Origin of the sequence: Parerythrobacter lacustris (genome assembly GCF_024626475.1) — a bacterium.
In the GTDB taxonomy this organism is placed as follows: domain Bacteria; phylum Pseudomonadota; class Alphaproteobacteria; order Sphingomonadales; family Sphingomonadaceae; genus Parerythrobacter_A; species Parerythrobacter_A lacustris.
In genome coordinates this window covers 1-113,300 of sequence record NZ_JANKHH010000007.1, presented here as the reverse complement: position 1 = coordinate 113,300, position 113,300 = coordinate 1, and the positions used below count along the sequence as shown (strand labels likewise).

Below are 113,300 nucleotides of genomic sequence, written 5' to 3'. Positions count from 1 at the left end.
GGCTTCATCCGCGAGTAGAGATCGCCGCTCTTCGGCCTGCCGCCGCCGCGCAGGAGCTCGACGAAGTGCCGCAGGCGGCGCTTGTCGTTCGGCTGATGGTAACTGGTGTCGATTGCATCGCGCAGCAGGTCGAGCTCGCTCGTATCGACCCCTCCGGCAAGGATCGCCAGCCAGTCTAGCAGGAAGGTACGGTTCTCCGGCGTATCCGCGATTTGAAGCGGGTTGAGACCGCTCGGCCGGCCTGCGGATAGCCGGTCATACGTGCCGCCGATCGCGCGGACGAACAGTTCCGACCCGCGATCCTTGTCGAACAATATGGTGCGCGGATTGAACCGCTGCGCCTGCGCCAGCAGGAAGTTGAGCAGCACCGTCTTGCCCGAACCCGACGGCCCGATGACGGTAAAATTGCCCAGGTCGTTCTGGTGGAAGTTGAAGAAATAGGGGCCGGCGGCGGTCGTCTCGAACAGGGTGACCGCCTCGCCCCAATGGTTGCCGTGCGGCTTGCCGATGGGGAAGTTGTGCAGCGAGGCGAAGCTGGCGAAATTGGTTGTCGAGATCAGCCCCTTGCGCGCGATATAGCGGAAGTTACCGGGAAATTGCGCCCAGAAGGTCGGCTCCAGCGCGATATCCTCGCGCACGGCATTGATTCCGAGATCGGCTAGCAAGGCGATCACTTCGGCAACTTGCGCGTCGAGTGTCTTCAGGTCCGGGGCGTGGATCGCCAGCGTGGTGTGATGCTCGCCGAACCCGGCGCGCCCGGCGGCGACTTCGTCCTTCGCATTCGCCAGCTCGTCACGCAGCGAGAGGGCTTCATCCTCCGCCGACTGCATCCGGCGCAGGACGAGATTCATCCGCGACAGCGCCTCGCCCCGCTCGACGAAGGCGAAACTCTGACCGATGTCGAATTCGAACGGCAGGCGGGTGAGCTCGTCGAACATGCCCGGCATGGTGCGCCCGGGCCAGTCCTTGATCGCCACCATCGCGGTGAAGTTGCGCGCCAGCGACCCTGCCGGGGCCAGCTCCACCGTATCGCGCCCGAAGCTGATCCGCCGCGCCGGAATGAAATGGCCGAGATCGCCCGCCGGCAGCTGCATGGGGCGCATGTCGTGATTGTACAGCCACGAGAGAAACTCGAGTGGTTCCGACCGGCGGCCCTCGACCGTGTCGTAAACCGACAGCACCTGCGGATCGTATTGCCCGAGCGCCGCGACCAACGAAGCAACCGCGTTCGACAGCGCGTGCCGGTCGGACGCAAGGCGCTCGGCATTGCGGCTGGTCGACCGCCCCAGCCATTCCTGCATTCGGTCGACGAAGCCGAGATTGCCCTGCAGCGGCCGCCGGACGACCGTCAGGAACAGCTCGTTCACATAGAGCGCGCGTGCATCGATCCGGTGACGCCAGGTCTGGTCGAGATAGCTGCAGAACCCGCCCTGCTCCGCCGGGGCGAGATCGACCAGCGCCGAGCGACGGACCAGGTGGTGATAGACCGCGAAGCGCGACGAGCCGAGCGTGCGCAGCATCGCGTCGCGCAGTTCGGCGCGATAGTTGAGCTCGTCGCTGTCGGCGGTTTCGAACAACAGCCCGCCAAGCCGTATGGTCTGCATCAGCAGCCCGTCGCGGGTTTCGATGGTCCGCTCGTCGAGATGGCGCGCGTAAGGCAGATGCGCGCCGGCCGGAGCCTCGCGCGCGATCACCTTGGGGTCGCGGGTCAGGGCCGGTAGGAGTTGCATCGCCACAGACTATGGTTCTTCACCCGCGGACAGCGCCGCACGCGGGTCAGCCACAGGTCGACGAAGAGCGGCTCGCGCAAGCACAGAACCATGCCGATGACATGGATCGCGAACGCGGCAAGCAGCACCCACCAGCTCTGGAAAATGAGGAACAGCTCGACCGCGATCACCGCGTTGATCACGAAATAGCTGTAGGTGACGCCCGCAAACATTTGCGGGCGGGTCAGCCCTGTGAACAGGGTGTCCTGCCTCAATCCGTCCGACAAAGCGCCGAATCCCTCCTCATCGACGGACAATAGGGCAGAAAATCGGCTTCCCTGCAACCATGGTGTGACAGGTGGCCCATTGCGCTACGCGGGATCGGGAGGATGATTCCGCGCGTTAGCGCTTGCCGACTCCACTCTGGAGCAACTCATTGGCCAAGCTGGCGATTTCGTCGGCATCCCACTCGCTACTGCCCCAGATCGCATAGCGCAGGCCGAGAAAGACGTTCATGCCCATGATCGCCCAGGCGTGAGCTTCGCCGAGGCCGTCGCGCAGTTCGCCCGCGGCCATCCCGGCCTCGAGACGCTCGCGGATGCGCGCTGCGGTCGTCTCGTAATGCGCGCGATAGCTGGCCGGATCGACGAATTCGGCCTCGTCGATGATGCGATAGACTTCCTTGTGCTCGCTGGCGAAGCGCAGGAAGGCGGCGAGCGCCCGCCGCTCGATTTCGAGTGCGCTCATGGGTTCGGTCAGGGCCTCGCGCGCAGCACGCTTCACCGCTTCGCTCATGTCGTTGACCAGCCCGCGGAAGATCGCGTCCTTCGAATCGAAATAGGTATAGAAGGTGCCTAGCGCCACGCCTGCGCGCTGGGTGATCCCGCTGATCGAGGCTTCGTAGAAGCCCTTTTCACCGAATTCGATTGCCGCCGCGTCGAGCAGTTTGCGCAGGGTGCGCCGCCCGCGATCCGTGCGCGGGCTCTTGTCGCCGTTCGCCGACTCCTCGTCCCGCTTGATCGCCGTCCCCTGCTCCATGCCACCTGACTACGCAGCTATGGCCGACGATACAAGTTCAAACTTGAAAGGTGGTTCAACTTTCAATAAGAGAGGCGGCAACGATAGTTTCAGGGAGAGAAATCATGGCAAATTCCAAACACCGATTCGCCGTCAGCCTGCTGGCCGGATGCGCGAGCATCGGCTTCGTAGCGGCCCCGGCATCGGCACAGGACGAGACGACCGCCGAAAGCGGCAATGCGGACGGCCCCATCGTCGTCACAGCGCGCCGCCGCGAGGAACGGATCATTGATGTGCCTCTCGCCGTCACTGCGATAAGTGGCGAGGAACTGGCGAAGACCGGCACGCTCGAAATCACCGAGATTTCGCAGGAAGTGCCCAACCTCACGCTCGAAGTCAGCCGCGGCACCAACACTACGCTGACCGCCTTCATCCGCGGCGTCGGCCAGCAGGATCCGGTCGCCGGCTTCGAGGCCGGTGTCGGGCTCTATGTCGACGACGTTTATCTCAACCGTCCGCAGGCTGCCGTCCTCGACGTCTACGATGTCGACCGGATCGAGGTGCTGCGCGGCCCGCAGGGCACCCTCTACGGGCGCAACACCATCGGCGGCGCGATCAAATATGTCACCGCCCGCCTGCCCGACGAGACCCGGCTCAAGGTGCGCGGTACCTATGGCAGCTACGACCAAGCCGACCTGATCGTCACCGCTTCGACCCCGCTGTCCGACACTGTGCGGATCGGTGCCAGCGGGGCGCGCCTGTCACGCGGCGGTTTCGGCGACAACCTGAACCTGGCGGGGGTCGAAAACTACAACAAGGACGTGTGGGCCGCCCGCGGCACGCTCGAATTCGACAACGGTCCGGTCTTCATCCGCCTGTCAGGCGACTATGTGAAAGACAATTCCGACCCGCGCCAGGGCCACCGGCTGCTGGTCGGGCGGATCGGCGGCGCGCCGGTGCTCGACAATGTCTACGACACCCGCGCGGGGCTGAACGTGGTCGAACAGGAGGTCGAGGCCTATGGCGGCGCGCTCAACATCGCGGTCGAGGTGAGCGACACGATCACGCTCAAGTCGATCACCGGCTACCGCAAGGACAATTCGACCACCCCGATCGATTTCGACAGCCTGCCGCAGGCCGACCTCGACGTACCGGCGATCTATCGCAACAAGCAGGTCAGCCAGGAATTCCAGCTGCTGTACGAAGGCGAGCGGCTGAACGGCGTGTTCGGTGCCTATTATCTCGATGCCGACGCTTTCACCGCCTTCGACGTCGCGCTGTTCACCACCGGTGCGGTGGTCGGGCTGCCCGGCCTGAACGCGCAGACGCTGGGGGATGTCGATACCAAAACCTGGTCGGTGTTCGGCGATTTCACCTATGACATCACCGACCGGCTGAGCGTCTCGGTCGGCGGGCGCTACACCAACGACAAGCGCACCAGCCGCATCCTGCGCACGACCTTCATCGGCGGCTTCTCCGATCTGTTCCCGCCGTCGACCGCCGTGCCCATTGCGGTCACGTCCGACTTCACCGGCAGCGAGACGTTCAAGAAGTTCACCCCGCGCGCATCGGTGACCTTCAAGCCGAGCGAGAACCATACGCTTTATCTGAGCTATTCGCGCGGCTTCAAGGGCGGCGGCTTCGACCCGCGCGGCCAGTCGAGCGCGGCGCGCGACTTCGATGGCGACGGCGATATCGACTACGATGACCGGTTCGATTTCCTCAGCTTCGACCCGGAAACGGTCGACAGCTACGAGCTGGGCTGGAAGGCGTCGCTGCTCGAAGGCGACCTCAATGTCGCGCTGGCGATCTTCAAGGGCGATTACACCGACGTGCAGATCCCCGGCTCGGTCGGTTTCGACTCGAACAACGACGGGGTCAACGACAGCTTCATCGGGATCACCTCGAACGCCGGCGATGCCGATGTGAACGGGCTGGAGTTCGAATTCAGCGCGATCGCCGGGCGCGACTTCGCCGGGATGGGCAGCCGCTTCACGGTCAACGGCTCGCTCGGCGTACTCGATGCCGAGTATAACACCTTCATCGACGCTTTCGGCAACGATGTCGCCGACCAGCGGGTGTTCCAGAACACGCCGGACATCACCGCGCACATGGGCTTCGACCTCGGCCTGCCGGTGGCGAGCGGAATGCTCGACCTGATCGGATCGCTCTCGCTGCGGTCGGATTCGAGCCAGTTCGAACTGCCCGGGCCGCTCGACCAAGACGGGTTCTTCCTCGCCGATGCCAGCATCGTCTACAACCACGACAGCGACCGCTGGTCGATCGGGGTCCATGGCAAGAACCTGTTCGACAAGCGCTATATCGTCGCCGGATACGATTTCGTGACCGGCACGGTGCTTGGGCGCGAAGGGAACCTTACCGGCTTTTACGGCGATCCGCGACGGGTGTTTGTGACCGGCGAAGTCCGCTTCTGAGCCAACGTTTCAGTCCGGCGGGGCGGATCTCCCAGCCGCCCTCGCCGCGCGGGACCGCGCAGCTTCGACGGTGAAGCTGCGCGGTTCTTGATTCGCCGCCCCCTCGGCGAAGACCACGAGATCGCCCGGCGCGACATCGTCCGCAGCATAGCGGTCCCACGCCTCGTGAACCATGTCCGGCGGGCCGAAAGCGCGCACGGCGTTCCAGTAACGGTCGTCGCGGAAGCCGACGAAGTGGACCAGCCTGGCCTTCAAGGTTTCGCGCTGTGCCATTGTTTGCGACTTGCACGAAAACCCCGCCCGGAAAACCGGACGGGGCCACTCGCTGTTCGAACCCGTTCAGGCGACGGGTGCGGACGTCGCCTTCTTGTCCTGATGGCGCTTCCACAGATAGCCGCCGACGGTGACCGCCGCGAGCGCCGGGAGGCTCATCCGACGAGCAATCGTCGCCGCGCCGACGCCCAGAATCGCGCCGGTCGTACCGCCGATGGCCGAAGTGCTTTCCGCTGCCTTGGCGCCTGCGAAGGCACCGATGATCTTGCCAATCATGTGTAATCTCCTTTTGCCGGACTAAACTCGGGGGCGGGCAAGAGGTTCCGCGCGCATTACCATGCTTGAGACTTGCATCGGGCAAGTGCATAGGCCGCGCCATGCACGACATCCGCCTGATCCGCGACGACCCCGAAACCTTCGATGCCGCCCTTGCCAAACGCGGATTCGAGCCCACGTCCAGCGCGATCGTCGCGCTCGACGCGAAGCGCCGCGCGGTCGCGACCGAGATGCAGGCCGCGCAGGGCCGCCGCAACGAGGCGTCCAAGGCGATCGGGCAGGCGATGGGTGCGGGCAACAGCGCGACAGCCGAGGCGCTCAAGGCCGAAGTGGCGCAGCTCAAGACCCGCCTGCCCGAGCTGGAGGAGCAGGACCGCGCACTGGGCACCGAGCTCGACGCGCTGCTCGCGAGCATCCCCAACTTGCCCGCCGACGATGTGCCGGTGGGCTCGGACGAGGCCGAGAATGTCGAGGTCAGCCGCTGGGGCGAGCCGCGCACATTCGACTTCGCGCCCAAGGAACACGCCGATATCGGACCCGCGCTGGGGATGGATTTCGAAACCGGCGCGGCGATTTCCGGCGCACGCTTCACCTTCCTCAAGGGCGGCATGGCGCGCCTCCACCGCGCAATCGCGCAATTCATGTTCGACCGCCAGACGGGCGAGAACGGCTACCTCGAATGCGCCCCGCCGCTGCTGGTGCGCAGCGAGAGCCTCTACGGGACCGGGCAGCTACCAAAGTTCTCCGAGGACAATTTCCGCACCACCGACGACCGCTGGCTTATCCCCACCGCCGAAGTCTCCCTCACCAACGCGGTGCGCGAGCAGATTCTCGACGAGGGCGTATTCCCGCTGCGGATGACCGCGCTCACCCCGTGCTTCCGCTCCGAAGCGGGCGCGGCAGGCAAGGATACGCGCGGCTTCATCCGCCAGCACCAGTTCGAAAAGGTCGAGCTGGTCAGCATCTGCCGCCCGGAGGAAGCGCAGGCCGAGCACGACCATATGGTCGCCAGCGCCGAAGGCGTCTTGCAGGCGCTCGATCTGCCCTATCGCAAGGTGTTGCTGTGCACCGGCGACATGGGCTTCGGCGCGCGCAAGACCTTCGACCTCGAGGTCTGGCTGCCCGGCCAGGGTGCCTATCGCGAGATCAGCTCGATCAGCTGGTGCGGCGATTTCCAGGCCCGCCGGATGGACGCCCGCTATCGCCCCGAGGGCGAGAAGAAGACCGCTTTCGTCCACACGCTCAACGGATCCGGCCTCGCGGTCGGGCGCACGCTGGTCGCGGTGCTGGAGAATTACCAGCAGGCCGACGGCAGTGTCACGATTCCGCCCATCCTGCGCCCCTACATGGGCGGAATGGAGACTTTGCAACCCCTCGCCTGAAAAACCCACGGAGAGACGCCATGACCAACAATCCCTGGAATCATAGCCGCAGCAGCAGCCTGTCCGACGATATCGATTTCGCCATCCGCGGCGAGGATCTGCAATTCGTCGAGATCGAACTCGATCCGGGCGAAAGCGCGGTGGCGGAAGCCGGGGCGATGGTGTGGAAGGATGCCAGCATCACGATGGAAACCGTGTTCGGCGACGGAGCGGGCGGCGAAGGCAGCGGCTTCATGGGCAAGCTGCTCGGCGCGGGCAAGCGGCTGGTGACCGGCGAAAGCCTGTTCACCACCGTCTTCACCCACCAGGGACAAGGCAAGGCGCGGGTCGCCTTCGCTTCCCCCACCCCCGGCACGATCCTGCCGATCAAGCTCGACAGCGTCGGCGGCACGCTGATCTGTCAGAAGGACAGCTTCCTCGCCGCTGCGCGCGGGGTGTCCATCGGCATCCATTTCCAGCAGCGGATGATGACCGGCCTGTTCGGCGGCGAAGGCTTCATCATGCAGAAGCTGACCGGCGACGGCTGGGTCTTCGTCCAGATGGGCGGCACGCTGATCGAGCGCGAACTGGCACCGGGCGAGGAACTGCATGTCGATACCGGCTGCGTCGCCGCCTACACGGCCGGGGTGGATATGGACGTCACTCGTGCCGGCAGCGTCAAGTCGATGGTGTTCGGCGGTGAAGGCGTATTCTTTGCCCGGCTGCGCGGCCCCGGCAAGGTGTGGATCCAGTCGCTCCCCTTCAGCCGCCTTGCCGGGCGGATGCTCGCGGCAGCAGGCCCGATGGGGGGCAGCAACCGCGGTGAAGGCAGCGTGCTGGGCGGGCTCGGCGACATCGTGATGGGCAACAATTGAGCGCGCGCCCGATGCGCATCCTGCTGACAAATGACGACGGCATCCACGCGCCCGGCTTCGCCGTGCTCGAGGAAATCGCCCGCGAGCTGAGCGGCGATGTCTGGGTCTGCGCGCCTTCCGAAGAACAGTCGGGCGCGGGCCATTCGCTCACCCTCAACCAGCCGGTTCGGCTGCGCAGGCTGGGCGAGCGGCGCTTCGCCGTTACCGGCACGCCGACCGACAGCGTGATGCTGGCGCTGCGCACCGTGCTCAAGGACCTCAAGCCCGACCTGATCCTGTCGGGCGTCAACCGCGGGGCCAACCTGGGCGACGACATCACCTATTCGGGTACGGTCTCGGCGGCGATGGAAGGTGCGCTGGCGGGCATCCGCTCGATCGCCTTGAGCCAGGTGCTCGACCGCGAGGGGGCGCACGATGCGTTCGATGCGGCCCGCCGGTGGGGTGCGAATGTGCTGCGCCCGATGCTCGAGATGGACTTCGCCGAGCGGATGCTGGTCAATGTCAACTTCCCGCCGCGCGCGGCGACGGACGTCAAGGGCATCCGCGTGGTGCGGCAGGGTTTTCACGATTATTCGCGCGGCAGCGTGGTCGAGGGCCGCGACCCGCGCGGGCTGACTTATTACTGGTTCGGCCTCCACGCGATCGAGCACACCAACGATCACGACACCGACCTCGAGGCGATCGCCGACGGATATATTGCGGTGACACCGCTGCGCCCGGAATTGACGCATGAATCCTCGCTCGGCACATTGCGCGAAAGGTTCGCCGCCGGAGAATGATCCGATGAAACGTCTCGCACTGATCGCCCTCTTGCCGCTGCTGCTTGCCGCCGGCGACCCCGCGACCGAGACCGAGCACGTGGTGACCGAAGGCGAGACGCTGAGCGGCATCGCCAATCGCGCCGGAGTGCCGAAGGAGATGATCATCGCCGCCAACGGGTTGCAGGACCCCTACGAGGTGCGGCGCGGGCAGAAGCTCGTCATTCCCCGGCAGAAAATACACATCGTCAAGGAGGGCGATACCGGCCTGTCGATCGGGCGGCGTTACGGCGTCCCGTTCGAGAATATCGCCATCGCCAACGGCATGCAGCCGCCCTACGCCGTCAAGCTCGGCCAGCGGCTGATCATCCCGGCGGTGATCGCCGCCCCCGAACGCCCGGCCCCGGCGCGCACCGAGCCCTATTTCCGCCGTCCGCACGATGGCGCGGTGCTGGCCGGGTTCCAGCGCAAGGATGACAAGGGCCACGAGGGGATCGATATCGCGGTCAAGACCGGTGACATGGTGCGCGCCTCGGCCGGCGGGCGGGTGGTCTATGCGCAGGCGGACTCGGGCCGGTTCGGACGGCTGGTGGTGATCGACCATGGCAACGGCTGGCGCACGCGCTACGGCCACCTCTCGCGCATCACAGTGAAGCTGGGCGATCTCGTGCGCAGCGGAGAACGGATCGGCCTTGCAGGCAGCACGGGCAGCGCCACCCGGCCCGAGCTCCACTTCGACATCCTCAAGGACAATGAGCCGGTTGACCCGGCCAAGAAGCTCCCCCAACGCTGACCGGGTAATGGCAAGGCGAAACGACAGCGCGTCGGGCGCGGGCAAGCGGGGCAAGACCCAGAAGTTCCAGCCGCTGCGCCGTGCGGTCAAGGTGCCCGTATGGGGCGACCTCGGCATCCGCATGGCGCTGGCGTTGTTCCTGTTGTTGTTCGTGATCATGATCCACTGGTGGGATCGCGAAGGGCTGGTTGATCACTACGACGGCCATGTCAGCTTCCTCGACGTGGTTTATTTCACCATGATCTCCGTCACCACCACCGGGTTCGGCGATATTGCCCCGATCAGCGACCGGTCGCGCCTGATCGAGGCGGTCATCGTCACCCCAGTCCGCATTGCCGTGCTCTTCATCTTCGTCGGCGCGGCCTATAGTTTCATCATCAAGCGCAGCTGGGAGAAATGGCGCATGGCCCGCATCCAGAAACAGCTCACCGATCACATTGTCGTCCTGGGCTACGGGGTTTCCGGCTCCGAAAGCGTGGCCGAACTGATCGAACGGGGCACCGATCCGAGCTGTATCGTGGTGATCGACCCGAGCGAGGAACGCCTGACCGAAGCGGAGAAGCTCGGCTGCAACGTCTTGGCTGGCGACGCCACCCGCGACGAGACGCTGGAGGCGGTGCGCATCAGCAAGGCGCAGGCCGTGCTGGTTTCCGCCGGGCGCGACGACTCCTCGATCCTGATCGTGCTCACCGTCCGCCACCTCGCGCCCGATGTGCCGATCAGCGTGGTCGTGCGCGCCGACGACAACGAGCTGCTCGCGCGACAAGCAGGGGCGAACAACGTAATCAACCCGGTGCGCTTCACCGGGCTGCTGCTCGCCGGGAGCGTCAACGGCGCGCATATCGCCGAATACCTTGCCGATCTCGCCTCGGTTTCGGGCCGGGTGCAACTGGTCGAGCGCGAAATCACGGCGGAAGAGGCCGGGTGCTCGATCGAAACGCTCAAATCGGGCGGACGGGGGCTGCGCGTCTATCGTGACGGGCGGGCCATCGGCTTCTGGGAAGACGAATGTCACATGCTCCAGCCGGGTGATGTCATCGTCGAGATCATCGCGACCGAATCGGGCGAAGTGCGCGGCGACGGGCACAACGGCCAGCACTGACCGCTGCGCCCGCCCGGGCGCTTACGGCAGGTAGGCGTGCACCAGACCCATCGCGATGTAGAACAGCAGCCAGTAGCTCGCATCGATGAAGAACAGTGCCTTCGACTTCTGGCTGAACAGATAGTTGGTGCCGATCGCCGGCACGATGAAGCCGAGCGCGACGCCGAAGGCGGTCAGCACCTTGACCGCAACCGACAGATCTTGCCCGTAGGTCGCGAAGGTATGCGCGAGCGTCCAGCTGGCGAGCAGCGAGAAGGCGAAGGCCCCGCCGTAGATCGCCGCCATATTGCCTTGCTTGATCTGCTCTTCGGACAGCCCGACTGCGCCCATCCAGCGCTTGCCCATCACCGGCCCGTACCAGATTCCGCCGACGAGAAACCCGGCGAGCGCCGCGACCACCACGCCGATCCAGTTCACTGCAGAGATATCCATGTTCCCCTCCTCTTTGCGACCCGGCACAAATCCTAGCGCAAACACGCCTGCGGGTGTAGGGGCCGCGCGATTATGAGCACTGTCACCGCCCCGATCCCCGACCAGAAGAAGGTTGGCCCACAAAAACGCGTAGGGATGGTTTCCCTCGGCTGCCCCAAGGCGCTGGTCGATTCCGAACGCATCCTGACCCGGCTGCGCGCCGACGGCTACGCAATGAGCCCCGACTATGCCGGGGCCGACGTGGTGCTGGTCAACACCTGCGGCTTTCTCGATTCCGCCAAGGAAGAGAGCCTTGCCGCGATCGGCGAGGCGATCGCCGAAAACGGCCGCGTGATCGTCACCGGCTGCATGGGCGAGGAAGCCGATGCTATCCGCGCTGCGCATCCGCAGGTGCTCGCGATCACCGGGGCGCACCAGTACGAGCAGGTGGTCGAGGCGGTGCATATCCACGCCCCGCCGAGCCAGGGGCCGTTCGTCGACCTGATCCCGCAGCCCGATATCAAGCTGACCCCGCGCCACTACAGCTATCTCAAGATCTCGGAGGGCTGCAACCACTCCTGCGCCTTCTGCATCATCCCGCAGCTGCGCGGCAAGCTCGCCAGCCGCCGGATCGACGCGGTGCTGCGCGAGGCGGAGAAGCTGGTCGCGGCGGGAACCAAGGAGCTGCTGGTCATCAGCCAGGATACCAGCGCCTATGGCGTGGACACCCGCCATGAGGCGAAGACGTGGAAGGGCCGCGAGGTCCGCGCGCATATGACCGACCTCGCCCGTGAACTAGGCCAATTGCGCACCCCAGAAGGCGAACAGCCGTGGGTCCGGCTGCACTATGTCTACCCCTACCCCCATGTCGACGCGGTGATCCCGCTGATGGCGGAGGGGTTGCTGACGCCCTATCTCGACATCCCGTTCCAGCACGCCAGCCCGTCCGTCCTCAAGCGGATGAAGCGCCCGGCAAATGAAGCAAAAGTGCTCGAGCGGCTGAGGAACTGGCGCGACATCTGCCCCGACATCGCCATCCGCTCCAGCTTCGTCGTCGGCTTTCCCGGCGAGACCGAGGACGATTTCCGCTACCTGCTCGACTGGCTGGAAGAAGCGCAGCTCGACCGCGTCGGGGCGTTCCGGTTCGAGCCGGTCGAAGGTGCGCAGGCCAACGCCCTGCCCGATCATGTGCCCGAGGAAATCAAGGAGGAGCGCTACGCCCGGGTGATGGAAGTCACCGAGCGGATCAGCGCCGCCAAGCTCGCGGCCAAGGTCGGCCGGACCATTTCCGTCATTATCGACGAGGTCGGCGAGGCGGACGAAGACGGCGATATCGGCGCGACCGGCCGGAGCCAGGCCGACGCGCCCGAGATCGACGGCGCGGTCTACCTGCGCAATGTCGCCGCTACGCTGAAGCCGGGCGCTATCATCGATGCCGAGATCGAGGAGTCGGACGCGCACGACCTGTTCGGCGTGCCAGCCTAGCACGCGAACGAAAGGCGACACAAAGGCGACACCAAAACGTCGTCCGGCACGCAATTGTCATGGACACCGCTGCCATCCGCATTTCGGCCTAGCTAGCCGGTGAAGATCAACGCGGAGAAAGAGCCTGTCCCGGGCCTGACGAAGCGTGCCCGAACCCCTGGACGATAGCAGGCGAAACCCGTGTAGGAAAATCATCGTTTGTCCTACCGGGCGTTGCGGCTAGTCTCGACCCATGCAGGGTTCTTTCAGACGACTGGCGGTGGTGGCGCTTGCCGCCCTCTTTGCCTCGCCGGCCTCGGCGCAGCAGAAGACGGCCCAGTGCCTCACGCTCGAACAATGCATCGCCGAGGTCCGCGACCCCGCGATCCGCGTCAACGGGACCGATATTCCGGCGAAGGAGCGGATCACCGCATTCGGCGACGATGCGGTCGTCGCCCTGCTGCCGCTGCTGGTCGATCCCGATGGGCGCATACGGGAGGATGCCGGATATCTGCTCCATTCGTTCCGCGACATCGATCCGCGCCACTACGAGGCGCTGCTCGCCGGTTGGAACTACGGTTCGGGTCGCCGCAACGGCTGGCTGATCGTCCCAATCGCCACCACCCGCACCGATGCGGCGCTCGAACTGCTATGGGCCGATTTCGAGCGCGATCCCGGGACCGGGAGCAATTCGCAGATCTTCTTCGCTCTGCCGTTCTTCGGGCCGGAGCGACTCCAGCCACTGCTGCTCGACCGGATCGAGCGCTGCCGGCGGAGCGCCGATGGCAAGCCCTGCGACGGGATCCTCGCCTTGTTCGATGCCATGGAGGATCCATTGCTGGCGAACCGCAGGACCCCTACGATCGGCCTTTTCGGCGACACCATGGCCGATCTGGCAGCAAACGGCGCGACGGACAAAGCCCGCTACACCGCCGAGACCTATCTTCTCGCGCGGCAACACCCGATGGGCCTGGCGCTTCGCATCGCCCGCCTCGACGCGCTCGATGTCGAAGCGCTTGCGCGGGACGAGGAAGCCTTTGCACCGATCTATCCGATCACGGAAATCTCGCGCTTCGGGGAGCAGGCGAGATCGGCCGGACCATCGATCGCGCGCTTCCTCGACCCTCGGCTCGATCCCGAGGTGCGCGCCGCTGCCGCGCTCGCTCTGGGCCGGATCGGTGCGGCAGACCAGGCTTCCGCGCTGGTCGCGCAGGAGCCCGACCTGCGCGACGATTGGCTGCTCGCCTATAACACCGCCGAAGCGCTCGGCCGGCTGCAAGCAGCGGAAGCGCGCCCCTTGCTCGAACGATTGGCAGCGAGCCATTGGCACAGGGGCGTGCGCAACAACGCCCGGCGCGGGCTGAACGCTCTCTCAGGCGGGGTGTTCGGTCTGCCGGAGAGCGAGCCGCAGGGCCCGGTGGTGCCAGACGAAGATGTGCTGCGTTTCCTCAGCGACGTTCGCTGGGCAGGCGATGAAGCGGATCAGCGCTGCCGCATCGCCGGGAAGGACATCACACTGCGAAGCGATCCCGCCGGGCGCATCCGGTTCCCGGCCAGGGGCGTCAGCCGGATCGACTTCGCTCCTGTGTCCGAAACCCGCTACCGCGCGGTCCGCCAGCACATCCCGGTCGAGTTCGTCCAGGGCCGGGTGACGGCGATCTACCCGCATCATCGCGGCGACCTTATCGCCTTCAACGGCGGCGAATTCGGCGGCGGGCTCGTCCTTTTGCCGGAAGCCGGCGCGCCGCGCACCATCGTGCGCGAACAGGTCGATTTCCTGTGGGAGATGGAGGGCAAGCTCTATGTCGCCGCCGGACTGTCGCATCTGGGTCTCGACCAGGGCAACCTCCGTGTCGTCGACCTGCGCAGCCTCGCGGTGGAGCGGGTCATCCGCCTGCCCGCCAGCCCCTACCAGCTGGTGCTGAGGGCCGACCGCACGGCTATCGTCACCACGGGCGCAGGCGATTTCCGCATCGCGGAGGACGGGACCCCGCTGGACGCTGCCGCCGGCTGCGATTGACGACCGGTCATGCCCCACCACACGCATACCCTCACCATCCCCACCTCCGGCCCCGGCATGCACGAGATCACCCGCGACATCGCCGCGTGGATCGCCGGGACCGGCATCCGCACCGGGCTGCTGACCGCGCTGTGCCGCCACACCTCGGCCTCGCTGGTGATCACCGAGAACGCCTCCCCCGCCGTGCGGCGCGACATGCTGCGCTGGCTCGACCGGCTCGCGCCGCAAGGCGTTCAATACGAGCATGACGACGAGGGGCCGGACGATATGCCCGCGCATCTCAAGACAGCGTTGACCGGGGTCTCGCTGGCGATTCCGATCGAAGACGGCGCGATGATGCTTGGCACCTGGCAGGGCGTCTTCCTCGTCGAGCACCGCGCGCAGGCCTACCGGCGCGAGGTTGCGCTGCACCTGGCGGGCGAATAGCCGCCAGCATCGCTTTCGCGGTGGATTGTCACGCCACTGCAACGCGATTCTTCATTCGGTCACCATTGCTTCGTTTTGCTGTCACACGCCGGTTCTAGTCGCGCCTCAACCAATCTGGATGGGGCACTCCAATGATCACGAACAAACTGCTTCTCGGCGCTGCCGTTTCGGCCATCGCCATGGGTCTCTCGGCACCGGCTTTTGCCGGCGAAATCGCAGGCAGCGTCATCGACGCATCGGGCACTGTCGCCCTTCAGTCGGCAGAGGTCCGTCTGGTCGAACTTGGGCGGGTCGCCAGCGCTGCGCGTGACGGTTCGTTCTACTTCGCCGATGTTCCGGCAGGCGAGTACACCCTTGAAGTCAGCTATGTCGGGGCGGAAACCGTCCAGCGCAAAGTCAGCGTCGGCGAGACTGGTGTGGTGTCGGTCGCGATTGAGCTCGGTGGCGATCGTGCAGGTCAGATACTCGTCATCGGCCAGAGCGCCAACCTGTCGAGCGCGCTCAACCGCAAGCGCGCGGCAGACGGCGTGTCGGATGTGCTCACACGCGACGCCATCGGCCAGTTCCCCGACCAGAACGTCGCCGAATCGCTTCGCCGCCTGCCGGGCATCAACGTGCTCAATGACCAGGGCGAAGGCCGCTTCGTGTCGGTTCGCGGGCTCGACCCCGAACTCAACTCGACTTCGCTCAACGGCGTGCGCCTCCCCTCACCCGAAAGCGACGTACGTTCGGTGGCGCTCGACGTTATATCGTCCGACATCATCGAATCGATTGAAGTGAAGAAATCGCTCACTCCCGACATGGACGGCGACACGATCGGCGCGTCGGTCGAGATCGAAACGACCAGCGCGTTCGACCGCCAGAAGAGCCTGTTCTCGGTCAAGGTCGAAGGCAGCTACAACGACTATGTCGATAACGTCACGCCGAAGGGCAGCGTCGATTTCGCGACCAGGCTGACCGACAATTTCGGCGTTTCGGGTGGCGTTTCCTACTACAAGCGCGAATTTGAAACCGACAATATCGAAGCCGATGGCTGGGACGATTTCGGCGCTGGTCCGGTTCCGCTGGAAATCCAGTACCGCGACTATGACGTCGAGCGCGAACGGATCAGCGCGACTCTCGGCTTCGATGCCCGCGTTGGCGAGAGCACCGAGCTCTACCTCAAGGGCGTGTGGAGCCAGTTCGACGATCAGGAGTTCCGCCGCCGGACCAATTTCGACCTCGGAAATTTCGAGGACAACGGGCCGAGCTCGCAAAGCGGCAACACCGCCACTTTCGACGATACCGATGAGCGCATCCAGGTCGAGCGCGACATCAAGGATCGTTTCGAACGCCAACGGATCTACTCGATTGTCGGCGGTGGCGAGAGCCGGTGGAATAACTGGTTTGCTGAGTATTCGGTCAGCTATGCCAAGGCGACCGAGCGCGAAAACGGGTCGATCGATCCGGCTGATTTCCGCAACCGTTTCGATGATGATGGGCTGATCATCCAGTTCGACTACTCGGACCCGCGCGTTCCCCTGTACCAACAGGTTGGCGGGGTGAACGGCGATTTCAACGATCCTTCGGCCTATGAGCTCAACGACATCGAGTTTACGGCTCTGAGCGACGCACAGGACGAGGAATGGTCGGCCAAGTTCGATATCGGTCGCGAATCCTATCTCGAAAGCGGCACGTTCACCGTCCAGGCAGGTTTCAAGGGTCGCTGGCGGCAGAAGAGCTACAACAAGACCGTAGAATTCTACGAGTACGACGGGCCTGGCGATTTCACCCTCGCCGATGTGCTCGGACGTGGCCAGACATACCGCCTGACCGACATTTCGCCGGTCGCCGGGTTCACCGAGACTCGCGATTTCTTCCTAGCGAATTTCGCCAATTTCGAGCTGCAGGAAATCGACAGCCAGTTCGACAGCGCAGTCGAAGACTACAGCGTCGATGAAGACATTCTCGCAGGATATCTGCTCGGCCGCTACGAGACCGACCGGCTGCGGGTCATCGGCGGCGTCCGGGTGGAAAACACCCGCAACGACATTCTGGGCAACAACGTCACCCTGTTCGAAGAAGACTCGACGCTGCCTAACGGCACAACCGCGACCGACGATACGGTTATCGTCACTCCGGTTGCGTTCGAGAAGGACTACACCGACTGGCTGCCCAGCCTCAATGTCCGGTGGGAAGCGGCCGACGATCTGATCGTGCGGCTGGCGGGCTATCGCAGCCTCGTGCGCCCCAAGCTCTCGCGCCTCGCCCCGCGCTTTGCGGTTGAAGTCAATGACGACGACGAGATCGAAGGCGAATTCGGCAACCCGGCTCTGGTGCCCTACCGGGCCTGGAACCTCGATGCCTCGTTCGAATACTACCTGTCGAACAATGGCGCGATCACGGCGGCAGTGTTCTACAAGGATGTGAAGAATTTCATCGTCGACGTCGAAGTCGACACTCCCGGCACCTTCAACGGCATCGCGTTCGATGAGGCGGTGATCCCGATCAACGGTGAAAGCGGCGACATCTTCGGCGTGGAACTCGGCTTTTCGCAGAGCTTCGACTTCCTGCCGGGCTTGTTATCGGGCTTCCTGGTGCAGGCCAACTATACTTTCACCGATGCCAACGGAACCGTGCCCGACGGGTCGTTCACCGATCTGGCCAATGTGACCAGCTTCCGCGACATTCCGCTGCCTGCCTCGTCGAAGCACACATTCAACGGCGTGCTGGGTTACGAGAAGGGGCCGATCAGCCTGCGCCTTTCCGGCACCTATCGCGACAGCTATCTCGACGAGCTCACCGACGATCCGGCAACCGATCGCTATGTGGACGATCACTTCCAGCTCGATTTCAGCGCCAAGCTCAAGGTCAGCGACAATATCCGCGTGTTCTACGAATGGGTGAACATCAACAACGCGAAGTACTTTGCTTACAACAACCTCTCGGGCAGCCAGAACCTATACCAGTATGAGGAATACAGCTGGACGATGAAGGGCGGCGTGCGGATAACCTTCTGATGCGCAGGATTGCCCTCGCCCCGCTCGCAGCCGCTGCCTTGCTCGGCGGCTGCGCTACCACCCCGATCACCGGCGATCCGGCGGTGACGGTGACGGCCTTGGCCGAAACCGTCCCCGTCGGCACCGTCAACGAGGACGCGGCGGACGACCCGGCGATCTGGCGCAACGCCGCCGACCCGGCGAAGAGCCTGATCGTCGCGACCGACAAGAAGGGCGGGCTCTACGTCTACGACCTCGCCGGCAAGCAGAAGAGCTTCCTCCCTGCGCCGGGGCTCAACAACGTCGATCTGGCCGAACTGCCCGACGGACGCGTGCTGGTCGCCGCAAGCGATCGGAGCGATCTGGCCAACGCGCGAATCCACCTTTCGCTGCTCGATATCGTCACCGGCGAGCTGGAACCCGCGGGATCGCACCCGGTGGGGCCCGGTGAAGCCTATGGCATCTGCTTCGGCGGGGTGACGGGCGAGGGTGAGGTAACGGTCTACAGCGCGCCCAAAAACGGGGTGATTTACGACAGCCGCCTGCTCCCCGGCAGCCCGGTCGCGATGACCCGCACCCTCGCCACCGTCCCGACCCAGCCCGAAGGCTGCATCGCCGACCCGCGCACGGGCACGCTCTATATCGGCGAGGAAGACGCCGGGATCTGGGCCATCGACACGGAGAACGGGGCCAAGCGCTTGGTTGCTGCCGTCGACAACAAGGTACTGGTCGCCGACGTCGAAGGCCTCGCGATCGCGCCGCAGGGCAGCGATGGCGGCTACCTCGTCGCTTCCTCGCAGGGCGACAACGCCTACTCAGTGTTCCGCCTGCCGGGGATGGAGCCGGTCGGCCGCTTTCGCATCGCCGCCGGCACCTTTGGCGCGACCGAAGAAACCGACGGAATCGAGCTCGATATCCGCAGCTTCGGCCCGGCCTATCCCGCCGGCCTGTTCATCGCGCAGGACGGGCAGAATGCTCCGGCAGCACAGAACTTCAAGCTGGTCAGCTGGCAGGACGTGAAGGCCGCGATCGGATTGGAGTAGGCACAGAAGCAAGGCTGGTGCATTGAGAGGGCGATGACCCTCTCGATCTCCGCCAGCTTCGCCTTCTCGACCGACCAGCCGACCGATATCCTGCTGCAGTTCGAGGCGGCGGCGATCCCCGAACAGCGCATTCTATCGACCGAGACGAAAATGTCCGATGCCGAGCATTGCGCCCGCGTCGCGGCGGAGGACGATATCGGCGAGCGCATCTGGCTGCGGACCAACGGGCGGTTCGAGGTCGCCTACCATGCCGAGATCGAGCTTCACCGCATCCTCGCCAATATCGCCACGCTCGACGCGCTGCCGCCGCACGAGCTCCCCGGCGAGGCGGTGCACTACCTGCTCGACAGCCGCTATTGCCCGGCGGACAGCTTCCAGCATTTCGTCGAGAGCGAGTTCGCAGGAACCGGCGGCGGCGGGCGGATCGCGGCGATCCGCGACTGGATTGCCGATCGCTTCACCTATGCGCCGGGATCGAGCACGGTCAACACCACCGCGCGCGACAGTTTCATCGAACGGCGCGGCATCTGCCGCGACTATGCCCATGTGCTGGTCGCTCTCGCCCGCGCCTCGACCATCCCCGCGCGCTATGTCGCGTGCTATGCCCCGCGGGTCGAACCGCAGGATTTCCATGCCGTGGCGGAGGTCTTCCTCGCCGATCCCTCGGTCGAAAGCGGCGGTGCCTGGCACATAGTCGACGCCACCGGCATGGCCGACCCGGCATACACCGCCAAGATCGGCGTCGGACGCGACGCGGCGGATGTCAGCTTCCTCACCAGCTTCGGCCCGAGCGACTTCCTCTACAGCCGGGTATGCGTCTCAACTGGGTGAGCCCTAGATGCGCTCGACCCGCTTCGCCCAGTCTGGATAATCCTTGTAGCGTTCGAAGTTGACGCGATCGCCCACTGCGAATTGCGTGCCGGACGGGTATATCGCACCCTCGTGGAATACGACGATCTTGTCGATCGCGTCAGGCTTGATGTGGTAGTAGACAAAATGACTGCTGATCGTGCCCTGTTCCATGCTGGTCGTTCCTTGTGCGTCTGGCGGTGAGGGAGCCGTTACTTGCCCTGCTCATCGGGTTTGGCGGGTTTGGCGGCGCAACCGTCTTTCTTGAGTCCGGCGACCAACAACTCGGAACGAGTCCTGCCGTATGGGGTGAGGATCTGTACTTCTACCTGCGCCGAGGCCCCACTTGCCCCCGACAGCGTCGGAAAATCGACCGACGCGACATTGACAACGATTCCGCTGAGATCGGGAAGTACCTTGATCGCGCTGCCATCAACCGACTTTCCGCCGATGACAACCCGATCGGCCCGCCATAGCTGCGGCCCCACGAAGATGATCGAAACATTGTTCGAACAGGCGACAATCGAACTCGGGATCGGCGCGCCGTCGATGCTCGCAACTTTGAAACTGGCATTGCCCAATATCCGTGCCGTAATGTTGTCGTAATCGGCGGTAGATGGCGAAAGGTCGACCCTGGTGGTGCGTGAACGCGCCGACGCACCCGACCTGCCGCCCCTTCCCTCCCAATCGGGCGACCATGCCGAACTGGATACAAGGTCGATATAAGGCCACCAGCCCGGTACAATCAGATCGACCGACAGGTCCTGCGGACGGAGGCCTTGAGCAAAGCGCAACTCCTGCTTCTTCGGATCGAGTACACTACGTGGCCCCATCATCCAACCGAACTCGGGATTCGCCGAGCCCGCATCACCGAATGCAACGACCAGTGGCACTCGCTCGAGCGCGTCAGCACGCCCGACGGCGTTGCGGCCAAATCCGAGGGCGGCGTCAGCTCCGATGCCTTGTGTCGGGACACTGCCGGCAAGTGAAGCAGCCAGCGCAATGGATTCGGCGGCTCGCGCCTGCGAAGAAACGATTTGGACCTGTTGTTTGGGACCGATTGAATAGAAGCGTGCACGCTCCTCTTCCTTGGCTAATGCACTCTTGAACACGCTCGGCACAGTGAAGGGACCGATCGGACCGACTGCGCCGCACGAGTAGGGATAGTCGGCCTGAAGCCGTTTGACACTTTCGATAAGGGCATCGGCCTGCGCGATCGTCGCCCGATCGCTGAATTCAAGCGGCTTGAAGTAGATCGTCCCGATGCTATTGTTGTTGGCGATCGACTGGGCCTGAAACTCCAGGGCCGGTGCAAAGTCGCGCAGGGTCGTAAGCGCATTTGCCAAATCCAGCGCTTTGCCTTGATTGGCCTGTGCGTCAGGGGGGAAACCTGCCAGAGGCACGGTTCGAGCATCGGGCCGGCAGAACCGGTCGAAATCGACATTGCCCAGAGCTGCGGTAATTAGCTGCGTATCCGGGCTTCCTTGTGGCGGGAATTGACGGACCAGTCCGGCAATGTCCGGCGAACGTGCAGTGCCGGACGCTGAATATGTGAAACGCGGCGTGGCGAGCCACATCACCTGACATCCCTGCAAGGTCGTCTGATCGACAGCGAGGCCCCGGCATTTCGTATTGGTGGAACTGGTCGAGTATTCGAAGCGGACGAGATCCAGCAGGTCACCGGTCCGCTCGAGCGAACTGCCAAGCGTAGTTTTTTCAAACCCGTTTGTCGTACCGACGCGCTGCGACGCCTGGGTGCTGACGCGCGCCAGCCAGTCGCGATAAAGCGGAACCAAGGTTTCGTCGCTCATGTCCGGACCCGTGACGCTGAACTTGAGCTGGCCGAACGTCGCGCGATGCGACTTCATCGGCGGAAACACTGTTGCTGTCATGTTGAGCCGGACCAGCGACGCGCCATTTCGGTCATGCAGCTCGTCAAGGCTTACCGCATTCCGCTCGCCGTTGAGAATCTCGCGATAGGTTTGCCGATCATAGAAAACATCAATTGGATTGGCAGTGATGCTTGTCGCGGTGAGCCCTTGGACGTTAGAGGCGAGATACTTCGCAAGATCGGCCTGCAGCTTGTTGACCGCAGCCGCTAGTCCATCAACCGAATTGGGAGCCCCCGGTCCCGATGCCGGAGTGTCCGACTCGTCGCCGTCGATCGGCCCCGACGGCTCTGTTTGCTCGGGAAGTTTGGCCCGCGCCAGCTCGATATCGCGCTTTAGCTGGTCAACCTCCATCTGCAGCCGAAGCGTATCCAGCTCCTGCTTGAGCTCATTCTGCTCCTCGGTTCGGGTATAACTAGTCCCTGCGGCAGGATCGAATTTTAGGCCAAGCGCCGCAGAAAGGCTCGTGACCACCTCAAGCTGGCGGACGATTTCAGGCGTGAAACTGGCTGTTTTAGAGTCCTCGATCAGATCATCGAGATATTCCGTTTCTTCCCGCCGCTCGTTGATCAGCGCACCGCGTCGATAGAGCTTCGGATCGGTATAGGTGATCCGACCCGCCAGCGGCTCTTCGTCATAGACCGGGTCGCTCAGACTTAGGCCATAGGGCGTTTTACATCCGGCTACGAGAGCCGCACCAAAAAATATGGAAGTCACTACGCACTTGCGCACCTGTCTTTCCCCCCCTTGAAGCCCGACCGTGGAAATTTACCATAACGCATTTGCAAGAGCGAGTCTTGTTTAGGTCAACCGGACCGATGATTACTTCGTTTGCATCATCAACCTCCGCCGGCTTTGCGGCATAAGAATACGATTGCGGTGCATGGCGTGCACTCCTGTGCGCTGCTAGATAAGCTGCTGCGAGACGAGGGAGATGCACGCGCATGAGTTTCACCGCCGACCGACTCCTGCTGTTCGGTGCCACCGGCGATCTGGCGCAGCGGATGCTGTTGCCCAGTCTGTGCGCGCTCCATGCGGACGAGCTGATCCATCCCGATCTCAAGATCATCGGCACCGCACGCAGCGACCTCGACGACAACGGCTATCGCCAGTTCGCGCGTGAAGCGCTGGAAAAGCACCTCCCCGCCAACCGCCGCGGCGGGATGGCGGGCTTCCTCAACCGGCTGAGCTACCAGCCGCTCGATGCGACCACGCTCGAAGGCTATACCGAACTTGCCAACAAGGTTGGCCCAACCGGGCAGGGTCTCGCCATTTTCCTGTCGACCGCGCCGAGCCTGTTCGAGCCGACGATCAAGGGTCTGCAGCACGCTGGGCTCGATGGCGAAACCGTGCGCATGTGCCTCGAAAAGCCGCTCGGCACCGACCTCGGATCGAGCTGCGAGATCAACGATGCGGTCGCCAGTGCCTATCCCGAGGAGCGCATCTTCCGCATCGACCATTACCTCGGCAAGGAGACGGTGCAGAACCTGCTCGCGTTGCGATTTGCCAATCTGATGTTCGAACCGCTGTGGAACGCAGCGCATATCGACCATGTCCAGATTACCGTGGGCGAAACGGTCGGGCTCGAAGGCCGGGTCGCCTTCTACGACGATGCCGGCGCGCTGCGCGACATGGTGCAGAACCACATGCTCCAGCTGCTCGCGCTGGTCGCGATGGAACCGCCGGGACACTTCGATGCCACCGCTGTGCGCGACGAGAAGGTCAAGGTGCTGCGATCCCTGCGCAAGGTCGCGGCGGGCCAGACCGTCACCGGCCAGTACCGCGCGGGCGCGATCAAGGGCGAGGCGGTGCCCGGATACGACGACGAACTGGGGAAAGACAGCGACACCGAAACCTTCGTCGCGATCAAAGCCCATGTCGACAACTGGCGGTGGAAGGGCGTGCCCTTCTACCTGCGTACCGGCAAGCGCCTGCCGCAGCGGGTGACCGAGATCGTCGTCCAGTTCCGCTGCGTGCCGCATTCGATTTTCGCCGGAAAAGGTGCGACGATGCAGCCCAACACACTGGTGATCGGCATCCAGCCGGAAGAAAACATCACCCTGTCGCTGATGGCCAAGGTGCCGGGGCTCGACCGCGAGGGCATCCGCCTGCGGCAGGTGCCGCTCAACATCGCCATGCCCGATGTCTTCAGCGGCGCGGTGCGGCGGATCGCCTACGAGCGCCTGCTGCTCGACCTGATCGAAGGCGACCAGACGCTGTTCGTCCGCCGCGACGAGGTGGAAGCGCAATGGGAATGGATCGACGCGATCCGCGGGCTGTGGGATGCCGAGGAGCTCAAACCGAAGACCTACACCGCCGGCAGCTGGGGCCCGAGCGCGGCCATTGCCCTGGCCGAACGCGACGGAGTGACCTGGCATGAGTAGGGCGCAGTACCACGGCAGCGGGCTTCGTTCTGCGCTGCAGGCCCCGAATGTGTTTCACGCAGAGAGCGCAGAGGAAAAAGGAGACGCGAAGATGTATCCGCTTTCCGCAACCTCTCTGCGTCTCTTCTTCCCTCTGCGTCCTCTGCGAGAAACCAATAGCGCGGCTTTGCCGCAAGGACTGACGGCGTGATGACGCTCCACGACACCATCCACCGCGTCACGCAGCGGGTGATCGAGAAGTCGCGTGACAGCCGCGCGCGCTATCTCGACCTCATCGCGCGTGAGGCGGACAACCAGCCCGACCGGTCGCAAGTCTCGTGCTCCAACCTCGCGCATGCCTATGCCGGGGCGCTGGAGGATCAGGCCGCGCTCAAGGCGCATCGCGGGCCCAATATCGGCATCGTCACCAGCTACAACGACATGCTGAGCGCGCACCAGCCCTATGGCCGCTATCCCGAGCGGCTGAAGATCTACGCCCGCGAGGTCGGCGCGACCGCGCAGGTCGCGGGCGCGACGCCGGCGATGTGCGACGGAGTGACGCAGGGCGAGACGGGGATGGAGCTGAGCCTGTTCAGCCGCGACGTCATCGCGCTGTCGACCGGGGTCGCCCTCAGCCACGCGATGTACGACGGCGCGTTGATGCTCGGTATCTGCGACAAGATCGTGCCGGGGCTGGTGATCGGCGCGCTGCGTTTCGGCCATTTGCCCGCGATCTTTGTGCCAAGCGGCCCGATGCCGAGCGGGATTTCGAACAAGGAAAAGGTCCGCGTCCGCCAGCTTTATGCCGAAGGCAAGGCGAGCCGCGCCGAACTGCTCGAAAGCGAGCTCGGCAGCTATCATTCGCCGGGCACCTGCACCTTCTACGGCACCGCCAATTCCAACCAGATGATGATGGAAATGATGGGGCTGCATATCCCGGGCGCGGCCTTCATCCAGCCGGGCACGCAGCTGCGGCAGGCGCTCGACCGCGAGGCGGTCCACCGGGTCGCCGCGATCGGGCGCAGCGGCAACGACTATCGCCCGCTCGGCCAATGCGTCGACGAAAAGGCGATCGTCAACGCCGCGATCGGCCTGCTTGCGACCGGCGGATCGACCAATCACGCGATCCACATCCCGGCGATGGCGCGCGCGGCGGGCATCGAGTTCGACTGGACCGACCTCGCCGAGCTGTCGAGCGCGGTGCCGCTGGTCGCCAATGTCTATCCCAACGGCGCGGGCGACGTGAACCATTTCCACGACGCGGGCGGGATGGGCTTCGTGATCGGCACGCTGCTGGAAGAGGGGCTGTGCCACCGCGACGTGCTGACCGTCGGCACCGGAGACCTGTCGGCCTATGCGCAGGAGCCGGGGCTGGAGGGCGACGCGCTGACGTGGCGCGCAGTCGGCGAAAGCGGCGACGAGACCATGCTGCGCCCCGCGCGCGACCCGTTCCAGCCCGACGGCGGGATGAAGCTCGTCACCGGCAATCTCGGCCGCGCCTGCTTCAAATCCTCCGCCGTCGCGCGCGACCGCTGGACCGTCGAGGCACCCTGCCGGGTGTTCGACACCCAGCATGCGGTGGCCGAGGCTTTCAAGGCGGGCGAACTCGATCGCGACGTGGTGGTGGTGGTCCGCTTCCAGGGGCCGCGCGCCAACGGCATGCCCGAACTGCACAAGCTGACCCCTCCATTGGGCGTGCTGCAGGATCGCGGCTACCATGTCGCGCTGGTCACCGACGGGCGCATGTCGGGCGCGAGCGGCAAAGTGCCGGCCACGATCCACTGCACGCCCGAAGCGCTCGGCGGCGGCCCGCTGGCGCGGCTCCGCGATGGAGACATGGTGCGGCTCTGCGCGGAAACGGGCGAGCTTTCGACCAGTGCCGACCTCGCCAGTCGCGAGCCCGCACCCGATCCGCGCGATGCCGACGGCATGGGCCGCGAGCTGTTCGCGATGTTCCGCATGCAGGCCGACAGCGCGGAAAAGGGCGGCTCGGCGATGCTGGCACTGGGGGGGATGTGAGGATGCTTGTTCACGCGGAGACGCGGAGACGCGGAGGGTTGCGGAGCTGTTCCTTGGGCGCTCACAGAGGCACAGAGGCACAGAGGCGATCGGCAAGCGGCGCAGCCGCTCTCAACCAGAAGGCCCGGCACCCTGAAGTTTTCTTCGCGCCTTCGGCGCATCATGGAGCCTTTGTGCCTCTGTGCCTCTGTGAGCGAAAATTCCTCCGCGTCTCCGCGTCTCCGCGTGAATCTATCGGGTGCCCGGCATGACCCAGGTCGTCGCGGTCGATATCGGGGGCACCCATGCCCGCTTCGTAATCGCCACGATTGCCGCCGATGGCGGCATCGCGCTCGACGAACCGATCACGCTGCACACCGAGGATCACGCCAGCTTCCAGACCGCGTGGGAGGACTTTCGCGAGCGCAAGGGCGGCACCCTGCCCACGGCGGTGAGCATGGCGATCGCCGGGCCGGTCGGCGGGCCGGAAGGTCCAAACAGGGTGATCCGTTTCACCAACAACCCGTGGATCATCCGCCCGGCGCTGGTGGGCGAGAAGCTCGGGGTCGAGCGCTTCACCATCGTCAACGATTTCGAAGCGGTCGCGCACGCGGTGGCGCGCGCGGGCGAGGACCAGTTCATCCACCTGACCGGCCCCGAAGGTCCGCTGCCCGCCACCGGCCGGCTGAGCGTGCTCGGCCCCGGTACCGGCCTCGGTGTGGCGCATCTCTACCGCGAACCCGACGGGACCTACCGGGTCTCGGCCACCGAGGGCGGACATGTGGATTTCGCCCCGCTCGACAGCATCGAGGACGCGATCCTCGCGCGGCTGCGCAAGCGGCACACCCGCGTTTCGGTCGAGCGCGTGGTCGCCGGCCCCGCCATCTCGGACATCTACCAGACGCTCGCCGCGATGGAGCACCGGGCGGTGCCCGAAATCGACGATATCGAGATCTGGACCAAGGGCATGAGCGGCGAAGACAGCCTAGCCGCCGCGGCGGTCGACCGGTTCTGCCTCTCGCTCGGCAGCGTCGCCGGAGACATGGCGCTGGCGCAGGGTGCCAAGGGCGTCGTGATCGCGGGCGGGCTTGGCTACCGCCTGCGCGACACGCTGTTGCAATCGGGCTTTGCCGAACGCTTCCGCGCCAAGGGCCGGTTCGAGAGCATGATGGCGGGCATCCCGGTCAAGCTGATCGTCCATCCGCAGCCCGGCCTGTTCGGCGCCGCGGCTGCCTTCGCCTCGGAACATGGAGACACTTCATCGTGAGCGATATCGACACCATCATGCGCACCGCGCCGGTCATTCCGGTGATCGTGATCGACGAGGTCGAACACGCCGTACCGCTGGCCGAAGCGCTGGTCGCAGGCGGCTTGCGCGTACTCGAAGTCACGCTGCGCACCCAAGCTGCGCTGCCCGCGATCAGGGCGATGAAGTCGGTACCCGGCGCGATCGTCGGGGCCGGCACTGTGACCAACGAAAACGAACTGCAGCAGGCGATCGACGCGGGCAGCGAGTTCATCGTCTCGCCTGGGTTGACCGAGACACTCGGCCGCGCGGCGATCCGCCATGGCATCCCGTTCCTGCCCGGCATCGCCAATGCGGGCGATATCATGCGCGGGCTCGACCTCGGCCTCACCCGGTTCAAGTTCTTCCCCGCGATGGCGGCGGGCGGCCTGCCTGCATTGAAGGCGCTCGCCGCGCCGTTCTGGAGCGTCCGCTTCTGCCCGACCGGCGGGATCACCACCGAAAACGCCGCCGAATGGCTCGCCTTCGACCCGGTGCTGTGCGTCGGCGGCAGCTGGGTCGCGCCCAAGGGAGCGCCCGACAAGGCGGCAATCGAAGCCATGGCGCGCGATGCGATGACGCTGCGGGCATGACCTCGGTCGCCAGCCTTTCCACCCGCCTGCAGGAGCTGCACCAGCTCACCCGGCAAACGCCGCTGTTCAACCCGGTGTTCCAGCTCTCGCTCGACCTGTCGCGGCAGCTCGAAAGCGGCGAACTGTCGCTCGACAAGGTCGAACTTCTGGTGCGCGAGCTTGAGTGCCATTCGCTGACCAGCCGGGCGCAGCGGCTGCGGAACAATCTCGCCCCGGTCGATCCGGATGCCAACGACGCCGAGATCGCCGCGCTCTGCGCCGACTGCGATTTCGATGCCTTCCGCGAGCAATGGGAACGCCCGAGCCTGCATGCGGTGTTCACCGCGCACCCCACTTTCCTGCTCACCCCCGACCAGAGCGAAGCGGTGGCCGAGGCTGCGGGCAGCGGCGAGGAAGCGCGCTGCATCACCGGGGCGGAGCGTCCGGCGGTGACGCTCGATTACGAACACGACCGCGCGATGCAGGCGATCGCCCATGCACAGGACGCGCGCGACCGGATCGTGCGCACTGCGCTGCGCGAGGCCGCGCGGCGCTGGCCTGACGAGTGGCGCAACGTCGCCCCCCTTCCCTTCCGCTTTGCCAGCTGGGTCGGCTACGACATGGATGGGCGGACCGACATTGCCTGGTATACCTCGATCGGGTTCCGGCTGGCGGAAAAGGCGCGCAGGCTGGTGCGCTACGCCGACCAGCTCGCGGCCATCGACGCGGGCCATGTGCTGCTCAAGGAACTGACCGCCGCGCGCGACTACGCGCTCGCCCGTGCCAACGATTTCGCAGCCGACCTTACCGATCCCACCGCTTTGTCGGACGCTGCAAACCGCCTGACCGCGAAGGATCCGCGCAAGCTGCTGACCCTTGCCCCCCATGTCGCGCGGCTCGAAGACGAAGCCGCAGAGGCCGACACCAAGCGCGCCATTGCGCTCAAGACGCTGGCCGCCGCGATGCGCGCCGACGGGCTCGGCATGGGGTGGATCCACTTCCGGGTGAACGCGAGCCAGCTGCACAACGCGATCCGTCGCCGGATCGACCCGGACAACACGCTCGACCTCTCCAGCAAGGGCGCGGTTGCCACGCTGCGCGAGCTGCTGGCGAAGGTCCAGCCACTGCGGGCCAATTTCGCGGCACTGGCGATCGAGAGCAGCACCGCGATCCGCCAGTTTCTCGCGATGGCGCAGATCCTGCACCATATCGATGCCGACGCGCCGATCCGGATGCTGATCGCCGAATGCGAGCAGCCCTCGACCATCCTCGCCTCGCTCTATTTCGCCAAGCTGTTCGGGATCGAGGACAAGGTCGACGTCTCGCCGCTGTTCGAGACCGAGAGCGCGCTCGAACACGGCGGCCGCTTCCTCGACGCGCTGCTGGCTGAAGAAAGCTACCGCCAATACGCCCGCCAGCGTGGCCGGGTGTGCATCCAGACCGGATTTTCCGATGCGGGGCGTTTCGTCGGGCAGATCCCCGCGAGCCTCGCGATCGAGCGGCTGCAGGGCCGGCTGGCGCAGGCAATGGACGCCAATGGCCTCACCGATGTCGCAGCGCTGATCTTCAACACCCATGGCGAAAGCATGGGCCGCGGCGCACATCCCGGCGGGTTCGATGACCGGCTGGCATGGCCGCTCAGCCCTTGGGCGCGGCGGCGTTTCGCCCGCGCGGGGATCGCTCTGGAGCCCGAGGTCAGCTTCCAGGGCGGGGACGGTTACCTCCATTTCGCGACCCCCGAACTGGCGCTGGCGACGCTGACCCGGATCGCGGTGCTCGACCCGTCCGCGACCGATATCGACGCACCGGCAGACCCGTTCTATCGCCGCACCGACCTCAGCCTCGATTTCTACCGCGCGATCCGCAAGCACCAGCGCGAGCATCTCGAAAGCGCAACCTACAGCCGCGCGCTGACCGCCTTCGGGCTGGGCCTGCTCAACCCGACCGGCAGCCGCGTCTCGCGCCGCCAGAGCGACCTGTCCGCCGACCGCGACATGAACCTGCGGCAGATCCGCGCGATCCCGCACAACGCGATCCTGCAGCAGCTCGGCTATCCGGTTAACGTGATCTCCGGCGTCGGCACTGCGGCGGACGGCAACTACGAAGACCTCGCTCAGCTGATCTCCGAAAGCGAGCGCGGGCGGCAGCTGATCCGGCTGGTGCGCGCCTCCAACGCACTTGCCAGCATCAAGACCGTCGCCGCCTATGGCGAACTGTTCAACAGCGCCTACTGGGCAAGCCGCCCCTATCGCGGGACCGAGACCCATCTGTCCGATGCGTGCGAGGTTCTGGCCGAATATTTGACCAAGGACGACCGCACGGGCGTGTTCCGCCGTCTCGCCTCGCGCCTGAGGGTCGATGCGCTCAAGCTCCACCGCCTGCTCGACCTTGTACCGGACGAGAGCCCGCTCGACGGGCGCGAGAACGTGCGCCGGCAGATCGGCGTGCTGCAGGCACTGCGCCTCGCCCTGTTCCAGTACATGTTCCTGCGCGCTGTAAGCGTCCCCGCTTTCAGCCGCGCCAACGACATCAGCCGGGACGACGTGCTGGAGATGGTCTTCACCCTGCGGATCGACGATGCGCTGGAACAGCTGCGCCGCGCCTACCCCACCAGCTTCCCCCAGCCGGGCGACTTCGCGCTCGACGAGCCGAGCGATTATCCCGACGGCGACAACGAGGGCTACAGCGCGATCCGGCGCGACTATATCGACCCGCTCGAGCGCGCCTATGGCCTGTCGCTGCGGATCGGAACCGCGATCGCCAACGAATTCGGCGCGCACGGGTAGGCGGTCGAACGAGGCGCTACCCTAATCTCCCCTCCCCTTGGGGAGGGGTCGGGGGTGGGGGTACGAGGCCAATTACCGTCGAACCCCCATCCCAACCCTTCCCAAGGGGAAGGGCTTGAAGCTTCGACATCGGCAGCCAAACGATGCCCGTCCCCCCGTTAACTTTTGCCCCGCCGCTGTTTCGCATCGGGACGCGGCGCGGCCAGAGGCTGGCGTGACGGGGCAGTTTCGCGCATATACGCTGGCATGAAACCGATGCTCACATGGATCGGCGGCGCAACGGCCGCCCTGGTACTGGTCTTCAGCGGCGCTTCGCTCGCCGGGGCCATGATGGACGACGGCAGCGATGCCAAGGCCGAAGCGATCGAGGACGCGATCCCGGTCGATGCAGCGGCGGTCGATGCGGCAGACGGCACCCAGCCCGAGATGGTTTCGGAAGAGGTCGTTCAGCCGATCCCGGCGGCAGCGCCCAAGGAAGAGCCCTTCGTCGTCAAGCGGATCCTCGATATTCCGGGGCCGATCAAGTACGGCGAATGGTACTGGGACGACGAAGGCGTGCCCGACGGCCCGCTGGTGATGACGGTCGATCTCGACGCGCGGGTCATCTCGGTGTTCAAGGGCGGATATGAAATCGGCGCGGCGGCGGCGATGCTCGGCACCAAGGAGTATCCCACCCCGATCGGCACTTTCCCGATCCTGCGCAAGCAGCGGCACAATGTGTCGGAGAAATACGACAACGCACCGATGCCGTGGTCGATGTTCCTCACCCGCGACGGCGTGGCAATCCATGGCGGTCGCCCGGTCGAGAACGGCTATGCCAGCCACGGCTGCATCGCCATCCCGGACGAGCTGGCGAGCCGCATCTTCGCCATCGCCAAGCCGGGCGACAAGGTCATCATCACCCGCGGCAAGACGCTGGAAATGGGTCAGAAGATCATCTGATCAGCCGGTGCGGCGAGGCGATTCTCGCGCAACCAGCCACACCGTTCGCCCGCCCCGATCCTCGCACCAGGCCTGGACACCGCAGACATTGGCCCGATCGCCCCGGCGGAGCGCTTCGACCAGTTTAGCGGCGTCGCCGCGATCGAGCCGGACTGCGAACTGCTGCGCCATATAGCCGACAATCCCGATCCAGATCGGCTCGCGCCCGTAATCCCCCCTAAGGTATGGAAAGTAGGCATAGGGATCACCGCCTTCGCAGCAATCCCAGAACTCGTTTTCGATCACCTGATCGAGTGCGCGCTCGGCCTGTTCGAGAAGTGCTGCACTCTTGGCAAAGCCCCTCGGATCGATCCAGTCGGCATCTGCCAGTGACAGCCGCATCCTGGCCCGATCATAGCGGGGATCGGCATTGGACGGATCGGCCACCGCATCGAGTCCTGCTGCTCTCACGATCTCGTCAAGCTCCGACCTGCGCCACTGCAAGAGCGGCCGCACGAGTCTCGCACCTCCCGGCGCGGACGTGGTAGAACGGATGCCGGCCAGTCCGGACAGCCCGCTGCCCCTGTTGAGCCTCACCAACAGCGTTTCGGTCTGGTCATCGGCATGATGCGCCGTGGCAAGGGCCGTGAGCCTGCGCTTGGCCATCCACTTCGATAGAGCCTGATAGCGGGCTTCCCGCGCTTCCTGCTGCAGATTTCCTGCCTCGACCTTCACAGGCAGTATTTTGTGCTGCACGCCGAGGTCGGCGCAAACCGTGGCTACGAACTTTGCTTCCGCAGCGCTTTCACTGCGCAACTGGTGATCGACCGTGGCAACCTCGACAACGCCGGGAAAGGCCGCATTCGCGAGCAGCAAGAGCGCGAGGCTGTCCGGCCCGCCCGATACCGCGACGCCCAGAGAGGTGCCTTCGCCATCAAGCAACGGCAGAGCCTGCGCGAGATCGCGCCGGAAGCGCTCTACCAGTGAGGCATCGAGCGCCGTATCAATTGCATTTCACCTTCTTGAGCGCCGCCTGGTATTCGCCCGACAGGCGGCCGGAGGCGATCGCGGGATAGGTGTCGCTGAATTCGGCGAGCGCGATGCAGGCGCGCCGTTCGTCCTTCAGCGCAATCATGCTTTCGGCGAGATAGAGCAGGCTGTCGGCAGCGCGCGCGGCATTGCCATCGGCCTTGTAGTTCTTGAGGAACCAGGTCGCCGCCTCGTTGGGCTTGCCATCGTCGAGATAGGCGCGGCCGAGCAGGTTGCGGCCATAGGTCGCGCGCGAGTGGCTGGGGTATTTCTCGACGAACATGGTCAACTGCTGCTGCGCCTCGGGGAAGAAGCCCGCACTCCACAGGCGGAAGCCATAGCTGTATTCGTCGTCCGCCGCGTCGTCGGTCTGCGGTTTGGCGATCTGCGATACGGCGGCGAGCCGCTCGGCGGATGGCTTCGCCACCGTTGGGGCGGGCGTTGGCGTCGGGGTCGGAATCGTACGGCTTGCGGCGGTCGAGGTCTGAACTGGCAGCGAGGCAGGCGCGACGGTGGCTTCCTGCGTCTCGAACGCATCGAGCCGCGCGGCCAGCCCGGCGATAGCATTGGTGTTTTCCTCGGTCTGGGCGGTCAGGCTGGCGATCCGCGCTTCGAGCGCGTCGAGCCGGATCAGGATATCGGTCACCGCCGTGGTCGAAGTGGTTGCCGGCCGCGCTGTGCCGGTCTGCGGTGCGGTAATCTCCGGCTCGAAGAAGCGACCGTCACCGCCGGGGAAGACCTTGCGCTGCAACGCGCGCACTTCGGATTCGACCTTGCGCAGGCGGGATTCGGTACCGCTGTCCTGCGCCAGGGCTGGAACGCTCGCCCCGGCCACGGCCATGAATGCGAGACCTGCTGCGGCGGCGCGGCTAGCTCGGCTGATCATTGTCGGTGTGCTCCTGTCCAATAACGCATGTGCGGCGTTTGGACGGACGCTGGCGACCCCCACCCGAACGCTCGCTGAATACCAAGTCGAATCCTGCCTTAACCATCCCGCCTTGTCGAGGCGGGCACCCTCCAAATCGGTGGAACGCTATTCGCTCGCGGTCTCGGCGGGTTCCGGCTTGCGCGCGGCCAGCGCTGCCGAACTGACCCTAGCGTCGGCAATCGTGACCGGTTCGTCCGCCAGCTTGGCGACTTCGCGCCCGCCCACGGTGATGGCGAGCAGGTCGGGCCGCCCGGTATTGATCCGCGGATCCTTGGCATCGGCGGGGACGGTATAGGTCTCACCCTTGGTCAGTTGCTTTTCGAGCAGGCGATCGCCGCTTTCGGCATCGGTGAAACGGACCCACACATCGTCGTCGAGCGCGGTAAAGATCACGGCGCCGCCGGCCACCGGTGCTGCGGGCGCATTGGTCGCCCGGGCCGGCGCGGTAGAGGTTGGGGCAGCGCTCGGCGCTTCGTCCGGAAGGATCGAGCCCGGTCCTGCACCGGGAAATATCCGGTCGCCGAAGAAGGCGAACAGACCGACGATGAGCAGCAGCGCGGCAAAGGCGCTGAACCATGCCAGCCCCCGCGTAGGAATGCGTGCCGGATCGCCAGGTTCGAAGGTCGACACCGGACCGCCGGCATTCCCGCCGCCCTGAGCCAGTTCGGAACGCACCATGGCAAGGACTTCGCCCTCGTCTTCCCCGAGCGCACGGGCATAGGTCCGCGAGAAACCGATCGCATAGGTGCGGGAGGGAAGGTCGCCGAAACTGCCCGCTTCGATCGATTCCAGATGACGCTGCGGTATTCGGGTTTCCTTGGCCACATCCTCGACCGATTTGCCGGCCCGTTCACGCGCATGACGCAGCCTGTCGCCCGCGCCCTCGAGCGGCAATTCCTGTTCGGTGGTGTCATTGCCTTGCGACATTTCGTCTGCGGTCCCGGCTTATTGTGTTTTGCGGCATGACAAGAGGTCTGCGACCTTGCTGTCAAGGACGGAATTTTGCGACTCACACCTTACCCGATGAAACGGGCATGTTGCGGGATAAAGAATTCGCCCTTGCGAATGTCGGGTCAGTCGATCGCAATGCCCTGCTTCGCAGCCCATTTCGCGAGCGACGCGCGCATGTCCTGCGGCGGGCTGGAGAGCCAGCGGTTCATTGCTTCGGTGATCGAAGCGAGATCGACCTGGCGCACCAGTTCCTTGATCGGCCCGACCGAAACCGGCGTAATCGAGAACCGCCGGAAGCCGAGCCCCATCAATGCGAGCGCCTCGAGCTGCCGCCCACCCATCTCGCCGCACACCCCCAGGTCGACCGGCTGGCCGACCGTCGCCTGCGCAATCCGCCGCAGGAAACGCAGAATCGACGGGCTCAGCCAGTCGTAGCGTTCGGCCAGCTTGGGATTGGCGCGGTCGGCAGCGAACAGGAACTGGGTCAGGTCGTTGGTCCCGACCGACAGGAACGACACGCGCGGGATCAGCAGGTCGAGCACTTCGGCCAGTGACGGAACCTCCAACATAGCACCATAATGGATCTGTTCGGGCAACAAGTGCTTCTGTTTGCGCAGGAACTCGAGCTGCTTGTCGAACACCGCCTTCGCCGCATCGAATTCCCACGGCTCGCTGATCATCGGGAACATTACATAGAGCGACCGGCCCGCTGCCGCCTCCAGCAAGGCACGCGCCTGCGCTTTCAGCAGGCCTTCACGCTCGAGCGCCATGCGGAGCGCGCGCCACCCCATCGCGGGATTCTCGTCCAGTTCGGACTCGGCGGAATTGAGATAGGGCACCGCCTTGTCGCCGCCGATGTCGACCGTGCGGAAGATCACCGGCTTGTCCCCCGCCGCGTCGAGCACGTCGCGGTAGAGCCGCAACTGGCGTTCGCGCTGCGGCAGGGTGGCGGAGACGAGAAACTGGAATTCGGTCCGGAACAGCCCGATCCCGTCGGCGCCGACAAGATTGAGGTTAGACAGGTCGTCGCGCAGCCCGGCGTTCATCATCACCTGGATGCGGGTGCCGCAGCGGGTGAACGGCTCGACATCGCGCAGCTCGGCATAGACCGCTTGCCGCTCGCGCGACTTGGCGAAGCGGGTATCGAACGCATCCGCGACCGCTTGTGCCGGGCGGATCGAAACCGTTCCCTTGTCCCCGTCGAGCAGGATTTCATCGCCTTCGACGACCATCCCGCGAATGCCGCGTGCGCGGCCGAGAACCGGGATGCCCATTGCCCGCGCCACGATCACCACATGCGCGGTGAGCGAGCCTTCCTCCATCACCACGCCCTTGAGCCGCCGGCGGTCGTATTCGAGCAGTTCCGCCGGGCCGAGGCTCTTGGCGATCAGGATCGTGTCGCGTCGCAGGCCCTGTGTCGCCGCAGTGCCGAGCTGGCCCGAGACGATCCGCAGAAGCCGGTTCGACAGGTCCTCCAGATCGTGCATCCGCTCCGCCAGCAGCGGATCGTCGATTTCGCGCATCCGCATCCTTGTCCGCTGCTGGACCCGCTCGATCGCCGCCTCGGCGGTCAGCCCGCTGTCGATCGCCTCGTTGATCCGCCGCGACCAGCCCTCGTCATAGGCGAACATCTTGTAGGTCTGAAGGACCTCCTCGTGCTCCCCGCCCTTTCCGAAATCGGCCTGCTGGGTCATGCCGTCGATCTGATCGCGCATCCGGTCGAACGCGCGGTAGACGCGCTGACGCTCGACCTCGATGTCGTCCGCCATGACCTGGTCGATGGTAACGCGCGGCTGGTGGAACACGGCGACCCCGCTTGCGAGTCCCTTGACCAGCGGCAGGCCGTCGATGCTGACGGGGCCGGTCTGCGCGCCACTGCGTCCGAGCACCTGCTCTTCGTCGACGAGGCCAGCGTTGGCGATCAGTTCGCTCAGCACCATGGCGGTGGTCTGCAGCGCCTCGATCTCGATGTCCTCGTAGCGCCGCGGCTCGACATGTTGGACGCACAGCGTACCCACCGCCCGCTCGCGATAGACGATCGGCACCCCGGCGAAGCTGTGGAACTTGTCCTCGCCCGTTTCGGGGCGATACTGGAAGTCCGGGTGTGCCTTGGCTTCGGCCAGGTTGAGCGTCTCGATCCGGTCGGCAATCGTGCCGGTCAGCCCTTCGCCCATCGCCAGCCTGGTGACGTGGACCGCTTCCTTGTTGAGACCGCGCGTGGCGAACAGCTCGAGCATGCCTTCGCGCAGGAGGTAGATCGAGCACACCTCGCTGTGCAGCGACTCGCCGATGATCTCGACCACGCGGTCCAGCTTGCCCTGCGCGTGCATGCGCGAAGCCATCACCTCGTGCAGCTGGGTCAGGATCGAGCGGGCGGCGGCGGCTGCGGTCATGCGCGCAGCCTAAAGCACCGCGCCGCAAATGGAAGCGGACTCGCGTCAGATCGCGGCAAGTTCTTCCTTGATCAGGAGCTTGCGTTTCTTGAGCGTCTGGATGGTTGTGTCGTCGGGCGCCGGGCGGTTCATTTCTTCGCGAAGCCGGGCTTCGATATGGGCGTGTTTGGTTTTCAGGGCGGCGACGTGAGACGATACCATCTGGCTCTCCTTCTGTGTGACCACGAAGGCGACTCGACCGGTGCGGACGAGCCGCTTGGCAGGTATACAACCACACTAATGTTAGCTTGCGAAGTCCTGATGATTTCCTAAGCGGTGGTTCACTGGCAATTTTGCGACGAATCGTGTCGGAACGGAGAGCGCGTTGAACGAACTGGAGCTGCGCAAGAGGCTAGCCCTGCTGCGTACCGAACATCGCGATCTCGACGCGGCGATCGACGCGCTGCGCGACACCGGATCGACCGACCAGCTCCAGATCGCCCGCCTGAAAAAGCGCAAGCTGCTGCTGAGGGACCAGATCGCGATCCTCGAGGACATGCTGCTGCCCGACATTATTGCGTAGTTTGTTTTGGCCGATCTGCGATCGGCACCTCAAACGCCGGGCGGCGGACATCCGTCCGCCTTGGGTTGGCCGTTGGCCCCCTTCGGGTCGCGGCATAAGCCGCGGCGCGCGGTCGCGCGCTGGCTGCCGCGACCAGGTTTCAGCGATGTGTTTGCAGCTGCGCCCACGGGGCCGGGAGCCTGTCCTGCAACCTAACTTCAGATATCTGTTCGCGGCAGCCAGAGCGCGACTGCGCGACAGGAGGGGTGGCCCCGCAGGGGTCGGGCCCCCGGAGGAAAGCCAAGCGCGCGGATGCGCGCGCCGGCGCTTGAGGCCAACAAAAGCGCCCCGCAACGGGACAGTCCCATATTGAGTCAGAAATCTATCCACAGGCCGCTAGCTTGCGCGAATCGGGGCGCGTAGCGGTGGGGGGCATGGGAAGACCGTCCGACATCAGCCAGCCGATTATCGAGGCGTTGTACACCGAAGCGCTCGTGCTTGCGGACGAGGCGCGGCAGGTGTTCGACCTCAATCCCGTGCGCGACACCGGGGATGCGGCCGACCGCGTGCGCATGGCGCTATCGGTCGAGGGTCTGCGCACGACAACACGTGTGATGCATGTGCTGGCCTGGCTGCTTAATCACCGCGCCTATTTCAACGGCGAGCTGAGTGCGCTGCAGCTCCGCCGCTACAGCAAACTTCCGGCAGACCGCCTGTCGGAACGCGCAAACCTCGCGCTGCTCGAATATCCCACCCGCGAACTGATCCACGATACCGAAGCGCTGCACGCACGCATCGCGCGGCTCGACGAGGCATGGCGCGAAGGGTTCGAAATGCAGCCGTCCGCCGTCCACCGGCTGCGCGAACGACTCAACCGTTCGTTCGCGGGTTACTGAATTCACACCGCAGCGAGCGCGCGCTCCCAATTGGCGAGCCGCCGCTGGCGCGTTGCCCCGTCCATCATCGGCGTGAAGTGCCCCAGCCCGCCGCGCATCGCGGCACTGGCAGTGGCGAGATCGGGATAGGTCCCGCAGCCGACCGCCGCGAGTTTCGCCGCACCCAGCGCGGTGGTCTCGACGAAATTGGGCCGCTCGACCGGAATGTCGAGCAAATCGGCGATATCCTGCGCCATCCAGTCGTTCGCGCTCATCCCGCCATCGATACGCAGCGAGGTCCATTCCGCCCCGTCGGCAGCGAAGGCGGCGGCGAGATCGTAGGTCTGGTGCGCCATCGCCTCGAGCGCGGCACGGGCGATCTCCGCCCGGCCGGTGCTGAAGCTCAGCCCCGCGATCACCCCGCGCGCTTCCGGCAGCCAGTGCGGCGCGCCGAGGCCTGACAGGCCGGGTACGATCACCACCCCGCCGCTGTCGGGGATCGAGCGGGCAAGCGTTTCGGTTTCCGCTGCCGTGCCAAGCAGGCCGAGCGAATCGCGCAGCCATTGCACCAGACTCCCGGCAACGAACACCGACCCTTCGAGCGCATAGGTCCGCTTGCCCCGGTCCTGCATCAGCACCGTGCCGAGCAGGCGATGCGCCGAGCGCGGGAGCGCCTCGCCGTGGTTGGCGAGGATGAATGCTCCGGTGCCGTAGGTCGCTTTGGTCTCTCCCGGTGATAGGCACCCCTGCCCGATCGTCGCCGATTGCTGGTCGCCGACCAGCCCGCAGATCGGGATCGGTGCGCCGAACAGTTCGGGCAGCGTTGACCCGAAATTGCCGTGGGTATCGACCACCTCGCCCAGCGCCGCAGTCGGCACCCCGAACAGATCGCACAGCGCGGGATCGAACTGCGCCCCGGCGAGAGGAAGGAGCAGCGTGCGGCTGGCGTTGCTGGCATCGGACAGATGCGCGCCGCCGGTCAGCTTCCACACCAGCCAGCTCTCGATCGTGCCCAGCGCCAGCGTGCCTGCCTGCGCCGCTGCCGCAACCGCCGGCTCGTTCTCGACCAGCCAGCGCATCTTGGTGCCGGAGAAATAGGGATCGAGCAGCAATCCGGTATTATGCTGGACACGTTCTTCGTGACCGGCTTCGCGCAAAGTCAGGCAATGGTCGGCGGTGCGCCGGTCCTGCCACACCAGCGCACGGGCGAGCGGTTCGCCGGTTTGCTTGCACCAGGCGACCACCGTCTCGCGCTGGTTGGTGATCCCGATCGCCGCAATCCGGTCCGCCCCGCCTGCCTCGCCCACCATCTCGCGCGCGCAGGCGAGCGTGCGGTGCCAGATCTCGGTCGCATCATGCTCGACATGGCCGGGCTGCGGGTAGTGCTGGGTCAGCGCCTGATGCGCGCTGCCATGCGGTTTGCCGTGGGCATCAAACAACATCGCGCGGGTGGATGTGGTGCCTTCGTCGAGCACCAGCAGGAACCGGTCGGACATTCACTTCTCCGTCCCCCTCCCGCCTGCGGGAGGGGCCAGGGGTGGGCCATATCCGACACATGCCCACCCCCGCCCTCTCCCGCAAGCGGGAGGGGAGAAATCTCGACAGCCCGGCGAATAGCCCCCATATCGAACCCATGGTCGATATCCCGCCCAAGCCCTGGCCCACCGGGCTCGTCGAGCAGCCCGAGCCGCTGGTTCGCCGGATCCTTGCCCCCAACCCCTCGCCTTATACCTTTACCGGGACCCAGACCTACGTTGTCGGCAATGCCGGAGAGGTGGCGGTTATCGATCCCGGGCCGGACGACGAGGACCATATCCGGGCGATCCTCGACTGTATCGGCGACGACCGGCTGATCGCGATCATGTGCACCCATACCCATCGCGACCATTCGCCCGCCGCAACGCCGCTGGCCGAACGGACCGGCGCACCGGTGGTCGGCTGCGCGCCGCTGGTGCTGAGCAGTGTCGAACCGCGCGCCGACGAAGCCTTCGATCCCACCTACGCCCCCGACCGAGTGCTGGAAGACGGCGAGGCGATGATCGGAAGGGGCTGGACCCTGCGCGCGGTGCACACGCCCGGCCACACCTCCAACCATTTGTGCTTCGCGCTGGAGGAGAGCGGGGCGCTGTTCACCGGCGACCATGTGATGGGATGGTCGACCAGCGTCGTCATCCCGCCCGACGGCGACATGGGCGACTATATGAAGAGCCTCGCCAAGCTCCAGGCGCGCGACGACCGGGTCTATTACTCCGCCCACGGCGCGCCGATCGACAAGCCGCGCCAGCTGGTGCGCGGCATGATCGGCCACCGCCGCCAGCGCGAGGGCCAAATCCTGCGCCTGCTCGGCGAAGGCGCCAAGGCAATCGAGGAGATGGTGGCGCTGATGTACAAGGGGCTAGACCCGCGGCTGACCGGGGCGGCGGGCATGAGCGTCAAGGCGCATCTGCTCGATCTGGAACGCAGGGGGCAGGTCGGGCGTTCGGAGGACATATGGCAAACGACACGATAGAGCGGGACGAGAGCCCCCTTCGCCCCGAACCTGATAACGTCGCCCTCGAAACCCGCCCTGAGCGCGAGAAATCGCTGGCCCGGGTACAAGCGGTTCCATGGCTGCTCGTCATCGTGCTTATTGCGGCGCTTGCATTCGTAACCTGGAAAGCGTTCTTCGAGCAGGAGGAAGGCGATCCTGTGGCCAGCGCCATGCTGGCGTTCGAAAAGCAGAACCAACTGACGGTATTCTCCAGCCGCTTCGAGGTGATGGCCGAAAGCGTCGATGAGCGCGGCGTGCTGGGGGTCAATTTCCTCAAGAGCCGGCAAGCGATGATCATTCCGGCGACGGTCGAATACCGCGTCAACCTCGCCAATGTCGGGCGTGAACGGATGCAGTGGGACCCAGCCACTGAAACGCTCGACGTGCAGCTCCCGCCGCTCAAGACCACCGTTCCCAACCTCGACGAGAAGAGCGCGCGGCTGTTCACCGATGGCAATTTCGTCACCGGCGGCGCCGCCGAAGCGCTGATCCGGAACAATTCCGCGGTGGCGGAAGAAAAGGCCAGCGTGTTTGCCCGCAACCCCGAGGTGCTGGCGTTGGCCCGCACGGCAGCGAAAGAGGCCGTCCGCCAGAACCTCGCGATCCCGCTGTCGGTGGCCGGCTATGGCGACGTGACGGTCAATGTGACCTTCGACGGAGAAGACGCGAAACGCTGAGTGGCGGCGGCGTAGCTGTGCGGCATAGGGCCGCCCGGCCAAACAGGCGGGCTGTCGAAATCTTCCTATTGCGCGCTATGCGAGCGGCCTAGTTTCCTCCCGGTCAAATCCTGGGGAGGGAGTGACGATGGCCACCATCGCCGCACCGAAATCCGCGCGGGTCGAGGGCACGCGCTTCTTCACCGTCATGGCGTTCGTCATGTCGGCACTTATTATCGCGGGCTTTTCGCTCAATCTGGCGATGGGCCGGTCGAGCTTCGGCGCACCGTGGCCCTATCACCTGCATGGCATGATCTTCATGGGCTGGATCGGGCTCTACCTCGCCCAGCATGTAACCATCGCGGGCGGAAAGCGGGAGCTACATAAGCGGCTGGGCCAGCTCGCCTATCTGTGGATTCCGCTGATGGTGACGGCCGGGACGATGATCATCGTGATCGTCGCACGCACCACCGGAGGGCCGTTTTTCTTCGCGATGAACGAGTTCTTCGTCAGCAACCTGATCGCCCTGTTCACTTTCGGCGGGCTGGCGCTGTGGGCCTTGCGGGTCCGGCGTTACGCGGGTTGGCACCGGCGGCTGATGCTGGTGGCGATGAGCATCCTCACCGGTCCGGGTCTCGGCCGCCTGCTTCCGGCGCCGCTGTTCATGCCCAATGCCTGGACCATCCTGGTCTGCCTGACCTTCGTTTTCCCGGCGATCGGCATGCTGGTCGACCTGCGGCGCGACGGGCGGGTCCATCCGGCCTATTGGTGGGGCATGGGCATCAATGTCGGGCTGTTCGTGCTGTCGATGCTGCTCGCCTATTCGCCGGCCGGATATGCGCTGACCGAATGGCTGACCGCCGGTACGCCCGGCGGGGAGCGGCCGATGGAAGCCTTCCTGCCGCCCGGTTTCAGCATGTGAAGCCAAGCCGCGGATGCGCGACCTGAAGCCTCATCGATGATAAAATCGGCGGGGTCGCTGGTCCATCCGCTGGTAGATCTCGAGCAGCAGCTGATGCGCCTTGTCGGCCCCGCCCTCGATCGCGCCGGACTTCCATGCAGGCCAGTGGTCCCACATTATGTCCGCCACCTGTTCCCTGACCTCGCGAAAGCCTCTCAGCCTGGACATCTTGAGGACCAGATCGTCCACTTCCGGCCCGAAGCCCGATTGGCCAAAGGATAGCAGATCGGTGAGGGGGTGATCGCCCGGCTTTCCGGCTGGCATGGGAATTCTCCTCTCGCTTACTCGCATTCGCTGTGACTAGCACATCGGTCACGGAATTCGCTCGAATTCCGGCGCACCCGTCCCTATGTCGCGTGCAACATAATTCGCGAGGTTTCCGATATGAAAGACCAGACCAGACCGCCCACCGGCACCGACCTGCTGGCCGAAATCGACCGGCTGCGAAAGGAAAAGAACGCGATCATCCTCGCGCATTACTACCAGACGTCGGACATTCAGGACATTGCCGATTTCGTGGGCGACAGCCTCGAGTTGAGCAAGAAGGCGGCGGAGACCGATGCCGATGTGATCGTGTTCTGCGGGGTCAAGTTCATGGCCGATACCGCCAAGATCCTCAGCCCGGAGAAGATCGTCGTCCTGCCCGACATGGACGCCGGGTGCAGCCTCGAAGACAGCTGCCCGCCGGAGAAATTCAAGGCCTTCCGCGAGGCGCACCCCGATCATATCGCGCTGACCTACATCAACTGCTCGACCGAGGTTAAGGCGCTGTCGGACGTCATTGTCACCAGTTCCAGCGCGGAGACGATCCTCAGCCAGATCCCCGAGGACCAGAAGATCATCTTCGGCCCCGACCGGCACCTGGGCGGTTACATGAGCCGCAAGTTCAACCGCGACATGCTGCTGTGGCCGGGGGTGTGCATCGTGCACGAGGCGTTCAGCGAAACCGAGCTGCTCAAGCTGAAGGCGCAGCACCCCGGCGCGCCGGTCGCCGCGCATCCCGAATGCCCGCCGACGATCATCGACCATGCCGACTACGTCGGTTCGACCAGCGGCATCCTCCAGTTCGCCAAGACGTTCGAAGGCGACACTCTGATCGTCGCGACCGAACCGCATATCATCCACCAGATGGAAAAGGCCTTGCCGGAGAAGAATTTCATCGGCGCGCCCGGCGCGGACGGCAACTGCAGCTGCAACATCTGCCCCTACATGGCGCTCAATACGATGGAAAAGCTCTACACCTGCCTGCGCGATCTGGAACCGCGCATCGAGATCGAGGAAGGCCTGCGCCTCAAGGCCAAACAGAGCCTCGACCGGATGCTCGAGATGGCGAGCGGGACGATCGGCAAGGGGGATCTGGGGGCGCGCTGAGACCATTGCCTCGACCGGATCGGACTTGTATAAGTGCAATGAATGCACTATCGAGCTTGACATGGTCACCCTCCATCGCGGGCCGAGCTGGAAAATTTCGGTTTATGGCCGTGACCACGGAATTCCGCATTTCCATATCGAAGGGCGCGACTTCCGCTGTTCTGTCGCGATCGGCACGCTGGAGGTGATTGTCGGCTCGGTCCCGCGCCACGTGCTGGTGGAAGCTCTCGAATGGGCGATCACGCGGCGGCGGGAACTGCTCGATATCTGGGAGGAATTGAACCCATGAACACGGACTGGATGCGCACAATCAAGTCGGTCGAGCCGCGCGGCCCGGGGCGGCTTGCGCTTCTCTGGTCCGACGGAACCGCTGCCGAAATACTCTCGCCCGAAGCCGACAGTGCTGGGGAAGGTTCGGTCGAAATCGGCGACTGGGGGCACTCGCTGGTTTGGCCCAACGGTTCGGAAACCGGTGCAGACCGGTTGTGGCTCGAAACCTTGAGCGCGATCGGCCGCTGCGATGCCCGGGCCTTTCTCGAATGGCGGATCGAGCACGGCCTGTCGCTGTCGCGTGCGGGTGAGGAACTCGGTATCGCGCGGCGCACTGTGGCAAATTATTCCAACGGATCGCAACCTGTCCCGAAGGCAATTCTGCTGGCTTGCAAGGGGTGGACGGCGCAGAAGGCCGCTGCGGCCTGACGTCACCCTATCGCGATTTCGAATTTCAGGCTGTCCTACAGAAGGGGCGACCTGCTACCGACCGGCGATGCAAAACACCATACTTCACTACCAATTCGACTCGATCGACGCTGTCCGACCCTGACCCCCAAGGCTGCATCGGCCATACTCGGAAGGTCGCGCCAAAGAGCGCCATATGTCAATCAAATATTTGATATCGCACAAAATGAAGTCGGGCGAGTATTTTGAGAATAGCCCCGGTTTGTGTCACATCCCATGGGATTTAACCGCACTCGCCGCAACCATCCGAAGCCCTCAGCGTTGCCATCCCACATGACCGCTGACATCCGCTTCTTCTGGGCCCGGCTCAACGCCAATTACTGGTTCTATCCCGCGCTGTTCGCGATCCTTGCAGCCGTCCTCGCCTTTGCGATGATCTGGCTCGACCGGAATGGCGCTGCCGCCGCGCTCAACGATGCGGACTGGCTGGTCCCGGCGCGGCCGCAGGGGGCGAACACCATGCTGACGGTGATGGCGGGCAGCATGATCGGGGTTGCCTCGACCGTGTTCTCGATCACCATCGCGGCGGTCGCCTATGCCAGCGGCAATTACGGGCCGCGGCTGTTGACCAATTTCATGGAGGACCGCGGCAACCAGCTGAGCCTCGCGACCTTCATCGGCAGCTTCGTCTATGCGCTGATCGTGCTGCGCAGCGTCCGCGCGGAGGACGAGACGGCGACGGCCGGATCGGGCGCGGTGGACGCATTACCGGGCTTTGTGCCGCAACTGTCTTTGCTGGTCGCCTACGGATTGATGGCGATGTGTGTCGCGGTACTGGTATTCTTCCTCAACCACGTCCCCTCCAGCATCCAGATCAACACCGTGCTCAAGGGCATCGCCCGGCGGTTGCTCGACACGGTTCGCGAAGTCTACCCGGTTGAGGGCAGCTTTCGCGAGGCGCTGCCTCAGCTAGGCGGCAAACCGGTGCTCGCGTGGGGCACCGGCTATGTCCAGATGATCGACTTCGACGACTTGGTGAAAGTCGCGAAGGAGCACGGCTGCACGATCTCGCTGCGCGTGCGCACCGGGGATTTCGTCCACCGCAAGATGGCGCTGCTCGATGCCGAGGGCTGCGAGCCGGAGGAGCTGGAAGACCGTCTGCGCGAAAGCTTCACGCTGGGTCCGTCGCGCACGCCCGAGCAGGATCCGCAGTTCCTGATCGACGAGCTGGTCGAGATCGGTCTGCGCGCGCTCAGCCCGGGGATCAACGATCCCTTCACCGCGATCACCGCGCTGCACTGGCTCGGCGCGGCCACTGCCGAGATCGGGCGGCGCGACCTGCGCAAGGATATCGGCGATGACGAAGGGGACACCTGCCCGGTCCGCCCGCTGCCCGACGGATTCCAGCACTACGTCGACCGCGGCTTCGGCGCGATCCGCAGCGCGGTGGCGAGTTCGCCGATCGCGGCCGAAGTGATGCTCGACACGATTGCCAATGCGGCGACACCGATCGGCGACCTGGGGCGGCAGAAGATCCTGCGGCAGGAAGGGAAGCTGCTGGCGGAGCAGGCGCGGCTCATTCTGGTCGGTCCCGATCTTGCCCGGTTCGAGGAACATCTCGCGAAGTTCGACCGGTTGTTTTGGAGCGAGCCGAGCGCGAATTGACGGGTGCTGCTAGGCGCGCTTGTTCGCCACGATGCCCGGCCCGCTTTTCGGAGTGCCGGTCCGCGCGAACACCAGCGCGCTGCCGAGCAGCACCATGCCCAGAATGTCCCATCCGCCAAGCACCTCGCCGAACGCGCTGTAGCCATAGAGCGCCGCAACGGCCGGCTGGGTCAGTAGCGCCAGCCCGATCACCAGCGGCGGGAAGTGGCGCAGGCTGAACACCAGCAGCCCCTGCCCGACGATCTGGCTCGAGAGCGCGAGCAGCAGCAGCGGGGTCCAGTCGGTCGGGATCACCGGCTCGCCCAGCAGCAATGCCAGCACCAGCAGCGTGGGGCAGGCGAACAGGCTGACCCACACCAACAGGCTCCACGCCCCGATGCCCTTTCGCGCGTCTTGCAGCGTCAGCAGGTAGATCGCATAGCTCAGCCCCGCCGCGAGGCAGAACAGGTCGCCCACCAGCGTCGCGGTCGAAATCTCGAGACTTTCCCCCATCAGGATCGCCGCGCCGCCCAGTGCGAAGGCGATCGCCAGCCAGTCCAGCCCGCGCGGCAGCACCCGCGCGACGATGAAGCCCCAGAACAGCAGCACGATGCTGCCCGCATTGCCGAACAGCGTCGCATTGCCGAGCCGGGTCAGCCCAATGCCGAAATGCCAGCTGGCAAGGTCGAGCGCGAAGGCGGTCGAGCCGAGCGCGACCAGCAGCAGCGTCTTGCGCGGGATGCCGCCCAGCCGCTGCCCCGTGCCGCGTGCGAACAACACCAGAACCGGCAGGGCGAGGAACAGCCGCCAGAACGCCGCCGACACCGGCCCGCTATCGGTCACGCGCACCGCCCACGGACCAAGCGCTAGCGCGACATTGCCGGCGAGCAGCGCCGCGAGCAGCACCCAGCGGGGCCAAGTCGAGCTATCCCCCCTGCTCGCTTTTGTTGCGCTTGTTTCGCTCACCGCCGCGCCATAGCTTGGGTTGCAATTCAGGACGAAACGAAATCTGCCTTTGGGCAAGAAAGGACCCGTGTGACCGATATCCTGTTCCAGCCGCTGACCCTCGGTGCGATCGAGACCGCGAACCGCATCCAGATGGCCCCGCTGACACGCGGGCGCTCGACCCAGCCGGGTTCGGTGCCGAACGAAATGATGGCAACCTATTACCGCCAGCGTGCGGGCGCTGGCCTTATCATCAGCGAGGCGACCGGGATCAGCGTCGAGGGCCTCGGCTGGCCCGCCGCACCAGGGATCTGGAGCGACGAGCAGGTCGAGGGCTGGAAGCTGACCACCGAGGCGGTGCACGCGGAAGGCGGCAAGATCGTGCTCCAGCTGTGGCACATGGGGCGGCTGGTCCATCCCGATTTCCTCGGCGGCGAGCCGCCGGTATCGGCCAGCGCGACCAAAGCCCCCGACCACGCGCATACGCCGACTGGGCGCAAGCCCTATGAGCAGGCACGCGAATTGTCGGTCGAGGAGATCGCCCGCGTCGTCGCCGACTACCGCCATGCCGCCGAGAACGCGAAGAAGGCCGGGTTTGACGGGGTGCAACTGCACGGCGCGAACGGGTACCTGGTCGACCAGTTTTTGCGTGACAGCACCAATCTGCGGACCGACGAATACGGCGGCGCACCGGAGAACCGGGTCAGGTTCCTGCGCGAAGTGCTCGAAGCGCTGTGCGACGTATGGGGCGCTGACCGCGTCGGTGTTCGCTTGTCGCCCAATGGCGAGACTCAGGGCTGCGACGACAGCGATCCGGCGGCGACCTTCGGTGCAGCGGCGCAAGTGGTCGAGGATCTCGGCCTCGCTTTCCTCGAACTGCGCGAACCGGGGCCGGAGGGCACCTTCGGCCGGACCGACGTGCCCAAACAGAGCCCGCTGATCCGTTCGATCTACAATGGCAAGCTCGTGCTCAACAGCGACTACACCGCCGAACAGGCAGCGGCCGAGATCGAAGCGGGCAAATGCGACGCGGTCAGCTTCGGGCGATCCTATATCTCGAACCCCGATCTCGACATCCGCATCCGCGAGGGCGCGCCATGGGCACCCAATGTCGATGTTCCCAAGAGCTGGTACATGCCCGGCCCCGAAGGCTACGTCGACTATCCCACACTGGCCGAGGAACGCGAAGCCGCCGAGTGACCTGTGCAGCGTAAGGGAAGTTTTCAGACCTTTGCGCTACGCCCCTGGCTATGAGGTCATGGCTTTTTATCGAGGGCAACAGCCCCGGCAAGATGGCAAAGGCACCGATGGTCGGTGCCGATGCCGTCGTGGTCGATCTGTCGTGCGTGCCGAACGACGAGGATGCACCGCGGCTGCGCGCAGATATCGCCGCCTGGCTCAAGGCGCACAGCGATCCGCTGATCGCGCGCAAGGCCTTCGCTCGCTGGGTGCGGATAAAGCCGCTCGACACGCCGATGTGGCGCGAAGAACTGGCGACGGTGATGCAGGGTGCGCCCGAGGGGGTGATCCTTCCCAGGGCGACCGGCAACGACGATCTGCGCGTGCTTGCCTCCGAGCTCTACGAGATCGAACAGAAGCTCGGCCTCAAGCACAACACCACCAAGATCATCCCGCAAATCGGTGAGACGCCGCGCGCCGCGCTGACGCTGAACGAACTGACCACCGACCGGCAGCCGCGTATCAGCGGCTTCATGTGGAACGCCGACAATGTCGCCCGCGGCCTCGGTGCCAAGCGCACCCGCTGCGAAAGCGGGCGCTGGACCGACGCGTTGAGCCATGTCCGAGCGATGACGGTTATCCTCGCGCGCACGATGGGCGTGCTCGCGATCGACACTGCAACTGCGGATCATCGGGATATCGCGCTCGGCCAGCGCGACGCACGCTGTGCCAAGCAGGACGGTTTCCACGGCATGTGTGCACTGCACCCCAAACAAGTGGCTGCGATCCACGAAGCCTATGCGCTCTCGGCCAGGGAACGTGCCGAAGCCGAGGCTGTGATCGGGCTCGCGAACAGCCGCTCGATCACGGAATTGCTGACTGAAGCCGATGGCGCAACGGTTGAAGTCGGGGAAGACTTCGCTCCTGCCCAGAGCATGCGTTCGCTCGGTTAGGACGCGGGAAACTACTCTTCCGCAGGCTCGGACGGCTCCGCAGGTTCGGCTGGTTCCTCGATCGAAGCGGCTCCCCGGTCGTCGCCTTCTTCCGCAGTCGACGGGTCGCTGCCTGCTGCACCGCTTTCCCCCGGCTCGGGCGCGGCGCGCGGCGATTGCGAGCGTAGCTCATCGGCCGGGATCATCTCGTCGCTGATTGATCCCTCGAGCACTTCGCCCTGCACACCCGCAGCTTCTTCGGATTCGGGTGCCTGGTCGAACCAGCCACAAGCCGAGAGCAGCAAAGTGATCGGCAGAACTGCCAGCTTGCGTGTCATGACGTCTCTCCGCACGATCGCGCCACGCCGGCGAGGAAATCCTCCATCCTTGCCAGCAACGCCTCGTCCCATTGGTCCTGCGTGCAGGCGATACCCAGTTGTTCGAGGCTGGTCACCCCGAATTCCTCGATCCCGCACGGCACGATCCCGGTGAAATGCGAAAGATCGGGTGCAAGGTTGACGGAAAAGCCGTGCATCGTCACCCAGCGCCGCACGCGTACCCCGATCGCGCCGATCTTTGCTTCGCCGCCCGCTGCATCGCGGGTCCAGATGCCGACCCGGCCGGGTGCTCGCCAGCTTTCGATCCCGAAATCGCTCAGCGTGTCGATCACCCAACCTTCGATGCAATGAACGAAGCGGCGCACGTCCCGGTTGCGGCGGCCTAGGTCGAGCAGGACATAGCCAACCCGCTGGCCGGGTCCATGATAGGTGTATCGCCCGCCGCGCCCGGCCTCGACCACTTCGAACCGCGGATCGAGCAATTCGTCCGCCGCCGCGCTGGTCCCGGCGGTATAGACCGGCGGATGTTCGAGCAGCCAGACGAGTTCGGCAGCCTCGCCCGAGTGGATCGCCGCATTGCGCTGCTCCATCTGCTTCAGCGCCTCGCGATAGGGCACCGGCGCGGCATCGCGCCGCACTTCGGGACGGGTATCGACAGGCGGCGATGAATTTTCGACCATGTGCATTGCGTGGCGATTGGTCGAGCGACTATCAAGAGGCAAGCTCAACGAGGGGAAAAGAGAATGAAATTCGACATGGGTCGCGCCTGGGATGAAGCCACCCGCCTGCTGCGGAGCAATACCGGCCTCGTTGCATTGATTGCCGGGGTCTTTATCCTCGTGCCCAATTGCCTGTTCATGATGCAGTTCCTCGATCTGGCGACGATGTTCGAAAACCCGAGCATGGCGCGGAATCCGGAACTGGTTTCCAATGCCTTCGCGCAGTTCTTCGCGGACAATTGGTGGGCGCTGATCCTGACCGTGCTGGGCCAGGCGATCGGCATGCTGGCGATCATCATCTTGCTGAGCGACCGGGGACGGCCGACCACGGGCGCAGCGATCGGCGACGCGGCCAAGCTCGCCATCCCTTCCATCGCCGCCAGCCTGCTGATGTATCTGGCCTTCACAATCCTGATCCTGCTGCCGGTGATGATCGGCGGAGCGCTGCAATCGGTCGCCGTGGCGATCATCCTGGTGCTGCCGGCGATTGTCGCGGTCTGTTACATCTTCGCCAAGTTTTCGCTGGTGCAAGCGGTGTTCGGGATCGAACGGACCTTCAATCCCGTCGCCGCACTCGCCCGGTCCTGGCGCTTGACCAAAGGCAGCAGCCGCTTGCTGTTCATCTTCTTCTTCCTGCTGTGGTTCGCCTTTGCGATTGTCAGCCAGGTGGTATCGCTGTTCGTCAGCCTGATCCTCGCGCTGGTCAGCGCCGAGGCAGCGATGTTCGGCAATGCGCTGGTATCCTCGGCGATCGGCGCGGGCTATGCCGCACTGACGGCAGCGGTGATGGTTTCCGCCTATCGCCAGCTGACCGGCGAACCGAAGGCGGAGCTGGCGCAGACATTCGACTGATCAGTCGGCGTCCTTCCAGCCCCAGAACAGCTTGCACGGCAGGACATTCCAGAACTCGAAACCCTGGTCGATCCGGGTGAAATGCTTCGCCATATAATCGCGCGCGCGGGCGGAGAACTGGTAGACCAGGAACGCGCCGCCGGGTCGGAGCACGCGGTGGGTCGCAGCGGCGATGGCCGGACCGACCCCGTCGGGCAGGGTCGAGAAAGGCAGGCCGGAGAGAACGTAGTCGGCCTGCTCGTGACCGTGTGCGCGGACAATGTCCTCGACCTGTTCGGCCGAGCCGAGCACGGCAGTGAAGCGGCTGTCGGCAATCGTCTTGTTGAGATAGTCGACATAGAGCGGGTTGGTGTCGATCACGAGCAGCGAGGCATCGCCGCGCATCCGTTCGAGCACCGGGTAGCAGAACGTCCCGACCCCCGGCCCATATTCCACGAACAGCTTGCATTCATTCCATCTTACCGGCGCGAGCATCTTGTCGATGGTGAAGCGCGAAGAGGGAATGATCGAGCCGACCATGCGCGGATGCTCGAGGAAACCGCGGAAGAATACGCCCCACTGACCGAACAATCGACCGATGCGTGAACGAAGGCTGCGCGGACGCCGCAGCGCCAGATCACTCGAGTTCGACAACAATTGCTTCCCATGGCCGCCCCGGCCATGCCGGGGACTTCGCCCCCGCCTTGCAAAAATCCGTGCCCCATTGCAAGCGCAACGGACCCGGCGTAGCGCTGCCCGAGCATGGCCGAAAGCGATCTCCAGCCTCCTCCGCATGCGCCCGAGACGGTGCTGGCCCCGGCGCACCAGCCAATCGCCCGCGAACGGATGGTCCTGCTGTTTCTGGTGATGCTGGTGACCGCCGCCGGCAATACTGCGATGCAATCGGTGATGCCGTCGATCGGGACCGCGCTCGGCGTCGCCGATGTCTGGATCAGCCTTGCCTACACCTGGTCGGCGCTGCTGTGGGTGATCTGTGCGCCGCTGTGGGCGAAGCGGTCGGACCGGCGCGGGCGCAAGGCGATGATGGCGGTCGGTCTGGTCGGATTCATTGCGTCGTTCGCGCTATGTGGCCTCGTGCTGTGGTTCGGGCTTGCCGGGGCGCTGTCTGCCTTAGCGACGCTGATCCTCTTTGCGGCTGCCCGCAGCCTTTATGGCGGCTTCGGTTCGGCCGCCCCGCCCGCCGTGCAAGCCTATGTCGCGAGCCGCACCCCGCGTTCCGAGCGCACACAGGCGATGGCGCTGATCGCGTCGAGCTTCGGGCTCGGCACCGTGATCGGCCCCGCCCTTGCGCCGCTGCTCGTCTTTCCGCTGACCGGACTGGTCGGCCCGTTCTTCGCCTTTGCGGCAGTGGGCCTTGCGGTGCTCATCGCGCTGCGCCTGCGCCTGCCCGACGATGCCCCGACCTTCGCCGCGCGCGGCCGGGTGATCGCCGCTCCGTTCAGCGCCAATTCCAACCCCCGGATGTCGGACGACGACGAGGAAGAGGATAGCGACGAAGCGCAGGCGGACTACGTCGGAGGGGACGAGGCCCCGATCCCCGACCTCAAGTGGCGCGATCCGCGCCTGCGGCCGTGGATCGTTGCCGGATTGCTCGGCGGGCATGCACAGGCCGCAACCCTGGGCATCATCGGCTTCTTCATTCTCGACCGGCTGGGCTTTCGCGAGGATCCTGCGCTCGGCACCGGATCGATCGGGCTGGTGCTGATGGCGGGCGCGATCGCGACGCTGCTCAGCCAGTGGGGGCTGATCCCGATGCTCAAGCTCGGCCCGCGCGCCTCGACGCTATGGGGCATGGCGCTGGCGATCATCGGAGTGATCGGCTTTTCGCTGGCGCAGGATCTGCATGCCATCTCGCTGGGGTTTGCGGTGGCCTCGATGGGATTCGGACTCTACCGGCCCGGCTTCACCGCCGGGGCCTCGCTAGCAGTCACCCGGCGAGAACAGGGACAAATCGGGGGAATCGTCGCCTCGCTCAACGGGGCAGCTTACATTGTAGCACCGGCGGCCGGGGTCTGGCTCTACGGCCATCACCCGGTCATCGGCTTTGCGGTGATCTGCCTGCTGTGCGCCGCCGTTTTCGTGCTGGGATGGCGCACGCTGACGCCCGACGAGACTTTGCCAAGTGGACGTCCCGGGAGCTAGGCCGCTCTAGAGGATTTCGAGCACCACGTCCTGCGGGCGGCACAGGCGCACGCCCTTGTCGGTCTCGACCAGCGGCCGTTCGATCAGCACCGGATCGGCTACCATGGCCGCAAGCACGGTCGCATCGTCGGCATCGGGCAGGCCGCGCGCTTCGGCATTGGTCCCGCGAATGCGCAGGCCCTGCTGCGGAGTGATCCCTGCGTCGGCATAAAGCTGCGCCAGCTTGTCGGCACTCGGCGGATGCTTGAGATACTCCACAACCGTCACGTCGACCTTCGACAGGCTTTCCAGGATCGCCAGCGTCTTGCGCGAGGTGCCGCAATTCGGGTTGTGCCAGATCGTCGCCTTCATCTCATCTGCCTTCCGCTGTTTGCAGGGTACGATGCGGCGTGCCTAGGTTGAGAGATCTTCAATTCCAAGACGAAAGCGCTGTTGCAATTGCGAATAACTCGCAATAACGCCGTACTCACTAATGCAAACGATTCTCAATCAGACCGCTAGAAAGATTTTTATGGTACAGTTTCCGTCACGTTTTGCGCTGCTCGCGGGTTGCGCTTTCCTTGCATTGCCCGGCTCGGCCTCCGCCGAGACGGCAGCGGACGCGCCCGATCGCGACTACCTCCCGCGCGAAATCATCGTCACCGGTGAGCAGCAAGAAGGCTATGCCTCCGACGACGGAACCACCGGCACCAAGACCCCTACCCCGCTGATTGATGTGCCGCAGACGGTCGCCGTGATCACCAGCGACCAGCTGCAGGACCAGGCCATCACCCAGCTCGGCGAGGCGCTGCGCTACGTTCCGGGCGTGAGCCTCGAAACCGGCGAAGGCCACCGCGACGAGATCTTCATCCGCGGGCAGGAAACCACGGCGGACTTCTATCTCGACGGTCTGCGTGACGATGCGCAGTACTATCGTTCGCTTTATAACGTCGAGCGGATCGAAGTACTGAAAGGCGCGAACGCGCTGATCTTCGGACGCGGAGGCGGCGGCGGTGTGGTCAACCGGGTGAGCAAGACTGCGCAGACCGACAAGACCGCAGTGACCGCCGGGGGCTCGGTGGACAACTTCGGTGCGTTGGACCTGTCGGGCGATTTCAACCAGCCGCTGGGCGACAACGTCGCGCTGCGCCTGAACGGAACCTATGAGGAATTCGACAGCCACCGCGATTTCTATGAAGGCCGCTTCTTCGGCATCTCGCCGACCCTGACCGCACGGCTCGGCCCCGATACGAAGCTCGTCGCCAGCTACACCTATGACGACGACAGCCGGGTGACCGATCGCGGTCTGCCCTCGCTAGGCGGCCGGCCGCTCGAAGGTTTCGACAAGGCGTTCTTCGGCGACCCCGAGTTCAACCGCGCGACCAACGAAGCGCATATCGCAAGGCTGCGGATCGATCAGGGTCTCGGTGGCGGCTGGTCGGCCAATGCATCGGTCCAATATGCGAATTACGACAAGGTCTACGCCAACCTGCTGCCCTCAAGCACCAACGGCACGACCGTGCGCCTGTCCGGTTACGAGGACTATCAGGACCGCGAGAACCTGATCGCGCAGGCCAATCTGGTCGGCGAGTTCGACACCGGCGGTGTCAGCCACACGCTGCTGACCGGGATCGAGGCGAGTAGCCAGGATTCGTTCAACGGGCGACGCAATGTCCAGTTCGGCACCGGAACGGGCCCGTTCACCGGCTCGGTCGACGTACCGATTGCCCGCGTGCTGGCGATTCCCGCGTTCTCGCTCGCCGCGCCCAATCGCGCCAACGACAGCGAGCTCTCGGTGCTTTCGGCCTATATCCAGGACCAGATCGCTATCGGCGACCATGTCGAGCTGATTGCCGGTCTGCGGTGGGACCGGTTCGACCTCGAAACCACCAATCTTGCAGGCACGCTGACCGCTCGGGTTGACGAGAAGGTCAGCCCGCGGGTCGGCCTGATCGTCAAGCCGACCGAAGCGCTTTCGCTCTATGCCAGCTATGCGACCAGCTTCCTGCCGCAGTCGGGCGACCAGTTCTTTCTGATCGCACCGAGCGACCAGGCATTCGAGCCCGAGAAGTTCACCAATTACGAGATCGGCGCGAAATGGCTGCTCACCCCCGACCTGTTCCTCACCGCCGCGCTGTTCCAGCTCGACCGGACCAACACCAAGGGCCCGAGCCCGACCGATCCCACGCTGGTCGCACTGGTCGGCGAGAGCAGGACCAAGGGCATCGAACTCAACCTCGTCGGCGAGATCCTGCCCGGCTGGCAGGCCAATATCGGCTACACCTATCTCGATGGGGAAATCCGCACTACCACCAGTTCGGCCCCTGCCGGCAGGCGGCTCGAGCAACTGCCCGAACACCAGTTTACCGCGTGGAACCACGTCGAGCTGACCGACAAGTTCGGCGTCGGTCTCGGGTTGATCTATCAGGACGAGCAGTTCGCCAGCCTCTCCAACGCCGTCACCCTGCCCGATTATTGGCGGGTCGATGCGGCCGCCTATTACGACATTACCGATCAGGTCTCGGTTCAGCTCAACATCGAGAACCTATTCGACGAGAGCTATTATCCGTCCGCCCACGGCGACAACAACATCCAGCCGGCCGAACCCTTCAGCGCGCGGATCGGGGTGCGGGTACGAATCTGATTCTCCGCGTCAGTCCCCGCCTTGCGGAGCGCTCAGGGCGGGGACTTCGCGCGCAGCATCTTCGGAGGTGATCCCCGGTGCGGGGGCCGCGCTGATCGTCTCGACCCGGCGCACGACCCGCCCCGCCCGCTGGATCGCGCGCACCAGCCGCGGGTAAACGCCGCACCGGCAAAGATTGGGGATCGCGGCGCGGATTTCCTCCTCGCCCGGATCGGCATTCTTCGCGATCAGCGCGGCACCCGCCATGACGATGCCGGGGGTGCAGAACCCGCACTGGATCGCCTGCTCCGCCACCATCGCCTGCTGCACCGGATGCGAACGGTCGCGCGCCAGCCCTTCGATGGTGGTGACGTAGCGTCCTTCGGCCTCGGCCAGGGTGATCAGGCAGCTGCGCAGTGCCTCGCCATCGACGATCACCATGCAGGCCCCGCAATCGCCGCTGCCGCAACCGTATTTGGTGCCCGTAAGGTTCGCCGCGTCGCGCAGCGCCCATAGCAGCGGGGTGTCGGGATTCATGTCGAATTGCACCGGCTGGTCGTTCACCGTCATGCGCGACATGCTTGCCAATCCCTCCTGAGCAACCGGCCGGTCATTGCATGGACGGGGGCGGCGCGACAAGCGGCGGAAATTCGCTTTCACCCACGCTGTGCGCCCGCTAGCGCGAAAACGATGAATGAAAAAGCCAGGCTGACCCGCGGGAGCATCTCCGGACATCTCGTGGGCCAGACCGCCCCGATGGTGATCGGCGTTGCGGCAATGATGTCGGTCGGGCTGGTCGACAGCTATTTCATCGGCCAGCTGGGCAGCGCCGAACTCGCCGCGGTAGGGTTCATTTTTCCGATCACGGTCGCTCTGGCCAGCCTCGGCGTCGGGGTGATGGTCGGGGTCAACTCGGTGGTCGCGCGCGCAATCGGCGAAGGCGACGACGACAAGGCCGCGCGGCGGGCGAACTTCGGCATCGTGTTTGCGGTGGCGACAGGTGTGGCGCTCGGCCTGCTGCTATACGCCCTGCTCGATCCCCTGTTCCGGCTGATGAATGCGCCCGAGCGCCTGCTGCCGCTGATCGGCGAATACATGCGGCCCTTTGCGCTCGGCTTCCCCCTGCAACTGACCATCATGGGCCTCAATGGCGTGCTGCGCGCGCAGGGCGAGGCCCGCAAGACCTCCTATGTCTCGCTGGTATTTGCCGCAGCGAACTGGATCCTCGACCCGATCCTGATCACCGGAGCCTTCGGCTTTTCCGGGTTCGGCGTAGCCGGGGCCGCCTATGCGACGCTAATCGGCTGGGCGCTGTCGATCCTGCTGGCGGTGATATTGCTGCGGAACACGCATTTTCCGCTCAATCCCATGCTGCTGCGCAATTGCAGTCTGGTCGATCCGGCGACTTCGATCCTCAAGGTAGCGGTCCCCGCTGCGCTTTCCAACGCGATCAACCCGGTCGGGCTTTCGATCCTGACCGCTCTTGTCGCGCTCGAGGGACAGGCGGCGGTGGCGGGCTTCGGTGCCGCCGGCCGCCTGCAGAGCTTCGCCGTGGTGCCATTGCTCGCGCTGTCGGGATCGATCGGATCCATCGTCGGGCAGAACTGGGGTGCGGGGGAATTCGGCCGCGCGCGCGCTGCGGCTCTGGGCGCGTTCGGTTTCTGTCTCGCTTATGGACTGGTACTCGCCGTGGCCCTGTTTGCCGCAGGGCAATGGTTCGCCGGCTTCTTCACTGATGATCCGGCGGTGATCCGCCAGTTCGATCTCTACCTCCGCATCGCCGCATGGGGCTACGCCGGGTTCGGGCTGCTGATCGTCGGCAACGGTGTGCTCAACGCGGTCGACAAGGCCGGGTGGTCGCTGGCGCAAAGCTGTTTCCGCGTGCTTGCGGTGATGCTGCCCGTGGCCTTGCTGCTTCAGGCAAGTCAGGGTTCCTCGGCCATTTTTGCGGCGGAACTGGCCGCCAATCTGGTCGGCGGGGCTGTTGCGGTGGTCGTCGTGTTGTGGGTTCTGGCACCCGGAAAGCAAAGCGGACGGTGATCAATCGTTAACCATCCCGTCCCATAGTGACCCCGAACGCATTGGGGATTTGCGATGGACGACCTGTTGGCCGATTTCGTGGCCGAAACCCGCGAGATGCTCGAGGCGATCGGCGGCGAGATCGTCGCGTGGGAAGCCGATCCGGCAGACGGCACCCGGCTCGACGCGATTTTTCGCTTCGTCCACACGGTCAAGGGCAACTGCGGCTTCTTCGATTTCCCCCGCCTCGAGAAGCTGAGCCACGCGGCGGAGGGCACGCTGGCGGATGTACGCGCCGGGCGCCGCTATCCCGATAGCCACCTCGTCAATGCCGTTCTCGCGATTATCGACCGTATCACCCAGTTGATCGACGCGATCGACGCGGGCCAAGAATTGCCCGAGGGCGGCGACGACGGTCTCATTGCAGCGCTTGAACCCGATACGCCGGGCGCGGGCGAAAGCATCGCGGTCCAGAGCGTCACCGCGCAGGCCCCAAGCACCGCCAGCAGTGCTACCCTGCGCACCATCCGCTTACCGGTGGAGCTGCTCGACCGGGTCATGAGCGGCGTCTCCGACATGGTGCTGGCGCGCAACGACCTTGCCCGGCGGCTGCGCGAAGCAGGGGCCGAGCCGACCCTCGACGGCCCGTTCGAACGCCTGACCGGTATACTCAACGACGTGCGCGAGGCGGTGACGCGGATGCGCATGCAGCGCATCGAGCATCTCTATAACGCCCTTCCCCGTCTGGTCCGGGATCTGTCCGCCGAGCTCGGCAAGCAGGTTATGGTCGATCTCGACGGCGGCGACGTCGAACTCGACCGCGAGATGATCGAAATGATGCGGGATCCGATAACGCACATCATCCGCAACGCGATCGACCACGGGATAGAGAGCCCGACCGCGCGCCTCGCTGCAGGCAAGCGCGAGATCGGCCTGCTGAGCATTTCAGCCCGCCAGTCGGGCAACCGCATCACCCTGACCGTGACCGACGATGGAAAGGGTCTGGACACGGAGAAGGTAGGCCGCAAGGCGGTTGCCGCAGGACTTGTCACCGATGCCGAGCTGGCCGCAATGTCGCGCGAGAATATCATCGAGCTGATCTTCGCCCCGGGTCTCTCAACCGCCGACGAGGTCAGCGCCGTCTCGGGCCGCGGTGTCGGCATGGATGTCGTGCGCGCCAACATCGAGCGCGTCGGCGGGACGATTTCCGTTTCCAGCAGGCCCGGGGCAGGCACCCAGTTCCACCTCCAGATTCCGCTCACCCTCAGCATCATTTCCGCGCTTACCGTAAGCGCAGGCGGCCAGCGCTTCGCGATTCCGCAATCCTATGTCGAGGAGATCGTCCACGGTGGAGCCAAGGCGATCGAATTCTCGACCGTCGGCGAAACCCGCCTGATGGTTTTCCGCGAACGTCGCACTCCATGCCTCTCGCTGGCCCATGTGCTTGGGATGGGCGGCAATGAGGTGGACCGCCGGCAGAAGATGGTGCTTTTGCGACTCGGACCGACCGATCTCGTCGCGCTCGCCGTAGACGCGATTCACGACCAGGAAGATCTGGTCGTCAAGCCGCTTGCGCCTGCCATCATGCAGACCGGCGCCTACGCCGGCACGACGCTGCTCGACGACGGCAATCCGGTGCTGATGCTCGATGTCCCGACGATTGCGGCGCAAAACGGGCTGGCTACCGATGCCCGTGCGCGCGCTGCGGTGGCAACACACGACGACAATCAGCCGCACGAACGAAAACTGCGCCGCCTGCTGACCTTCACTGCGTTCGACGGCCGCCGCAAGGCGATCGGCATGGACCTGGTGATGCGGATCGACCAGGTCCCCGCCGAAGCGATCGACCGCAGCGCTACCGGCGACACGGTTGTGATCGGCGAGAAAATCTATCCATTGGTCGGCCTAGAGCAGGGCTGCGACCCCGGCGAAACGGTCAAATTGCTGCGCCTGTCGGACAGCCTCGACGAGCTGGCTTATGCCGTCGCCGAACTGGACGATTCGATCGAGACCGGCGAGGAAGTGATGCCCTTGCCCGAAGATGCGGCGCTCGAAGGCCTGTTGCTGCATCGCGGCGAGCAGCTGCGGGTGCTCGACGGATTTGCGCTCTTCGCGCTTCGCACGAGCGTTGCAACACAGACCGAACGCCCCGTTTGCCGGATTCCGCGTGACGACGAATGGGCTGTCCGGATGCTCGAACCCTTGGTCCGGGCCGCCGGCTACCGCATCGCCGAACCGGATGACGAGCACGTCGATATCGAGATCGCCATCGCCGACCAGTCCGCGCTGGCCACAGGCGAAGTTGGGCACTGCATCCGCCTCTACGCCGATCCCGATATTGCCGCCAAGCGGGCCGACGGAGTTTTTCGCTACGACCGGTCGGCCCTGGTCGAAGCCCTGCGCAGCGCCCGGCAGGAGAAGGTCGCATGAGCACCCTCTATGTCATGATCGAGATCGATGGTCGCCTCGCAGCGATCGATGCGGCCGATGTCCAGTCGGTGATCGAGGTCGGGAGCATCTATCCTGTTCCGCGTGCGCCCGGACACATTGCCGGGCTTACCGCGATGCGCAGCCAATCGCTGACGGTGATCGATTGCCGCAAGGCTCTCGGCCTCCCGTCCCAAACGGTTCCCGAGCGCGCGCCCGTCGTGCGAGTGGCAGACCACTCCTATGCGCTAATGGTCGACCGGGTCGACGATGTACTCGAGTCGCGTTCCGAACCGGCTGCCGTTCCCGGCAATTTCGGGGCGGACTGGCAACGGGCCGGCCGAGGTATGATCGAGACCGATCGTGGCCCGGCTCTGCTGGTCAACGTCGAAGCGCTCATTGCAGGGCCTCGCGCGAAGGCGGCTTAAGCGCTTGGTTACCCAATCCACCTAGGGTGGAAAAAACACAAAGGATCGGGTGCAATGAAAAGCTGTCTCATCGTCGACGATTCTCGGGTAATCCGCAAAGTCTCGCGGCACATCCTCGAGTCGCTCAAATTCACGGTCGACGAGGCCGAGAACGGGAAGGAAGGGCTCGAAAAGTGCCGCGAGGCCATGCCCGACGTGGTTCTTCTCGACTGGAACATGCCGGTCATGACCGGGATCGAGTTCATCACCCTGCTGCGACAGCAACCGGGCGGGGACAGACCGAAGGTCGTCTTTTGCACCACCGAAAACGACATCGCCCATATCCGCGAGGCGATCAGTGCAGGTGCGGACGAATATGTGATGAAGCCGTTCGACCACGAGACCCTGCAGATCAAGCTCCAGCTCGTCGGCATGGCCTGAGGTCTCCGCAATGGGCGTGGCGACAAATATAGCGACGCCGCCCGGCGCACGGCTCTTGCGTCCGACCAGGGTCATGATCGTCGACGATTCGCTGACGGTCCGCTCGGTCCTGTCGCGCACCATCGAGAGCGCAGGCGACCTCGAAGTGGTATCACGCGTCAGCAGCGCCGAGCTGGGCTTGCGCGAGCTTGACCAGACAATGCCCGATGTCGTTGTGCTCGATCTCGAAATGCCCGGAATGGGCGGCTTCAAGGCGCTGCCAAAGTTTCTTGCTGCTTCCCCGGCGGTGAAGGTGCTGGTCGTCTCCTCGCTGACCGAGGAAGGGGCGGAGGCGACGGTCGCTGCCCTGTCGATGGGCGCGGCCGACACCATGCCCAAGCCCCAGTCGAGAAAATTCGCCGAGGACTTCCGCGTCCAGCTGGTCGAGAAGATCCGGGCGCTCGGTGGTGGCCAGAACTCTCGCGCAGCCGGGCAGGCACCGCCTGTCTCGGCCCCGAGAATTGCGAGACCTGCGCGCAGGCCGCGCGTCATCGCGATCGGCGCCTCGACCGGCGGGATCCACGCGCTCAACCAGTTGTTGCGCGCTTGTCCCGCTTCGGTCGACGTTCCGATCCTCGTAACCCAGCATTTGCCGGGATCGTTCCTCCCGGTATTCGCCAAACAGGTGGAAAGTGCATCGGGCCGCAAGGCAATCGTGGTCGACAATGACACGATTGTTAAGCAGGGAATGATCCATATCGCCCCTGGCCACGGCCATATGACCCTGCGCGAATTCGCTGGCGAGTTGCGCGTGCGGATCATCGAAGGAGCGATGCCGAGCGGTTGCACGCCTTCGGTCGACCCGATGTTCGAAAGTCTTGCAACGGCCGTTGGTGGCGAGGCGCTCGGCGTCGTCCTGTCAGGCATGGGCAAGGATGGCGCGGTCGGTGCCAAGGCGCTGGTCGATGCGGGCGGTACGATTTTCGCGCAGGATCAGGAAAGCTCCGCCGTGTGGGGGATGCCCCGTGCGGTTGCCGAACGGGGACTTGCCTCCGCCATCCTGCCTCCGGGCAAGCTGGCCCTTCGCATGGCCGCGCTGCTTGAGGCCGGCGTATGGAAGTGAGCGAGGCCTCCCACCGCGTCATCGCCGATCTGCTCGAAGCGCGTACCGGCCAGCACATGAGCGAAGGCCGTCGCTGGCGCGTAACCACCGCGCTGGCAGGTCTGTTCCGCGAACAGGGCATCAGCAATGTCGACCAGCTTGCCTGCATGCTGGCCGAACCGGGTACTGAAGACCTGTCCAAGCGGGTGGTCGAAGCACTGCTCAACAACGAGACCTATTTCTTCCGCGACCGCGCGATGTTCGACCAGCTCGCCGCCAAGGTACTACCCGATCTCGCGCGAAAGCGCTTCGCCACGAAGCGGCTCGCCATCTGGTCGGCCGGCTGCTCGTCCGGTCAGGAAGCGCTGTCGGTGGCCATGCTGATCCTCGACCAGCCAGGTCTGTGGAAGGACTGGACGATCGACATCGTCGGCACCGATGTGTCCGAGAAAGCGATCGAAGCGGCGCGCGACGCCTGCTACAGCCAGTTCGAAATCCAGCGCGGTCTGGGCGTGGGCCAAATGCTGACCCATTTCGAAGAGACGCCGCACGGCTGGCGCGCGAAGCGCAATCTCAGGACCATGGTGCGGTACCGGCAGCGCAATCTGCTTGGCCCGGTGGAGATCGCTGAGCGGTTCGACCTCGTTTTGTGTCGCAATGTATTGCTCTATTTTGATCCCGTCCGGCGTGAAGCCGCGTTCGACCGACTGGCCGGCAGCCTGCGGCCCGACGGCTGGTTGCTGCTTGGCGCGGGCGAAACCGCCTTGGGGCGCACGACGCGCTTCCGCCCGACGGAGGGGCATCAGGGCTTGTTCGTCCGCACCTCCGAGCACGAGGCGCAGCAGCGCCACGTAATCACACACGGCGCCCGCAGGGTGGCTCGCCGCGGCTCGAGTTAACCTGACCTTAGGGACGTTTGGTTAGCACCGGGAAGATCGGTGCAACTCGCCCGAGTATGGGGAGCGCAATGTTCGAATCCTGGCGGAAATTCAGCGTCTCGCCGCGAACGCTGGTCGTTGCGCCGCTGGTTGTGCTGACACTGATATTCGGCGGAGTGACGGCCGTTCTCCTGACCAGCACCATGAACTCCGGCGCGACATTCTCGCTTATCGTCGGCGGGATCGCAATTTATGCCGCATCGGCAGCCCTGCTGTGCCGCATCGGCATGGCAGGCATTGCCGAACTCGAGACCCTGGGGCTGACCGACAGCCTGTCCCTCCTCCCCAATCGGCGGGCGATGCATGGTGCCATTCGCCAGGGTTTGGCGAACCATGATGAAGTTGCCGTTGCGCTGATCGATCTTGACGGGTTCAAGATGGTCAATGACCTCTACGGTCACGCCGTCGGCGACAAGTTGATCCGGGAAGCGGCCAGCGTCCTGCTCGATGTCTGTGATACGGAGGCGAAGACCTTTCGCCTTGGCGGCGACGAATTTGCCATCTGCATGTCCGGTCCGCTGTGCAATACGCTGCTCGAAGGCATCTGCCGCGCAATTCTGGAGCGTCTGACCAACCCCATTCCGGTCGAGGATCGAAGGATTGCGGTCGGCGCCAGCATCGGCCTGTCGTACAGCACACGCGCAGACGCACTCGACTCTTCCGAACTGCTGCGCCGCGCGGATGTCGCAATGTATGCGTCCAAGCGAGGCGGCAAGATGCGCTGCACCTGGTTCAAACAGGCATTCGACCGCAACCTCGAAGCGATCCGCGACATGGATACAGAACTGCGCAAGGCGCTGCTCGATGGGGAGCTCGCAGTCCATTACCAGCCGCTGGTGGATGCCCAGTCGCATCAGGTCGTAGCGGTCGAATCGCTGTTGCGCTGGCACCGGCCCGACGGAAAGGTGATCGGACCCAATATCTTCATCCCGGTCGCCGAGGAATCGGGCCTGATCAATGCCATCGGCCTGTTCGTGCTGCGCCAGAGCTGCCGTGACGCGCTGGAGTGGAGCGGGATCAAGCTGTCGGTCAATATTTCGGCTGCCCAGCTCCGCAATCCCGAATTCCCGATCCAGCTCGGCCAGATTCTCGAGGAAACCGGTTTCGAGCCCGAACGGCTCGAACTCGAAATCACCGAGACCTGTCTCGTTCTCGATCCGGTGGTGGCGGAACGCAGCCTCGACATCATCAGGGGATTCGGGGTCAACGTGGTGCTCGACGATTTCGGGACCGGCTACGCCTCGATCGGTTTCCTGCGCCAGTTCCGCTTCGAGAAACTCAAGCTCGACCGTTCACTGGTTGTCGACTCCGAAGGGGACGAAGGTTCGCGTGCGATGATGCTGTCCAGCATCTCGATGGCGCAAGCGCTCAAGATGCATGTCACTGCCGAGGGTGTCGAAACCCAAGCCCAGGCCGACCTCGTTCGGGCAGCCGGCTGCGACCAGATCCAGGGCTGGCTCTATTTCAAGGCCATGCCAAGAGAAGAAATCGCCCAGCACCTTAGTCAGTTGACGCCAGAAGGCCCCCCCGAAAGGAAGCAAGCATGAACGCGCAGACCGATATTCTCGCGCAGGAACTCTCGCGCGAGATTGCCGCAGTCGAGATCGATTATGCCGAGGAAAGCAGGCAGAGTTCGGCGCTTGCACGCTGGTTCATGATGAAACCGCTGGCAATGAAGGCAAAGATCGCCTCGGTTTTCACGATGTCGGGCCTTGCTGTGGTGATCGCGGCCGCGCTCTACGGTTTCGCAAATCCGGAGGCGGTGCCAGTGATGCGGGCCGCAATTCTTGCGATCGCCGCCGTCACGATCGTCCTCGCTCTGGTAAGCCTCAAGTTCATTCTCGATCAGGTCATCGCGCCATTTCTCGAAATCACGGACGGGATGCGCCGGCTTGCCTCGGGCGAGCGTGACATCGCATCGACCGGCACCAAGCGCCCCGACGAGATCGGCGATCTGGCCCGCGCGCTCGAAGTGTTCCTCAAATCGGGGCACAAGCTCGACGAGCTGATGGCCGGGCGCAAGGCGGCGGCCGAGGCGCGCAAGCAGGAACTGGCGATGTTCGCCAACCGGTTCGAGCAGCAGGTCGGCGAAATCGTCGGCGGCGTAGCTTCGGCGTCGAGCCAGCTCCAGGCCACCGCCAGTTCGATGGCTGCCGCTGCCGAGCAAGCGACGAACCAAGCGGGGATGGTGGTGGACTCGATGAAAGAAGCATCGACCGGCGTTACCGCCGCTGCTGCCGCGAGTGACGAGTTTGCCATGTCGATCGGCGAGATCAGTCGGCAAGCCGCTTCATCGGCCGAGCTGGCCCGCAAGGCATCGGATTCGGCTGAGAAGGCCGACGAGACTATCTCGGCCCTCTCGTCTTCGGCGGCACAGGTCGGCGATATCGTCGAGCTGATCCAGTCGATCGCCAAGCGCACCAATCTGCTCGCGCTCAACGCCTCGATCGAGGCGGCACGCGGGGGGGAGGCGGGCCGCGGCTTTGCGGTCGTGGCCTCCGAGGTCAAGGAACTCGCCGCACAAACCAGCCGCGCGACCGAAGAAGTTTCGGCCCAGATCCGCGCGATGCAGGATTCGACCGGCAACAGCGTCAAGGTGCTGCGCGAGATCGGCCACCAGATCGAACAGCTCGAAGCAACCGCGATCTCGATCGCCTCTGCGGTCGACCAGCAGTCGGTTGCCGGGCAGGATCTCGCGCGCAGCATCGACCTCGCCGCGCGCAGCAGCGACGAGGTGTCGAGCCGCATCGTAGAGGTGCGCGAGACCGCCATGTCGACCGGCGCGGCCGCCTCGCAGGTGCTCAGCTCGGCGACTGAGCTCGAGGGCCAGGCAGCCAATATGCGCAATCAGGTCAGCGAGTTTCTCGCCCGCGTGCGACAGGGGTAAGACACCGGAATCACCGGCATTTTCGGTCCCCAAGCGGACTTGTGGATTCGCCTGCGATGCCATAGCATCCCGTCCCGGGGGGACGATGGATGCTGGGGACAATCGCGCAAGACCTGGTCCGGGCAAGCCGCCGCAACAAGGCTTGGCAGTTCGTCGCACTGATTTCGGCATGCCTCGCCCAGCCGCTTGCCGCGCAGGAAACGGGCGAGTCTCCCAATCTGGTCGAGGCTGTCGCCGCCTACAATCGCGGCGAATTCGAAGAAGCGCTGGTGCTTTCGCAGCAGGCGATCGATGCGCTAGGTGCTGAGAGCGATGCGACGGCTGCGGCGCGGACCGCTGCCACGCATGGCGCAATCCTGATCGCGTTGGAGCGGCCCGGAGACGCGGTGCCGCTGCTCGAAGCTGCTTACCGCAATGCCGATACAGCGCTAGGCCGCACCGACCCGGCGACGCTCTACGTGCACTACACCTATGGCATGGCGCTGTTTCACACCGGGAGGATGCACGAAGCTCATGTGGTGCTGACCGCACACCGCGAGGCGGAGAACGAAGCGCTCGGCCGCGACGATTTGCTCGACATGCAGCGTTATTCCGCTGCCAGCCTGACGCATCTCTCGTCGCTCGCCCAGGCACGCATGCGAACCGGCAATATCGACGGCGGTCTTGCGCTGTTCACCGGCGATCTGGAAGCGATCAATATCGGGGTTGGCGACATGCGGGCGCGAACCGATTTCCTCGCCGATATTTACGAGTTTCACGACGAGATCGACCGGCTCGGAGATATCCCGCTCGAAGAGGCGGCTAGCTACGTCTCGCGCAGCGAGGCCTTGGGCGATTACGCCGGCGACAATGTCTACGACCAGCTCTATTATCTCGCCCGGATCAACGAAGGTGCCGGCAAGCTGGCGGAAGCGAGAGCACTCGACCTGCGCATTCCTTGGCGGGTGGAGGACCTCTTCTGGGCGGCGGAGGAAACGGATGAAACCGCCGCGTTCGCCCTGCTCGCCGAAGCTGCGGGAAAGCTTCAGGCCAATTGCGAGATCATCTGCTCAAATAGCGCCGCATTGATCGAAATCCGCGAGTTCCAAGGGCGGCGGCTCGACTTCAAGGGCGACGATGCAGGCGCGGCGAAGGCCTATGAAGGCGCGCTATACGCAGCACAGCGCAGCTATCCGCGCGACGAAGCGAAGATCATCAGCCTGCAGGACGAACTCCTCTATTACTACGATCGCCTCGGACGCACCGAGGATATGACGGCGATGAAGCTGGAGCGGGATGGGACCGAGCCGGACCCCGATCTCGACGGGAATGTCGCGCTGACCATCGCGCGGCGGCTGCGTGAATTGGGTTTTGCCAATCGAGCGGATGCGATCGTCGCCAAGCAGATGGCCTGCGCCTACCCGGACCCGACCGGCAAGGAAACTTTCTACCAGCCATGCAGCAGCGCGTGGATGGCAATGAGCGAGTATTCCAAGACGCTCGACCCCAAGCGCGAAAAGGACAAGGCGGAATTCTACCGCCTGCCGCAGGAGGCTATCTCAGCCTATCTGAAGAACGACGGCGAAACCGCCCGCGCCAAGGCCGACCGGCTGGTCGATCTCGGCTTGAAACTGTTCGAGCCGACCGATCACAATCTCTACCTCGCAATGGGAATCTACCGGGGGGTTTCCAGTTGGCAATACGCCAAGCCCTACGAGATTCCCGCAAGATGGCGCATTTGCGAACTGAGCACCGCTACCCTTGCCCGCCTCGAAGCCCAGGCAAAGGCAGAGGCGGCGGCCCGAGCGTCCTTGACGGATGACATGACCCCGCCTCCGATGATGGCGGTTTCCGTCCGCGCGCCCGAACCTTATTTCAGTTTCGGTTACGGACATCTGTCGCCGCAGGACCCCAAGGGCGCATTTTACAACGCGCTGAAGGGTGGCCTGCAGGGCTATGCCGCCGACTGCCTGATCGAGGGACGTCCCGAAGACGCGGTAAGGTTTCTCGACTGGGCGGCTACCGCTGCCGACAGCATGGGCTACCCTCTGGGGGATCAGGAAGGCATACTCCTTACCAAGGCCCAGCTCGAGCGCGAAATGGGCCGGACCGGTGATGCGGAGCGGTCGTATCTGCGCCTGGTCGATGCCTATCTGTCGGGAAAGGCGAAAGAACCTGGCACCATCTACATCGGAGGAAGCTTTTTCGAATCGCGCAAAGCGCTTCAGGAACTGATCCAGTTCTACTCCCAGCTTGGCAAGGCCGAACAGCTCCTGATCCTGCTCACCAAGATGGAGGAATCGGGCCAGTTCGGAAACAAGGAATACTCCGGTTCCGAAACCCAGTTCCGCCCCATCCGCGAAGCCATGTTCATAATCTTCCTCGCCAAGCGCGAGATCGACAAGGCAGCGAAGATCCTGCCCTATCTCGAACCGTGGAGTGTGATCGCCGAAGCCAGGTACGGCAGGATGTCCGAAGACGAACTGGCCGAGTTCGAACGCCAGCAAATCTCGAGCTGGGCCTTGCATCTGGCAGAGTTTGCCGAGGCTTCGGGAGAAAGCGAGAAGGCACTCGATTACATCTCCGAAGCGATCGACGCCAACGATGCCTATCTCGCCGCGCAGCCCGCAATGCCCGAAGAGCGGTTCGACATTCGGGGATTCCTGCTCAATGGGCGGTTGTATTCGATGAGAGCAGGTATCTTCGGTCGGATGGCGCTTTGGCCCGAAGCGCTCGAAGCTATGCAAGGCAGCGGGATCTTCGAATTCGGCGATACGCTGATCGAATTCGCGCGAAAGGAGATTGGGCCGGAAGCAAGCGACGCGCAGCTTCTCGCATTGATGGCAAGCGACAAGAGTATGGGCCAGTTGTTCGCAGTCTACGCGGCAGCCTATGCTGCGGCGGCGGAAGCCGCAATGCGCGCAGGCGATGAGGCCGCTGCCGAGCGCTATCTGCAGCGATCGCTCGACTTCCCGCAAGATACGCGGTGGAGCCTGTTTCAGCAGCAGACCCGCTATGTCGGCGTTGCACTGGGTGTCCGAAAAGCCGAATGGCGCGCCCGCGGGCTCGAGAGCGCCAAATCGCTGGTCGAAGGCCTGGAGCAGCAATGGAGGCTCGCGAGTCGCAGTTCGCTCGATGCCGGCATGCAGCTCGATATGATGCAGATGGCTCCGGCCATGTTCGGCGAAGTGCTCGCGCTGTGGTGGCGCGAAAAGGCCGACGGTGGCACGCCCGCCAGCGATGAACAGGTGTTCCGCAACATCCAGTGGTCGATCATGGGGGCCGCCGACCTGGCGATCGCGCAGTCGATCGCGCGCAGCTCGCTGACGAATGACGATCCGGCGTTCAACGATCTCATCGCCGAGCGCGATCTGGTGTCGTCGACCTTGTACAAGAATGCCCGCACCGGACAGGAGGTCAAATACGGCGAACAGGGAGAGAGCGAGTTCTCCGCCAATGTGGACCGGTTGCGCGCGATCGAAGACAAGATCGCCACCGATTATCCGCGCTTCTACGAGATTACCACATCGGAACCGGTCGAGCTGGACAAGGTCCAGGGCCTGTTGTCCGAGGACGAAGCCATGCTGCTCGTTTCACCCGGCCGGTTCGGCACACAGATGGTGATGGTCACCCGCGACGGCATGCGGTGGCAGCAATCCGACATGACGCTGGACGAGGTCGATCTGGCGGTGCGCCGGCTGCGCTTCTTCCTCGGCGCGGGCAATGCCTCTGCTGCCGAAACCCGCGAATGGTCGGCAGCGGTCGATGGCGGCTGGCAAGGGTTCGACCGCGAGACCGCCAACCGGCTGTACCGCGAGTTCATTACGCCGTTCGCCGATCTGCTCGATGGCCGCAAGAAGCTGCTGGTTTCGCCGGGTGGTCCGCTCGGGTCGCTCCCCTTCTCGGTGCTGGTAAGCGAGATCGCATCCGGCCGCGACGACGATCCGGATACGCTGCGCGCGACACGCTGGTTGATCGACGAGTTCGAACTGACCCAGATCCCTGCAGTGCGGTCCTTCGTGCTGCTGCGCGAAGAGAAGCGCGTGCGCTCTGTCGGGGACCTTTCGTTCGCGGGCTTCGGCGATCCGCTGCTCGAAGGCGAAGCCAAGGCGCGCGGTGCGCGCGGAACGCGCGGCCCGAAGGAAGTGATCGGCGATTTGTGGAACGGTGCCGCCATCGACCTTGCGGTGCTGCGCAAGATGGATCGGCTGCCCGGCACCGCGCGGGAATTGCAAAGCCTGCGCGAGGCCTTCGGATCACCCGAGTCTTCGGTCAAACTTGGCGTGGCGGCGACCGAACGACTGGTCCGTACGAGCGACCTGAAGCAGGTCGATGTGATCGCCTTTGCCACCCACGGCATCATGGCGGGCGAGGTAAAGGGACTTGCCGAGCCGGGACTGATCTTTTCGCCCCCGCAGGAAGCCACCGCGATGGACGACGGCTACCTCACCGCGTCGGAAATCGCCGGGCTCGACCTTTCGGCCGAATGGATCATTCTGTCGGCGTGCAACACGGCGGCATCGGACGGGAAAGCGGGCGCCTCGGCCCTGTCCGGACTTGCCCGGTCTTTCTTCCACGCCGGAGCGCGCAGCCTCCTCGTCTCGCACTGGTATATCCGTGACGATGTTGCTGCGCTGCTTACGGCAAAGGCGGTCGAAGCAAGGCGGGATGATCCGCAAATCTCGCGCGCAGGAGCGTTGCAGGCCGCGATGACGAGCATCCGCGTCGACAAATCCGCCGACGGCAAGCAACCGAACGATCGCGGCGAACTGGTCGAGACGAGCTGGGCGCATCCGAGCGCCTGGGCTCCCTTCACGCTGGTCAGCGGAGAGTAGTCGGCGGCAAGGCAACACACATCAGGCAACAAAAAAGCCGCCCGAAGGCGGCTTGTTGGTGGTGGTTGCGGGGGTTGGATTTGAACCAACGACCTTCAGGTTATGAGCCTGACGAGCTACCGGACTGCTCCACCCCGCGGCACCTGTCTGTTTGCCTCAATCGCCGGTGTCGACATCCGTCGACTTGGCTTTCCTCCGCGCGGAGCGCTTCGGGCGGCCGGTCGGCCTTGCGAAACCCGTCGGGTTTCGATGGCGAACAAATCCGGCGTTCCGGCTTTCGCCAGAGACGCCAAAAGGGCTGCCCTTGTGGGGTCAGCCCTTCGACTTGTGAATGGGTTTGTTACCTCCATGCCCGCCGGCTGTAATGCCTGGCGACGACCTACTCTTCCAACGCTTGAGCGTTAGTACCATCGGCGCTGTCCGGTTTCACGGCCGAGTTCGAGATGGGATCGGGTGGGTCACAGACGCTATGGTCACCAAGCAATAAAGCAGGCGGACACTGGTTTTGACCGGCGATGCCGGTCGTATAACCTGGGGGTTTAAATCGATGCACTTTTATCAAGGGTATTGGGCGATTGATCTGGCTGTGACGTCTTCCGACATCATCGATGATCGAACCTTTCCAGTTTCCTGGCAGGGCTGACATTGATGGTGCAGATTCATCAAGCATGATCAGAGTTATTAGGACCGATTAGCTCCACACATTACTGCGCTTCCACACCCGGCCTATCAACGTGATGGTCTATCACGACTCGAAGATACCTAATCTTAAGGGAGGCTTCCCGCTTAGATGCTTTCAGCGGTTATCCCGTCCATACATAGCTACCCTGCGGCACCCTTGGCAGGATGACAGGTACACCAGAGGTATGTTCACCCCGGTCCTCTCGTACTAGGGGCAACTCCTTTCAAGTATCGACGCCCACGGCAGATAGGGACCAAACTGTCTCGCGACGTTCTGAACCCAGCTCACGTACCACTTTAATTGGCGAACAGCCAAACCCTTGGGACCTGCTCCAGCCCCAGGATGTGATGAGCCGACATCGAGGTGCCAAACGATTCCGTCGATATGAGCTCTTGGGAATCATCAGCCTGTTATCCCCGGCGTACCTTTTATCCGTTGAGCGATGGCCCTTCCACGAGGGACCACCGGATCACTATGACCGACTTTCGTCTCTGCTCGACTCGTCAGTCTCGCAGTCAGGCAGGCTTATGCCATTGCACTCTAACAGCCGGTTTCCAACCGGCCTGAGCCTACCATCGCGCGCCTCCGTTACTCTTTAGGAGGCGACCGCCCCAGTCAAACTACCCGCCACAGAGGGTCCCAACACCGGATAACGGTGCGTGGTTAGACATCAGAAAACAGCAGGGTGGTATTTCACCTATGGCTCCACTCGGACTGGCGCCCAAGTTTCAAAGCCTCCCACCTATGCTACACAACTCTTTCCTAATGCCACTCTGAAGCTGCAGTAAAGGTGCACGGGGTCTTTCCGTCTAACCGCGGGTACTCCGCATCTTCACGGAGAATTCAATTTCGCTGAGCATATCCTGGAGACAGTGGGGAAGTCGTTACGCCATTCGTGCAGGTCGGAACTTACCCGACAAGGAATTTCGCTACCTTAGGACCGTTATAGTTACGGCCGCCGTTTACTTGGGCTTCAATTCGGAGCTTGCACTCCTCCTCTTAACCTTCAAGCACCGGGCAGGCGTCAGACCCTATACGTCGTCTTGAAGCCGACTTAGCAGAGTCCTGTGTTTTTGCTAAACAGTCGCTACCCCCTGGCCTGTGCCCCCCACCAAAAGTTGCCTTAAGATGGGGCCTCCTTCTTCCGAAGGTACGGAGGCAATTTGCCGAGTTCCTTCAGGATACTTCTCTCAAGCGCCTTGGTATACTCTACCTGACCACCTGTGTCGGTTTCGGGTACGGTCTATACGGAGAGGCTATTTCCTGGAACCGCTTGGCTGCATGTCCAATCCAATAAGGACACACAACTTCCACGATCCGTCACACATCTCCAGGCCCACGAATATTAACGTGGTTCCCATCGACTACCCCCTTCGGGCTCGTCTTAGGGGCCGGCTCACCCTGCGCCGATTAGCGTTGCGCAGGAACCCTTGGTCTTTCGGCGAGAGGGTATCTCACCCTCTTTGTCGCTACTCATGTCAGCATTCGCACTTCCGATATGTCCACCGTCGGTTACCCTTCGGCTTCAACCACTTACGGAACGCTCCGCTACCGCTCAGAATAAATTCTGAACCCTAAGCTTCGGTGCATCACTTTAGCCCCGTTACATCTTCGCCGCAGGATCTCTTATTTAGACCAGTGAGCTGTTACGCTTTCTTTAAAGGATGGCTGCTTCTAAGCCAACCTCCTGGTTGTTTTGGAAATCCCACATGCTTTCCCACTTAGTGATGACTTGGGGACCTTAGCTGTAGGTTAGGGCTGTTTCCCTTTTGACGACGGACCTTAGCACCCGCCGTCTGTCTGCCGGATAAGACTCGATGGTATTCGGAGTTTGGTTAGGTTTGGTACCGCTCGCGCAGCCCTAGCCCATCCAGTGCTCTACCCCCATCGGCATACGTCCGACGCTCTACCTCAATAGATTTCGCGGAGAACCAGCTATTTCCCGGCTTGATTGGCCTTTCACCCCTAAACACAGCTCATCCGAGAATTTTTCAACATTCACCGGTTCGGTCCTCCAGTGCGTGTTACCGCACCTTCAACCTGGCCATGCCTAGATCGCCGGGGTTCGGGTCTAATCCACCATACTCAGTCGCCCTATTCAGACTCGCTTTCGCTGCGCCTACACCTAACGGCTTAAGCTTGCATGGTAGATTAAGTCACTGACCCATTATGCAAGAGGTACGCGGTCACCCCCTATGGGGCTCCCACTGCTTGTAAGCATTCGGTTTCAGGTACTATTTCACTCCCCTAATCGGGGTGCTTTTCACCTTTCCCTCACGGTACTGTGTTCGCTATCGGTCACATACGAGTATTTAGGCTTGGAGGGTGGTCCCCCCATGTTCAGACAGGATTTCACGTGTCCCGCCCTACTCGAGTCCTTCATGATCATTTTCGCGTACGGGGCTATCACCCACTATGGCCACACTTTCCAGAGTGTTCCGCTAATTTACATGAAGGCACTGGCCTGGTCCCGGTTCGCTCGCCACTACTACGGGAATCTCGGTTGATGTCTTTTCCTCCAGGTACTGAGATGTTTCAGTTCCCCGGGTTCGCTTCACCAAGCCTATATATTCAGCTCGGTAATACCCTATCCACCTCTTTCCGGACCACCGAAGTGGGCCGAAAGGAAATGGTGAGGGTGGGTTTCCCCATTCGGAAATCGTCGGATCAAAGTTTGCTCACAACTCCCCGACGCTTATCGCAGCGTGCCACGTCCTTCATCGCCTGTATGTGCCAAGGCATCCACCAAATGCTCTTACCTCACGCTTGAGAATCCACACCATCAACGACAGGCCTGCATAAAAGCCGATCGCTTGAAGATAGTGCGGAAGATATCTCAGCCAGATAATCAATTTGATTATTTGTGATGATATCAATCGCGCAGATCGCGGCCCCGAAGGCCCGCACCTTTACGACGATACCGCCACGGCATCGATTTAAAAACCCATTCACAATGTCAAAGAACGGCGACCAGATGTCGCCTACCTGCCGAAGCAGGATCTGTTTTCGTTTCATCTATCGGATATGTTCTTGCGGCGCTCCTGCGGAAAACCGCTACGCGCAAGTGCCTGGTGGAGCCTATCGGGATCGAACCGATGACCTGATGCTTGCAAAGCAACCGCTCTCCCAGCTGAGCTAAGGCCCCTAAGGCCAGGCGCTTGGTGGGCCGAGGAGGATTTGAACCTCCGACCTCACCCTTATCAGGGGTGCGCTCTAACCAACTGAGCTACCGGCCCGCCCGACCCGAACCGGCCAAAAGGCCGCGGGCGGCAAGAGCCAGCTCAGGCAAACAGCACGCAAGTTTCCCTGCGAGCTGTATCCGATGATGAAAGGACATGAGGACGACGGCAATGTTCTTTGGAAGAGGAGGAAGCACTTCCGACTGCAAGAGCCGGCGCTTTCCGCCAATATCCTTAGAAAGGAGGTGATCCAGCCGCAGGTTCCCCTACGGCTACCTTGTTACGACTTCACCCCAGTCGCTAAGCCCACCGTGGTCGCCTGCCTCTCTTGCGAGTTAGCGCAACGCCTTCGGGTGAACCCAACTCCCATGGTGTGACGGGCGGTGTGTACAAGGCCTGGGAACGTATTCACCGCGGCATGCTGATCCGCGATTACTAGCGATTCCGCCTTCATGCTCTCGAGTTGCAGAGAACAATCCGAACTGAGACGTCTTTTAGAGATTAGCATGACCTCGCGGTCTAGCTGCCCACTGTCAACGCCATTGTAGCACGTGTGTAGCCCAGCCTGTAAGGGCCATGAGGACTTGACGTCATCCCCACCTTCCTCCGGCTTATCACCGGCAGTTTCCTTAAAGTGCCCAACTTAATGATGGCAACTAAGGACGAGGGTTGCGCTCGTTGCGGGACTTAACCCAACATCTCACGACACGAGCTGACGACAGCCATGCAGCACCTGTCACTAGGTCCCCGAAGGGAAGAAATCTGTCTCCAGAAGTCGTCCTAGGATGTCAAAGGCTGGTAAGGTTCTGCGCGTTGCTTCGAATTAAACCACATGCTCCACCGCTTGTGCAGGCCCCCGTCAATTCCTTTGAGTTTTAATCTTGCGACCGTACTCCCCAGGCGGATAACTTAATGCGTTAGCTGCGCCACCCAAGTTCTATGAACCCGGACAGCTAGTTATCATCGTTTACGGCGTGGACTACCAGGGTATCTAATCCTGTTTGCTCCCCACGCTTTCGCACCTCAGCGTCAATACCTGTCCAGCGAGTCGCCTTCGCCACTGGTGTTCTTCCGAATATCTACGAATTTCACCTCTACACTCGGAATTCCACTCGCCTCTCCAGGATTCTAGCAATCTAGTTTCAGAGGCAGTTCCGGGGTTGAGCCCCGGGATTTCACCCCTGACTTGGATCGCCGCCTACGCGCGCTTTACGCCCAGTAATTCCGAACAACGCTAGCTCCCTCCGTATTACCGCGGCTGCTGGCACGGAGTTAGCCGGAGCTTATTCTCCAGGTACTGTCATTATCATCCCTGGTAAAAGAGCTTTACAACCCTAAGGCCTTCATCACTCACGCGGCATTGCTGGATCAGGCTTTCGCCCATTGTCCAATATTCCCCACTGCTGCCTCCCGTAGGAGTCTGGGCCGTGTCTCAGTCCCAGTGTGGCTGATCATCCTCTCAGACCAGCTATGGATCGTCGCCTTGGTAGGCCTTTACCCTACCAACTAGCTAATCCAACGCGGGCCCATCCAAAGGCGATAAATCTTTGGTCCGAAGACATTATCCGGTATTAGCTCAAATTTCTCTGAGTTATTCCGAACCTAAGGGCAGGTTCCCACGCGTTACGCACCCGTGCGCCACTAGACCCGAAGGTCTCGTTCGACTTGCATGTGTTAGGCATGCCGCCAGCGTTCGTTCTGAGCCAGGATCAAACTCTCAAGTTTGTGTCATACACCAAACCGGCACGGTAAACCGCAAACCGGCAAGGCGTAAGCTTCAAGGAGCCGATACCTGCACTGTCAAACGTAATGGATACGAATGAACATGCATCATCGCAACTGATCGTGGTGATCAGCAGGATGTGGCAATCGGCTTGTTTTAACAGGTATCCGGAGCCTTAAAATCCCCGGACCTGGCGCCGTCGCCCACATGTCCCTTCATCAAAAACCAACAATGTCAAAGAGCCGCCAAGACATCAAAAGGCGGACAACAATGGAGCCCCGATTTTCACCGGGGGACCGGTTGTCCGTTTGATTTTGGCGACCGAAGCAGCAGGGCCGGTGGAAACCGTCAGTGCCGCGTCGGTGAGGGCCATCTATGCCCGTCGCCGGATTCGGTCAACGCCTTTTTGCAATTTTATTTCACAAAAGTCACAATACTACGAAAATTCAAAGGCTTGTCCTCTAGGCGGCCTGACAGCCAACTGAAGAGCAAGCCCGTGAAATCAGCGGTTTGCGGCCGATATTGCCCGCTCCTTGCTGGATTCAGGGTGAATCGGGCTCTCGATTCCCGTGGCGCGCTTGCCGGATTCTTCACCTTTCAGGGTTAACCGCGCCTTGTGAGTACGTCCAACCCGCCCATTCAACCCGATGATTCGGGATTCGCGTCGCGTGTGCGCAGCGCGCTTGTATGGCGGTGGGGGAGTCAGGTGCTCGCGCAGGCGATCACCTGGGCGAGCACGATCGCCGTGTTCCGAATTCTTGAGCCGAGCGATTACGGCCTGTTCGCGATGACGCAGGCGGTGCTCGCTGCGCTCGCCTTCCTCAACGGCTATTCCTTCGCAACCTCGCTTATCCAGGCGGACGACGTGAGCGAGCGCCGGATCGGGCAGGTGTTCGGCATGCTGATCGTTGCCAACGCGGGCATTGCCTTGGCGCAGGTGCTGATCGCCCCGTCAGTCGCGGCATATTATGGCGAGCCGGAGGTCGCCGACATGCTGCGCATCCAGGCGCTGATCTTCCTCGCGACACCGTTCATCGCCTTGCCCTCGGCCCTCCTTGCGCGGCGGATCGAATTTCGCAGTCAGGGACTGGTAAACCTGCTTTGCGCGCTGGTCGGCGCGGCAGTGGCGTTGATCCTCGCGCTCGAAGGCTTCGGCGTCTGGGCGCTGGTTTACGCACCGATTGCCATGGCGGGCGTGCGCGCGCTGGGACTGACGATCTCCGCGCGATTGCTGGTAAAGCCGGTGTTCGATTTCCGCGGCGCGGGCGATATCGTGTCCTTCGGCGGGGCGCTGACGCTGTGCCAGCTACTATGGATCGTCCAGAGCCAGAGCGACATCTTTATCGCCGGGCGCAGCTTTTCGACCCACGATCTCGGCATCTACGCCGAATCGCTGTTCCTTGCGCTGGTCGTGACCGGGCGTTTTCTCCCGCCGATCAACGAAGTCGCCTTCCCCGCCTATGCCGAGCTGCACAAGATGAACCGCCCGCTCGCACCCTATTTCATCCGTACGGTCCGCACGGTGATGCTGGTGACTGCGCCGCTGTATGTCGGGCTGTCGCTCACGGCGGGTCCGGCGATCCTGACCATCGGCGGCGAGAAATGGGCCGAGATGATCCCGATAATTGCCGGCCTGGCCCTCGCCATGCCCCTATTTGCGATGCAGATCGTCTGCTCCCCCGCCACCAACGCAATCGGCCGACCGCGCATCTATGTAGCGACCAGCCTGGCCGGCGCGATCATCTTTCCGCTGGCCTTCAGTTTCGGAATTGCCGGAGGGCCGATGGGTCTGGTCCATGCATGGTGGGTCGCTTCCCCGGCGCTGCTGGTGATCACGCTCGTGCTCACCATGCGGGCGATCGAGGCGTCTTTCCGCGATCTGCTGGCCGAACTCGCGCCGATCGCCGCTGCCTGCCTCGCGATGGCGGCGACCGTGTACTGGGCAAGCCTGCCGGTGGCCGGATGGGCACCGCCGCTCCAGCTACTCGCGCTCGCCCCGCTCGGCGCGCTCACCTATGGTATAGTCCTGTGGCTTGCCCGGCCGCAGATCCTGCGCGAGAGCTGGGCGATGGTCCGCCCCCCTGCCCGCCAGGATGCGGCGTTCGCGCCCGCCGAATAGGCGTTCGTCGATACGGTTTTGCCGCAGCGATCAGGCGTGGTATCCTCCGTGGCACAAAATACGGAGAGGACGGCGCATGGTTTTCACTCCATTGCTTGCCGCAGCACTTGCGAGCACGAACGCGAACAGCGCGATCCCGGTGCCGCAGGAAGTTGCCGAACCGGCACTGCAAGCAGAGACAGCCGGACCCGAACCGCAGCTGGTTGAGGTCAACCAGGACTTCTACGAGCGGATGACCGTGCCGGTAACGATCGACGGACAGGGCCCCTTCCGCTTCATGATCGATACCGGCTCACAGGCCACCGTGGTGACCGAAGGTCTCAAGGACAAGCTGGGGCTCGAGCTGATCGGGACCGCAACACTGGTCGGCATGGCCAGTCGCGTGCCGGTCGAGATTTTCGAGGTCAACGGCCTTCAATTCGCATCCCGGACGTTCGACAACATCGAAGCGCCGATGCTCAAGGAACGCAACATCGGGGCGGACGGTATCCTCGGGCTCGACAGCCTGCAGGATTTGCGCGTCATGATCGATTTCCGGACCGATACGATCGCGGTCGACGATGCCAAGGCGCTCGGCGGCAACCAGGGCTTCGAGATCATCGTCCGGGCGCGCCATCGGCTCGGCCGCCTGATCATAACGCAGGCCAAAATCGACGGAGTCACCACCGCGATCATCGTCGATACCGGCGCCCAGAACAGCATCGGCAATCGCGCGCTTCAGCGCAAGCTGCGCGCGCGCAACCAGGCGGAATTCGTCACCACCGACGTCAACGGGGTCGACCTGGTCGGCAATCTTTCGCTTGCCAAGTCGCTCGATATCCAGGGCCTGCGGCTGCAGAATCTCAGCATCGCCTATGCCGATGCACCGGCCTTCGAGGCGCTCGGCCTCGACAAAAGGCCGGCACTGATCCTCGGCATGCGCGATCTCAGACTGTTCGACCGCATCGCGATCGATTTCGAAAGCCGCCGGATATTGTTCGACGTGCCGAGTGGGGCTTCGGGAAATCAAGGTCTTTACCGAAATACGTTTTTCCCGTCGCGACTGTAGATTGCTCTGCATATGTCGGGCCAGCCGAAGCGTCCGACACGGCTGCGGCCGACGCCGGGCCGCGCGATAAGGCGTTGCCGATCCGCGGCCCAGGCCCCACATGGACCAACGCATGCCGCCCGACGCCGCCACCCCCGCACCTGACGACTACGACGGCTGGGCCACCCTCAGGCGGTTCCTGCCCTATCTCTGGCCGCACGATCACCCAGCGCTGAAGCGCCGGATCATCGGTGCCATGCTGCTGGTGCTGGCGGCGAAGGCGACCACGCTGGCCTTACCCTTTGCTTACAAGAGCGCCGTCGACGCGATGACCACCCCGGCCAACGAAGCTGCGATGGTCGCGCTTGCCTTCGTCCTCGCCTACGCCGCCGGACGCTTCGCCTCGGTGGTTTTCGACAACACGCGCAACATAGTGTTCGAGCGGGTCGGGCAAGAAGCGACGCGGCACCTGGCGGAAGACACCTTCGCGCGCCTCCACCGGCTGAGCCTGCGGTTCCACCTCTCCCGCCGCACCGGCGAGGTGACCAAAACCATCGAGCGCGGGACCAAGAGCATCGATTCGATGCTCTATTTCCTGCTGTTCAACATCGCCCCGACGGTGCTCGAACTGATTGCGGTGGCGGTGATCTTCTACCTCAATTTCGGGTGGGAACTGGTCGCCGCCACGGCGGTCACCGTGGTGACTTACGTCGCGATAACCCGCTGGATCACCGAATGGCGCACCAAGCTACGCAAGGAGATGAACGATCTCGACGGGCAGGCGCTCTCCCGCGCGGTCGACTCGCTGCTGAACTACGAAACGGTCAAATATTTCGGTGCCGAGGCTCGCGAGCGCGAGCGCTACGGACGCGCCGCGCGCGACTATGCCGAAGCCGCGGTGAAGAGCGAGAATTCGCTCGGCTTGCTCAATATCTCGCAGGCGCTGGTCATGAACCTGCTGATGGCTGCGGCAATGGGCTACACCGTGTGGGGCTGGAGCCGCGGACAGCTGACCACCGGCGACCTGGTGCTGGTCAACACCTACCTCGTCCAGCTGTTTCGCCCGCTCGATATGCTCGGCATGGTCTATCGCACGATCCGCCAGGGGCTGATCGACATGGCGGCGATGTTCCGGCTGATCGATACCCGGCTGGAGGTCGAGGACACACCGGGCGCGCCTGCGCTGATGGTGCAGCACCCCACCGTGCAGTTCGAGGACGTTGTGTTCGGTTACGATCCCGACCGCACGATCCTGCACGGGCTCAGCTTCGAGGTTCCGGCCGGCAACCGCACCGCGATCGTCGGTCCGTCGGGAGCAGGCAAGAGCACCATCGCGCGGCTGCTGTTCCGCTTCTACGACCCAGGGGAAGGCCGGATCCTGATCGACGGGCAGGACATCGCGCTGGTGACGCAGGCCAGCCTGCGCGCGCATATCGGCATCGTCCCGCAGGATAGCGTGCTGTTCAACGAAACCATCGGTTACAACATCGCCTATGGCCGCGACGGGGCGACGCAGGACGACATCCTGCGCGCGGCACAGGGTGCGGCGATCCTGCCGCTTATCGAACGCCTGCCAAGGGGCCTCGACACCGAGGTCGGTGAGCGCGGCCTCAAGCTGTCGGGGGGCGAGAAGCAACGCGTCGCCATCGCCCGCACGCTGGTCAAGAACCCGCCGATCCTGCTGCTCGACGAAGCCACCAGCGCGCTCGACACCGGAACCGAGCAAGCGATCCTCGAAACGCTGCGCCGCGTGTCGGAGAACCGCACAACGCTGTCGATTGCGCACCGCCTTTCGACCATCGCCGATGCCGACGAAATCCTGGTGATGGACCACGGCCGGATCGTCGAGCGCGGCAGCCACCGCGCGCTGCTGCGCCACGACGGACTTTATGCCGAAATGTGGACCCGGCAGCAGGCGGAGCGGGAGGACATCCCCGCCGCCGCCGCCGAATAGCCGCTACTCGCCTGCCGCCGGAGTCTGCGTCAAAGCCGCGCTCGAAAGGTCGAGCTCGTCGGCCATGATCACCTCGACATCTGGCCGGATTGCCCTGACCCCGTCGAGGAACTGGCGCGCGTCGCCCACGATCACGATCGTCGCACGCGCAGGATCGACGAATTCGGCCGCTGCGGCGTTCGCGGCCGCAGGATCGACCGCGTCGAGCCGCGCGGCATATTGCATCGCCTCCGCCGGAGCGAGGCCTTGCTGGAGCAGCCCGGCGACGATCCCGTTGAAGCCTGCGCTGGTTTCGAGCGCGCGCGAATAGCCGCCCGACAGGAACAACCGCCGCTTGGCCAGCAAATCCTCGCTCAGTGGATCGCTCCCCAAGCGGGCGAACTCGTCGAGGAATATCTTCGCCACCTCATCGGCGGTCTCGTTCTTGGTCTGCGCGCTGGCCGACAACAGCGAAGCGTCGGCCCGGTCGGCAAATCCGGAATAGGCACCGTAGCTGAGCGACCGCTTGGTACGGATTTCCTCGAACAGCCGCCCGCTCGATCCGCCGCCGAGCACACTGTTGGCGAGCTGGAGCGGGAAGTACCCGGCATCGGATCGCGCGGGCGCGCGGACCGAGGCGACGACGGCGGCCTGCCCAGCTTCGGGCAAGTCGATCACGATGGTGCGGACCGGCTGCGGTTCGCCTGCAGGAACTGCCTCGATCAGCGGCTCGGGCACAGCCGGGTCCCAGTCGCCGAACAGGTCGCGCGCCAATTCGGTTGCATCCCCCGAAGCGATGCCTCCACTGATGACTATGCGGGCGCCCGATGGTTGCCAGTAGGTCGTCCGGTGATCGACCAGGTCTTGCGCGGTGATTGCAGCGAGGCTTTCGCTCGTCCCGCCGGGCTGCGAGCCGTAGGGCGCATCGCCATACATTGCGACCCGCAGGACATAGTTTGCAAGGCTCCCCGGATCCTTCAGATCGACCTGCAACCCGTCGATTGCGCGCTTGCGTTCGCGCTCGAGTTCGTCTTGCGGATAGAGCGCGTTGCGCACGACATCGGCCATCACCATTCCTGCGGCTGCGATATTGGCCGTCGGGGCGGTCAGGCTGAACACGGTGCCGTCCGGGCCTGCTCCGGCAGACAGCGAAGCGCCGAGGCTCTCCAGCCGCGCCGCGATCGCCCCTGCAGTCATGGTCGCCGTGCCCTTGTCGGCCAGCGCGGCGGCCATCTGCGCCACCCCGGCCTTGTCGCGCCGGTCGGTCTTGCTGCCACCGGGTAGGACGAGAGTCATGGTGGCGATCGGCACTTCCCCGGTCCGGGCGGCAACCACCCGCACACCGTTGGACAGCGTCGTTTCGGCGATTTGCGGCGCTGCCACGGCTGGCGATGCGCCGGGACCAGGCGGGTCCATCCGTTCGTCATCAGGCTTGACCATACGGATGGTGCCGGTTGCCGGTGGCAGTGTCACGAAAGTCGGCATCGGCACGGGATTGGCATAGGCCGATGGATCGTCCTCGCCCCTGGTGTAGGTGATGTCGGTGCGGGTCGAAGGGTCATAGTATTTCTGCGCAACCCGCTGGACATCTTCCACCGTGATCCCCGCGATAGCCGCAAGCCGCTTGTCGGCATGGAGCGGATCGCCGGTCGTCATCAGCGATTCGCCGAGCTCGAACGCCCGCCCGTTCGCGGTCTCGCGCCGGCGCAGTGCGCTGGCGATGATCTCGTTCTTCGCCTCGCGCAGTTCCTCTGCAGTGACCGGTTCGCTGCGCATCCGGTCGCGCTCGGCGACGAGAATCGTGCGGACCTCTTCCATATCGGCCTGCGGATTGATCACCGCGAACTGCGCCAGCACGCCGCCTTCCTCGCTGGTGGAGGCAAAGTGCGAGGCGTCGACCGCCTTGCCGCTGCGCACCAGCGCCTTGTGCATGCGGCTGTTGTCGCCGCGCGCCATGATCGCATCCATCACTTCCAGCGCCGCCATGTCGGGATGGGTTTCGCCGGGCAACTTCCAGATCGTGCCGACCAGCGGCAGCGGGACGGTGGGCGCGGTAGCGTTGACGGTGCGCGGTCCAGTCCGCTCCGGCTCGCGGGCATCGATCGTGACATCGACCGGGTTTCTGCGGCGCGGAATGTCGGCGAAATAGCGGTCGACCAGCGCACGCAAATTCCCGATCTCGAAATTGCCCGCCACGATCAGCGTAGCCGTATCGGGGCCGTAATAGGCTTCGTAGAACGCGCGCGCATCGTCGAGCGTGGCACTGTCGAGATCCTCGATGCTGCCGATGCCCGGACGGCGCTGGGGCAGCACGTCGTAGCCGTTCTCGGGAATCACGAAGCGCTGGAACCGGCCATAGGGCGGCGCGAGGACGCGCTGGCGCAGCTCTTCCTTCACCACCTCGCGCTCCTTGTCGAACACATCCTGGTCGACCACCGCCAACGCCATACGCTCGCGATGCGTCCACAGCATCGTCTCGAGATAGGCCGCCGGGACCTGTTCGTAGTAATTGGTCCGGTCGCTCCCGGTCGAGGCGTTGCGCGTGCCGCCGACGTCGGCGGTGAGCCCGTAGATCATGTTATAGGGCATGTTCTCGGTCTTGCGGCTGAGGATATGCTCGAACAGATGCGCGAAACCCGAGCGCTTGTCGGGATCGTTCTTCGAACCGACATCGTACCATAGCGAGGTGGTGACCGTGCCGGTGCCCGTGTCTGGCAGGGCGATCACCCGCAGACCATTGTCCAGCGTCCATTCGGTAAAGGCGATCTCCGGGGCGGAGAGCATCGGCCCGGACGCATCCTGCGCCGATCCTTCCTGCGCCGTTGCCGGACTGGCGACAGACAGCGCAAGGGTGGCGGTTCCGGCGGCGAGGAAAGCACGTAGCATCTAAATCTCCCGAATGGCTCGAGAGGAAGTCCTAGCCCCCGCCCTGCCCGGCTATCAAGCCAGGTGCCGGGATTTCTGCGAACAGCCCTTCAGCCACGACGAGCGTCGGCGGATAACGCCTCAAGCAATGCCAGTGCCTCCTCCGCTCGCGCGGCAGGCACGAACAGGTAATCGTGATGAAGCGCCGCAACGACATTGCAGGCGATCCCCGCATCGGCGAGCGCAGTCGCCACCGCCGCGGTCAGCCCGACGCCTTCGAGATCGGAATGGACCTGCAGCACGATGCGGCGGAAATCGGGGCCTGCTTGTCCGGCTTCATCGGCCACTGGAGAAGGCACGATCGCGCCTACGCCTTCGTCTTCACGGAAGGTCGCGATGGCCGCGCCGAGCAGTTGCGGGGCGGTGTCCGGGCTGACGAGCACAAACCGCCAGCGGCGCGGATCGAGCTGCGGGTCCATCGCCGCAATCATCGCTTCGCGCCCGGAGACCGGTCCGCCCATGGCTAGAGGATGTACTTGCTGAGATCGGTATTGCCTGCCAGCTCGCCCAGTCGTTCGCGGACATAGGCGGCGTCGATCGTCACCGTCTCGCCGCGGCGATCTTCGGCCCCGAAGCTGAGTTCTTCGAGAAGCTTTTCCATCACTGTCTGCAAACGCCGCGCACCGATGTTCTCGACCGTCTCGTTCACCTGGGCGGCGATCTTGGCGATCTCGGCTATCGCGTCCTCACCCAGCTCCAGTGTAACCTCCTCGGTGCCGAGCAAGGCGCGGTACTGTTCGACCAGGTTGGCGCGGGTTTCGCTGAGGATGCGGACGAAGTCCTCCTCCGTCAGCGCACGCAGTTCGACCCGGATCGGCAGACGGCCCTGCAATTCGGGCAGCATGTCGGAAGGCTTGGCGACGTGGAACGCGCCGCTGGCGATAAACAGGATGTGGTCGGTCTTCATCGGCCCGTATTTGGTCGCAACGGTGGTGCCTTCGATCAGTGGCAGCAGGTCGCGCTGCACGCCCTCGCGGCTGACCGAGCCGCCGCGAACGTCGCTGACCGCGATCTTGTCAATCTCGTCGAGGAACACGATGCCGTTGGCCTCGGCGTTTTCCAGCGCGACGCGGGCGACATCGTCCTGGTCCATCCGCTTCTCGGCCTCTTCCTCGACCAGCCGGTCCCACGCATCGGGCACCTTGAGCTTGCGCCGCTTGGTGGCCTTCCGGCCCATCGCCTTGCCGAACATGTCGCTGAGGTCGATCATGCCGACATTGCCGGCCATCCCCGGAATATCCATCGGCATCGAAGGGGCATCGGCCACCTCGATCTCCACCTCGACGTCGTTCATCGCGTCCTGCACGATACGCTGGCGGAAGCTTTCCCGCGTCGCCTCGGAGGCATTGTCGCCAACGAGAGCGGTGAGCAGCCGGTCCATCGCGGCCTGCGACGCGGCTTCGCGCACAGCGTCGCGGCGGCGTTCCTTCTCCAGCCGGATCGCCTCTTCCGCCAGATCGCGCGCGATCTGTTCGACATCGCGGCCGACATAGCCGACCTCGGTGAACTTGGTCGCCTCGACCTTGACGAAGGGCGCATCGGCCAGTTTCGCCAGGCGGCGGCTGATCTCGGTCTTGCCGCACCCGGTCGGCCCGATCATCAGGATGTTCTTGGGCGTGACCTCGTCGCGCAGTTCGGGGCCGAGCTGCTGGCGCCGCCAGCGGTTGCGCAGCGCGACGGCGACCGCGCGCTTGGCATCCTTCTGGCCGATGATGTGCTCGTCGAGCGCGGCGACGATCGCCTTGGGAGTTAGGGCTTCGGTCAATTCGTTCAGTCCAGTTCTCTAGTCCGTCATCCCGGACCTGATCCGGGATCCCGCTTTCTTTGGAACCGCCGCAGGAAGGTAGCGGGACCCCGGATCGAGTCCGGGGTGACGAGAAATCAAACCGTCTCCAAAGTGACATTGTCGTTGGTGAAGACGCAGATATCGGCGGCGACCGCCATCGCCTTGCGCGCGATCTGCTCGGCGTCTTCTTCATAGGCATCGAGCGCGCGGGCGGCGGCGAGCGCGTAGTTGCCGCCGCTGCCGATCGCGGTGATCCCCGCTGCAGGCTCGAGCACGTCGCCATTGCCGGTCAGCACCAGCAACACGTCCTTGTCGGCGACGATCATCAGCGCCTCGAGATTGCGCAGGTATTTGTCGGTCCGCCAGTCCTTTGCCAGCTCGACTGCGGCGCGCATCAGCTGGCCGCTGTACTGCTCCAGCTTGCGTTCAAGCCGTTCGAACAAGGTGAAGGCATCGGCGGTGGCTCCGGCAAAGCCGGCGATCACCTTGCCATCACCGATCCGGCGCACCTTCCGGGCGTTCGGCTTCATGACGGTGTTGCCCATCGAGACCTGCCCGTCGCCTGCGACCACGGTCTTGCCGTTCTTCTTGACACCGACGATGGTGGTGCCGTGCCACGGGGTCAGGCCGTGAGCGGAATGTCTGTCGTCCATGCGGCAGAATATGGGGAGCGGTGCCCGCCGGTCAAGCGGACGGCAGGCGCAGCGAGCTATCCGCCCGGACCGGCCCCGCCACCGGCACCGGGTGCGCCGACCGTACCGATATTGCCGAACAGGTCTTCGAAGAAACCCCGCTCGCGGCCCAGGGTCGGCGTTTGGTCGCCATCGGGCGAGAGGAACACGACCTTTTCGAGCCCGCTGTTCTGCGACGAAACCACATTGCCCGAGGCATCGAACTTGATCGCCAGAACGTTGTGTTCGCGGATGCGAGGGCGAACGAAGGGCTTCCTACCGGTCACGCTCGAAACATAGTACCAGGTCGATTCCCCGAACTGACTCTCGAAGGTCGGGCGGCCGAGCGTCGCGGCAACCGAATCCTTGTTGTCGATGCCCGGCTGAACCGCTTCGATCAGGCTCGCATCCTGGATATAGCCGCGGTTCTCGCGGATCGAGGTGCATCCCGTCGCCGCGAACGCCGCCACGACCAGGCAGACACCTGCAACCGACTTGCGTGAAATCATCGAAAACCAACCTTCTTGCCGCCGCCCGGTCCGGCTTGGAACCGGGCGCATTTGCCCTATATCGGTGCGAGCCTTACGGCGATGGCCGCCGCCTTGCAACTTCGCGCTTCGGGCGATTGGGGACGGCGGGTTGAATTGTCCATGAATATCGCGAACGGAGCCGCACCCAGCATGTCTTTCCTGTCCCGCCTGTTCGGCACCGCCAGCGATCCGCGTGAGGACATTCGCCCGCTGTGGCATGCGATCGTCGGCGAGGCGCGCCAGCCGCACTGGTATCGCGATGGCGGTGTGGCCGACACGCTGGAGGGGCGGTTCGACATGATCACCGCAGTTGTGGCGCTCGCGATCCTGCGGATGGAGCGAAGCGAAGCCTTGGCGCGCGACACCGCCTATCTGACCGAACTCTTCGTCGAGGACATGGACAGCCAGCTGCGCGAAAGCGGACTGGGCGATCCGTCGATCGGCAAGTACATCGGCAAGCTGGTTTCGGCGATGGGCGGGCGGATCGGTGCCTTCCGCGAGGCCTTGGGCGGTGCGCGGGCGATGGAGGATGTCGTGGCGAAGAATATGACCTTGCTCGACGATACCGATGGCGCGGCGCTTGCCGCAAGTCTGCGCTCGCTGGCTGACCGGTTTGCCGCGATTTCCGACGACGGCTTCCGCGCCGGGAAGATCGCGGCGTGAGCGCGCCCGAATTCTCTCGCCCGATCAAGGCGCGCGCCTTGCCAGAGGCAGCGGTCGATCTGCAGGCGAACGACACCGAATGTGCGGCGCTGGCCGCCCGGTTCGGCATTTCATCGATCGTTTCGCTGGTCGCCAGGGTATCGCTCGACCATCGCGGCAAAGCTGTGCACGGCGAAGGAAAGCTGGCTGCGGATATCGTGCAGACCTGCGCCATCTCGGGCGAGGACTTTCCTGTCCATATCGAGGAACCGATCGCCGTCCGCTTCGTGCCGGAAGGCGCGCCGCCGGAAACGCCGGAGATCGAAATCGAACTCGATGCCTCCGAACTCGACGAGATCGAATACTCGGGCGACAGCTTCGACCTCGGCGAAGCTGTCGCGCAAACCCTGGGGCTGGCAATCGATCCCTATGCCGAAGGGCCGGACGCCGATGCAGCGCGCAAGAAGGCAGGCATCGTAACCGATGACGCGCCAAGTGGCGCGCTGGCCGAAGCGCTGGCGGCGTTCAAGAAGGGCTGAGCGCCCGAAATCCGATCAAAAGGGAATATCGTCGTCGAGGTCGTCGTAGTTCGATCCGCCGCCCGACGAACCACCCGAACCGCCCGAGCCGCCGCCGTAGCCGCCCGAGCTTCCACCCGATCCGCCGCCCTGGTTCCAGTCGCCACCACCGCGGTTGCCGCCACCGCCTCCGCTGCCGCCCTGCGGGCCGTCGAGCATGGTCAGCGAGCCGTTCATCCCGCGGATGACCACTTCGGTCGAGTAGCGGTCGTTGCCCTGCTGGTCCTGCCATTTGCGGGTCTGCAGCTGGCCTTCGATATAGACCTTGCTGCCCTTGCGCAGAAAGCGCTCGACCACGCCGACGAGGCCTTCGCTGAAGATCGCGACGGTATGCCACTCGGTGCGTTCCTGCCGCTCGCCAGTGTTCTTGTCCTTCCAGCTTTCGGAGGTGGCGATGCGCAGGTTCGCTACCTTGCCACCGTTCTGGAAACTGCGGATCTCGGGGTCCGCGCCGAGGTTCCCGATGAGCATGACTTTGTTGAGGCTACCGGCCATCGAATCGTCCCTTTGTCTGTTCGGCGGTTGGCCTATCGGATGCCCCGCCGAGTCGCCACCCCTAGCGCGGCCAATCCACAAGCGTCGGGGTGGATGGGTTTCTCGCAGAGACGCGGAGGAAAGAGTGACGTGGAGAATTTGATTGGCGGCGAAGCTGCCCCGATGAATTTCACACGAAGACACAAAGTCACGAAGATGGAGTGCCGGATGCGACCTCGGATAACGCCTTCGTGTGGGAATAAATGCGGCTTCGCCGCAAGTGCGACAACTCTATGCCTCTCTTTCCTCCGCGTCTCTGCGAGAAACCAGCGTAGCTAAAGCCCCAGCGCCACCGCCGCCCAATAGGTCAGCCCGGCAAACACATAGGCCAGCGCGAACAGATACCCGACCATGAAGGCGGGCCATTTCCAGCCGTTGGTTTCGCGCCGTGCCACCGCGATGGTCGAGATGCATTGCGGGGCGAAGACGAACCACGCGAGGAAGGCGAGCGCGGTGGGCAGGCTCCACATCGCGGTGATCTTGCCCTGCAACGCGGCAAGCGTCTTGTCCTCATCTTCCGAATCGACTGCATAGGTCGTCGCGAGCGAGGACACCGCAACCTCGCGCGCGGCCATCGCCGGGACCAGCGCCAGCGTCATCTCGCGGTTGAAGCCGATCGGCTCGAACACCGGATGCATCGCATTGGCGATCTGTCCGGCAAAGCTGGCGTCGACCTGACTCTCGCCCGGGTCGGCTTTGGGGAAGGTCAGCAGCAACCACAGGATGACCGTGGCAGCGAAAATGATCGTGCCCGCGCGGCGCAGGAAGACCCATGCCCGCTGCCACAGCCCGATCAGCAAATCCTTCAAGATCGGCATCTGGTAGCGCGGCAGTTCCATGATGAAGCCGCTCGCCGCGCCCTTGGTGACCGAGCTGCGCAGCACCAGCGCGACGACCATCGCGCCGACAATCCCCGCGATATAGAGTGCGAACAGCACCACACCCTGCAGGCCGACGAACGGTGCAAGCCTGGTGTTCGGAATGACCGCCGCAATGATGATGCCGTAGACCGGCAAGCGCGCCGAGCAGGTCATCAAGGGTGCCACCAGGATGGTCGTCAACCGGTCCTTCGGATCGGCGATGCTGCGGGTCGCCATGATCCCGGGAATGGCGCAGGCGAAACTGGACAGCAGCGGAATGAAGCTCTTGCCCGACAGGCCAACACTGGCCATCAGCCGGTCCATCACGAAGGCCGCGCGCGCCATATATCCGGTCGCTTCCATCAGCAGGATGAAGGCGAACAGGATCACGATCTGCGGCAGGAAGACAACCACCGAGCCGACCCCGGCGATGATCCCCTCGGTCACCAGGTCGCGCAGGAAGCCTTCTGGGAAATTCGATACCACCAGGCCAGACAATGCTCCGGCACCTGCATCGAGCGCATCGGCGAACGGCGTCGCCCAGGCGAACACCGCCTGGAATATCACGAACAGGACGGCGAGCAGGATCAGCGGGCCGAACCACGGGTGGAGGAGGATCTTGTCGAGCCCGGCATGGATCCGGTGCTCGGCGCTTTCCGAAAGAATGGCACCCTTGGCGATATTGCTCGCGGTCAGCCGCCGTTCGGGAAGGGTGATATGCGGGCGCGGTGCGTCGTGATCGCGTGCGGCCGCCAGCGTTTCAGCCGTGCCGATCGCCGCAATCAGTTCCTCGAGCCCGCGCCGCCGCACGGCAACAGTGGGGATCACCGGCACCCCGAGCGCCTGCGCCAGCGCATCGGGATCGAGCACCAGCCCGTCGCGCTCGGCAAGGTCGATCATGTTGAGCGCGACCACGGTCGGCACGCCCAGTTCGATCACTTCCTGCGCGAAGACGAGGTGTTGTTCGAGATTCGCCGCGTCGAGCACCACCACCAGCGCATCGGGCTTCGCCTCGCCGGGAAAATCGCCCATCACCACCTTGCGGGTGACTTCCTCGTCGGGGCTTGCAGTGTCGAAGCTGTAGCTGCCCGGCAGGTCGATCAGTTCGACCGGTTCGCCCGAGGGCAGGACCAGGCGCCCGGCCTTCCGCTCGACTGTCACGCCGGGATAATTGGCGATTTTCTGCCGCGCGCCGGTAAGCGCGTTGAACAGGGCGCTCTTGCCCGCATTGGGGTTGCCGACCAGCGCGGCGCGGCGCAGGCGGGTCATAGATGCTCCACCGTCATCGCTTCGGCATGTGCGCGGCGCAATGCCACGGTCATCCGCCCGATCATCAGCGCGATCGGATCGCGCCCGCCCAGCACTCCGCGGTGAGCGATCGCGATGCGGGCACCCTCGTCGATGCCCAGCGCGCGCAGCCGCTTGCCGTCTTCCGGTGCAATCCGTTCCCAGTCGACCGCGACGATCCGCGCGCGCTGGCCTATCGGTAGGGTTTCGAGAGTCATGCTGCGCGCGCTGCCAGAGACGCGCGCTTATTGCAACCGATTATCAATAGCGAAGCTCCTGGCAGCGCTTTTCCAGCGCGATCATAGCTAGCGCGAAGGCCTCCCCCAGCACGACATAGTCTTCCGAGCGGTAGTGCCAGCCATCCGGGAGGAAGCCGAAATTTTCGGTCGACGTGACCAGAGCGGCGCAGCGATCATTCGCGACGAAGCGGGCCTGGGCCGCCTGCACTTGCGGCGAATAGGTCATGACCTGGGTTTCGGGCGTGTTACCGGAGTCCTTGATCCGGTCTATTACCACAGGCAGGTTCTCATTGCGCAAGGCCGTGCGCAGCAAACCAACCAGCCGGGCAAGATTTCGGTCGTACCCTTCCGACGCTTCGCGGTTATCGTAGGCATCGGCTTCGCCCTGCATCCATACGATCCCCGCAGGTACTAATGTATCGGTCTTACCGTCGCCGTCGATATCTCTCGGCCGCAACGCTGCGTCGATCGCCGTCAGAGCATTGTCGTACTGATTTCGCCGGTTGCCGCTGGCAAAGTCGGGGTCCCATGAGCCGTAGCCCGAGACGCCATCGACCAGCCCCGTTCCGCCACGCGAAAACTTGATCAAGGCGACCGGTCCGTTCGAAGGATCGGAAGACATGGTGCTGGCAAAGGTCAATTCCGGGCCGAACCGATCGGATAGGCTGTTAGCCGTCCCATCGGTCTCGAAGCCGGTCCCGTGCCCCGGACGCATCGGCGACCAGATGCCCACTCCGCCGCCGTCCTTGCCGTCTTCCACTGTCTTGCCGTGGTAGATCGGAACCGAGGCTGCCTTGGCGGCAATATCGGACGGCACTTCGGAAGCGTAGCCGAAGCCTTCCATGTTCGATTGGCCGCCGAGAAAATAGACCTTGTAGGTTGTTCCGCGGGTTGGCGCTTCCACCTGTGGCAGGTTCGCGCAGCTTGCGAGCAATCCAACGAAGCCGATCATCCCAAAACGCTTCATTCGCCCCCTCCCGTCGACAGCTTGGCATCGCCGTGACGAAACCTGCCGGATAGATGCAGCCAGCGCAGCGACTGGCACAACCTGCGCGATGCTATCGTGCGGGATAGCGCAACCGCCCGAGGAAGCGTGCCATGCTGAAGGTCTCGCGATCCGGGTTGAGCCATTTCGCCTTGGCTTTCTCGAACTTCATCACGCCTTCGATCCGGCGGTCGAGGAACGCCCTCGTGTCCGCTTTCCCGTCGCTCTCGTCGCTGGCGAAGACCGCCAGCGTGGCCGAGTAAATCCCGCCAAGGATCGTGCGCTTGGTATAGTGGTTGTAGTCGGTCGCGGTGTCGCCCGCGAGCCGCCACATCAGGTCGGCGCTGCGCCAGCCTGTCTTGAGCGCGCCAGCTACGTTCTGCGGCATCGCCATGATCGCGGTCGCGCGCCTGAGCGCTTCTTCCTGCCCCGAAATCGCATCGAGCCGGAATTGCACCAGCGAGCGAATGCGCTCGCGGATCGGCAGTTTGGCGAGCGCCTCCTGCGTAAAATGCGCCAGCATTGCTGCATCGATCGCCTCGATCCAGGCGCCGATCATGTCCAGCGCACCGCCCGGGAAGGCAAGCCGTGCAACATCCCTGTCCGCCCCCACGGCATCGGCGGCAGCATCGACCGCAGCCGCGCTCCAGCCGTCGAATACCGCCGCATTGGCGACTTCGGGGGCGAGCGCGAGCCGTAGCTCGTCGAGCGTCATGTCTGCGGCATCGGTCACCGGATTTCCGGCCCGTAGGTTTGCGCGGCCGCTCCGGCGGCGGCTTCTGCCGTGTCATGCTCCGCAAGCACTTCGAGCAAGGCCCCGTTGGAGTTCATCAATGCAACATAGTCGCGCGCGCTGCGCCCTGAATTGTCATTCTTGTCCGGGTTGGCACCCTTCTCGAGCAAGAGCTTCATAATCGGCAGGTCGCGCCGGTGCACCGCCGTGATCAGCGGCGTCTCGCCGGTGACATTTGTCACATCGATCCGCGCACCACCCTTGATCAGCGCCGTCACCGCGTCGACATCGCCGACACTCGCCGCGATCATCAGCGGGGTGACGCCCTTGCTGTCGGCAATATTCGGATTGGCACCGCGCTGGAGGAAAAAACGGATCCAGGTCGCATTGCGCGCAGTCGTCGCGATGTGCAGCGCGGTCTCGCCCGTGGTCCGGTCGCGCGTGTTGATGATGGTCGAACCAGGCTCGTTGAGCGCGTCGGTCACCTTCTGTCCGTCTTCGTCCCGCACCGCCTCGAGGAACTCGAAACCTTCGGACTTGAACTGCGCCGCGACCGGCGCTGCTGCCGCCGCCAGTGCGATACCGATAAGAGCCTTGCGGAAAAGCGCGCGGGCCATGGTGAAACCTACCTCCGAAATTCGTGCGACCGGGCTGACTCGCCCTCTTGTGCAGCGCCGATTAGCAGAGCATGAAGCGCCGCGCCATGCTTCGCATTATCTCCCGTTTGTCGCTACCGCTGTTCGCGGCCCTTTCCCTCGCATCCTGCGGCGGTGCCCCAGTTCCCGGCCCCTCGCCCGACGGAGTCGACTTGCGCGGCGCCGCGATGGGCGGCGACTTCACCCTGACCGGCAACAAGGGACAGCGGGTCAGCTGGGCCGACTTCGACGGCAAGTACCGCATGGTCTATCTCGGCTTCACCTATTGCCCCGATATCTGCCCGACCGATGTCGGTCGGATGTCCAAGGGACTCGCGCTCTTCGAGAAGCAGCACCCGGCGCTCGGCGCGAAGGTGCAGCCGATCTTCATCTCGGTCGATCCGGCGCGCGACACGCCGCAGGTGGTCGGCGAATTCGTCGGCAATTTTCACCCACGGCTGATCGGGCTGACCGGTTCGAAGGAAGAGATCGCACAAGTCATAAAGCTGTTCGGCGCGAGTGCGCAGGCGGACGCGCCCGACGAAAAGGGCGGTTACAACGTGGCGCACACCACTTTCGTCTATCTGTTCGACCCCGACGGCAAGCCGCTCGGCATACTGCCGACCGACAAGGGGGCGGAAGCAGTCGCGGCGGAACTCGAAGGATGGGTCCGCTGAGGGAGCGGTTCTGGGAGCTGCCGCTCGCCGAGCTCGACCGCGCGGAGTGGGAGGCGCTGTGCGATGGTTGCGGGCGCTGCTGCCTGCACAAGATCGAGGACGAGGACACCGGCGCGATCGAGCACACCAATGTCGCGTGCAAGCTGCTCGACTGCACAACCGCGCAATGCCGCGACTATCGCAACCGCAAGGCCTTCGTGCCCGACTGCCTGCGTCTGACGCTCAAGATCGTGAACGAGGTGCCGTGGCTGCCGCCGACCTGCGCCTATCGCCTGCGCGCGGACGGCAAGCCGCTGAAGCCTTGGCACTACCTCGTCTCGGGCGACCGCGAGAGCGTGGTCGCGGCGGGCATCTCGGTCGCCGGGCGGGTGGTGAGCGAGACCGTCGCCGGTCCGCTCGAACACCATATCGTCGAGTGGGACCGGTGATCGACTGGCTGCGCCCCGACATGCAGGCACCCGCGGTCAGCCTGGGCGAGCAGGATGTGCCGCTGGCGATCCGGCGGCACCCGACCGCGCGGCGCATGACCATGCGGCTCGCGCCCGACGGCTCCGAAGTGCGGATCACCATCCCACGCTGGGGCCGCACCCGCGACGCGGTCGAATTCGCCCGTTCGCGCGCGGCCTGGCTCGCCGGGCAACTTGCAAAGATCGAACCGCCGCAATCGCCGCAGGTTGGCGGCACGCTGCCATTTCGCGGGGAGGAACTGCGTATCGATTGGCGGGCCGACCGCCGCCGCCGGGTCTCGCTGACCGAAGGCACGCTGGTGGTCGGCGGACCGCAGGAATCGTTCCCCGCGCGGCTCGAACGCTGGCTCAGGGCGCAGGCACGCGATCTGATCGAAGCGGACATGGGGTTCTATTGCGCCCGCGCCGCTCGCCCGGAGCCGGCCATCGCGCTGTCGCGCGCGCAGCGGCGCTGGGGCAGCTGTTCGACGAGCGGGACGGTGCGGATCAACTGGCGTCTGGTGATGGCCCCCGACGCGGTGCGGCGCTCGGTCGTTGCGCACGAGGTGGCGCATCTCGTCCATTTCGACCACAGCCCCGCCTTCCACGCGCTGCTCGGCGAATTGTTCGAGGGCGATCTCGCCGCCGCCAACCGCTGGCTGCGCGATCATGGGCGCTCGCTCTATCGCCATTTCGGCTGAAGCCGCTTCGTACTGGCGATATTCAGCCCAAGCCTGTATGTTGCGGTCCATGCGATATCTTCGCCATCTCAACCCGACCCCCGGAATCAACGATTTCTGGAGCGAGTTCACCAAGCCCAACCCGCATCGCTGGCCGATCATCGCGGTGTCGTTCGGAATTCCGATCGTCGCGATCCTCACGCTGGCCGGGGAGGACCAGGTCGCACTGCCCGCGCCGCCCGAGGTGATCTACATCTCGACCTTCGATCCCGACCGCACGCGCGAGGAGATCATCGCCTCCAACGTCGCCAATCAGGAACGCAAGGAAGCGCGCGAGAAGCTGATGGAAGAGCGGGCGGAGGTCCGCAAGGAACTCTACCGCCAGCTGGGCGCGGCAACCGGTCTCGACACCGACGAAATGGCGCGCAAGATCGCCGAGGACGAGGCGCGCGAGAAGGCCGCCGAGGCCAAGCGGCGCGAGGAATTGCTCGGGCGTGCGGGCCTCAAACCCGACGCGCCGACGACCGCCGAGTAGCTGCACATGGCGACCGACGCCGAGTGGCTCGCGGCAGCGGCGCGGCTCGCGATCCGCGCGCGCCCGCTCAGCCGCCCCAACCCCGGTGTTGGCGCGATCATAGTCAATGCCGGCGAGATCGTCGGGCGCGGCTGGACACAGCCCGGCGGCAGGCCGCATGCCGAAGCGATGACACTGGCGATGGCGGGCGAGGCGGCGCGCGGAGCAACGCTCTACTGCACGCTCGAACCCTGCGCGCATGTTTCGCCGCGCGGGCCGAGCTGTTCCGTCTCGATTGTCGAAGCCGGGCTGGCGCGCTGCGTGTTCGGCGTGCTTGATCCCGACCCGCGCACCGCCGGCAAGGGACTGGCGCTGCTACGCGATGGCGGGGTGGATGCCCAGCACCTGCCCTGCACCGCCAGCCGCGCGACCCTCGCCGGCTATCTTGCCCGCGCCGAACTTGGCCGTCCGCATGTCACGCTCAAGCTCGCCGCCTCGGCCGATGGCTGCCTTGCGCGGCCCGAGGGGCAACCGCAATGGATCACCGGCGAGCCGGCGCGCGCACATGTCCACGCGCACCGCGCGCTGGCGGACGCGATCCTCGTCGGCGGGGGAACCTGGCGCGTGGACCGACCCCGGCTCGACGTGCGGCTGGAAGGACTGGAAGCGCGCAGCCCCCGGCGCGTAGTGCTGTCGCACGGGGCGATCGAAGGTGTAGCCACCATCGCCTCGCCGGAAGCGATCACCACGCTCGATGGCGTGCAATATCTCTACGTCGAGGGCGGCGCGGCCACTGCCCAGGCTTTCCTCGAGGCCGACCTGGTCGACCGCGTCGAACTCTACCGCGCGCCGTTCGCCATCGGCGGGCCGGATGCGCTTGCCGCGATGGGTCTCGGCGGGCTCGACGCCTCGCCGGAAGGCTGGGTCCCGGTCGAGCAGCGCCGGCTTGGCAGTGATAGCTACGCAGCCTATGATCGCATCCGGAATTGACCATCAAGCCCCCCTCCCTTGAGGGAGGGGTTGGGGGTGGGTGTTCGGCGCCTGACAGCAAGCGTCGCATCCCCCCACCCAGCCTCCCCCTCCCGGGGGAGGGGCCGGTTGCACAGGGGTTTGGCCACACAATGTTCACCGGTATCGTCACCGCCATCGGCACCATCGAGCGCGTCGAGCGACGCGGCGACCTGCACATCCGCATCGCCTGCCCCTACGATCCGGAAAAGATGGCGATCGGCGCATCGATTGCCTGCTCGGGCGTGTGCCTGACGGTGGTCGATCGCGGCGGCGAGCCGGGCGCAAGCTGGTTCGCGGTCGATGTGTCGGATGAGACCGTATCGCGCAGCGTCCCCGATCAATGGACAGCGGGCCGAAGGCTCAACCTCGAACAGGCGCTGCGGCTGGGCGACGAGCTGGGCGGCCATATCGTCACCGGCCATGTCGATTGCGTGGGCGAGGTTCAGCTGGCGAGGGCCGAAGGCGGCTCGACCCGCCTCGCGATCCGCGCCCCGGCGGAATACTCGCCCTTCATCGCGGCCAAGGGATCGATCACCGTCGACGGGGTTTCGCTGACCGTCAACGACGTCCGCGACCGCCCCGACGGCACCTGCGACTTCGCCCTCAACATCATCCCGCACACCGCCGAAGTCACCACGCTGGGCACGCTGGAGGCGGGCAGCGCGGTCAATCTCGAGATCGACGTGCTGGCGCGCTATCTCAAGCGGATGGAGAGCCTGCGGGCCTAGGGGCTGTCGTCATCCCAGCGAAAGCTGGGATCGTTCGCCACATATCCCTTCCCCGTCATCCCAGCGAAAGCTGGGATCGCTTTCCTCTTGGTGTATGTTCGCAAAATGGGCGGCTGGGTCTACATCATGTCCAACAAGCGCGACGGCGTCCTGTATGTCGGAGTAACCGCAGATCTCGCCGCGCGCATTTCGCAACATCGCGCGAGCCGCGGCTCGGCCTTCTGCCGCAAATATGGCCTCGATCGCCTCGTTTATGCCGAGCCACACGAGGATATCGACGCAGCGATAACGCGGGAAAAAGCGATCAAGGCGTGGAACCGCGCGTGGAAAATCGAGTTGATCGAGAATGCCAATCCGGAGTGGTCCGACCTGTTTGACCAGTTGAATTGAGCAAGGTCGCACTATGCGGACAGCGATCCCAGCTTTCGCTGGGATGACGAATTCGTGGTACCTCATCGAGACCGATCCCAGCTTTCGCTGGAATGACGGCGGATGGGAGCAGCGCATCGCAGAACTTTCCTACACGTCGAAAATCTGCCTTAGTCTGCAGGATGACGTACGCCCCACTGTCCCGGCCCGCCACAACACGGTGCATAACGCAGCGCCCTTGTAGGAAATCGAAAGTGACACGACCCTCCCCGGAATTCCCTCATCTGCCGAGGGTGAAACGGGCAAACCCGCAGTGCATAAAACCTGCTTCCGGCGTCAACAGCTTCCGGACATCAGCGGCCCCTCGGCGAAGCTCTCGCGCGTGATGGCGTAGATCACATGCAGCGCGCGCTTGCCTTCGTAGCTGGTGAGATCGGTCCGCCGGGTGAGCATCCCGCCGATGTTCTCCAGCGCGATGCGGCTGCGCCAGTTGTTCTCGCCGACCCGGAAATCGACCCGTTCGACATAGCGGAAAGCATGTTCGAGCATCAGCCGCTTCATCTCGCGGTTGACGCCCTTGCCCCACAGGCGCGGGACGAGGACGGTCCAGCCGATCTCGACCGAGCTCTGTTCCTCGGGATCGTCCTCCGGCGCGAGCAGCGTCTGGAAGCGCGAGGTGCCGACCACGCTGCCATCGCGCTTGTCGATCGCCGCCAGCGCCCCGCCCTTGGCCAGGGCGTCGTCAAAGAACACGCGGAACACGTCCTCGCGCCAGCGGTCGTGCATCGGGTGCTGTTCCCACACCGCCGGATCGGAGGCGATCGCGAACAGCGCGTCCCAGTCATCGGACGCAAGCGGCCGGAGCAGCAGCCGCTCCCCTTCGAGGACCGGCTGGCGGTCCATTCAGGCGGTGACCGCCTTCAAGGCGGCGATGAACTTCTCGGTGTTGCCCGCGTGGAGCCCGGCGATGTTGATCCGGCCCGAGCCCGCCATGTAGATCGCATGATCCTCGCGCAGCGCCGCGATCTGTTCCTTGCTCAGCGGCAGAATCGCGAACAGCCCGTGCTGATCGGCCAACGCGGCGAGGCCAAGGCCCGGAACCTCGTTATCCGCCGCCGCCAGCCGTTCGCGCACCCGGCGCATGCGGGCGCGCATGTCGTCCAGCTCGTCGAGCCACATCTGGGTGCGGTCGGGGTTGCGCAGCACCAGCCGCACCGCCGCGCCGCCATGGTCGGGCGGCATCGACCAGTTCGCCCGGGCGAGCGCATTGAGGTTGGAGAGGATCGGCGGCAGGCCGTCCGCGCTCTTCGCCAGCACATAGAGCGCTCCGACCCGGTCGCGGTACATGCCGAAGTTCTTGTCGCAGCTGTAGGCGACCAGCGCCTCGCCCAGCTTCGACAGCACCCGGCGTACGCCGTAGGCATCTTCCTCCAGCCCGAGGCCGAGCCCGTGATAGGCGGAATCGAGGATCGCCAGCGCAGGGCTTTCGGCCAGCGCATCGGCGATCGCGTCCCACTGATCCGGAGTGTAATCGACCCCGGTCGGGTTGTGGCAACAGCCATGCAGCAACACCGCATCGCCGTCCTGCGCGTCGCCTATCGCGCCGAGCACCGCCTCAATGTCCGCAGCGCCATCGGCCGTAGCGTGCGTGAAGGCTACCAGCTCGAGCCCGAGATCGGCGAAGATCTGCGCGTGGTTGGGCCAGCTCGGCGTGCCCATGTGGACGCGGGTGACGCCCGCCGCCTTGGCCACCGCCGCCGCCAGCCGCACCGCGCCGGTGCCGCCGGGGGTCTGCATGCCCTCGATCCGGCCGCCCATCGTTGCGTCCTTGCCGAAGATATAGGGCATCAGCGCGTGGACGAAGCCGAGGTCACCCTCCGGCCCGAGATAGCTCTTCGAATCCTGCTCCTCGATCAGCGCCTGTTCGGCTGCCTTGATCGCCTTGAACACCGGGGTCGCGCCCTCGTTGGTGCGGTAAACCCCCACGCCGAGGTCGATCTTGTCGCTGCGCGGATCGGCGGCGTACAGCTTGATGAGGGCGAGGAGCGCGTCAGGCGCTTGCGCTTGGAGACGGTCGAGCATGCACCACCCCATGCCGAGGCGGCGCAGGTCCCGCAATATCAAACCGGCCTTGCCGCCGCAGTTTTCCTGCGGCCAGCTAAAGCCGCGACCTCAGAAGGGCAGCCAGCGCTGCTTCTTGGAGAACTTCATGTAGCCCGCATTCACCCCGAGCCGCAGCCCGGCGCCGACGCGGATCGGAATCAGCACCGTGTCGCCGCGCCGCATGTAACTGGCGGTCATCCCGCCGACGAGATAGGCCTGCCCCTCGCCCGCCGGGAAGCGCTTGTAGAGGTCTTCCGAATCGTAAAGGTTGTAGACCAGCACGAAGGTGTTGCCGGCATTCGCCCCTGCATCGAGTCCGATCGACGGACCGGTCCAGTAGACCGGCCGCTGGCCTTCGATCTTGTGGAACAAGGTGCCCGACCCGTAGCGCGCACCGACGATGAACGCGCCGCCTGCCTCGCGCCCGACGATATAGGCGTTGGGTTCGCCCTGTTCCTTGAGCAGGTCCTGGATCAGCCGAGCCAGCCCCTCGGCTCCCTTGCCGAACACACCCTCGGCCGCGCCGATCAGATCGTCTTCCTTGTAGGTATCGCCCTGCGCGGCGGCGACCTCGGGGTCGCCCGAAGCCTGGCTCGCCGCCTGCGAGGCATCGCTCGAGGTCACCACCGGATCGGACCAAGTCGGCGCCACATCGGCCCCCGCATCGGCTTCTCCGAAGGTTTCGCCGACGGTCGGCCGCGCTTCGGGCGGGCTGTCGGTCGGCTCGGCATAGACGGACTGGTCGCCCGGCTGCTCCATCAGATCGCCGTCGATTGCCGCGCTGGGATCGACCGTTTCGATCGGCTGCGCCGCGAGAGGGCTGGCGATCAGGCACAGGCCGGCTGCGAGACCCGCCAGCAAATTGCGCGTTCGACCCAGATTCGACATCAGCACTTCCCATCCCGCCACAAACTTACCAGCAGGCATCAGAATCCACCGCACATTAACCGGCAATTGCTGCGCGGTGAGGCGAATCCAAAACAGGCTGAGTCGAGTCGGTTTTGCGGCTTTCCCCTGCCCGGCAGGTGCAATTGCGCGGATTCGCGCGAACGGCCCTTGCCGCCTCCGCCCCGCGCGGTTATAGGGCGCGCCTCGCAGCCAGCATGCGTCGTGCGGAGACGTGGGTGAGTGGCTGAAACCAACGGTTTGCTAAACCGTCGTACTGGTAAATCCGGTACCGAGGGTTCGAATCCCTCCGTCTCCGCCACCTTACTTTTCCCAGACAATCTCTTATAGTCCTCAAACCCACAGAAATGCGGTGTTTTTTCGCTTTTCGTCGTCCGTATAGTTCTTTATATGTTCCTATGCATCCGGCGTCGAGTGTGGGTCTGAGTGTGGGTCTGGAAGGAGCGAGCGATGGGAAAATTAACGGCGATGGGGGTCAAGAACCTGACTGAACCAGGCCGCTATTCTGACGGAGAAGGTCTGATCCTCAAACTTGCCGCAAAAGGCAAAGGCAGTTGGATTGTCCGGATTCAGGCCAATGGAAAGCGCCGAGACATCGGTTTGGGCACCCTCGCTGACTTGCCACTTGGAGAAGCTCGAGAGGCCGCGAGGGCGCTTCGCAAGGAAATGAAGGCGGGCATCGACGTTCTGGCAGAGCGTGAAAAAGAAGCGTTGGTAATCCCTTCGTTTCGCGATGCCGCCAAGCTTGTCCATGAGGAGCACAAGGCAGCCTGGAAGAACGGAAAGCATCAAGCGCAGTGGATCAACACGCTCGAAACTTACGCTTTTCCGACTTTGGGCGACAAACTGGTTTCGGAGATAGAGGGACCTGCAATCCGCGATGCGCTTTCTCCGATCTGGCTGACGAAGCCAGAAACCGCGCGGCGGGTCCGGCAACGAATCGGATCGGTGCTGGATTGGGCCTGTGCGAAGGGTTTTCGTGTGACTGAAGCACCGATGCGCTCTGTTATTCGCGGCCTTCCGCGCCAGCCAAAGAAGCAAGGCCATTTCGCGGCGATGCCCTACCCTGACCTCCCCGCATTCTTGACATGTTTGCGTGGGCGCTCCTCGGTCGGCCGTCTTGCCTTGGAATTCCTGATCTTGAATGCGTCTCGCTCCGGGGAAGTTCGCGGCGCGCGCTGGAACGAGATAGACGTCAAGAAGAAGCTTTGGACGATTCCCGCTGAACGCATGAAGGCAGGAACCCTCCACGTTGTCCCGCTGTCGAAAGCGGCTTTAAATGTTCTTAAGCGAGCGAAAGCGTTCCGTTCGCCCGTCAGCGATCTTGTCTTCCCAGGACAGAACCCGCGTCGCCAATTGTCCGACATGACCTTGCTGAAAATTCTGCGCGACAAGGGCCACGATTATACCGTCCACGGCTTTCGCTCATCGTTTCGTGACTGGGTTGCGGAAAAAACCAACTATCCGGGTGAGGTCGCAGAGGCCGCACTGGCTCATACGATCGCGAACAAGGTCGAGGCGGCTTATCGACGCACGGACTATCTCGACAAGCGCAAGCCAATGATGGCGGACTGGGCAAAGTTCGTGGCCCGCTGAACGTGCGAATACGGATGGCAGCTTAGCGCCCTAATGTCGGACATGCCGGGCAAGCTTGCGTTTTCCCGAGAGCTGCCATTCACTTTAAGGGCCTTCGCAAGACAGCTTGGCGCAACAACAGAGAAAACCCTGTGGAAATCGGCTTGTTCTCGAGTTCCGGTCTCCTCGGCCTCCGAAGGCACAGATGTCCTTGGAGTGGCCCCGACTAATGTAGAATAAGATTAGACCCGACCGTTTAGCGGGGATCACGCTTGACATTGTGGTCTCGGTGCTCAGCCTCAACCGACACTTTACAAAAAAACGCACTTGCGGCAGCAACCAGAAAATTGCTGCCGACAAGCGGATTCCGCTCTATCTTACATGACCTCGACTGAATCGAAGACCCGATCGGCAAGGTCACAACGAGCGACAGGGCAAATGACCGTTACCGTGAGAACCGCGTCTCTGCCCTCCACCTTCGCTGGGACAATCATCGAGTTCACCATGCCGTCTACTCCATTCACCCGCTGGTCTCTTATGTAGCTGGTTCCAGCCAGCGGCGGCAGGCCGTTGCGACCAGTAAGGTCAGCGCTGATAACGCTTGCTCCAAACTCATATCGTCTCAAGGCGATACTATCTATTGGCGTTCCGAGAGACCTTTCTTCAGCGGTCGCGGGAACGTCCATCGAGCAGCAGCCTGAAATCGAGACCTCCTTGAAGCCAACATTTGCCAGGTCAGTCGCGGCCCATGCGTCCGGCTCAACCGCAGAACTCTGAGCAGAACTTGAAGCCGGGCCGGTCGTCGTTGTCGGAGCACACGCAGCCACACCCAATGCGAGACACGAAACGAGCATCGCTACATTTCCAGATACAATCTTCATGATCGGGCACCTCAGTATATACTATTGAAAACGCCGACCTCGGTCGAACAGGGCACGCGCTTTTGCTGGCCTGGAGCCAGCGATGCGTACAGCGTGCAACTTGTCGAACTGAAGTGAGCCAGGCCGAAAGCGTGACCTAATTCGTGAAGCACCACCGTCTCGAAGTCATAACGATTCGAGGGTGTCGTTTGTCCGGCGCTGGAAGGACAGAAGTATTCGCCAATATTGTCGCCTGACGAGGTCGTGTAAAACAAACGGTTCGCGTTGATGTAGATATCGGCATCGCGATAGCGGTTTCCGGATATCGCATTGTCATATCTGGTTTGCGCGAGCGCGGTGCCCATCGTCGTGTCAGAGGTATAGTCGAAGGTGAGATTGTTGTCGTCGCCATTCTCAAGGCTCGAACGCGTTGCGGTCGTTGAATAACTGTATGTGAAGGGTGAAGACTGACCATTCCACGTTGCAACCGCTCGTGCGATGGCTGGACGGCACTTGGTGGACAATCCAGAATTTTGGTTCACGGTTACGTTGGTTCGATCATATTTTTGACCGATAGTCTGTGCGGCGACGGTCTGACTGGCACACGCGGCGAGCGCTGCGATGATTGCTGATAGAGTGCGCATGAAATCTCTCCTTATTCGGCTGAACGCTTCGCTGAAGCCAGCGGCGCCAAAATAATCTGTATTGTGCTCAATGGAGTGGCTTGGCCCGTGCCGCGATCTGGTATCGCGATTCCATCGCTCGCAGCGTAACGAGTGCCCAAAACGGCATAATATTCCGGTCGGCCCGAATTTTGGCGGACGGGTGTCGCGCCATCCGACACGGCAGCCTCATCGTAAAGCCCACGAGATAGGGAAAACACGTAGGTGCCAGTATCACCCTCCCTGATATCGTGCGCATAGATAACTTCGGACCCTGATCGCTGACGGAACTGCAGTGTCCTTTCTGTGCGGCCGATATATCTATCCACTACGTCAAGCGTAACCGTCGACCCGAACCCGTCTCCGAGGTCCTCTACGACGACGCTCTGGATGGTGGCGAGGACCGTGTGATCGGAAAGCAATGCCTGCTCCTGCAAGGTGCTTGTGCCCTTTACGAAGTTGATCGCCGCTTGAAGCGGATTCTGGCCCGTGGCCTGCAGTCGTTGAACTCGTCCCGGCTTCATATCGAGAAAAAGCAAAAGCTGAACCGCGTCCTCGATAAGGCTCTCCTGAAGTGCCCCGGACTGCTCGGGGGAAATGCTTGCGAAGGGGCGTGGACTTTCCAGGTTCAGCGCTCGGGTAAGCTGGCGCAATTGTTGTGCGTCGCTCCTCGCGCCACGCCGGTCTAGCTGCGCCGAGCGACGGGCTTGAATGTCACGTTTCTCAGACAGGAACTGGACAACAGCCTGTTCATCTTCCGATTGCGCAGGGGTAGATTGAGCTTCAGCTGGAGACTGTACCAAAGATAGAGTTCCAGCAAGGGATAGTGCCAACGCACTAGTAACAAACACTGCTTTAGTCTGCGACCTCTTCAACGCTCTTCTCCTTGGAAGTTAATAGTCCTATTTTTGACTTCACCTGCCTTGCTCACAACTGAAATCTTGCCCTTAAATGCTCGCAAGACCTGGTTGGTTCCATGTCAATAGAAATTTATTTGGTTTTATTTAAGGACTTTATGCAGTTTCACCGACATGATGATTACTTCGCCGCGTATCGAGCGCACGGAGTCAGTAGAGGGTCTTCGGGAGCAGAGAAGGTCGATCAAACAACCAGCCATTGCTCAATTTCGGATTGGCATTGTCATCGCGCTCATACCCAATCTGTCGGCTGCTGGTGAGGGTCAGGTTTGGACTAAGGTGCAACGAAACTGTTCAAGCATGCGGTCTCACTTCTGTGAAATCGGCGCTCCGCGTCTCGGGATAGGCACGGAACGTGCAGGCGGATCGCTATTTAGTTGTGTGTCGGAGGTGGCTTGGTCGGTTCGCAGCTTTAATTGCCTAAAACCTGCCATTCCGTAATCGGCCCAGATTTTCACCTTCTTCGGATGCTCTTCCCTTGGTCAATGACGGCCAAGGAGAAAGACAATGGGATACTCACGATTTGATCCTGCCATACAAAGACGCGTGGCCTGGAACGCTGGCAAAAATGTCGGAACCAAGCGCCCGCTAACGCAAAAACAGATATGGGCGATCCGCTTTCACCTCGATCGCGAAGGCCGGTTGAGAGACAAGGCGCTCTTCGATCTCGCCATCGATAGCAAGTTGCGCGGCTGCGATTTGGTGAAGATCAAAATTGGCGACGTGGTTGCAGGTAATGACATCCGCAATCGTGCGATTGTCATCCAGCAGAAGACCAATCGACCGGTGCAGTTCGAACTCACCGCCGACGTGCGAGCCACGTTACTAGCGTGGCTGGAACGCCGGGGTGGTTCAACGGGCGATTTTCTATTTCCAAGCAGGGTAGATCATGCCGGACACATGAGCACGCGCCAGTATGCCCGCCTCGTCGATGAATGGGTGACTGCGATTGGTCTTCGGAAGTCTGAATACGGAACACATTCGCTTCGCCGGACCAAAGCCGCCATGATCTATCGGGCCACCGGTAACATTAGGGCCATTCAGATTTTGCTGGGTCACACCAAGATCGAGAACACGGTCCGCTATCTCGGAGTCGATGTCGAAGACGCTTTGCTTCTAGCAGAGCGTACCGAAATCTAGCGTGGAGCGGTCGGCCGTCGAACCTCGGTCGACCGCTTTCTACGTCTGAAAATATCATAACGCCGGGCGAATAGGGTGGTGGTCTGATGACAGACACTTTCCCCCAGCGGCATAAATCGCGATAAGGCAGGATATGAACAATCTTCCCCATGAACCCTCCGCTGCGGCGCAATTGACAAGTCAGGCAGAAAATATGCAGACAAGCGATCCTGCACCGGTGGCTCGCTCGACCCTCATCGTTCTCGCGATTGTGGGATGCGCTTGGCTGCTGGTTGAGCTGCACCGGTTCTTTCTGCTGGTTTTTGCAGCGATCGTGCTTGGCGCTGTGTTCGATGCGATCAGCGGGCGGATTTGTCGCTGGACAGGCATTGCGCGGCCTTACGGGTTGTCTCTGGCCATCATTGCATTTCTTGCAGTTTTCGCCGGCGCTTTCACTTTGTTTGGCGCGCAACTGGCTGGCGAGTTCGACACCATCAGGCAAACTGTTCCCGCAGCCGTTGAAGGAATTCAGGCCTTCCTAGACCGTTATGGCTTGGGAGCCGCGATAAGCGATTTAGCCAAAATGGGCAGCGACGATCTCTCACGGTTGTTTACCCAAGCCGGCGGCATTGCAATTGCCGCTGGTAACGGGATTGCCGATTTCGTGCTGGTGCTGGTCGGCGCGATATTCATGGCCGCCAATCCCGGCGTGTATCGCCGCGGGTTCCTGTTGCTCGTGCCGGAAAAGGCCCAAGCCACTGCTGCACAGGCACTGGACGATTCGGGCAAAGGTCTGCGCGGGTGGATGATGGGGCAGGCGATTTCGTCACTGCTGGTCGCCGCGCTGACATGGATCGGGCTGTGGCTGCTGGGTGTTCCGGCGGCAGGCGGACTCGGCGTGATTGCCGGATTGCTCGACATCATCCCAATGGTCGGGCCGATCATTGCCGGCGTTCCGGCCGTGCTTCTCGCGTTCACGGTGTCGCCGCTGACGGCGCTGTGGACATTGCTGCTGTTCCTTGCCATCCAGCAATTGCAGGGCAATTTCCTGCAACCGATGATCCAGAAACAGGCGGTGGATATTCCCCCCGCGTTGCTTCTGTTCGCGGTGCTCGCATTCGGCTTGCTGTTCGGTTTTCTGGGAGTGCTGCTTGCGGCACCGCTGACGATTGTGAGCTATATTCTCGTCCGGCGCGTCTATGTCGAAGCGATCTTGGGCAAGCCGATTTCCGTGGCTGACGCGGATTAAGCCGTTTGGTAACCGGCGCCCGGCCGAGCAATGATACGCTACGAATGCGAATGGACGTTCATGACCTTCAATAGTTTCCTTTTGCCGCTTGCCGTCATCGCCATGATGGTGGTGGCCAATGCGCTGTATGTCGCTGCCGAGTTCGCGACAGTGGGCTCGCGCAAGTCGCGGGTGCAGGAACTCGCCGAAAACGGCAATCGAGCAGCATCAAGATTGCTCGTCATTCTGCAGGATCCCAAGCGGCTCGATAACTATGTGGCGGGTTGTCAGGTCGGAATCACGCTCAGCAGCCTGGTCGCAGGTGCTTACGGGCAGGCGCAGCTGACCCCGCTGCTAACGCCTTTGTTGGGGCCGATCGGCGGCGCGGTTGCTGCCATCATCGTTGTTCTGCTGGCGGTTACGGTGCTGCAGGTCGTGCTGGGCGAATTGCTGCCCAAGACGGTCGCTCTGCGCTATCCAGAGACTCTGGCAATGGCAACGCTGTTGCCGATGAAAGTGAGCCTGCTGGTCTTCAAGCCGCTGATATTCGTATTCAACGGAACAGCTTTTGCGCTGATGCGATTGTTTCGCCTGAACATCGAACATAGCCATACGCATGTCCATTCGCCGGACGAGCTGGAAGACCTTTACCGCGAAAGCGCAGCCGGCGGCCTGATCGATGCCGACGAGCGCAACATGCTTGCCGGCGCGCTGGGGCTGAGCTCGCGCACGGTGCGCGAAATCCTGACGCCGCGCACCCGCCTGACCACGGTCGCCGCCAGCGAAACAGTTGGCGATGCCTTGGCCCGGATTGCCAAGGAGCCTTACTCACGGTTCCCGGTGACCGGCCCCAGCACCGAGGAAATCGTCGGCATCGTCCACATCCGCGCGTTGTTTGCCGCCTTCGAGCGTGATGCGGATGCCCTTGTCGAGACCGTAGCACGTCCCCCGCTGGTGGTGGCCGAGATGATGCCGGTGCCAAAGCTGTGGCAAATCCTGCGCAGCAACGGGCGGCGCACCGCCATGGTGATCAACGAATATGGATCGGTCGCAGGGATGGTCACGCTGGAAGACGCCCTGGAAGAGGTGTTCGGTGAGATTCAGGACGAATTCGATCAGGAAGAAGACCCGGTGATAGCTCGCTCGGATGGCCGCTCCGTGCGCGGGGACTTGAATCTCGCGGCGCTGGCGGACCGTTACGATATCGATCTTCCCGATGACCGGGCCGATACGATTGGCGGTCTCGTCTGGCATGAACTGGGCCGTCTTCCAGCAGTTGGCGACAAGATCGATCTGCCCGGCACGCCATACAATCTGAAGGTCGAGGCGATGGCAGGCTATGCCGTCCAGCGGGTGCTGGTGCGCGAAGATCTTCGGCCGGAGGACGAGGTATGAGCGATTATCTCCTCCCCATCCTGATCATTGCCGTTCTGGTCGCGATCAACGGCGTGTTCGTCGCCGCCGAATTCGCGCTCGTCGGATCGCGCCGCAGCCGGTTGGAGACAATCGCCAAGGGTGGTAGCGGCTCAGCCGCATGGCTAGTGCGCGTGTTTGATCGCAAAGGCGGCAAGGATAGCTATATCGCCATCGCCCAGCTGGGCATCACCCTCGCCTCTATCGGGCTAGGGATGTATGGCGAACCGGCGGTTGCGGCCTGGCTTTACCCCACCTTCGAAGGCTGGGGGATGAGCTATGACCAGTCGCATTTGGCCGGGTTCATCATCGCGCTGGGTGCCATCACTTATCTGCACGTCGTGTTCGGGGAGATGATCCCCAAAGCGCTTGCCCTGCAGCTTCCCGAGCAGGTCAGCCTGTCGGTAAATCCGCTTATGCGGTTCTTCGGAATCCTGTTCCGGCCGATGGTCTTCGTCCTGAACCAGATCGCATTCGGGCTGATGCGGATGCTGGGCATCCCCGATCCGGGCAAGACCGCATCGCTCTACACCAGCAAGGAGCTAGAAATCGCCACCGAGGAAGTCGCCGCCAGCGGCCAGTTCGATGAAGGCCAGCGCATCCTGATCGACAACATCTTCGAGATGGAGGACCGCACCGCGGAAGAGCTGATGACTTCGCGTTCGCGGTTGACAGCGATAGCGCTAGACACGCCGCCCGAAGACCTTGCAGCGCTGATCGCGTCGTCGCAGCAGACCCGTTACCCGGTTTACGCGACTTCGCTCGACGACATTGGCGGGGTGCTTCATGTGAAGGACTTCATTCGCGCCCGCACTCTGGGCAACAGCGGGCCGTTGTCGAGCATAACCCGGCCGCTGCCCCGCGTGGCGGCGACGACATCGGCCACCGAGCTGCTGGCCCTGTTCAAGAAGCAGCGCATCCACGCCGCGGTGGTTGTTGACGAACATGGCGGCACGCTGGGTTTCGTGACGCTGGATGATATCGTCGAAGACCTGATCGACGAGGAAACATCGGAAGATGGCGACTGGGTGCGTGTATTGCCGGAAGGCGGTTTCCTGCTGGACGGCGAAGTGACGCTTGCTGAACTGGCCGAGGATTACGACGTCGATTTGGTAGAAGGCGACGTTGTGACCATTGCCGGTCTGATCCTCGCCAGGCGTGGCATCGTGCCTGAGCAGGGTGAGAGCATCGAACTGCCGGGTTATCGACTAACCGTCGAAGAGACGGAAAGTTACAAAATCACGCAGGTAAAGCTGGAACCGGTAACGCAAGGTCCTCAAAAATAGCGTCCTGATCCAGCCAGATAATGACGCAGCGCGTGATCATTGACCAGGAGCGCATATATTATCAGGTCAAGTAGTTATGCAATCGGGCGATGCGCTAGCTGACAGCTTACGGGTTGCCGAACGTCCGCTTCGCGAGGTCTGATGCCTGGAAGCAGACTGACAGCAAACGGCCCACTTTCTGTCGCTCCGCCCGAAGGCCGGGCGCTAAGCGCCCGGTTCCTTCTTCTCGTCGTCCAGCGGCGTGCGCAGGACGATCCGGCCATTGATCGGGACCACTTCCAGCTGAAGTGAAAGCCCCTTGCGGTCGCGATGGAACCACGCGGCTCCGATGCGGGTCCAGAAACCCTTGTCGCCTTTGTTGGCGACATGCCAGGCGAGGAAGTCCGGCGGATTGGTCTCCTGCGCGGGTGCGGTATTGCTGCGTGCCATGATGATTTCCTTTCGTGTCTGGTGGCTCGTTGCACCAAACAAGAAGGCCGCACGGCCAAGGGCAGGATTCATGTCCAACACGGGTGACCCCGGCGAAGGCCGGGGGAACCGGCGCGGACCGGGCATTGAAGGCTGACCGAGTACGGCCAGTGAGGGTGCTCAAGAACGAAGCGGCCTGATCGAAAGGCATCCAAACACATGCCAAACCGTCACACTTGCGCCCTGGATCACTCTCGCCCAAACCTTCGCCATGGCAATCGAGGGCAGTTCACGGAAACGCTGGAGCGAAGAGGAGACGGTGCTCGCGCTGTATCTCTACTTCCAGCTGCCGTTCGGGAAGCTGCACTCGGGCAATCCGGAAATCCGGGACCTTGCCGCTGCGCTCGGGCGCACGAACAGTTCGGTCGCGATGAAGCTGTGCAACTTCGCTAGCCTCGATCCCAATATCACCGGTAGCGGACGCAAGGGTCTGGATGGTGCGTCCAAGCTGGATCGGGCCACCTATTCCGAGTTTGGCCAGGATTGGACCGGCCTCGTCTCGCGGGCAGAAGACCTATGGACCGCCCAGGTCGGCCAGTTCGAGCCGCCGCCCGCGCCATCGCGCCTGAACGAGAAGCGCAGCGAATTCCGGTTCGAACCCTATAAAGGCGAGTCCACTACACAGGCGCTTGTGAACCAGCGCGTCGGGCAGGATTTCTTCCGCCGCGCAGTGCTCGCCAATTACGAAGAGGCGTGTTGCATCACCGGTATCGCCGATCCGCGCCTGCTCACTGCAAGTCACATCAAGCCGTGGGGTAAAGACAGCGACAACCGGCATAATCCCGCGAATGGCCTGCTGCTGTCAGCGACACTCGACCGCGCGTTTGATCGGGGGCTGATCACCGTCGATCGCCAACGGCGCATTCGCGTCTCGCGGCAACTGCGCGAAAGCCAGAGCCGCGAGACGCGCGACTATTTCCAGCAATTCGAGAACGAAACCCTGCGCTCGGCTATCCGGTTCGACCCTGAACCGGCCTTTCTCGATTGGCACAACGAACACTGCTTCGTCGATCAACGCGCCGCCTGACGTGTCAGGCGGCGCGCGGACTTCCTCCCCTCAATATTCAGATGCCAGCATGATGGTGAGCACCAACCGCGTAACCGCAGGATTGGACGGATCCTCGCTTCCAAACCGCAAATCACGGTCGTAAGCATCGATCTTCCAGAAGACTGTTTCGGCTGGCCGCGCCGGTCGCGCGGTCGTCCAGCGACCTTCGACGTGCCGATAGATCGCACCGAAATCGCGTTCACCGTAAGGATCGTTGTCGGGCGTGAAGGCGTCAAATGTCTCGACCAGCTCGCGCACCCGCGACTGATCTTCCTCGGTCAATGCCCGAAACCCCTCAGTCGCCACTACAACGCAAGCCAACCCCATCGCCTGCCGGGCCCAGTCATTGAGCCGAGCAATCCGCTCGCTGCGAGAAAGAGTGCCAGCAGTCATTGCACCACCCTCCCGCCACGCTCACAAATATCGACCAGCTCGCCGAAATCCTCGCGCTCGCCCAGTTCCTCGGCAAGCCGCTGCACGTTGCCCAACGGCAAGCCGTTCTCGTTGGCCAGCATCCGCAACCAGTCCTCGCGGCACTCGGCACCGCAGGCGCGATAGTTCAAGATCAGGTCACTCATTTTCTGCCCTCCTTCGGCTGAAAGCCGCATCCGACACGCGGCATGCGGCCTGCCTTCCGGCGAGGATGGGAGGGGGAGGGAAAACCGGAATCGATGCCCTGGCGCGGGCCAGCGGGCACAGCCCGCCACACGGGGGCATCTACTTCTGGTTTCGGGAACGAGAGGGCAAAGCCTTTGGTGTTCCCGCCAGGGATCGACCGCCGATCCAGAAAGAATGGCACCCTTGCAACGGCGCGAAGCCGACGGAGGTCCTGCGCGCGCGATCAGTGCGCCAGCGGGCGTCCGGCAATGAGAGAGGCAAGAGTGCCTGCGGGTTAGCTCAAGGACTCCGCGCCCTCAGGAGCATGGCCGCAGGACATGCGGGACAGAGCGCGTCCATCAGGAATTCCCGCTCCGCTACAAACTGCTCCTGATCGTCACCGAATGGGCCGGGACTACAGGCCCGGTCTGCGCCAGCGGATAGAGCAGGTTGCCCGCCAGGGTAGCCTAGGTAGCTTTCAGGCAACGGCTAAGCCAAACCTATGAATCCGAGTTTCAATGCCATCAAGTTTGACCAGAAATTCGTGCTCGCCTCGCTCTACTACCACATCCCCGAAGTGCATTTGCCGATGGTGATTGGCACAAAGGATCATGATGTTACCGGCTGCGAGAGAACCTAGGGTCAGGACTCATTGATTGAGCCAGAAGATGACGGTTGCGGCGATGCATATTGCTGACATGAAGGCATGCGCGCAGCGATCATAGCGTGTGTGGATGCGCC

At 63.7% G+C, this 113,300-nt stretch carries 101 protein-coding genes, 4 tRNA genes, 3 rRNA genes and 1 pseudogene (1 of these 109 running past the window's edge); 61 read left to right on the top strand and 48 right to left on the bottom strand.

The genetic code is table 11. The annotated features are described in order from the left end of the window. From NSO95_RS12440 to NSO95_RS12430, 3 genes are all read right to left on the bottom strand, one after another. A protein-coding gene (locus tag NSO95_RS12440; protein WP_257597044.1) for a VirB4 family type IV secretion/conjugal transfer ATPase crosses the window boundary here: on the bottom strand, positions 1 to 1,730 show its 5' portion. The gene continues 646 nt to the left of window position 1, outside the view; 1,730 of the gene's 2,376 nt are visible here — the first part of the coding sequence; the start codon lies at positions 1,728 to 1,730; the stop codon falls past the left edge of the window. After that, positions 1,709 to 1,942: a VirB3 family type IV secretion system protein gene (locus tag NSO95_RS12435; protein WP_257597043.1), complete on the bottom strand. Its 234-nt coding sequence runs from the start codon at positions 1,940 to 1,942 to the stop codon at positions 1,709 to 1,711. The genes NSO95_RS12440 and NSO95_RS12435 overlap by 22 nt, the downstream gene beginning before the upstream one ends. Positions 1,943 to 2,111: 169 nt before the next feature. Beyond that, positions 2,112 to 2,747: a TetR/AcrR family transcriptional regulator gene (locus tag NSO95_RS12430; RefSeq protein WP_257596594.1), complete on the bottom strand. Its 636-nt coding sequence runs from the start codon at positions 2,745 to 2,747 to the stop codon at positions 2,112 to 2,114. Between the two features lie 104 nt (positions 2,748 to 2,851). Here NSO95_RS12430 and NSO95_RS12425 point away from each other — a divergent pair, with 104 nt between their 5' ends. Beyond that, the gene (locus NSO95_RS12425; protein ID WP_257596593.1) at positions 2,852 to 5,161 is read left to right on the top strand and encodes a TonB-dependent receptor; all 2,310 of its coding nucleotides are present in this window, start codon (positions 2,852 to 2,854) and stop codon (positions 5,159 to 5,161) included. 9 nt (positions 5,162 to 5,170) lie between these two features. Here the strand turns inward: NSO95_RS12425 and NSO95_RS12420 are convergent, their stop codons facing one another. Beyond that, on the bottom strand, positions 5,171 to 5,434 hold the full coding sequence (locus NSO95_RS12420) for a hypothetical protein (protein WP_257596592.1): 264 nt from the start codon (positions 5,432 to 5,434) through the stop codon (positions 5,171 to 5,173). A gap of 66 nt (positions 5,435 to 5,500) precedes the next feature. After that, positions 5,501 to 5,710, bottom strand: coding sequence for a hypothetical protein (locus NSO95_RS12415; RefSeq protein WP_257596590.1), 210 nt, complete (start codon positions 5,708 to 5,710; stop codon positions 5,501 to 5,503). A gap of 101 nt (positions 5,711 to 5,811) precedes the next feature. Here NSO95_RS12415 and serS point away from each other — a divergent pair, with 101 nt between their 5' ends. From serS to NSO95_RS12390, 5 genes are read left to right on the top strand one after another with little or no spacing between them, the layout of a single operon-like run. Then, positions 5,812 to 7,092: a serine--tRNA ligase gene (gene serS / locus NSO95_RS12410; protein WP_257596589.1), complete on the top strand. Its 1,281-nt coding sequence runs from the start codon at positions 5,812 to 5,814 to the stop codon at positions 7,090 to 7,092. A gap of 20 nt (positions 7,093 to 7,112) precedes the next feature. Continuing rightward, entirely contained in the window at positions 7,113 to 7,946 is an 834-nt protein-coding gene (locus NSO95_RS12405; RefSeq protein ID WP_257596588.1) for a TIGR00266 family protein, read from the top strand. Positions 7,947 to 7,957: 11 nt separating this feature from the next. Further along, positions 7,958 to 8,725, top strand: a complete 768-nt coding sequence (gene surE, locus NSO95_RS12400) for a 5'/3'-nucleotidase SurE (RefSeq protein WP_257596587.1) — start codon at positions 7,958 to 7,960, stop codon at positions 8,723 to 8,725. A gap of 4 nt (positions 8,726 to 8,729) precedes the next feature. Then, entirely contained in the window at positions 8,730 to 9,497 is a 768-nt protein-coding gene (locus NSO95_RS12395; protein WP_257596586.1) for a peptidoglycan DD-metalloendopeptidase family protein, read from the top strand. A 7-nt stretch (positions 9,498 to 9,504) separates the two neighbouring features. Then, complete coding sequence (locus NSO95_RS12390; protein WP_257596584.1) at positions 9,505 to 10,599, top strand: potassium channel family protein; 1,095 nt, start codon at positions 9,505 to 9,507, stop codon at positions 10,597 to 10,599. Between the two features lie 21 nt (positions 10,600 to 10,620). Here NSO95_RS12390 and NSO95_RS12385 read toward each other — a convergent pair whose 3' ends face one another. Continuing rightward, positions 10,621 to 11,031 carry a DUF1761 domain-containing protein gene (locus tag NSO95_RS12385; RefSeq protein WP_257596583.1) on the bottom strand — a complete coding sequence of 137 codons (411 nt, stop codon included), beginning with the start codon at positions 11,029 to 11,031 and terminating at the stop codon, positions 10,621 to 10,623. Positions 11,032 to 11,103: 72 nt separating this feature from the next. Between NSO95_RS12385 and rimO the strand changes: the two genes are divergently transcribed. From rimO to NSO95_RS12355, 6 genes are all read left to right on the top strand, one after another. Further along, a complete protein-coding gene (gene rimO / locus NSO95_RS12380; RefSeq protein WP_257596582.1) occupies positions 11,104 to 12,495 on the top strand; it encodes a 30S ribosomal protein S12 methylthiotransferase RimO in 1,392 nt (463 codons plus the stop codon). 232 nt (positions 12,496 to 12,727) lie between these two features. Next, the gene (locus NSO95_RS12375; RefSeq protein ID WP_257596581.1) at positions 12,728 to 14,494 is read left to right on the top strand and encodes a HEAT repeat domain-containing protein; all 1,767 of its coding nucleotides are present in this window, start codon (positions 12,728 to 12,730) and stop codon (positions 14,492 to 14,494) included. 9 nt (positions 14,495 to 14,503) lie between these two features. Beyond that, positions 14,504 to 14,920, top strand: a complete 417-nt coding sequence (locus NSO95_RS12370; RefSeq protein WP_257596580.1) for a secondary thiamine-phosphate synthase enzyme YjbQ — start codon at positions 14,504 to 14,506, stop codon at positions 14,918 to 14,920. 131 nt (positions 14,921 to 15,051) lie between these two features. Continuing rightward, positions 15,052 to 17,919, top strand: a complete 2,868-nt coding sequence (locus NSO95_RS12365) for a TonB-dependent receptor (protein WP_257596578.1) — start codon at positions 15,052 to 15,054, stop codon at positions 17,917 to 17,919. Further along, entirely contained in the window at positions 17,919 to 18,941 is a 1,023-nt protein-coding gene (locus NSO95_RS12360; protein ID WP_257596577.1) for a phytase, read from the top strand. The genes NSO95_RS12365 and NSO95_RS12360 overlap by 1 nt, the downstream gene beginning before the upstream one ends. Before the next feature lie 33 nt (positions 18,942 to 18,974). After that, positions 18,975 to 19,772 (top strand): transglutaminase-like domain-containing protein, encoded by a 798-nt coding sequence (locus NSO95_RS12355; RefSeq protein ID WP_257596576.1) that lies wholly within the window; start codon positions 18,975 to 18,977, stop codon positions 19,770 to 19,772. Positions 19,773 to 19,775: 3 nt separating this feature from the next. Here the strand turns inward: NSO95_RS12355 and NSO95_RS12350 are convergent, their stop codons facing one another. Further along, positions 19,776 to 19,964 (bottom strand): hypothetical protein, encoded by a 189-nt coding sequence (locus NSO95_RS12350; protein WP_257596575.1) that lies wholly within the window; start codon positions 19,962 to 19,964, stop codon positions 19,776 to 19,778. Positions 19,965 to 20,002: 38 nt separating this feature from the next. Then, the gene (locus tag NSO95_RS12345) at positions 20,003 to 22,411 is read right to left on the bottom strand and encodes a hypothetical protein (protein ID WP_257596574.1); all 2,409 of its coding nucleotides are present in this window, start codon (positions 22,409 to 22,411) and stop codon (positions 20,003 to 20,005) included. A 212-nt stretch (positions 22,412 to 22,623) separates the two neighbouring features. Here NSO95_RS12345 and zwf point away from each other — a divergent pair, with 212 nt between their 5' ends. From zwf to NSO95_RS12315, 6 genes are all read left to right on the top strand, one after another. Then, positions 22,624 to 24,063 (top strand): glucose-6-phosphate dehydrogenase, encoded by a 1,440-nt coding sequence (gene zwf / locus NSO95_RS12340; protein WP_257596573.1) that lies wholly within the window; start codon positions 22,624 to 22,626, stop codon positions 24,061 to 24,063. A gap of 189 nt (positions 24,064 to 24,252) precedes the next feature. Beyond that, positions 24,253 to 26,061: a phosphogluconate dehydratase gene (gene edd / locus NSO95_RS12335; RefSeq protein ID WP_257596571.1), complete on the top strand. Its 1,809-nt coding sequence runs from the start codon at positions 24,253 to 24,255 to the stop codon at positions 26,059 to 26,061. A gap of 247 nt (positions 26,062 to 26,308) precedes the next feature. Next, positions 26,309 to 27,307, top strand: a complete 999-nt coding sequence (locus NSO95_RS12330; protein ID WP_257596570.1) for a glucokinase — start codon at positions 26,309 to 26,311, stop codon at positions 27,305 to 27,307. Then, entirely contained in the window at positions 27,304 to 27,918 is a 615-nt protein-coding gene (gene eda, locus NSO95_RS12325) for a bifunctional 4-hydroxy-2-oxoglutarate aldolase/2-dehydro-3-deoxy-phosphogluconate aldolase (RefSeq protein WP_257596568.1), read from the top strand. The genes NSO95_RS12330 and eda overlap by 4 nt, the downstream gene beginning before the upstream one ends. After that, positions 27,915 to 30,683: a phosphoenolpyruvate carboxylase gene (locus NSO95_RS12320; RefSeq protein ID WP_257596566.1), complete on the top strand. Its 2,769-nt coding sequence runs from the start codon at positions 27,915 to 27,917 to the stop codon at positions 30,681 to 30,683. The genes eda and NSO95_RS12320 overlap by 4 nt, the downstream gene beginning before the upstream one ends. 246 nt (positions 30,684 to 30,929) lie before the next feature. Then, a complete protein-coding gene (locus NSO95_RS12315) occupies positions 30,930 to 31,625 on the top strand; it encodes a L,D-transpeptidase family protein (protein ID WP_257596565.1) in 696 nt (231 codons plus the stop codon). Here NSO95_RS12315 and tilS read toward each other — a convergent pair whose 3' ends face one another. From tilS to NSO95_RS12290, 5 genes are all read right to left on the bottom strand, one after another. Continuing rightward, positions 31,626 to 32,480, bottom strand: coding sequence for a tRNA lysidine(34) synthetase TilS (tilS, locus tag NSO95_RS12310; protein ID WP_257597042.1), 855 nt, complete (start codon positions 32,478 to 32,480; stop codon positions 31,626 to 31,628). 127 nt (positions 32,481 to 32,607) lie between these two features. Continuing rightward, a complete protein-coding gene (locus NSO95_RS12305) occupies positions 32,608 to 33,519 on the bottom strand; it encodes a tetratricopeptide repeat protein (RefSeq protein WP_257596564.1) in 912 nt (303 codons plus the stop codon). A 147-nt stretch (positions 33,520 to 33,666) separates the two neighbouring features. Further along, on the bottom strand, positions 33,667 to 34,488 hold the full coding sequence (locus tag NSO95_RS12300; protein ID WP_257596562.1) for a helix-turn-helix domain-containing protein: 822 nt from the start codon (positions 34,486 to 34,488) through the stop codon (positions 33,667 to 33,669). A 146-nt stretch (positions 34,489 to 34,634) separates the two neighbouring features. Then, on the bottom strand, positions 34,635 to 36,905 hold the full coding sequence (gene ptsP / locus NSO95_RS12295) for a phosphoenolpyruvate--protein phosphotransferase (RefSeq protein ID WP_257596561.1): 2,271 nt from the start codon (positions 36,903 to 36,905) through the stop codon (positions 34,635 to 34,637). A gap of 45 nt (positions 36,906 to 36,950) precedes the next feature. Further along, positions 36,951 to 37,106: a YdcH family protein gene (locus NSO95_RS12290; protein ID WP_257596560.1), complete on the bottom strand. Its 156-nt coding sequence runs from the start codon at positions 37,104 to 37,106 to the stop codon at positions 36,951 to 36,953. A gap of 163 nt (positions 37,107 to 37,269) precedes the next feature. Here NSO95_RS12290 and NSO95_RS12285 point away from each other — a divergent pair, with 163 nt between their 5' ends. Continuing rightward, a complete protein-coding gene (locus tag NSO95_RS12285; RefSeq protein ID WP_257596559.1) occupies positions 37,270 to 37,467 on the top strand; it encodes a YdcH family protein in 198 nt (65 codons plus the stop codon). A gap of 413 nt (positions 37,468 to 37,880) precedes the next feature. Further along, positions 37,881 to 38,342 carry a DUF1465 family protein gene (locus tag NSO95_RS12280; RefSeq protein ID WP_257596558.1) on the top strand — a complete coding sequence of 154 codons (462 nt, stop codon included), beginning with the start codon at positions 37,881 to 37,883 and terminating at the stop codon, positions 38,340 to 38,342. Positions 38,343 to 38,344: 2 nt separating this feature from the next. Here NSO95_RS12280 and NSO95_RS12275 read toward each other — a convergent pair whose 3' ends face one another. Further along, positions 38,345 to 39,817: a glycerol kinase gene (locus NSO95_RS12275; protein WP_257596557.1), complete on the bottom strand. Its 1,473-nt coding sequence runs from the start codon at positions 39,815 to 39,817 to the stop codon at positions 38,345 to 38,347. A gap of 137 nt (positions 39,818 to 39,954) precedes the next feature. Here NSO95_RS12275 and NSO95_RS12270 point away from each other — a divergent pair, with 137 nt between their 5' ends. The 3 genes from NSO95_RS12270 to NSO95_RS12260 all read left to right on the top strand — a co-directional run bounded on the left by NSO95_RS12270 (position 39,955) and on the right by NSO95_RS12260 (position 42,429). Beyond that, on the top strand, positions 39,955 to 40,830 hold the full coding sequence (locus NSO95_RS12270) for an MBL fold metallo-hydrolase (RefSeq protein WP_257597041.1): 876 nt from the start codon (positions 39,955 to 39,957) through the stop codon (positions 40,828 to 40,830). Continuing rightward, positions 40,812 to 41,528 (top strand): DUF4230 domain-containing protein, encoded by a 717-nt coding sequence (locus tag NSO95_RS12265; RefSeq protein WP_257596556.1) that lies wholly within the window; start codon positions 40,812 to 40,814, stop codon positions 41,526 to 41,528. Before NSO95_RS12270 ends, NSO95_RS12265 begins: the two co-directional genes overlap by 19 nt. Before the next feature lie 127 nt (positions 41,529 to 41,655). Next, positions 41,656 to 42,429: a hypothetical protein gene (locus NSO95_RS12260; RefSeq protein ID WP_257596555.1), complete on the top strand. Its 774-nt coding sequence runs from the start codon at positions 41,656 to 41,658 to the stop codon at positions 42,427 to 42,429. A gap of 30 nt (positions 42,430 to 42,459) precedes the next feature. Here the strand turns inward: NSO95_RS12260 and NSO95_RS12255 are convergent, their stop codons facing one another. Further along, positions 42,460 to 42,732 carry a hypothetical protein gene (locus NSO95_RS12255; protein ID WP_257596554.1) on the bottom strand — a complete coding sequence of 91 codons (273 nt, stop codon included), beginning with the start codon at positions 42,730 to 42,732 and terminating at the stop codon, positions 42,460 to 42,462. 120 nt (positions 42,733 to 42,852) lie between these two features. Between NSO95_RS12255 and nadA the strand changes: the two genes are divergently transcribed. The 4 genes from nadA (at position 42,853) to NSO95_RS12235 (ending at position 46,182) form a co-directional block, all read left to right on the top strand. Then, entirely contained in the window at positions 42,853 to 43,839 is a 987-nt protein-coding gene (gene nadA / locus NSO95_RS12250; RefSeq protein WP_257596553.1) for a quinolinate synthase NadA, read from the top strand. Between the two features lie 61 nt (positions 43,840 to 43,900). After that, positions 43,901 to 44,128 (top strand): DUF4160 domain-containing protein, encoded by a 228-nt coding sequence (locus tag NSO95_RS12245; protein WP_257596551.1) that lies wholly within the window; start codon positions 43,901 to 43,903, stop codon positions 44,126 to 44,128. After that, on the top strand, positions 44,125 to 44,538 hold the full coding sequence (locus tag NSO95_RS12240) for a hypothetical protein (protein ID WP_257596550.1): 414 nt from the start codon (positions 44,125 to 44,127) through the stop codon (positions 44,536 to 44,538). Before NSO95_RS12245 ends, NSO95_RS12240 begins: the two co-directional genes overlap by 4 nt. Before the next feature lie 312 nt (positions 44,539 to 44,850). Continuing rightward, positions 44,851 to 46,182: a DUF2254 domain-containing protein gene (locus NSO95_RS12235; RefSeq protein ID WP_257596549.1), complete on the top strand. Its 1,332-nt coding sequence runs from the start codon at positions 44,851 to 44,853 to the stop codon at positions 46,180 to 46,182. A gap of 9 nt (positions 46,183 to 46,191) precedes the next feature. On the opposite strand, the gene NSO95_RS12230 is transcribed toward NSO95_RS12235, so the two are convergent. Continuing rightward, positions 46,192 to 47,067, bottom strand: coding sequence for a DMT family transporter (locus NSO95_RS12230; RefSeq protein WP_257596548.1), 876 nt, complete (start codon positions 47,065 to 47,067; stop codon positions 46,192 to 46,194). Positions 47,068 to 47,196: 129 nt separating this feature from the next. On the opposite strand from NSO95_RS12230, the gene NSO95_RS12225 reads away from it, so the two are divergent. Further along, on the top strand, positions 47,197 to 48,306 hold the full coding sequence (locus NSO95_RS12225) for an alkene reductase (RefSeq protein WP_257596547.1): 1,110 nt from the start codon (positions 47,197 to 47,199) through the stop codon (positions 48,304 to 48,306). Positions 48,307 to 48,356: 50 nt separating this feature from the next. Beyond that, on the top strand, positions 48,357 to 49,238 hold the full coding sequence (locus NSO95_RS12220; protein ID WP_257596546.1) for an HpcH/HpaI aldolase/citrate lyase family protein: 882 nt from the start codon (positions 48,357 to 48,359) through the stop codon (positions 49,236 to 49,238). An 11-nt stretch (positions 49,239 to 49,249) separates the two neighbouring features. On the opposite strand, the gene NSO95_RS12215 is transcribed toward NSO95_RS12220, so the two are convergent. Beyond that, complete coding sequence (locus NSO95_RS12215) at positions 49,250 to 49,555, bottom strand: hypothetical protein (protein ID WP_257596545.1); 306 nt, start codon at positions 49,553 to 49,555, stop codon at positions 49,250 to 49,252. Further along, entirely contained in the window at positions 49,552 to 50,235 is a 684-nt protein-coding gene (gene lipB / locus NSO95_RS12210; RefSeq protein ID WP_257597039.1) for a lipoyl(octanoyl) transferase LipB, read from the bottom strand. The genes NSO95_RS12215 and lipB overlap by 4 nt, the downstream gene beginning before the upstream one ends. A gap of 63 nt (positions 50,236 to 50,298) precedes the next feature. On the opposite strand from lipB, the gene NSO95_RS12205 reads away from it, so the two are divergent. Then, positions 50,299 to 51,126, top strand: a complete 828-nt coding sequence (locus NSO95_RS12205) for a hypothetical protein (protein WP_257596544.1) — start codon at positions 50,299 to 50,301, stop codon at positions 51,124 to 51,126. On the opposite strand, the gene NSO95_RS12200 is transcribed toward NSO95_RS12205, so the two are convergent. Continuing rightward, complete coding sequence (locus NSO95_RS12200) at positions 51,127 to 51,759, bottom strand: class I SAM-dependent methyltransferase (RefSeq protein WP_257596543.1); 633 nt, start codon at positions 51,757 to 51,759, stop codon at positions 51,127 to 51,129. Between the two features lie 108 nt (positions 51,760 to 51,867). On the opposite strand from NSO95_RS12200, the gene NSO95_RS12195 reads away from it, so the two are divergent. Further along, positions 51,868 to 53,268 carry an MFS transporter gene (locus tag NSO95_RS12195; RefSeq protein ID WP_436278038.1) on the top strand — a complete coding sequence of 467 codons (1,401 nt, stop codon included), beginning with the start codon at positions 51,868 to 51,870 and terminating at the stop codon, positions 53,266 to 53,268. Positions 53,269 to 53,274: 6 nt separating this feature from the next. Here the strand turns inward: NSO95_RS12195 and NSO95_RS12190 are convergent, their stop codons facing one another. Next, on the bottom strand, positions 53,275 to 53,619 hold the full coding sequence (locus tag NSO95_RS12190) for an arsenate reductase family protein (RefSeq protein WP_257596542.1): 345 nt from the start codon (positions 53,617 to 53,619) through the stop codon (positions 53,275 to 53,277). A 160-nt stretch (positions 53,620 to 53,779) separates the two neighbouring features. Between NSO95_RS12190 and NSO95_RS12185 the strand changes: the two genes are divergently transcribed. Beyond that, a complete protein-coding gene (locus tag NSO95_RS12185) occupies positions 53,780 to 55,891 on the top strand; it encodes a TonB-dependent receptor (RefSeq protein ID WP_257596541.1) in 2,112 nt (703 codons plus the stop codon). A gap of 9 nt (positions 55,892 to 55,900) precedes the next feature. On the opposite strand, the gene NSO95_RS12180 is transcribed toward NSO95_RS12185, so the two are convergent. Beyond that, a complete protein-coding gene (locus NSO95_RS12180; RefSeq protein WP_257596540.1) occupies positions 55,901 to 56,449 on the bottom strand; it encodes a (2Fe-2S)-binding protein in 549 nt (182 codons plus the stop codon). A 111-nt stretch (positions 56,450 to 56,560) separates the two neighbouring features. Here NSO95_RS12180 and NSO95_RS12175 point away from each other — a divergent pair, with 111 nt between their 5' ends. The 9 genes from NSO95_RS12175 (at position 56,561) to NSO95_RS12135 (ending at position 70,884) form a co-directional block, all read left to right on the top strand. Then, positions 56,561 to 57,910 (top strand): MATE family efflux transporter, encoded by a 1,350-nt coding sequence (locus NSO95_RS12175; RefSeq protein WP_257596539.1) that lies wholly within the window; start codon positions 56,561 to 56,563, stop codon positions 57,908 to 57,910. Between the two features lie 54 nt (positions 57,911 to 57,964). Next, a complete protein-coding gene (locus tag NSO95_RS12170; protein WP_257596538.1) occupies positions 57,965 to 60,319 on the top strand; it encodes a chemotaxis protein CheA in 2,355 nt (784 codons plus the stop codon). Further along, the gene (locus tag NSO95_RS12165; RefSeq protein ID WP_257596537.1) at positions 60,316 to 60,744 is read left to right on the top strand and encodes a chemotaxis protein CheW; all 429 of its coding nucleotides are present in this window, start codon (positions 60,316 to 60,318) and stop codon (positions 60,742 to 60,744) included. The genes NSO95_RS12170 and NSO95_RS12165 overlap by 4 nt, the downstream gene beginning before the upstream one ends. Before the next feature lie 54 nt (positions 60,745 to 60,798). Next, positions 60,799 to 61,164 (top strand): response regulator, encoded by a 366-nt coding sequence (locus NSO95_RS12160; protein WP_257596536.1) that lies wholly within the window; start codon positions 60,799 to 60,801, stop codon positions 61,162 to 61,164. 73 nt (positions 61,165 to 61,237) lie between these two features. After that, positions 61,238 to 62,266 (top strand): chemotaxis-specific protein-glutamate methyltransferase CheB, encoded by a 1,029-nt coding sequence (gene cheB, locus NSO95_RS12155; RefSeq protein WP_257596535.1) that lies wholly within the window; start codon positions 61,238 to 61,240, stop codon positions 62,264 to 62,266. Next, complete coding sequence (locus tag NSO95_RS12150) at positions 62,257 to 63,144, top strand: CheR family methyltransferase (RefSeq protein WP_257596534.1); 888 nt, start codon at positions 62,257 to 62,259, stop codon at positions 63,142 to 63,144. The genes cheB and NSO95_RS12150 overlap by 10 nt, the downstream gene beginning before the upstream one ends. Before the next feature lie 68 nt (positions 63,145 to 63,212). After that, on the top strand, positions 63,213 to 64,730 hold the full coding sequence (locus NSO95_RS12145; RefSeq protein ID WP_257596533.1) for a putative bifunctional diguanylate cyclase/phosphodiesterase: 1,518 nt from the start codon (positions 63,213 to 63,215) through the stop codon (positions 64,728 to 64,730). Next, on the top strand, positions 64,727 to 66,070 hold the full coding sequence (locus NSO95_RS12140) for a methyl-accepting chemotaxis protein (protein ID WP_257596532.1): 1,344 nt from the start codon (positions 64,727 to 64,729) through the stop codon (positions 66,068 to 66,070). The genes NSO95_RS12145 and NSO95_RS12140 overlap by 4 nt, the downstream gene beginning before the upstream one ends. Before the next feature lie 89 nt (positions 66,071 to 66,159). Beyond that, positions 66,160 to 70,884, top strand: a complete 4,725-nt coding sequence (locus NSO95_RS12135) for a CHAT domain-containing tetratricopeptide repeat protein (RefSeq protein ID WP_257596531.1) — start codon at positions 66,160 to 66,162, stop codon at positions 70,882 to 70,884. Positions 70,885 to 70,946: 62 nt separating this feature from the next. Here the strand turns inward: NSO95_RS12135 and NSO95_RS12130 are convergent. The 7 genes from NSO95_RS12130 to NSO95_RS12100 form a co-directional block, all read right to left on the bottom strand. Next, positions 70,947 to 71,023, bottom strand: a tRNA-Met gene (locus NSO95_RS12130). Between the two features lie 227 nt (positions 71,024 to 71,250). Continuing rightward, positions 71,251 to 71,365 (bottom strand): 5S ribosomal RNA (rrf, locus tag NSO95_RS12125). A gap of 180 nt (positions 71,366 to 71,545) precedes the next feature. Then, a 23S ribosomal RNA gene (locus tag NSO95_RS12120) occupies positions 71,546 to 74,335 on the bottom strand. Next, entirely contained in the window at positions 74,327 to 74,581 is a 255-nt protein-coding gene (locus tag NSO95_RS12115; protein WP_257596530.1) for a hypothetical protein, read from the bottom strand. The genes NSO95_RS12120 and NSO95_RS12115 overlap by 9 nt, the downstream gene beginning before the upstream one ends. Positions 74,582 to 74,635: 54 nt before the next feature. Further along, positions 74,636 to 74,711 (bottom strand) — tRNA-Ala (locus tag NSO95_RS12110). 14 nt (positions 74,712 to 74,725) lie between these two features. Next, positions 74,726 to 74,802 (bottom strand) — tRNA-Ile (locus NSO95_RS12105). A 181-nt stretch (positions 74,803 to 74,983) separates the two neighbouring features. Then, a 16S ribosomal RNA gene (locus NSO95_RS12100) occupies positions 74,984 to 76,470 on the bottom strand. The 16S, 23S and 5S rRNA genes sit together here with 3 tRNA genes alongside, the layout of an rRNA operon. 614 nt (positions 76,471 to 77,084) lie before the next feature. On the opposite strand from NSO95_RS12100, the gene NSO95_RS15365 reads away from it, so the two are divergent. The 3 genes from NSO95_RS15365 (at position 77,085) to NSO95_RS12085 (ending at position 81,568) form a co-directional block, all read left to right on the top strand. Then, entirely contained in the window at positions 77,085 to 78,587 is a 1,503-nt protein-coding gene (locus NSO95_RS15365) for a lipopolysaccharide biosynthesis protein (protein WP_257596529.1), read from the top strand. Between the two features lie 76 nt (positions 78,588 to 78,663). After that, positions 78,664 to 79,635 carry a retroviral-like aspartic protease family protein gene (locus NSO95_RS12090; RefSeq protein ID WP_257596528.1) on the top strand — a complete coding sequence of 324 codons (972 nt, stop codon included), beginning with the start codon at positions 78,664 to 78,666 and terminating at the stop codon, positions 79,633 to 79,635. A 112-nt stretch (positions 79,636 to 79,747) separates the two neighbouring features. Then, positions 79,748 to 81,568 carry an ABCB family ABC transporter ATP-binding protein/permease gene (locus NSO95_RS12085; RefSeq protein ID WP_257597037.1) on the top strand — a complete coding sequence of 607 codons (1,821 nt, stop codon included), beginning with the start codon at positions 79,748 to 79,750 and terminating at the stop codon, positions 81,566 to 81,568. A 3-nt stretch (positions 81,569 to 81,571) separates the two neighbouring features. On the opposite strand, the gene NSO95_RS12080 is transcribed toward NSO95_RS12085, so the two are convergent. The 5 genes from NSO95_RS12080 to NSO95_RS12060 form a co-directional block, all read right to left on the bottom strand. Beyond that, positions 81,572 to 84,433, bottom strand: coding sequence for a M16 family metallopeptidase (locus tag NSO95_RS12080; RefSeq protein WP_257596527.1), 2,862 nt, complete (start codon positions 84,431 to 84,433; stop codon positions 81,572 to 81,574). Between the two features lie 89 nt (positions 84,434 to 84,522). Further along, positions 84,523 to 84,933, bottom strand: a complete 411-nt coding sequence (locus tag NSO95_RS12075; protein ID WP_257596526.1) for an ACT domain-containing protein — start codon at positions 84,931 to 84,933, stop codon at positions 84,523 to 84,525. Between the two features lie 2 nt (positions 84,934 to 84,935). Continuing rightward, a complete protein-coding gene (gene hslU / locus NSO95_RS12070) occupies positions 84,936 to 86,237 on the bottom strand; it encodes an ATP-dependent protease ATPase subunit HslU (protein ID WP_257596525.1) in 1,302 nt (433 codons plus the stop codon). Positions 86,238 to 86,353: 116 nt separating this feature from the next. Next, positions 86,354 to 86,911 (bottom strand): ATP-dependent protease subunit HslV, encoded by a 558-nt coding sequence (gene hslV / locus NSO95_RS12065; RefSeq protein WP_301332631.1) that lies wholly within the window; start codon positions 86,909 to 86,911, stop codon positions 86,354 to 86,356. A gap of 56 nt (positions 86,912 to 86,967) precedes the next feature. Beyond that, positions 86,968 to 87,438, bottom strand: coding sequence for an outer membrane protein assembly factor BamE (locus NSO95_RS12060; protein WP_257596524.1), 471 nt, complete (start codon positions 87,436 to 87,438; stop codon positions 86,968 to 86,970). Positions 87,439 to 87,609: 171 nt separating this feature from the next. On the opposite strand from NSO95_RS12060, the gene NSO95_RS12055 reads away from it, so the two are divergent. Together NSO95_RS12055 and NSO95_RS12050 are read left to right on the top strand one after the other, a co-directional pair. Beyond that, a complete protein-coding gene (locus tag NSO95_RS12055) occupies positions 87,610 to 88,122 on the top strand; it encodes a ubiquinol-cytochrome C chaperone family protein (RefSeq protein ID WP_257596523.1) in 513 nt (170 codons plus the stop codon). Further along, entirely contained in the window at positions 88,119 to 88,640 is a 522-nt protein-coding gene (locus tag NSO95_RS12050; protein WP_257596522.1) for a YceD family protein, read from the top strand. Before NSO95_RS12055 ends, NSO95_RS12050 begins: the two co-directional genes overlap by 4 nt. A 15-nt stretch (positions 88,641 to 88,655) precedes the next feature. Here NSO95_RS12050 and ssb read toward each other — a convergent pair whose 3' ends face one another. The 6 genes from ssb to NSO95_RS12020 form a co-directional block, all read right to left on the bottom strand. Further along, the gene (gene ssb / locus NSO95_RS12045) at positions 88,656 to 89,174 is read right to left on the bottom strand and encodes a single-stranded DNA-binding protein (protein WP_257596521.1); all 519 of its coding nucleotides are present in this window, start codon (positions 89,172 to 89,174) and stop codon (positions 88,656 to 88,658) included. Between the two features lie 314 nt (positions 89,175 to 89,488). Further along, positions 89,489 to 91,342: a ferrous iron transporter B gene (feoB, locus tag NSO95_RS12040; RefSeq protein WP_257596520.1), complete on the bottom strand. Its 1,854-nt coding sequence runs from the start codon at positions 91,340 to 91,342 to the stop codon at positions 89,489 to 89,491. Beyond that, positions 91,339 to 91,578 carry a FeoA family protein gene (locus NSO95_RS12035; RefSeq protein WP_257596519.1) on the bottom strand — a complete coding sequence of 80 codons (240 nt, stop codon included), beginning with the start codon at positions 91,576 to 91,578 and terminating at the stop codon, positions 91,339 to 91,341. The genes feoB and NSO95_RS12035 overlap by 4 nt, the downstream gene beginning before the upstream one ends. A 43-nt stretch (positions 91,579 to 91,621) precedes the next feature. Then, on the bottom strand, positions 91,622 to 92,566 hold the full coding sequence (locus tag NSO95_RS12030) for a sialate O-acetylesterase (protein ID WP_257596518.1): 945 nt from the start codon (positions 92,564 to 92,566) through the stop codon (positions 91,622 to 91,624). Between the two features lie 91 nt (positions 92,567 to 92,657). Further along, complete coding sequence (locus NSO95_RS12025; RefSeq protein ID WP_257597035.1) at positions 92,658 to 93,299, bottom strand: COQ9 family protein; 642 nt, start codon at positions 93,297 to 93,299, stop codon at positions 92,658 to 92,660. A gap of 14 nt (positions 93,300 to 93,313) precedes the next feature. After that, positions 93,314 to 93,934, bottom strand: coding sequence for an ankyrin repeat domain-containing protein (locus tag NSO95_RS12020; protein ID WP_257596517.1), 621 nt, complete (start codon positions 93,932 to 93,934; stop codon positions 93,314 to 93,316). An 86-nt stretch (positions 93,935 to 94,020) separates the two neighbouring features. Between NSO95_RS12020 and NSO95_RS12015 the strand changes: the two genes are divergently transcribed. From NSO95_RS12015 to NSO95_RS11985, 7 genes are all read left to right on the top strand, one after another. Further along, a complete protein-coding gene (locus NSO95_RS12015; protein ID WP_257596516.1) occupies positions 94,021 to 94,629 on the top strand; it encodes an SCO family protein in 609 nt (202 codons plus the stop codon). After that, positions 94,617 to 95,057 (top strand): YcgN family cysteine cluster protein, encoded by a 441-nt coding sequence (locus NSO95_RS12010; RefSeq protein ID WP_257596515.1) that lies wholly within the window; start codon positions 94,617 to 94,619, stop codon positions 95,055 to 95,057. Before NSO95_RS12015 ends, NSO95_RS12010 begins: the two co-directional genes overlap by 13 nt. Further along, on the top strand, positions 95,054 to 95,776 hold the full coding sequence (locus tag NSO95_RS12005) for a M48 family metallopeptidase (RefSeq protein ID WP_257596514.1): 723 nt from the start codon (positions 95,054 to 95,056) through the stop codon (positions 95,774 to 95,776). The genes NSO95_RS12010 and NSO95_RS12005 overlap by 4 nt, the downstream gene beginning before the upstream one ends. 49 nt (positions 95,777 to 95,825) lie before the next feature. After that, on the top strand, positions 95,826 to 96,290 hold the full coding sequence (locus tag NSO95_RS12000; RefSeq protein ID WP_257596513.1) for a hypothetical protein: 465 nt from the start codon (positions 95,826 to 95,828) through the stop codon (positions 96,288 to 96,290). Positions 96,291 to 96,296: 6 nt separating this feature from the next. Next, positions 96,297 to 97,259 carry a bifunctional diaminohydroxyphosphoribosylaminopyrimidine deaminase/5-amino-6-(5-phosphoribosylamino)uracil reductase RibD gene (ribD, locus tag NSO95_RS11995; RefSeq protein ID WP_257596512.1) on the top strand — a complete coding sequence of 321 codons (963 nt, stop codon included), beginning with the start codon at positions 96,297 to 96,299 and terminating at the stop codon, positions 97,257 to 97,259. A 131-nt stretch (positions 97,260 to 97,390) separates the two neighbouring features. After that, positions 97,391 to 98,008, top strand: a complete 618-nt coding sequence (locus tag NSO95_RS11990) for a riboflavin synthase (RefSeq protein ID WP_257596511.1) — start codon at positions 97,391 to 97,393, stop codon at positions 98,006 to 98,008. A gap of 105 nt (positions 98,009 to 98,113) precedes the next feature. After that, positions 98,114 to 98,398 (top strand): GIY-YIG nuclease family protein, encoded by a 285-nt coding sequence (locus tag NSO95_RS11985; protein ID WP_257596509.1) that lies wholly within the window; start codon positions 98,114 to 98,116, stop codon positions 98,396 to 98,398. Between the two features lie 315 nt (positions 98,399 to 98,713). Here the strand turns inward: NSO95_RS11985 and NSO95_RS11980 are convergent, their stop codons facing one another. The 3 genes from NSO95_RS11980 to NSO95_RS11970 form a co-directional block, all read right to left on the bottom strand. After that, positions 98,714 to 99,280 (bottom strand): GNAT family N-acetyltransferase, encoded by a 567-nt coding sequence (locus NSO95_RS11980; protein ID WP_257596507.1) that lies wholly within the window; start codon positions 99,278 to 99,280, stop codon positions 98,714 to 98,716. Further along, positions 99,281 to 100,459, bottom strand: coding sequence for an amino acid aminotransferase (locus tag NSO95_RS11975; RefSeq protein WP_257596506.1), 1,179 nt, complete (start codon positions 100,457 to 100,459; stop codon positions 99,281 to 99,283). Positions 100,460 to 100,549: 90 nt separating this feature from the next. Further along, on the bottom strand, positions 100,550 to 101,368 hold the full coding sequence (locus NSO95_RS11970) for a DUF1134 domain-containing protein (RefSeq protein ID WP_257596505.1): 819 nt from the start codon (positions 101,366 to 101,368) through the stop codon (positions 100,550 to 100,552). A 226-nt stretch (positions 101,369 to 101,594) separates the two neighbouring features. On the opposite strand from NSO95_RS11970, the gene NSO95_RS11965 reads away from it, so the two are divergent. Beyond that, positions 101,595 to 101,687, top strand: a tRNA-Ser gene (locus tag NSO95_RS11965). Between the two features lie 149 nt (positions 101,688 to 101,836). Further along, positions 101,837 to 102,982, top strand: coding sequence for a tyrosine-type recombinase/integrase (locus tag NSO95_RS11960; RefSeq protein ID WP_257596504.1), 1,146 nt, complete (start codon positions 101,837 to 101,839; stop codon positions 102,980 to 102,982). An 871-nt stretch (positions 102,983 to 103,853) separates the two neighbouring features. On the opposite strand, the gene NSO95_RS11955 is transcribed toward NSO95_RS11960, so the two are convergent. Next, entirely contained in the window at positions 103,854 to 104,465 is a 612-nt protein-coding gene (locus NSO95_RS11955; RefSeq protein WP_257596503.1) for a matrixin family metalloprotease, read from the bottom strand. A gap of 11 nt (positions 104,466 to 104,476) precedes the next feature. Further along, positions 104,477 to 105,358, bottom strand: a complete 882-nt coding sequence (locus NSO95_RS11950; protein WP_257596502.1) for a hypothetical protein — start codon at positions 105,356 to 105,358, stop codon at positions 104,477 to 104,479. 549 nt (positions 105,359 to 105,907) lie between these two features. Here NSO95_RS11950 and NSO95_RS11945 point away from each other — a divergent pair. The 4 genes from NSO95_RS11945 (at position 105,908) to NSO95_RS11930 (ending at position 110,446) form a co-directional block, all read left to right on the top strand. Then, on the top strand, positions 105,908 to 106,540 hold the full coding sequence (locus NSO95_RS11945; RefSeq protein ID WP_257596501.1) for a tyrosine-type recombinase/integrase: 633 nt from the start codon (positions 105,908 to 105,910) through the stop codon (positions 106,538 to 106,540). 133 nt (positions 106,541 to 106,673) lie between these two features. Then, complete coding sequence (locus NSO95_RS11940) at positions 106,674 to 107,768, top strand: AI-2E family transporter (RefSeq protein ID WP_257596500.1); 1,095 nt, start codon at positions 106,674 to 106,676, stop codon at positions 107,766 to 107,768. 30 nt (positions 107,769 to 107,798) lie between these two features. Beyond that, positions 107,799 to 109,142, top strand: a complete 1,344-nt coding sequence (locus tag NSO95_RS11935; protein ID WP_257596498.1) for a hemolysin family protein — start codon at positions 107,799 to 107,801, stop codon at positions 109,140 to 109,142. After that, positions 109,139 to 110,446 carry a hemolysin family protein gene (locus tag NSO95_RS11930; RefSeq protein ID WP_257596497.1) on the top strand — a complete coding sequence of 436 codons (1,308 nt, stop codon included), beginning with the start codon at positions 109,139 to 109,141 and terminating at the stop codon, positions 110,444 to 110,446. The genes NSO95_RS11935 and NSO95_RS11930 overlap by 4 nt, the downstream gene beginning before the upstream one ends. A gap of 204 nt (positions 110,447 to 110,650) precedes the next feature. Here the strand turns inward: NSO95_RS11930 and NSO95_RS11925 are convergent, their stop codons facing one another. Next, the gene (locus NSO95_RS11925; RefSeq protein ID WP_173215381.1) at positions 110,651 to 110,875 is read right to left on the bottom strand and encodes a hypothetical protein; all 225 of its coding nucleotides are present in this window, start codon (positions 110,873 to 110,875) and stop codon (positions 110,651 to 110,653) included. A 250-nt stretch (positions 110,876 to 111,125) separates the two neighbouring features. Between NSO95_RS11925 and NSO95_RS11920 the strand changes: the two genes are divergently transcribed. Beyond that, the gene (locus tag NSO95_RS11920; protein ID WP_257596496.1) at positions 111,126 to 111,941 is read left to right on the top strand and encodes an HNH endonuclease; all 816 of its coding nucleotides are present in this window, start codon (positions 111,126 to 111,128) and stop codon (positions 111,939 to 111,941) included. Between the two features lie 30 nt (positions 111,942 to 111,971). Here the strand turns inward: NSO95_RS11920 and NSO95_RS11915 are convergent, their stop codons facing one another. Further along, positions 111,972 to 112,289, bottom strand: a complete 318-nt coding sequence (locus NSO95_RS11915; protein ID WP_257597034.1) for a DUF3768 domain-containing protein — start codon at positions 112,287 to 112,289, stop codon at positions 111,972 to 111,974. 62 nt (positions 112,290 to 112,351) lie between these two features. Continuing rightward, entirely contained in the window at positions 112,352 to 112,540 is a 189-nt protein-coding gene (locus NSO95_RS11910) for a hypothetical protein (protein WP_257596495.1), read from the bottom strand. A gap of 521 nt (positions 112,541 to 113,061) precedes the next feature. On the opposite strand from NSO95_RS11910, the gene NSO95_RS11905 reads away from it, so the two are divergent. Next, entirely contained in the window at positions 113,062 to 113,199 is a 138-nt protein-coding gene (locus NSO95_RS11905) for a hypothetical protein (protein WP_257596493.1), read from the top strand. A gap of 9 nt (positions 113,200 to 113,208) precedes the next feature. Here NSO95_RS11905 and NSO95_RS11900 read toward each other — a convergent pair. Further along, positions 113,209 to 113,300: pseudogene (locus NSO95_RS11900) on the bottom strand (IS5/IS1182 family transposase); the annotation flags it as partial.

Bases quoted from the DNA above. Each gene is read 5' to 3' on its own strand.
- NSO95_RS12020 (WP_257596517.1), bottom strand. From the start codon at position 93,934: ATGGCCCGCGCGCTTTTCCGCAAGGCTCTTATCGGTATCGCACTGGCG.
- hslV (WP_301332631.1), bottom strand. From the start codon at position 86,911: ATGGACGACAGACATTCCGCTCACGGCCTGACCCCGTGGCACGGCACC.
- NSO95_RS12145 (WP_257596533.1), top strand. From the start codon at position 63,213: ATGTTCGAATCCTGGCGGAAATTCAGCGTCTCGCCGCGAACGCTGGTC.
- NSO95_RS11970 (WP_257596505.1), bottom strand. From the start codon at position 101,368: ATGTCGAATCTGGGTCGAACGCGCAATTTGCTGGCGGGTCTCGCAGCC.
- NSO95_RS12090 (WP_257596528.1), top strand. From the start codon at position 78,664: ATGGTTTTCACTCCATTGCTTGCCGCAGCACTTGCGAGCACGAACGCG.
- NSO95_RS12215 (WP_257596545.1), bottom strand. From the start codon at position 49,555: ATGACACGCAAGCTGGCAGTTCTGCCGATCACTTTGCTGCTCTCGGCT.
- NSO95_RS12150 (WP_257596534.1), top strand. From the start codon at position 62,257: ATGGAAGTGAGCGAGGCCTCCCACCGCGTCATCGCCGATCTGCTCGAA.
- NSO95_RS12385 (WP_257596583.1), bottom strand. From the start codon at position 11,031: ATGGATATCTCTGCAGTGAACTGGATCGGCGTGGTGGTCGCGGCGCTC.
- NSO95_RS12010 (WP_257596515.1), top strand. From the start codon at position 94,617: ATGGGTCCGCTGAGGGAGCGGTTCTGGGAGCTGCCGCTCGCCGAGCTC.
- NSO95_RS11960 (WP_257596504.1), top strand. From the start codon at position 101,837: ATGGGAAAATTAACGGCGATGGGGGTCAAGAACCTGACTGAACCAGGC.
- serS (WP_257596589.1), top strand. From the start codon at position 5,812: ATGCACGACATCCGCCTGATCCGCGACGACCCCGAAACCTTCGATGCC.
- edd (WP_257596571.1), top strand. From the start codon at position 24,253: ATGACGCTCCACGACACCATCCACCGCGTCACGCAGCGGGTGATCGAG.
- NSO95_RS11955 (WP_257596503.1), bottom strand. From the start codon at position 104,465: ATGCGCACTCTATCAGCAATCATCGCAGCGCTCGCCGCGTGTGCCAGT.
- NSO95_RS12370 (WP_257596580.1), top strand. From the start codon at position 14,504: ATGCCCCACCACACGCATACCCTCACCATCCCCACCTCCGGCCCCGGC.
- NSO95_RS12330 (WP_257596570.1), top strand. From the start codon at position 26,309: ATGACCCAGGTCGTCGCGGTCGATATCGGGGGCACCCATGCCCGCTTC.
- NSO95_RS12260 (WP_257596555.1), top strand. From the start codon at position 41,656: ATGGCCACCATCGCCGCACCGAAATCCGCGCGGGTCGAGGGCACGCGC.
- NSO95_RS12320 (WP_257596566.1), top strand. From the start codon at position 27,915: ATGACCTCGGTCGCCAGCCTTTCCACCCGCCTGCAGGAGCTGCACCAG.
- NSO95_RS12360 (WP_257596577.1), top strand. From the start codon at position 17,919: ATGCGCAGGATTGCCCTCGCCCCGCTCGCAGCCGCTGCCTTGCTCGGC.
- NSO95_RS12245 (WP_257596551.1), top strand. From the start codon at position 43,901: ATGGTCACCCTCCATCGCGGGCCGAGCTGGAAAATTTCGGTTTATGGC.
- NSO95_RS12195 (WP_436278038.1), top strand. From the start codon at position 51,868: ATGGCCGAAAGCGATCTCCAGCCTCCTCCGCATGCGCCCGAGACGGTG.
- NSO95_RS11915 (WP_257597034.1), bottom strand. From the start codon at position 112,289: ATGGGGTTGGCTTGCGTTGTAGTGGCGACTGAGGGGTTTCGGGCATTG.
- NSO95_RS12395 (WP_257596586.1), top strand. From the start codon at position 8,730: ATGAAACGTCTCGCACTGATCGCCCTCTTGCCGCTGCTGCTTGCCGCC.
- NSO95_RS12185 (WP_257596541.1), top strand. From the start codon at position 53,780: ATGGTACAGTTTCCGTCACGTTTTGCGCTGCTCGCGGGTTGCGCTTTC.
- NSO95_RS12280 (WP_257596558.1), top strand. From the start codon at position 37,881: ATGGGAAGACCGTCCGACATCAGCCAGCCGATTATCGAGGCGTTGTAC.
- NSO95_RS11990 (WP_257596511.1), top strand. From the start codon at position 97,391: ATGTTCACCGGTATCGTCACCGCCATCGGCACCATCGAGCGCGTCGAG.
- NSO95_RS12190 (WP_257596542.1), bottom strand. From the start codon at position 53,619: ATGAAGGCGACGATCTGGCACAACCCGAATTGCGGCACCTCGCGCAAG.
- NSO95_RS12025 (WP_257597035.1), bottom strand. From the start codon at position 93,299: ATGACGCTCGACGAGCTACGGCTCGCGCTCGCCCCCGAAGTCGCCAAT.
- NSO95_RS12000 (WP_257596513.1), top strand. From the start codon at position 95,826: ATGCGATATCTTCGCCATCTCAACCCGACCCCCGGAATCAACGATTTC.
- NSO95_RS12135 (WP_257596531.1), top strand. From the start codon at position 66,160: ATGCTGGGGACAATCGCGCAAGACCTGGTCCGGGCAAGCCGCCGCAAC.
- NSO95_RS12300 (WP_257596562.1), bottom strand. From the start codon at position 34,488: ATGTCGCAAGGCAATGACACCACCGAACAGGAATTGCCGCTCGAGGGC.
- NSO95_RS12115 (WP_257596530.1), bottom strand. From the start codon at position 74,581: ATGAAACGAAAACAGATCCTGCTTCGGCAGGTAGGCGACATCTGGTCG.
- NSO95_RS12420 (WP_257596592.1), bottom strand. From the start codon at position 5,434: ATGGCACAGCGCGAAACCTTGAAGGCCAGGCTGGTCCACTTCGTCGGC.
- NSO95_RS12140 (WP_257596532.1), top strand. From the start codon at position 64,727: ATGAACGCGCAGACCGATATTCTCGCGCAGGAACTCTCGCGCGAGATT.
- NSO95_RS12055 (WP_257596523.1), top strand. From the start codon at position 87,610: ATGTCTTTCCTGTCCCGCCTGTTCGGCACCGCCAGCGATCCGCGTGAG.
- surE (WP_257596587.1), top strand. From the start codon at position 7,958: ATGCGCATCCTGCTGACAAATGACGACGGCATCCACGCGCCCGGCTTC.
- NSO95_RS12390 (WP_257596584.1), top strand. From the start codon at position 9,505: ATGGCAAGGCGAAACGACAGCGCGTCGGGCGCGGGCAAGCGGGGCAAG.
- NSO95_RS12350 (WP_257596575.1), bottom strand. From the start codon at position 19,964: ATGGAACAGGGCACGATCAGCAGTCATTTTGTCTACTACCACATCAAG.
- NSO95_RS11940 (WP_257596500.1), top strand. From the start codon at position 106,674: ATGAACAATCTTCCCCATGAACCCTCCGCTGCGGCGCAATTGACAAGT.
- zwf (WP_257596573.1), top strand. From the start codon at position 22,624: ATGAGTTTCACCGCCGACCGACTCCTGCTGTTCGGTGCCACCGGCGAT.
- NSO95_RS12205 (WP_257596544.1), top strand. From the start codon at position 50,299: ATGAAATTCGACATGGGTCGCGCCTGGGATGAAGCCACCCGCCTGCTG.
- NSO95_RS12080 (WP_257596527.1), bottom strand. From the start codon at position 84,433: ATGCTACGTGCTTTCCTCGCCGCCGGAACCGCCACCCTTGCGCTGTCT.
- NSO95_RS12075 (WP_257596526.1), bottom strand. From the start codon at position 84,933: ATGGGCGGACCGGTCTCCGGGCGCGAAGCGATGATTGCGGCGATGGAC.
- NSO95_RS12305 (WP_257596564.1), bottom strand. From the start codon at position 33,519: ATGATCAGCCGAGCTAGCCGCGCCGCCGCAGCAGGTCTCGCATTCATG.
- NSO95_RS12430 (WP_257596594.1), bottom strand. From the start codon at position 2,747: ATGGAGCAGGGGACGGCGATCAAGCGGGACGAGGAGTCGGCGAACGGC.
- NSO95_RS12015 (WP_257596516.1), top strand. From the start codon at position 94,021: ATGCTTCGCATTATCTCCCGTTTGTCGCTACCGCTGTTCGCGGCCCTT.
- NSO95_RS11935 (WP_257596498.1), top strand. From the start codon at position 107,799: ATGATACGCTACGAATGCGAATGGACGTTCATGACCTTCAATAGTTTC.
- rimO (WP_257596582.1), top strand. From the start codon at position 11,104: ATGAGCACTGTCACCGCCCCGATCCCCGACCAGAAGAAGGTTGGCCCA.
- NSO95_RS12355 (WP_257596576.1), top strand. From the start codon at position 18,975: ATGACCCTCTCGATCTCCGCCAGCTTCGCCTTCTCGACCGACCAGCCG.
- NSO95_RS12315 (WP_257596565.1), top strand. From the start codon at position 30,930: ATGAAACCGATGCTCACATGGATCGGCGGCGCAACGGCCGCCCTGGTA.
- NSO95_RS12220 (WP_257596546.1), top strand. From the start codon at position 48,357: ATGAGGTCATGGCTTTTTATCGAGGGCAACAGCCCCGGCAAGATGGCA.
- NSO95_RS12290 (WP_257596560.1), bottom strand. From the start codon at position 37,106: ATGGTATCGTCTCACGTCGCCGCCCTGAAAACCAAACACGCCCATATC.
- NSO95_RS11975 (WP_257596506.1), bottom strand. From the start codon at position 100,459: ATGCTCGACCGTCTCCAAGCGCAAGCGCCTGACGCGCTCCTCGCCCTC.
- NSO95_RS12060 (WP_257596524.1), bottom strand. From the start codon at position 87,438: ATGATTTCACGCAAGTCGGTTGCAGGTGTCTGCCTGGTCGTGGCGGCG.
- NSO95_RS11905 (WP_257596493.1), top strand. From the start codon at position 113,062: ATGAATCCGAGTTTCAATGCCATCAAGTTTGACCAGAAATTCGTGCTC.
- cheB (WP_257596535.1), top strand. From the start codon at position 61,238: ATGATCGTCGACGATTCGCTGACGGTCCGCTCGGTCCTGTCGCGCACC.
- NSO95_RS11930 (WP_257596497.1), top strand. From the start codon at position 109,139: ATGAGCGATTATCTCCTCCCCATCCTGATCATTGCCGTTCTGGTCGCG.
- NSO95_RS11980 (WP_257596507.1), bottom strand. From the start codon at position 99,280: ATGGACCGCCAGCCGGTCCTCGAAGGGGAGCGGCTGCTGCTCCGGCCG.
- NSO95_RS12165 (WP_257596537.1), top strand. From the start codon at position 60,316: ATGAGCACCCTCTATGTCATGATCGAGATCGATGGTCGCCTCGCAGCG.
- ptsP (WP_257596561.1), bottom strand. From the start codon at position 36,905: ATGACCGCAGCCGCCGCCGCCCGCTCGATCCTGACCCAGCTGCACGAG.
- NSO95_RS11945 (WP_257596501.1), top strand. From the start codon at position 105,908: ATGGGATACTCACGATTTGATCCTGCCATACAAAGACGCGTGGCCTGG.
- NSO95_RS12265 (WP_257596556.1), top strand. From the start codon at position 40,812: ATGGCAAACGACACGATAGAGCGGGACGAGAGCCCCCTTCGCCCCGAA.
- NSO95_RS11910 (WP_257596495.1), bottom strand. From the start codon at position 112,540: ATGAGTGACCTGATCTTGAACTATCGCGCCTGCGGTGCCGAGTGCCGC.
- NSO95_RS12030 (WP_257596518.1), bottom strand. From the start codon at position 92,566: ATGAAGCGTTTTGGGATGATCGGCTTCGTTGGATTGCTCGCAAGCTGC.
- ribD (WP_257596512.1), top strand. From the start codon at position 96,297: ATGGCGACCGACGCCGAGTGGCTCGCGGCAGCGGCGCGGCTCGCGATC.
- NSO95_RS12180 (WP_257596540.1), bottom strand. From the start codon at position 56,449: ATGTCGCGCATGACGGTGAACGACCAGCCGGTGCAATTCGACATGAAT.
- NSO95_RS12405 (WP_257596588.1), top strand. From the start codon at position 7,113: ATGACCAACAATCCCTGGAATCATAGCCGCAGCAGCAGCCTGTCCGAC.
- NSO95_RS12275 (WP_257596557.1), bottom strand. From the start codon at position 39,817: ATGTCCGACCGGTTCCTGCTGGTGCTCGACGAAGGCACCACATCCACC.
- NSO95_RS12270 (WP_257597041.1), top strand. From the start codon at position 39,955: ATGGTCGATATCCCGCCCAAGCCCTGGCCCACCGGGCTCGTCGAGCAG.
- NSO95_RS12365 (WP_257596578.1), top strand. From the start codon at position 15,052: ATGATCACGAACAAACTGCTTCTCGGCGCTGCCGTTTCGGCCATCGCC.
- NSO95_RS12085 (WP_257597037.1), top strand. From the start codon at position 79,748: ATGCCGCCCGACGCCGCCACCCCCGCACCTGACGACTACGACGGCTGG.
- ssb (WP_257596521.1), bottom strand. From the start codon at position 89,174: ATGGCCGGTAGCCTCAACAAAGTCATGCTCATCGGGAACCTCGGCGCG.
- NSO95_RS11925 (WP_173215381.1), bottom strand. From the start codon at position 110,875: ATGGCACGCAGCAATACCGCACCCGCGCAGGAGACCAATCCGCCGGAC.
- NSO95_RS12415 (WP_257596590.1), bottom strand. From the start codon at position 5,710: ATGATTGGCAAGATCATCGGTGCCTTCGCAGGCGCCAAGGCAGCGGAA.
- NSO95_RS12235 (WP_257596549.1), top strand. From the start codon at position 44,851: ATGACCGCTGACATCCGCTTCTTCTGGGCCCGGCTCAACGCCAATTAC.
- feoB (WP_257596520.1), bottom strand. From the start codon at position 91,342: ATGACCCGCCTGCGCCGCGCCGCGCTGGTCGGCAACCCCAATGCGGGC.
- lipB (WP_257597039.1), bottom strand. From the start codon at position 50,235: ATGGTCGAAAATTCATCGCCGCCTGTCGATACCCGTCCCGAAGTGCGG.
- NSO95_RS12035 (WP_257596519.1), bottom strand. From the start codon at position 91,578: ATGACTCTCGAAACCCTACCGATAGGCCAGCGCGCGCGGATCGTCGCG.
- NSO95_RS12170 (WP_257596538.1), top strand. From the start codon at position 57,965: ATGGACGACCTGTTGGCCGATTTCGTGGCCGAAACCCGCGAGATGCTC.
- NSO95_RS12240 (WP_257596550.1), top strand. From the start codon at position 44,125: ATGAACACGGACTGGATGCGCACAATCAAGTCGGTCGAGCCGCGCGGC.
- NSO95_RS12175 (WP_257596539.1), top strand. From the start codon at position 56,561: ATGAATGAAAAAGCCAGGCTGACCCGCGGGAGCATCTCCGGACATCTC.
- NSO95_RS11985 (WP_257596509.1), top strand. From the start codon at position 98,114: ATGGGCGGCTGGGTCTACATCATGTCCAACAAGCGCGACGGCGTCCTG.
- NSO95_RS12425 (WP_257596593.1), top strand. From the start codon at position 2,852: ATGGCAAATTCCAAACACCGATTCGCCGTCAGCCTGCTGGCCGGATGC.
- nadA (WP_257596553.1), top strand. From the start codon at position 42,853: ATGAAAGACCAGACCAGACCGCCCACCGGCACCGACCTGCTGGCCGAA.
- NSO95_RS11920 (WP_257596496.1), top strand. From the start codon at position 111,126: ATGGCAATCGAGGGCAGTTCACGGAAACGCTGGAGCGAAGAGGAGACG.
- NSO95_RS12255 (WP_257596554.1), bottom strand. From the start codon at position 42,732: ATGCCAGCCGGAAAGCCGGGCGATCACCCCCTCACCGATCTGCTATCC.
- NSO95_RS12375 (WP_257596581.1), top strand. From the start codon at position 12,728: ATGCAGGGTTCTTTCAGACGACTGGCGGTGGTGGCGCTTGCCGCCCTC.
- NSO95_RS12435 (WP_257597043.1), bottom strand. From the start codon at position 1,942: ATGTTTGCGGGCGTCACCTACAGCTATTTCGTGATCAACGCGGTGATC.
- NSO95_RS12160 (WP_257596536.1), top strand. From the start codon at position 60,799: ATGAAAAGCTGTCTCATCGTCGACGATTCTCGGGTAATCCGCAAAGTC.